The organism is Streptomyces sp. NPDC002573 (assembly GCF_042889625.1).
Lineage (GTDB): Bacteria > Actinomycetota > Actinomycetes > Streptomycetales > Streptomycetaceae > Streptomyces > Streptomyces gibsoniae.
In genome coordinates this window covers 1-112,957 of the sequence record NZ_JBIARC010000011.1, presented here as the reverse complement: position 1 = coordinate 112,957, position 112,957 = coordinate 1, and the positions used below count along the sequence as shown (strand labels likewise).

97 protein-coding genes and 1 pseudogene (1 of these 98 cut by a window edge) are annotated in these 112,957 nt (G+C 72.4%); 51 read left to right on the top strand and 47 right to left on the bottom strand.

Annotated features, from left to right (window positions below; genetic code table 11):
- The 4 genes from ACFYX0_RS13585 to ACFYX0_RS13570 all read right to left on the bottom strand — a co-directional run.
- A protein-coding gene (locus ACFYX0_RS13585; protein ID WP_388969969.1) for a 1,4-dihydroxy-6-naphthoate synthase crosses the window boundary here: on the bottom strand, positions 1-274 show its 5' end (the start). It extends 587 nt beyond the left edge of the window; 274 of the gene's 861 nt are visible here — the first part of the coding sequence; its start codon is at positions 272-274; its stop codon lies beyond the left edge, outside the window.
- Complete coding sequence (locus tag ACFYX0_RS13580; RefSeq protein WP_388970060.1) at positions 258-956, bottom strand: futalosine hydrolase; 699 nt, start codon at positions 954-956, stop codon at positions 258-260. Before ACFYX0_RS13580 ends, ACFYX0_RS13585 begins: the two co-directional genes overlap by 17 nt.
- A 47-nt stretch (positions 957-1,003) precedes the next feature.
- Positions 1,004-1,465, bottom strand: a complete 462-nt coding sequence (locus ACFYX0_RS13575) for a DUF2771 domain-containing protein (RefSeq protein ID WP_355907174.1) — start codon at positions 1,463-1,465, stop codon at positions 1,004-1,006.
- 71 nt (positions 1,466-1,536) lie between these two features.
- The gene (locus ACFYX0_RS13570; RefSeq protein ID WP_388969967.1) at positions 1,537-2,955 is read right to left on the bottom strand and encodes an MFS transporter; all 1,419 of its coding nucleotides are present in this window, start codon (positions 2,953-2,955) and stop codon (positions 1,537-1,539) included.
- A 401-nt stretch (positions 2,956-3,356) separates the two neighbouring features.
- Here ACFYX0_RS13570 and ACFYX0_RS13565 point away from each other — a divergent pair, with 401 nt between their 5' ends.
- The 5 genes from ACFYX0_RS13565 to ACFYX0_RS13545 all read left to right on the top strand — a co-directional run bounded on the left by ACFYX0_RS13565 (position 3,357) and on the right by ACFYX0_RS13545 (position 11,567).
- Complete coding sequence (locus ACFYX0_RS13565) at positions 3,357-4,283, top strand: DUF3027 domain-containing protein (protein ID WP_388969965.1); 927 nt, start codon at positions 3,357-3,359, stop codon at positions 4,281-4,283.
- A gap of 290 nt (positions 4,284-4,573) precedes the next feature.
- The gene (locus tag ACFYX0_RS13560) at positions 4,574-7,690 is read left to right on the top strand and encodes a sacsin N-terminal ATP-binding-like domain-containing protein (RefSeq protein ID WP_388969963.1); all 3,117 of its coding nucleotides are present in this window, start codon (positions 4,574-4,576) and stop codon (positions 7,688-7,690) included.
- Between the two features lie 228 nt (positions 7,691-7,918).
- Entirely contained in the window at positions 7,919-8,842 is a 924-nt protein-coding gene (locus ACFYX0_RS13555) for a hypothetical protein (RefSeq protein ID WP_388969961.1), read from the top strand.
- Between the two features lie 585 nt (positions 8,843-9,427).
- Positions 9,428-9,910: a hypothetical protein gene (locus ACFYX0_RS13550; protein WP_388969959.1), complete on the top strand. Its 483-nt coding sequence runs from the start codon at positions 9,428-9,430 to the stop codon at positions 9,908-9,910.
- 115 nt (positions 9,911-10,025) lie between these two features.
- Positions 10,026-11,567 (top strand): FG-GAP-like repeat-containing protein, encoded by a 1,542-nt coding sequence (locus ACFYX0_RS13545; protein ID WP_388969958.1) that lies wholly within the window; start codon positions 10,026-10,028, stop codon positions 11,565-11,567.
- A 6-nt stretch (positions 11,568-11,573) separates the two neighbouring features.
- On the opposite strand, the gene ACFYX0_RS13540 is transcribed toward ACFYX0_RS13545, so the two are convergent.
- Entirely contained in the window at positions 11,574-13,967 is a 2,394-nt protein-coding gene (locus ACFYX0_RS13540) for a cation-translocating P-type ATPase (protein WP_388969956.1), read from the bottom strand.
- A gap of 105 nt (positions 13,968-14,072) precedes the next feature.
- Positions 14,073-14,342: a DUF2530 domain-containing protein gene (locus tag ACFYX0_RS13535; protein ID WP_311694558.1), complete on the bottom strand. Its 270-nt coding sequence runs from the start codon at positions 14,340-14,342 to the stop codon at positions 14,073-14,075.
- Between the two features lie 257 nt (positions 14,343-14,599).
- On the opposite strand from ACFYX0_RS13535, the gene ACFYX0_RS13530 reads away from it, so the two are divergent.
- A complete protein-coding gene (locus ACFYX0_RS13530; protein ID WP_388969954.1) occupies positions 14,600-16,048 on the top strand; it encodes an NCS2 family permease in 1,449 nt (482 codons plus the stop codon).
- 15 nt (positions 16,049-16,063) lie between these two features.
- On the opposite strand, the gene ACFYX0_RS13525 is transcribed toward ACFYX0_RS13530, so the two are convergent.
- The gene (locus tag ACFYX0_RS13525) at positions 16,064-16,246 is read right to left on the bottom strand and encodes a ribbon-helix-helix protein, CopG family (RefSeq protein WP_311694560.1); all 183 of its coding nucleotides are present in this window, start codon (positions 16,244-16,246) and stop codon (positions 16,064-16,066) included.
- 192 nt (positions 16,247-16,438) lie between these two features.
- On the opposite strand from ACFYX0_RS13525, the gene ACFYX0_RS13520 reads away from it, so the two are divergent.
- The 3 genes from ACFYX0_RS13520 to thpR all read left to right on the top strand — a co-directional run bounded on the left by ACFYX0_RS13520 (position 16,439) and on the right by thpR (position 19,214).
- The gene (locus tag ACFYX0_RS13520; RefSeq protein WP_311694561.1) at positions 16,439-16,876 is read left to right on the top strand and encodes a MarR family transcriptional regulator; all 438 of its coding nucleotides are present in this window, start codon (positions 16,439-16,441) and stop codon (positions 16,874-16,876) included.
- Positions 16,877-16,965: 89 nt separating this feature from the next.
- Positions 16,966-18,441, top strand: a complete 1,476-nt coding sequence (locus tag ACFYX0_RS13515; protein ID WP_388969952.1) for an MFS transporter — start codon at positions 16,966-16,968, stop codon at positions 18,439-18,441.
- A gap of 200 nt (positions 18,442-18,641) precedes the next feature.
- Complete coding sequence (thpR, locus tag ACFYX0_RS13510) at positions 18,642-19,214, top strand: RNA 2',3'-cyclic phosphodiesterase (protein ID WP_388969950.1); 573 nt, start codon at positions 18,642-18,644, stop codon at positions 19,212-19,214.
- 165 nt (positions 19,215-19,379) lie between these two features.
- On the opposite strand, the gene ACFYX0_RS13505 is transcribed toward thpR, so the two are convergent.
- From ACFYX0_RS13505 to ACFYX0_RS13495, 3 genes are all read right to left on the bottom strand, one after another.
- Complete coding sequence (locus tag ACFYX0_RS13505) at positions 19,380-20,372, bottom strand: aldo/keto reductase (protein WP_388969948.1); 993 nt, start codon at positions 20,370-20,372, stop codon at positions 19,380-19,382.
- Positions 20,373-20,432: 60 nt separating this feature from the next.
- Positions 20,433-21,020, bottom strand: a complete 588-nt coding sequence (locus ACFYX0_RS13500) for a Uma2 family endonuclease (protein ID WP_388969947.1) — start codon at positions 21,018-21,020, stop codon at positions 20,433-20,435.
- An 85-nt stretch (positions 21,021-21,105) separates the two neighbouring features.
- A complete protein-coding gene (locus ACFYX0_RS13495; RefSeq protein ID WP_355907139.1) occupies positions 21,106-21,789 on the bottom strand; it encodes an SGNH/GDSL hydrolase family protein in 684 nt (227 codons plus the stop codon).
- Between the two features lie 140 nt (positions 21,790-21,929).
- On the opposite strand from ACFYX0_RS13495, the gene ACFYX0_RS13490 reads away from it, so the two are divergent.
- On the top strand, positions 21,930-22,910 hold the full coding sequence (locus tag ACFYX0_RS13490) for a WD40 repeat domain-containing protein (protein ID WP_388969945.1): 981 nt from the start codon (positions 21,930-21,932) through the stop codon (positions 22,908-22,910).
- Between the two features lie 66 nt (positions 22,911-22,976).
- Here the strand turns inward: ACFYX0_RS13490 and serC are convergent, their stop codons facing one another.
- The 7 genes from serC to ACFYX0_RS13455 all read right to left on the bottom strand — a co-directional run bounded on the left by serC (position 22,977) and on the right by ACFYX0_RS13455 (position 29,783).
- Positions 22,977-24,095 carry a phosphoserine transaminase gene (gene serC / locus ACFYX0_RS13485; protein ID WP_355907133.1) on the bottom strand — a complete coding sequence of 373 codons (1,119 nt, stop codon included), beginning with the start codon at positions 24,093-24,095 and terminating at the stop codon, positions 22,977-22,979.
- A gap of 105 nt (positions 24,096-24,200) precedes the next feature.
- A complete protein-coding gene (locus tag ACFYX0_RS13480; protein WP_388969943.1) occupies positions 24,201-25,424 on the bottom strand; it encodes a cytochrome P450 in 1,224 nt (407 codons plus the stop codon).
- The gene (locus tag ACFYX0_RS13475; protein WP_388969941.1) at positions 25,421-26,644 is read right to left on the bottom strand and encodes a cytochrome P450; all 1,224 of its coding nucleotides are present in this window, start codon (positions 26,642-26,644) and stop codon (positions 25,421-25,423) included. Before ACFYX0_RS13475 ends, ACFYX0_RS13480 begins: the two co-directional genes overlap by 4 nt.
- Positions 26,641-27,258 carry an ATP/GTP-binding protein gene (locus ACFYX0_RS13470; protein WP_388969939.1) on the bottom strand — a complete coding sequence of 206 codons (618 nt, stop codon included), beginning with the start codon at positions 27,256-27,258 and terminating at the stop codon, positions 26,641-26,643. Before ACFYX0_RS13470 ends, ACFYX0_RS13475 begins: the two co-directional genes overlap by 4 nt.
- Positions 27,239-27,586 carry a DUF742 domain-containing protein gene (locus ACFYX0_RS13465; protein WP_311694570.1) on the bottom strand — a complete coding sequence of 116 codons (348 nt, stop codon included), beginning with the start codon at positions 27,584-27,586 and terminating at the stop codon, positions 27,239-27,241. The genes ACFYX0_RS13470 and ACFYX0_RS13465 overlap by 20 nt, the downstream gene beginning before the upstream one ends.
- The gene (locus tag ACFYX0_RS13460; RefSeq protein WP_311694571.1) at positions 27,583-27,990 is read right to left on the bottom strand and encodes a roadblock/LC7 domain-containing protein; all 408 of its coding nucleotides are present in this window, start codon (positions 27,988-27,990) and stop codon (positions 27,583-27,585) included. Before ACFYX0_RS13460 ends, ACFYX0_RS13465 begins: the two co-directional genes overlap by 4 nt.
- Positions 27,987-29,783, bottom strand: coding sequence for an ATP-binding protein (locus tag ACFYX0_RS13455; RefSeq protein ID WP_388969938.1), 1,797 nt, complete (start codon positions 29,781-29,783; stop codon positions 27,987-27,989). Before ACFYX0_RS13455 ends, ACFYX0_RS13460 begins: the two co-directional genes overlap by 4 nt.
- Before the next feature lie 271 nt (positions 29,784-30,054).
- On the opposite strand from ACFYX0_RS13455, the gene ACFYX0_RS13450 reads away from it, so the two are divergent.
- From ACFYX0_RS13450 to ACFYX0_RS13440, 3 genes are all read left to right on the top strand, one after another.
- Positions 30,055-32,943 carry an FAD-binding and (Fe-S)-binding domain-containing protein gene (locus ACFYX0_RS13450; protein WP_388969936.1) on the top strand — a complete coding sequence of 963 codons (2,889 nt, stop codon included), beginning with the start codon at positions 30,055-30,057 and terminating at the stop codon, positions 32,941-32,943.
- 128 nt (positions 32,944-33,071) lie between these two features.
- Positions 33,072-34,196, top strand: coding sequence for a lipid II:glycine glycyltransferase FemX (locus ACFYX0_RS13445; protein WP_388969934.1), 1,125 nt, complete (start codon positions 33,072-33,074; stop codon positions 34,194-34,196).
- A 119-nt stretch (positions 34,197-34,315) separates the two neighbouring features.
- Positions 34,316-36,793 carry an MFS transporter gene (locus tag ACFYX0_RS13440; RefSeq protein ID WP_388969932.1) on the top strand — a complete coding sequence of 826 codons (2,478 nt, stop codon included), beginning with the start codon at positions 34,316-34,318 and terminating at the stop codon, positions 36,791-36,793.
- Positions 36,794-36,804: 11 nt separating this feature from the next.
- On the opposite strand, the gene ACFYX0_RS13435 is transcribed toward ACFYX0_RS13440, so the two are convergent.
- Together ACFYX0_RS13435 and ACFYX0_RS13430 are read right to left on the bottom strand one after the other, a co-directional pair.
- The gene (locus ACFYX0_RS13435; protein WP_388969930.1) at positions 36,805-37,758 is read right to left on the bottom strand and encodes a DMT family transporter; all 954 of its coding nucleotides are present in this window, start codon (positions 37,756-37,758) and stop codon (positions 36,805-36,807) included.
- Positions 37,759-37,904: 146 nt separating this feature from the next.
- Positions 37,905-39,500, bottom strand: a pseudogene (locus ACFYX0_RS13430) (ABC transporter ATP-binding protein); the annotation flags it as partial.
- Positions 39,501-39,945: 445 nt separating this feature from the next.
- Here ACFYX0_RS13430 and ACFYX0_RS13425 point away from each other — a divergent pair.
- Complete coding sequence (locus ACFYX0_RS13425; protein WP_388969928.1) at positions 39,946-40,839, top strand: oxidoreductase; 894 nt, start codon at positions 39,946-39,948, stop codon at positions 40,837-40,839.
- 15 nt (positions 40,840-40,854) lie between these two features.
- Here ACFYX0_RS13425 and ACFYX0_RS13420 read toward each other — a convergent pair whose 3' ends face one another.
- Genes ACFYX0_RS13420 through ACFYX0_RS13410 form a run of 3 tightly spaced genes read right to left on the bottom strand, consistent with a single transcriptional unit; the run spans position 40,855 to position 42,119 of the window.
- On the bottom strand, positions 40,855-41,061 hold the full coding sequence (locus tag ACFYX0_RS13420) for a DUF397 domain-containing protein (protein WP_388969926.1): 207 nt from the start codon (positions 41,059-41,061) through the stop codon (positions 40,855-40,857).
- Positions 41,062-41,107: 46 nt separating this feature from the next.
- Positions 41,108-41,314, bottom strand: a complete 207-nt coding sequence (locus ACFYX0_RS13415) for a DUF397 domain-containing protein (protein ID WP_355907101.1) — start codon at positions 41,312-41,314, stop codon at positions 41,108-41,110.
- On the bottom strand, positions 41,274-42,119 hold the full coding sequence (locus ACFYX0_RS13410; RefSeq protein WP_388969924.1) for a helix-turn-helix domain-containing protein: 846 nt from the start codon (positions 42,117-42,119) through the stop codon (positions 41,274-41,276). Before ACFYX0_RS13410 ends, ACFYX0_RS13415 begins: the two co-directional genes overlap by 41 nt.
- A gap of 160 nt (positions 42,120-42,279) precedes the next feature.
- Here ACFYX0_RS13410 and ACFYX0_RS13405 point away from each other — a divergent pair, with 160 nt between their 5' ends.
- From ACFYX0_RS13405 to ACFYX0_RS13370, 8 genes are all read left to right on the top strand, one after another.
- Positions 42,280-43,077: a TIGR03084 family metal-binding protein gene (locus ACFYX0_RS13405; protein WP_388969922.1), complete on the top strand. Its 798-nt coding sequence runs from the start codon at positions 42,280-42,282 to the stop codon at positions 43,075-43,077.
- A complete protein-coding gene (locus tag ACFYX0_RS13400; RefSeq protein ID WP_388969920.1) occupies positions 43,074-44,765 on the top strand; it encodes an acyclic terpene utilization AtuA family protein in 1,692 nt (563 codons plus the stop codon). The genes ACFYX0_RS13405 and ACFYX0_RS13400 overlap by 4 nt, the downstream gene beginning before the upstream one ends.
- Positions 44,762-46,360 carry an acyl-CoA carboxylase subunit beta gene (locus ACFYX0_RS13395; protein WP_388969918.1) on the top strand — a complete coding sequence of 533 codons (1,599 nt, stop codon included), beginning with the start codon at positions 44,762-44,764 and terminating at the stop codon, positions 46,358-46,360. The genes ACFYX0_RS13400 and ACFYX0_RS13395 overlap by 4 nt, the downstream gene beginning before the upstream one ends.
- 6 nt (positions 46,361-46,366) lie before the next feature.
- Positions 46,367-48,205 carry an acetyl/propionyl/methylcrotonyl-CoA carboxylase subunit alpha gene (locus ACFYX0_RS13390; RefSeq protein ID WP_388969916.1) on the top strand — a complete coding sequence of 613 codons (1,839 nt, stop codon included), beginning with the start codon at positions 46,367-46,369 and terminating at the stop codon, positions 48,203-48,205.
- 20 nt (positions 48,206-48,225) lie between these two features.
- The gene (locus tag ACFYX0_RS13385; protein WP_311699688.1) at positions 48,226-49,386 is read left to right on the top strand and encodes an acyl-CoA dehydrogenase family protein; all 1,161 of its coding nucleotides are present in this window, start codon (positions 48,226-48,228) and stop codon (positions 49,384-49,386) included.
- A 208-nt stretch (positions 49,387-49,594) separates the two neighbouring features.
- Complete coding sequence (locus ACFYX0_RS13380) at positions 49,595-50,326, top strand: enoyl-CoA hydratase family protein (protein ID WP_355907083.1); 732 nt, start codon at positions 49,595-49,597, stop codon at positions 50,324-50,326.
- Positions 50,314-50,928 carry a TetR/AcrR family transcriptional regulator gene (locus ACFYX0_RS13375; protein ID WP_388969914.1) on the top strand — a complete coding sequence of 205 codons (615 nt, stop codon included), beginning with the start codon at positions 50,314-50,316 and terminating at the stop codon, positions 50,926-50,928. Before ACFYX0_RS13380 ends, ACFYX0_RS13375 begins: the two co-directional genes overlap by 13 nt.
- Positions 50,929-51,223: 295 nt before the next feature.
- A complete protein-coding gene (locus ACFYX0_RS13370; protein ID WP_355907077.1) occupies positions 51,224-52,264 on the top strand; it encodes a 2-oxoglutarate and iron-dependent oxygenase domain-containing protein in 1,041 nt (346 codons plus the stop codon).
- 70 nt (positions 52,265-52,334) lie between these two features.
- Here ACFYX0_RS13370 and ACFYX0_RS13365 read toward each other — a convergent pair whose 3' ends face one another.
- Positions 52,335-53,435 (bottom strand): citrate synthase 2, encoded by a 1,101-nt coding sequence (locus ACFYX0_RS13365; protein ID WP_355907074.1) that lies wholly within the window; start codon positions 53,433-53,435, stop codon positions 52,335-52,337.
- A gap of 548 nt (positions 53,436-53,983) precedes the next feature.
- On the opposite strand from ACFYX0_RS13365, the gene pdxH reads away from it, so the two are divergent.
- Both pdxH and ACFYX0_RS13355 read left to right on the top strand, forming a co-directional pair.
- A complete protein-coding gene (gene pdxH, locus ACFYX0_RS13360; RefSeq protein WP_355907289.1) occupies positions 53,984-54,622 on the top strand; it encodes a pyridoxamine 5'-phosphate oxidase in 639 nt (212 codons plus the stop codon).
- Between the two features lie 450 nt (positions 54,623-55,072).
- The gene (locus tag ACFYX0_RS13355; protein WP_388969912.1) at positions 55,073-56,479 is read left to right on the top strand and encodes a PAS domain-containing protein; all 1,407 of its coding nucleotides are present in this window, start codon (positions 55,073-55,075) and stop codon (positions 56,477-56,479) included.
- On the opposite strand, the gene ACFYX0_RS13350 is transcribed toward ACFYX0_RS13355, so the two are convergent.
- Positions 56,476-57,279, bottom strand: coding sequence for an SIS domain-containing protein (locus tag ACFYX0_RS13350; RefSeq protein ID WP_388969910.1), 804 nt, complete (start codon positions 57,277-57,279; stop codon positions 56,476-56,478). The two genes, ACFYX0_RS13355 and ACFYX0_RS13350, sit on opposite strands and share 4 nt — an antisense overlap.
- A 321-nt stretch (positions 57,280-57,600) precedes the next feature.
- On the opposite strand from ACFYX0_RS13350, the gene ACFYX0_RS13345 reads away from it, so the two are divergent.
- Together ACFYX0_RS13345 and ACFYX0_RS13340 are read left to right on the top strand one after the other, a co-directional pair.
- The gene (locus ACFYX0_RS13345; protein ID WP_311699679.1) at positions 57,601-58,293 is read left to right on the top strand and encodes a metal-dependent transcriptional regulator; all 693 of its coding nucleotides are present in this window, start codon (positions 57,601-57,603) and stop codon (positions 58,291-58,293) included.
- A 719-nt stretch (positions 58,294-59,012) separates the two neighbouring features.
- Positions 59,013-59,873 carry an alpha/beta hydrolase gene (locus tag ACFYX0_RS13340; RefSeq protein WP_355907065.1) on the top strand — a complete coding sequence of 287 codons (861 nt, stop codon included), beginning with the start codon at positions 59,013-59,015 and terminating at the stop codon, positions 59,871-59,873.
- Positions 59,874-59,889: 16 nt separating this feature from the next.
- Here ACFYX0_RS13340 and ACFYX0_RS13335 read toward each other — a convergent pair whose 3' ends face one another.
- The 3 genes from ACFYX0_RS13335 to ACFYX0_RS13325 form a co-directional block, all read right to left on the bottom strand.
- Complete coding sequence (locus ACFYX0_RS13335; protein ID WP_388969908.1) at positions 59,890-61,482, bottom strand: transporter; 1,593 nt, start codon at positions 61,480-61,482, stop codon at positions 59,890-59,892.
- Positions 61,479-62,270: an ABC transporter ATP-binding protein gene (locus tag ACFYX0_RS13330; RefSeq protein ID WP_388969906.1), complete on the bottom strand. Its 792-nt coding sequence runs from the start codon at positions 62,268-62,270 to the stop codon at positions 61,479-61,481. The genes ACFYX0_RS13335 and ACFYX0_RS13330 overlap by 4 nt, the downstream gene beginning before the upstream one ends.
- 111 nt (positions 62,271-62,381) lie before the next feature.
- Positions 62,382-63,035 (bottom strand): bifunctional DNA primase/polymerase, encoded by a 654-nt coding sequence (locus ACFYX0_RS13325; protein WP_355907056.1) that lies wholly within the window; start codon positions 63,033-63,035, stop codon positions 62,382-62,384.
- A 393-nt stretch (positions 63,036-63,428) separates the two neighbouring features.
- On the opposite strand from ACFYX0_RS13325, the gene ACFYX0_RS13320 reads away from it, so the two are divergent.
- Complete coding sequence (locus ACFYX0_RS13320) at positions 63,429-64,814, top strand: transcriptional regulator (protein WP_355907053.1); 1,386 nt, start codon at positions 63,429-63,431, stop codon at positions 64,812-64,814.
- Positions 64,815-65,181: 367 nt separating this feature from the next.
- On the top strand, positions 65,182-66,711 hold the full coding sequence (locus ACFYX0_RS13315) for a hypothetical protein (RefSeq protein WP_388969904.1): 1,530 nt from the start codon (positions 65,182-65,184) through the stop codon (positions 66,709-66,711).
- A gap of 145 nt (positions 66,712-66,856) precedes the next feature.
- On the opposite strand, the gene ACFYX0_RS13310 is transcribed toward ACFYX0_RS13315, so the two are convergent.
- Positions 66,857-68,191: an ABC transporter substrate-binding protein gene (locus ACFYX0_RS13310; protein WP_388969902.1), complete on the bottom strand. Its 1,335-nt coding sequence runs from the start codon at positions 68,189-68,191 to the stop codon at positions 66,857-66,859.
- Positions 68,192-68,308: 117 nt separating this feature from the next.
- On the opposite strand from ACFYX0_RS13310, the gene ACFYX0_RS13305 reads away from it, so the two are divergent.
- Entirely contained in the window at positions 68,309-68,809 is a 501-nt protein-coding gene (locus ACFYX0_RS13305) for a hypothetical protein (RefSeq protein WP_355907045.1), read from the top strand.
- Between the two features lie 69 nt (positions 68,810-68,878).
- The gene (gene purU, locus ACFYX0_RS13300) at positions 68,879-69,760 is read left to right on the top strand and encodes a formyltetrahydrofolate deformylase (protein ID WP_388969900.1); all 882 of its coding nucleotides are present in this window, start codon (positions 68,879-68,881) and stop codon (positions 69,758-69,760) included.
- Between the two features lie 134 nt (positions 69,761-69,894).
- Here the strand turns inward: purU and ACFYX0_RS13295 are convergent, their stop codons facing one another.
- A complete protein-coding gene (locus tag ACFYX0_RS13295; RefSeq protein WP_388969898.1) occupies positions 69,895-71,073 on the bottom strand; it encodes a zf-HC2 domain-containing protein in 1,179 nt (392 codons plus the stop codon).
- Entirely contained in the window at positions 71,073-71,651 is a 579-nt protein-coding gene (locus tag ACFYX0_RS13290; RefSeq protein WP_388969896.1) for a sigma-70 family RNA polymerase sigma factor, read from the bottom strand. The genes ACFYX0_RS13295 and ACFYX0_RS13290 overlap by 1 nt, the downstream gene beginning before the upstream one ends.
- A 365-nt stretch (positions 71,652-72,016) precedes the next feature.
- Between ACFYX0_RS13290 and ACFYX0_RS13285 the strand changes: the two genes are divergently transcribed.
- Both ACFYX0_RS13285 and ACFYX0_RS13280 read left to right on the top strand, forming a co-directional pair.
- Positions 72,017-72,391, top strand: a complete 375-nt coding sequence (locus ACFYX0_RS13285) for an STAS domain-containing protein (protein ID WP_311699667.1) — start codon at positions 72,017-72,019, stop codon at positions 72,389-72,391.
- A 338-nt stretch (positions 72,392-72,729) separates the two neighbouring features.
- Positions 72,730-73,242, top strand: coding sequence for an EF-hand domain-containing protein (locus ACFYX0_RS13280; RefSeq protein ID WP_355907034.1), 513 nt, complete (start codon positions 72,730-72,732; stop codon positions 73,240-73,242).
- Here the strand turns inward: ACFYX0_RS13280 and ACFYX0_RS13275 are convergent.
- Positions 73,221-74,735, bottom strand: a complete 1,515-nt coding sequence (locus tag ACFYX0_RS13275; protein WP_388969894.1) for a class I adenylate-forming enzyme family protein — start codon at positions 74,733-74,735, stop codon at positions 73,221-73,223. The genes ACFYX0_RS13280 and ACFYX0_RS13275 overlap by 22 nt on opposite strands.
- Before the next feature lie 179 nt (positions 74,736-74,914).
- Between ACFYX0_RS13275 and ACFYX0_RS13270 the strand changes: the two genes are divergently transcribed.
- The 3 genes from ACFYX0_RS13270 to ACFYX0_RS13260 all read left to right on the top strand — a co-directional run bounded on the left by ACFYX0_RS13270 (position 74,915) and on the right by ACFYX0_RS13260 (position 77,942).
- Entirely contained in the window at positions 74,915-76,069 is a 1,155-nt protein-coding gene (locus ACFYX0_RS13270; RefSeq protein ID WP_388969892.1) for an acyl-CoA dehydrogenase family protein, read from the top strand.
- Positions 76,070-76,076: 7 nt separating this feature from the next.
- A complete protein-coding gene (locus ACFYX0_RS13265) occupies positions 76,077-76,973 on the top strand; it encodes an acyl-CoA dehydrogenase family protein (protein ID WP_388969890.1) in 897 nt (298 codons plus the stop codon).
- Positions 76,974-77,450: 477 nt separating this feature from the next.
- Positions 77,451-77,942, top strand: coding sequence for an ATP-binding protein (locus ACFYX0_RS13260; protein WP_355907022.1), 492 nt, complete (start codon positions 77,451-77,453; stop codon positions 77,940-77,942).
- Between the two features lie 470 nt (positions 77,943-78,412).
- Here ACFYX0_RS13260 and ACFYX0_RS13255 read toward each other — a convergent pair whose 3' ends face one another.
- A complete protein-coding gene (locus tag ACFYX0_RS13255) occupies positions 78,413-79,339 on the bottom strand; it encodes a cyclase family protein (RefSeq protein WP_388969888.1) in 927 nt (308 codons plus the stop codon).
- Between the two features lie 90 nt (positions 79,340-79,429).
- Between ACFYX0_RS13255 and ACFYX0_RS13250 the strand changes: the two genes are divergently transcribed.
- From ACFYX0_RS13250 to ACFYX0_RS13240, 3 genes are read left to right on the top strand one after another with little or no spacing between them, the layout of a single operon-like run.
- The gene (locus ACFYX0_RS13250; protein WP_388969886.1) at positions 79,430-80,341 is read left to right on the top strand and encodes an SDR family NAD(P)-dependent oxidoreductase; all 912 of its coding nucleotides are present in this window, start codon (positions 79,430-79,432) and stop codon (positions 80,339-80,341) included.
- 55 nt (positions 80,342-80,396) lie between these two features.
- The gene (locus tag ACFYX0_RS13245) at positions 80,397-81,551 is read left to right on the top strand and encodes an acyl-CoA dehydrogenase family protein (protein WP_388969884.1); all 1,155 of its coding nucleotides are present in this window, start codon (positions 80,397-80,399) and stop codon (positions 81,549-81,551) included.
- A 22-nt stretch (positions 81,552-81,573) separates the two neighbouring features.
- Complete coding sequence (locus ACFYX0_RS13240) at positions 81,574-82,623, top strand: Zn-dependent alcohol dehydrogenase (protein ID WP_388970058.1); 1,050 nt, start codon at positions 81,574-81,576, stop codon at positions 82,621-82,623.
- Here the strand turns inward: ACFYX0_RS13240 and ACFYX0_RS13235 are convergent.
- Positions 82,613-83,641, bottom strand: a complete 1,029-nt coding sequence (locus ACFYX0_RS13235; RefSeq protein WP_388969882.1) for a GlxA family transcriptional regulator — start codon at positions 83,639-83,641, stop codon at positions 82,613-82,615. The two genes, ACFYX0_RS13240 and ACFYX0_RS13235, sit on opposite strands and share 11 nt — an antisense overlap.
- Positions 83,642-83,711: 70 nt before the next feature.
- On the opposite strand from ACFYX0_RS13235, the gene ACFYX0_RS13230 reads away from it, so the two are divergent.
- Positions 83,712-85,016, top strand: a complete 1,305-nt coding sequence (locus ACFYX0_RS13230; RefSeq protein WP_388969880.1) for an MFS transporter — start codon at positions 83,712-83,714, stop codon at positions 85,014-85,016.
- A 32-nt stretch (positions 85,017-85,048) separates the two neighbouring features.
- Here the strand turns inward: ACFYX0_RS13230 and ACFYX0_RS13225 are convergent, their stop codons facing one another.
- The 4 genes from ACFYX0_RS13225 to ACFYX0_RS13210 form a co-directional block, all read right to left on the bottom strand.
- Positions 85,049-85,654, bottom strand: a complete 606-nt coding sequence (locus ACFYX0_RS13225) for a flavin reductase family protein (protein WP_388970057.1) — start codon at positions 85,652-85,654, stop codon at positions 85,049-85,051.
- Between the two features lie 53 nt (positions 85,655-85,707).
- Positions 85,708-86,523 (bottom strand): enoyl-CoA hydratase/isomerase family protein, encoded by an 816-nt coding sequence (locus ACFYX0_RS13220; protein ID WP_388969878.1) that lies wholly within the window; start codon positions 86,521-86,523, stop codon positions 85,708-85,710.
- A gap of 31 nt (positions 86,524-86,554) precedes the next feature.
- Complete coding sequence (locus ACFYX0_RS13215; RefSeq protein WP_388969876.1) at positions 86,555-88,780, bottom strand: acetate--CoA ligase family protein; 2,226 nt, start codon at positions 88,778-88,780, stop codon at positions 86,555-86,557.
- Positions 88,781-88,946: 166 nt separating this feature from the next.
- Positions 88,947-90,146 (bottom strand): flavin-containing monooxygenase, encoded by a 1,200-nt coding sequence (locus ACFYX0_RS13210; RefSeq protein ID WP_388969874.1) that lies wholly within the window; start codon positions 90,144-90,146, stop codon positions 88,947-88,949.
- 239 nt (positions 90,147-90,385) lie between these two features.
- Between ACFYX0_RS13210 and ACFYX0_RS13205 the strand changes: the two genes are divergently transcribed.
- From ACFYX0_RS13205 to ACFYX0_RS13195, 3 genes are read left to right on the top strand one after another with little or no spacing between them, the layout of a single operon-like run.
- On the top strand, positions 90,386-90,838 hold the full coding sequence (locus tag ACFYX0_RS13205; protein ID WP_388969872.1) for a DoxX family protein: 453 nt from the start codon (positions 90,386-90,388) through the stop codon (positions 90,836-90,838).
- On the top strand, positions 90,835-91,230 hold the full coding sequence (locus ACFYX0_RS13200) for a Zn-ribbon domain-containing OB-fold protein (protein ID WP_388969870.1): 396 nt from the start codon (positions 90,835-90,837) through the stop codon (positions 91,228-91,230). Before ACFYX0_RS13205 ends, ACFYX0_RS13200 begins: the two co-directional genes overlap by 4 nt.
- A 29-nt stretch (positions 91,231-91,259) precedes the next feature.
- Positions 91,260-91,865 carry a GNAT family N-acetyltransferase gene (locus ACFYX0_RS13195; RefSeq protein ID WP_388969868.1) on the top strand — a complete coding sequence of 202 codons (606 nt, stop codon included), beginning with the start codon at positions 91,260-91,262 and terminating at the stop codon, positions 91,863-91,865.
- Between the two features lie 198 nt (positions 91,866-92,063).
- Here the strand turns inward: ACFYX0_RS13195 and ACFYX0_RS13190 are convergent, their stop codons facing one another.
- The 3 genes from ACFYX0_RS13190 to ACFYX0_RS13180 all read right to left on the bottom strand — a co-directional run bounded on the left by ACFYX0_RS13190 (position 92,064) and on the right by ACFYX0_RS13180 (position 95,006).
- Positions 92,064-92,720: a pyridoxal 5'-phosphate synthase gene (locus tag ACFYX0_RS13190; RefSeq protein ID WP_388969866.1), complete on the bottom strand. Its 657-nt coding sequence runs from the start codon at positions 92,718-92,720 to the stop codon at positions 92,064-92,066.
- 67 nt (positions 92,721-92,787) lie between these two features.
- Positions 92,788-94,284, bottom strand: coding sequence for a carboxylesterase/lipase family protein (locus ACFYX0_RS13185; RefSeq protein WP_388969864.1), 1,497 nt, complete (start codon positions 94,282-94,284; stop codon positions 92,788-92,790).
- Between the two features lie 74 nt (positions 94,285-94,358).
- Positions 94,359-95,006 carry a TetR family transcriptional regulator gene (locus ACFYX0_RS13180; protein WP_388969862.1) on the bottom strand — a complete coding sequence of 216 codons (648 nt, stop codon included), beginning with the start codon at positions 95,004-95,006 and terminating at the stop codon, positions 94,359-94,361.
- Between the two features lie 167 nt (positions 95,007-95,173).
- Between ACFYX0_RS13180 and ACFYX0_RS13175 the strand changes: the two genes are divergently transcribed.
- A complete protein-coding gene (locus ACFYX0_RS13175; protein ID WP_388969860.1) occupies positions 95,174-96,715 on the top strand; it encodes a long-chain fatty acid--CoA ligase in 1,542 nt (513 codons plus the stop codon).
- Between the two features lie 122 nt (positions 96,716-96,837).
- A complete protein-coding gene (locus ACFYX0_RS13170; RefSeq protein WP_355906977.1) occupies positions 96,838-97,854 on the top strand; it encodes a PHB depolymerase family esterase in 1,017 nt (338 codons plus the stop codon).
- Positions 97,855-97,899: 45 nt separating this feature from the next.
- On the opposite strand, the gene ACFYX0_RS13165 is transcribed toward ACFYX0_RS13170, so the two are convergent.
- A complete protein-coding gene (locus ACFYX0_RS13165) occupies positions 97,900-98,514 on the bottom strand; it encodes a TetR/AcrR family transcriptional regulator (RefSeq protein ID WP_388969858.1) in 615 nt (204 codons plus the stop codon).
- Positions 98,515-99,018: 504 nt separating this feature from the next.
- Positions 99,019-100,194, bottom strand: coding sequence for an acetyl-CoA acetyltransferase (locus ACFYX0_RS13160; RefSeq protein ID WP_388969856.1), 1,176 nt, complete (start codon positions 100,192-100,194; stop codon positions 99,019-99,021).
- A gap of 99 nt (positions 100,195-100,293) precedes the next feature.
- Between ACFYX0_RS13160 and ACFYX0_RS13155 the strand changes: the two genes are divergently transcribed.
- Complete coding sequence (locus tag ACFYX0_RS13155) at positions 100,294-101,469, top strand: acyl-CoA dehydrogenase family protein (protein ID WP_388969854.1); 1,176 nt, start codon at positions 100,294-100,296, stop codon at positions 101,467-101,469.
- Complete coding sequence (locus ACFYX0_RS13150; RefSeq protein ID WP_388969853.1) at positions 101,466-101,939, top strand: nitroreductase/quinone reductase family protein; 474 nt, start codon at positions 101,466-101,468, stop codon at positions 101,937-101,939. The genes ACFYX0_RS13155 and ACFYX0_RS13150 overlap by 4 nt, the downstream gene beginning before the upstream one ends.
- Before the next feature lie 26 nt (positions 101,940-101,965).
- Here ACFYX0_RS13150 and ACFYX0_RS13145 read toward each other — a convergent pair whose 3' ends face one another.
- Positions 101,966-102,592 (bottom strand): LysE family translocator, encoded by a 627-nt coding sequence (locus ACFYX0_RS13145; RefSeq protein WP_388969852.1) that lies wholly within the window; start codon positions 102,590-102,592, stop codon positions 101,966-101,968.
- 82 nt (positions 102,593-102,674) lie between these two features.
- Here ACFYX0_RS13145 and ACFYX0_RS13140 point away from each other — a divergent pair, with 82 nt between their 5' ends.
- Complete coding sequence (locus tag ACFYX0_RS13140) at positions 102,675-103,136, top strand: Lrp/AsnC family transcriptional regulator (RefSeq protein ID WP_388969850.1); 462 nt, start codon at positions 102,675-102,677, stop codon at positions 103,134-103,136.
- Between the two features lie 107 nt (positions 103,137-103,243).
- Here the strand turns inward: ACFYX0_RS13140 and ACFYX0_RS13135 are convergent, their stop codons facing one another.
- Positions 103,244-103,879 carry a TetR family transcriptional regulator gene (locus tag ACFYX0_RS13135; protein WP_311695577.1) on the bottom strand — a complete coding sequence of 212 codons (636 nt, stop codon included), beginning with the start codon at positions 103,877-103,879 and terminating at the stop codon, positions 103,244-103,246.
- Between the two features lie 155 nt (positions 103,880-104,034).
- Between ACFYX0_RS13135 and ACFYX0_RS13130 the strand changes: the two genes are divergently transcribed.
- Together ACFYX0_RS13130 and ACFYX0_RS13125 are read left to right on the top strand one after the other, a co-directional pair.
- A complete protein-coding gene (locus tag ACFYX0_RS13130; protein WP_388969848.1) occupies positions 104,035-104,853 on the top strand; it encodes a VOC family protein in 819 nt (272 codons plus the stop codon).
- A gap of 257 nt (positions 104,854-105,110) precedes the next feature.
- Positions 105,111-107,444, top strand: a complete 2,334-nt coding sequence (locus ACFYX0_RS13125) for a PQQ-binding-like beta-propeller repeat protein (protein ID WP_388969846.1) — start codon at positions 105,111-105,113, stop codon at positions 107,442-107,444.
- Between the two features lie 179 nt (positions 107,445-107,623).
- Here the strand turns inward: ACFYX0_RS13125 and ACFYX0_RS13120 are convergent, their stop codons facing one another.
- From ACFYX0_RS13120 to ACFYX0_RS13110, 3 genes are read right to left on the bottom strand one after another with little or no spacing between them, the layout of a single operon-like run.
- Entirely contained in the window at positions 107,624-108,421 is a 798-nt protein-coding gene (locus ACFYX0_RS13120) for an enoyl-CoA hydratase/isomerase family protein (protein WP_388969844.1), read from the bottom strand.
- Positions 108,400-108,816, bottom strand: a complete 417-nt coding sequence (locus ACFYX0_RS13115) for a Zn-ribbon domain-containing OB-fold protein (protein WP_388970055.1) — start codon at positions 108,814-108,816, stop codon at positions 108,400-108,402. Before ACFYX0_RS13115 ends, ACFYX0_RS13120 begins: the two co-directional genes overlap by 22 nt.
- Positions 108,817-108,832: 16 nt before the next feature.
- Positions 108,833-109,981 (bottom strand): lipid-transfer protein, encoded by a 1,149-nt coding sequence (locus tag ACFYX0_RS13110; protein ID WP_355906944.1) that lies wholly within the window; start codon positions 109,979-109,981, stop codon positions 108,833-108,835.
- Positions 109,982-110,076: 95 nt separating this feature from the next.
- Here ACFYX0_RS13110 and ACFYX0_RS13105 point away from each other — a divergent pair, with 95 nt between their 5' ends.
- Both ACFYX0_RS13105 and ACFYX0_RS13100 read left to right on the top strand, forming a co-directional pair.
- The gene (locus ACFYX0_RS13105; RefSeq protein ID WP_388969842.1) at positions 110,077-111,672 is read left to right on the top strand and encodes a FadD3 family acyl-CoA ligase; all 1,596 of its coding nucleotides are present in this window, start codon (positions 110,077-110,079) and stop codon (positions 111,670-111,672) included.
- Positions 111,673-111,772: 100 nt separating this feature from the next.
- Positions 111,773-112,810 (top strand): questin oxidase family protein, encoded by a 1,038-nt coding sequence (locus ACFYX0_RS13100; protein ID WP_388969840.1) that lies wholly within the window; start codon positions 111,773-111,775, stop codon positions 112,808-112,810.
- Positions 112,811-112,957: the final 147 nt, after the last annotated feature.

Here is a 112,957-nt window from a genome sequence, read left to right as displayed (position 1 = left end):
GCACCAGCGGCCCGCAGCCCCGCCCCAGCGCGCCCCCGCACGGCAGCAGCGCGTACTCGTCCAGGACGTACGGCAGCACCGCGTACGACACCTTCAGCACATCGAACTCACCGCGCTCGGCCATGCCGTTGGTGATGTCGATGTCGGCGAAGGTGACGTCGAGCGCCGGTGCGCCGGGAACGCGGCCGTGGGCCCAGGCCTCGAAGACGAACGTGTCGTTCGGGCAGGGGGAGTAGGCGATCTGCAGGGGCCGGGACTCAGTGGGTGCGGTCATGCTGTGTCCAACTCTCGAGTACGTGCGCGAACTTCCCGAAGCCCTCGGTGAGGGCCGCGAAGGCGTCGCCGATGCGCCAGGCGGCGCGGTCGCGGGGGCCGACGGGGTTGGAGACGGCCCGGATCTCCACGACGGGCGTGCCGTGCGCGGCGGCCGCCTCCGCGACGCCGAAGCCCTCCATCGCCTCGGCGAGCGCGGACGGATGCAGGGCGCGCAGCTCCGCGGCGCGCCGGGCGCTGCCGGTGACGGTCGAGATGGTGAGGACGGTGCCGGTGAGCGCACCGGAGGCGGCCGCGAGTTCTCGTACGAGTGATGCGGGCGGCCGGTGGCTGACGGTCCCGAACCCGAGGTCGGTGACCGGGAGGAAGCCGTCCGGGGTCTCGGCACCGAGGTCGGCGGCCACGATGTCGTCGGCGACGACGAGCGCGCCGAGGGGGGCGTCCGGGGCGAAGCCGCCCGCGATGCCGGCGCTGACCACGAGGTCGTAGGGGGCACCCGCGAGCGCGGCGGCGGTGAGCGCGGAGGCGGTGGAGGCGGCGGCGAGGGCGGGCCCGACCCCGACGGCGAGGAGGTCCACGGCACCGGTCCGGTGCAGGACGGCCGCGGGCAGCGGCACCTCGGTCACCGGCCCTGGAAACGCCCTGGCCACCGCGTCCCGTTCGGCCGGGACGGCGGTGGCCACCAGGATGCCGCCCCCGCGAGCGGGGGGCGCCTCGACGGACGGCGTGGTCAGGATTCCTTCTTGAGCTTGAAGGTCCACAGACCCGTCACCTTGTTCTCGCCCTCCTTGATGGAGACGAGGGTGGTGTTGCCGCTCGCGCCGTACTGCGCGTTGAAGAACACGCTGCCCGGGATCGTGCGGTACGTCTTCTTGCTGGAGTCGGTCAGCGGCTGACCGTTCATGAGGATCGTCCAGCCGTTGTCCGCGATGGCCGGGTCCACGCCGAACCGGACCGTCGCATCGGGGTCGGCGCTGATCGTCTTGATGTCCTTGGACTTCAGGCACTTCGCCAGATCCGCGGCCGCGACTTCGTTGCCGTCGTTGTAGCAGTCGGTCTGGGAGCTCACCGAGTCCGTGCCGACCGTGACGGTCGCGAGCGGCGTCGGCTTGTTACAGGCGGACAGCAGGAGAAGTCCGGCGGAAACGGCGCCGAGGGCGGCTACGGCGCGGCGGGAACGCAGTGCGGTCATGGCCGAAGGCTATCGGGCGCGTCCGGTCCCCTCGCCACGTGGGGTGCGCGACGTGCCGCGTACTCGTGCGATCAGGTGCCCGCGCGGGTGCCGCGGCGGGCCGAGGCGAGCAGACCCCGTACGGTCGCCAGCCAGCCCGCGGCGACGAGCGCGGCGCCCACCACGAGCCCCAGCACCCCGTTCAGCGGCAGCACGATGCCGATCGCGCCGCCCAGCACCCAGGCCACCTGGAGCAGCGTCTCCGAGCGTGCGAACGCCGAGGTCCGCACCAGCTCCGGCACGTCCCGCTGGATCAGCGCGTCCAGCGACAGCTTGGCGAGCGCCTGGGCGAACCCGGCGACCGCCGCCAGACACGCCACCAGGAACGCGCCGAAGAAGAGCGCCGCGGTGATCGCCGTGCCCAGCACGATGGCCACGACCGTCACGATGATCACTTCCGGGGCGCGGGACCTCAGCCAGGAGCCGACCGCCGTGCCGAGCGCGTTGCCCGCGCCCGCCGCGACGCCGACTATGCCGAGCGACACCGCGGCGCTCTCCCCGGTGAGCGGGTGCTCGCGCAGCAGGAAGGCGAGGAAGAAGATCAGGAAGCCGGACAGACAGCGCAGGGCGGCGTTGGCGGCCAGGGCGTGGGTGACGGCGGGGCCGACCGTGCGCAGCCCCGGGCGGCGCCCGTTCGTCCGGCGGCGCGGCCCGTGCAGGTGTTCGGCGTCCGCGGCGAGCAGCGCGACGTCCTCGCCCTTGGCGGAGTCGACCTTCGGGGGCAGCGAGAACGACAGAAACGTCCCCGCGACGAAGATCAGGAAGGCCCCGTAGAGAGGCCACGCCGGTCCCATGGTGTGCAGGCCCGCGCCGATCGGGGCGGCCACGCCGGTGGCGAGGAGACCGCCGAGAGTCACCCGGGAGTTGGCCTTCACCAGGGAGAAGCCGGGCGGCAGCAGCCGGGGCACCACGGCGCTGCGGACCACCCCGTACGCCTTGGAGGCCACGAGGACGCCGAGCGCCGCCGGGTACAGCTCCAGGCTTCCGCTCGCGACCGATCCCGAGATGATCAGCGCGAGCAGGGCCCGGGCGAGCATCGCGCCGGCCATCGCGGCCCGGCGGCCGTGCGGCAGCCGGTCCAGGAGCGGGCCGATCACGGGGGCGAGGACCGTGAACGGTGCCATCGTGATGGCCAGATAAAGGGCCACGCGGCCGCGGGCCTCGTCGGTCGGCACGGAGAAGAAGACGGTGGAGGCGAGGGCGACGGTGACCATGACGTCGCCGGCACCGTTCACGGCGTGCAGCTCGATCAGCTTGCCGAGTCCGGACTCGCCGGCGCCGTGCGCGTGCGTCACCTTGCGGATGCCCCGGGCGGCGCCGGTGACCGGGAGATGCAGGGCACGGCCGACCGCGCGGACGGAACCGCCGAACCGGCCCGAACCGCCACCCCGGCTGCGTCCTTCGGCCCCGCCCACCCCGGCGGCTTCGTGGGACGACCTCGCGGCTGCCACCCCGTCATAGTGCCCCGAGAAGGCCGGGGGTAGTGCGGTTACCGCGCGGATCGGGGCGCGTGGTGTCTCGCACAGGACGGGCGCGGGCGCGCGACGGGCCGGGCGCGCCGGACGGTCCGGAGACCGCGCCGACGCCGTACCGGCCCGGCTCGGAGGGCCCGTCTCCGGGAAAGCGCGGCCACTCGGTGTGGGCCCCGGGGCGCGGAGAGGGTAGCGTGCGTAGCGCGTCGTGGCGATTGTTCTCGGCCGCGCGCCTCTCATCCATCCCGCAGAATGGATGGGGTAGGTGCGCCCGAGTGCGATCGGGCGCGGACGTCGACGCGGTCCTCCGGTCCGCTCCGTTCGCACCCGCAGCCGGGAATGGCGCACCCGTGAGACGGCGTAGGAGAGAAGCGATACCTGTGAGCGCAGCGACAACGCGAAGCCGCACCCCCGACCGCCTGTGCGCCGAGGCCGTCGACCTCGCCCGCGCTGCCGCCGAGGAGGTCGCCGCGCCCGGCGTCGTCGGCGAGCACACCGGGATGGTGGCCGAGGGCGACCGCGTTGTCACCCACTTCTTCGAGTGCAAGGAGATGGGGTACCGCGGCTGGCGCTGGGCGGTGACGGTCACACGGGCGTCCCGTGCGAAGATCGTCACGCTCGACGAGACGGTGCTGCTGCCCGGCCCCGACGCGCTGCTCGCGCCCGAGTGGGTGCCGTGGAGCGAGCGGCTGCGCCCGGGCGACATGGGCCCCGGCGACCTGCTGCCGACGGACGCCGAGGATCTGCGCCTGGAGCCCGGCTTCTCGGGCGAGGAGGAGCCCCCGCCGAACTCCCCGGTCTCCGGCGAGATGGCGGAGCTGGTCGAGGCGGAGGACGTGGAGGTGACCGCGGGCGTGCCCGCGAACCTGCCGATGGCCCCCTCGCGCGGCTCGATCGCCGCGGTCGCGGAGGAACTGGGCATGCGCCGCGCCCGGGTCCTGTCCCGCTACGGACTGCATGTCGCCGCCGACCGCTGGGAGGAGGCGTTCGGCTCGAAGACGCCGATGGCGCAGGCGGCGCCCGCCTCCTGTGTCAGCTGCGGCTTCCTGGTGGCGCTCGGGGGCTCGCTCGGCCAGGCCTTCGGCGTGTGCGCGAACGAGTTCTCCCCGGCCGACGGCCATGTGGTCTCCCTCGCCTACGGCTGCGGCGGCCACTCCGAGGCGGCCGTCATGCCCAAGGCTCCGCAGCCGCCCCCGCCGGTGGTCGACGAGACGAAGGTGGAGCCGTTCCCGCTGCGTCCCTCTCCGGACTCGGGTTCGGTACCGGTCGTGGCGGACGAGGCGGCGGCCGAGCTGGGGCACTCCTAGGAGCGTCCCCCTCGGGGCCCGCCCGTAGGAGCGACCCCGCCGAGGCCCCGCCCCGCGCGCCCTCGTCAGCGGCTCTTTCGCCGCTCTCGCCCGGCCCTCCGACGTGCCGTGACGGCCCTGTCCGCGACCCCCGGTCCGGCCCCGGCCGACCCGTCCGGCCACCGCGCGACACGGCCGTGCGGGCCGCGGCGAGGGGCCCGGGGGAGCCACCCCCGGGAACGGCCGGTCCGGCAGACGGTACTTTCGTCCCGCGGCAGGCACGGGCACGCCGCGAGAGGGAGAGTGAAAGCGTGAGCGTATTCGTGCGGCCGGCAGCCGAAGGCGCGGACCCGTTCGGAACGGCCCGGCTGCGGCGCGGGGTGCTGGACGCCTGGGCCACCAGCCCGGCCCGGTTCCGCGAGGACGCCAACGCCGAGGAGGAGCTGGTACTCGGCGGGTACCGCGACCGTCTGGTCGTCGAGCTCGCGCAGAACGCCGCCGACGCCGCGGCCAGGGCAGGGGCCCCCGGCCGGCTGCGGCTCACCCTGCGCGACGGCGTGCTCGTCGCCGCCAACACCGGTGCCCCTCTCGACGCGGTCGGCGTCGAGTCGCTGTCCACCCTCCGCGCCTCCGCCAAGCGCGACACTCATGAGGAGGCCGTCGGGCGCTTCGGCGTCGGCTTCGCGGCCGTCCTCGCGGTCAGCGACGAGCCCGCCGTCGTCGGCCGGCACGGCGGGGTCCGCTGGTCCCTGGCCGAGGCCAGGGAACTGGCCGGCGAGACCGCCCTGCACAGTCCCGGCCTCGGGGACGAGATCCGCCGTCGTGACGGCCATGTGCCGCTGCTGCGGCTGCCGTTCGCCGCCGAGGGCAGCGCCCCCGACCCGTACGACACCGTCGTCATCCTCCCGCTGCGCGACACGGCCGCCGCCGACCTGGCCGAGCGGCTGCTGCACACCGTCGACGACGCGCTCCTGCTCGCCCTGCCCGGCCTGGCGGAGGTCGTCGTCGAGATCGGCGACGAGGTGCGGACCCTGCGCCGCCGCGCCGACGGCACCGACACCGTGGTCGAGGACTCCCGCGAGGGCATCTCCCGCTGGCGCACCGAGTCCCGGCACGGCCCCCTCACCCCGGACCTGCTCGCCGGCCGCCCGGTCGAGGAGCGGTTGCGTCCGCACTGGTCCGTCACCTGGGCCGTCCCCGTCGCCGACGACGGCACCCCGGCCCGGCCCCGTACCGCACCCGTCGTGCACGCCCCCACGCCCAGCGACGAGGCGCTCGGTGTGCCCGCGCTGCTCATCGCCTCGTTCCCGCTGGACCCCACCCGCCGCCACGCCGCGCCCGGCCCGCTGACCGACTTCCTGGTGGAGCGCGCGGCCGACGCGTACGCCGAACTCCTCGCCGACTGGCGCCCGGTGACCGCCGGCGCCATCGATCTGGTGCCCGGCCCGCTGGGCAAGGGCGAGCTGGACGGCGCCCTGCGCCGGGCCGTCCTGGACCGGCTGCCGCGCACCGCGTTCCTGCCGCCCGCCCACGACCTGGTCGAGGACTCCGGGCTGCCCGAGGCGCTGCGGCCGCGGGACGCCGAGATCGTCGAGGGGGCCGGCGCCGAGACCGTGCGGGTCCTCGCCGAGGTGCTGCCGAGCCTGCTGCCCGCGGGCCTGGAGCGCCGTGCCGAGCTGCGCACCCTGGGCGTTGCCCGGGTCCCGCTGACCGAGGCGGTGGACCGGCTGGCGGGCCTGGAGAAGGAGCCCGAGTGGTGGTGGCGGCTGTACGACAGCCTGGCCGGGGTCGACCCGGACCGGCTGACCGGGCTGCCCGTGCCGCTCGCCGACGGCCGTACGACCATCGGGCCCCGTCAGGTGCTGCTGCCGACCCTGGACGGGCCGCCGGTGACGCCCGAGGCCCTGGCCCGGCTGGGCCTGAAGGTCGCCCATCCGGAGGCCGCCCATCCGCTCCTGGAGAAGCTGGGCGCCCTGCCCGCCACTCCGCGCGCCGTGCTCACCACCCCGCAGGTGCGGGCCGCCGTCGCCGCCTCCCTCGACGACGAGGGGCCCGGCTGGGACCAGGAAGGTCTGGACGCCGAGGAGCTCGCCGACACCGTCCTCGCCCTGGTCCGGGAGGCCGCGCTCGGCCCCGGCGACGAGCCCTGGCTCGGCGCCCTCGCCCTGCCCGACGAGGACGGCGAACTCGCGCCCGCCGGGGAACTCGTGCTCCCCGGCAGCCCCTTCGCGAGCGTCATGCGCGAGGAGGAACTCGCGCTGGTCGACGTCGAGTTGGCCGAACGCTGGGGCGAGCAGCCGCTGACCGCCTGCGGGGTGCTGGCGAACTTCGCCCTGGTCCGCGCCGCCGACGTGGTCCTGGACCCCGACGAACTGGATCCCCGCGACGGGGACTTCGCCGAGCCGGACGACGTCGGGCTGCTCGACGCCGTCGACGTGTGGTGCGAGGACGTCCTGGACCGGCTGCCCGACACCCCCGTGCCGCCGGTGGCGACCGAGATCGTCGCCGTGCGCGACCTGGACCTCGTCGACGACGACCGCTGGCCGCAGGCCCTCGCCCTGCTGTCCGAGCCCCCGCTGCGGGACGCGCTCACCCAGCCGGTGCGGATCCTGCTGCCCGACGGCACCCATGAGGTCGTACGGCCGTACACCGCCTGGTGGCTGCGCGGGAACCCGGTCCTCGGCGGCCGCCGCCCCGCGGGTCTGCGCGCCGCGGGCGGCGACCCGCTGCTGCACGGGCTGTACGACGAGGCCGACGCCACCGGCTTCGAGGACGAGCAGGTACTGCGGGCGCTCGGCGTACGGACCTCCGTGGCCGCCCTGCTCGACGAGCCGGGCGGCGCCGCCGAACTGCTCGACCGGCTCGCCGACCCCGGGCGGCCCGTCTCCGCGGCCCAGCTGCACGCCCTCTACACGGCCCTGGCCGACCTCGACCCGGAACAGGTGACCCTGCCGGACGAGCTGCGCGCGGTGGTCGACGGCCGGGTGAGCGTCGTGGACGCCGCCGACGCGGTGGTCGTCGACTCGCCCGACCTGCTGCCCTCCACCGAGGGCGTCCCGCTGCTGCCGGTGCGCCCGACGCGGGCCGCCGACCTCGCCGAGCTGTTCCAGGTGCGGCGGCTGAGCGAGTCGGTGACGGGCGAGGTGACCTCCGAGGGCGCCGAGCACGACGTCCCGGAGTCCGTGCGGGTCCTGCTCGGGCCGTCCACCCCGGCGTCGTACGTGGAGCACGAGGAGCTCGTCGTCGACGGCGTGGAGATCGACTGGCGGCTGACCACGGACGGCGTGCTGCACGCCGCCACCCTGGAGGGCGTCGCCGCGGGTCTCGCCTGGGCGACGGGCCAGTGGCCGCGCCGCTTCGAGGTCGCCGCGCTTCTGGAGGACCCCTCACGCACGGACGAGCTGGCACGGGACCGCTGGTTCGACTGAGTCCGGCCCGCGTTCGCAGGGGGCCTGAACATGGGGTGACGTCTGCCGGGACGTCGCCCCATGTGAAGGGGCGCGGAGCAGCCGCGTCAGGCGTGTGAAAAAAAGATCCGGCCACGTACAACCATGTGTTCAGGCCATGGATCTGATCATGCGAGTCAACCGACTCCCCAGACACTTCGGGGCTCCGTGGGTCAGTCCGCGGTCCCCATTCTCCACTTGGAGAACGTCATGCGTATCCGTGCCACTGCGGCCGCCGTCACCGGCGCCCTGGCCCTCTCCGCCTTCGCCGTGTCGGCCGCGCAGGCCGCCCCCGCCGCCCCGGCTCACCGCGCGGCCGTCGCGAAGGTCCTGCAGTCCGCCCATGCCACCTCCGGCATGCGGGCGTTCACCGCCGACACCGGCACCTCGGGCGAGCCGTACGCCCTGAACGTCACCTTCTCCGGCTTCAAGATCGGCAAGGCCTACAAGGTGGGCACCGGCGGCCACGTCTCCATCCCGGTCTCGTACACCATGACCCACGGCACCGACGTCGACATCACCGCGCCGGACTTCGAGACGGACCCGTACCTCTACAAGGGTTCCTACGCCGACGCGGACAACATCCTCATCGGCGACGCCCCGGCCAAGTGCACCGCCAGCTCGTCGACCGTCGCCGCCTGCAAGGGCACGATCGACATCTACCCGGCCGAGGGTGACCTGGAGAACGCGAACGCGGGCTCCTGGGGCGCCGCCGCCGGCGCCATCGACTGGAACGGCCAGCTGGACTCGACCACCCCGGACCTGTCCAAGGTCGGCGTCGCCGAGAAGGGCGGCCTCGGGACGACCCTGATCCAGCGCAACTCCGCGCTGACGGCCGACGCCTCGCCGGAGCCGGTGAGGAAGGGCGCGACCCTCACGGTCAAGGGCAAGCTGTCCCGTGCCGACTGGGAGACCAACAAGTACGTCGGGTTCTCGGGCCAGTGGGTGAAGCTGCAGTTCCGCAAGAAGGGCAGCAACACCTACACCACGCTCAAGACCATCAAGACGGACAGCGCGGGCAACCTGAAGACCACGGTCAAGGCGTCCGTCGACGGCTACTACCGCTACTCCTTCGCGGGCACCTCGACCACCCCGGCGGTCAACGCCGCGGGTGACTTCGTCGACGTGCGGTAACCCTTTCGCCACACCGAGGCCGCCCCCGCCGGAATTCCGGCGGGGGCGGCCGTTTTTTCGCGGGCTGACATCGAAATCGGAATAGGGCGGAGCGGCACCGGGATCAGTGCAATCGAATCCGATTCACGGCCGATGCGGCCGAGGGGCGACCCCTCCGGAGCAATGTCCCGTTGCTCCCTCTATAGCGGTGTATCGGCCGCGTTCCCGTGGCGTGATCGCGTGGGGTGGATGGCGAGTTGCCGAGCAAGGCGTAGAGGTCTTGTATTGACGAACAGTGAGGCTTTGACTAACGTATGCCCCGCCTTTGTCTCCGCCTGACCAGCGGAGGCTTTCGGCCAGGGGAATTCAACCATTCGCGCCCTTCCGTCTGTCGAGTCGCCGGCGCCTTGGTTTTTCGACGCAATCACGGGGGTTGCTTTGAGGCGTCTTCAGCGGTGCGGACCGGCCTGTCACAGCCCGGCACTCAACTGACCTCTTCTGCTTCTTCGCAGGATTTTTCGTTCCTTACTTCTCGGCGGGTCCCTCTCTTCGGCGACCCGTTTCCGAAAGGACTCTCGCGTGCCTTTCCACGCCCGGAAAACAGTCGTGTCCGCAGTCGTGGCCGGGATCGCCACGGTGGGCGGTGTGTCCATCGCCGCCGCCGCCGACGACCCGCCCGTGCCCCCGTCCTCCGACACGCCGCCCGTCGCGGTCGAGGGCTACAACTACCCCTCGGCGGACCGGATCCTCACCGAGCAGGGCATCAAGCTCAAGAAGGGTGACGGTCACATCCTGCTGGCCGACTGCGACCAGGCCGCCCAGCAGATCCGGGTGCTCACCGTCAAGGACGACTCCGTCGGCCGCCGGGGTTCCTACTGCTTCAAGGCGCTCGGACCGACGGGCCGGCTGACCCTGGAACTTCCCCGGGTCTTCGCGGTCGAGACCACGGACCACCCGGTGAGCGCGGACCTCACCGCCAACGGCTCCACCACGACCGTCAACGTGCCCAAGGACGGCTACCAGTCCGTCGGCGAGGGCACCAGCGACGGCGCCAGGTCGGTGCTCGTCGAGCTCCGGGTGACCGGCTGACCCGCCGGCCGGCCGCACCGGCGCCCGTCGAGGCGCCCCCTCCCTTCTTCCGTCCGCGCAGAACTTCTTGGTGATTCGAGGAACAGTGAAAAACGTTCGTCCGCGCACACAGCGCATGGTATGGGTGACCGGTCTGGTGACGGCCGGCCTCACGACCGGTCTGCTGGCCGCTCCGCCCGCCCAGTCGGTGGTGGGTGATCAGGTGGCCGACGGCGCCGACCAGTTCACGGTGAAGCTCCACATCGACCTCGGCAACGACAACGAGCGCAGTTGCTCCGGCACCCTGGTCGACGGCCAGTGGGTGCTCACCACCGCCAGCTGCTTCGCCGCCGACCCCCAGCACCCGTCGAAGATCCCCGCCGGCAAGCCCGCGTACACCACCGTGGTCACCGCCGACGGCAACCGCCCCAGCGCGGAAGCGATCGTGAAGCAGAAGGTCCTGGAGCTCGTCCCGCACCCCGACCGCGATCTGGTCATGGCGCGCATCACCAACCCGGCCACCATCGACAACCCGCTGGACGGCCCGTTCCCCAACATCGACGAGGCCGAGCTCGGCACCACCGCACCGGCCCAGGGCGACCAGCTCAAGGCCGACGGGTTCGGCCGCACCAAGGACGAGTGGGTCCCCGCCAAGGCGCACACCGGCTCCTTCACCGTGGACACCGTGGGCGCCTCGACCCTGGCGATCTCCCCGAGCAACGGCGGCGGTGCCCTGTGCCAGGGTGACGCCGGCGGCCCCGTCCTCAACGCGAACGGCAATCTGGTCGGCGTGGTCGACGCCTCCTGGGGCGGCGGGTGCCTCGGCTCCCAGGAGACCCGCACCGGTGCCGTCGCCACCCGGGTCGACGACATCGCGGACTGGGTGCAGCGGGTCCGGCTGACGACCCTGAAGGACTTCGTCACCGACGCCGTCACGGCGGCGGACTTCAACGGTGACGGGCGTACGGACATCGCGGCCGTCCTGACCCGCGGCCCCGCCCATGTCTTCTACGGCCGTCCCGACGGCACGCTCCAGTACGGGGCGTACCTGGGCCCGACCTTCAGCCGCACCACGCCGACGCAGCTCGTCGCGGGCGACTTCGGGGACGGGGCGGGCCCGGAGGTCGCCATGGTCGAGGACGATGGTGACATGTTCCTGGCACAGCACACCTGGGTGCCGACGATGTGGAAGCGGACCAAGCTCTGGACCGACGCCACCTGGAAGAACGGCCTGCCCGCCGCCGCGCTCAAGACCGGCACCGCGGGACGCGACACCCTGCTGTTCCAGTGGCCCGACGGATCCCTCTACACGTACAAGAGGGACGCGAGCGGCAACCTGGTCAACCAGAAGAAGGCCATGTGGCCCGACAAGACCTGGAAGATGAAGCACATCGCCACCGGTGACTTCAACGGCGACGGTCGGGACGACATCGCCGCCGTCACCTCCGACGGCGCCCTGAACCTCTACCCGGGCAAGGCCGACGGGACCTTCGACAAGGCCCGTTCGATGTACCCCGACAAGAGCTGGGGCAGCATGCGTGCCGTGCTCGGCGGTGACTTCAACGGCGACGGCAAGGCGGACCTGGCCGCGCTGTGGTCCAACGGCGATCTGCGCTGGTACGCGGGCGACGGCAAGGGCAAGCTGGCGGCCGGCAAGACCATGTGGCCCACCGTGTAGCACCCTTCACACGGGCACGCGGCGGTCGACCCACTTCCAGACGAACTCCAGGGCGGCCGCCGCCACCGCCGCGATCCCCACCGCGATCCAGGGGATCGAGACGCCCACCAGCTTCAGCGCGAAGAAGTGCTGGAGCGCGGGCACGGCCAGGACGAACAGGAACGCCACGCCCATCGCGGCCACCAGGGCGACGCGCCACCAGGTGTAGGGCCGGGCGACGATCGCCAGCACCCACATCGAGATCAGGAAGAGCGTGAGGGTCGCCGCGCTGGTCTGCGCCTCCAGCGATCCGGGGCCCGTGTAGTGGTGCCGGGCGATCAGATACGTCACGAAGGTCGCCACCGCCGCCATGACCCCGCCCGGGACCGAGTACCACATGACCCGCCGTACGAAGTGGGGTCGGGCCCGCTCCCTGTTGGGGGCGAGCGCCAGGAAGAAGGCCGGAACCCCGATGGTCAGGGTCGACAGCATGGTCAGATGCCGGGGCAGAAACGGGTACTCCACCTGCCAGCACACCACCAGCACCGCCAGCAGCACCGAGTAGACCGTCTTCACCAGGAACAGCGTGGCGACCCGGGTGATGTTCCCGATCACCCGCCGGCCCTCGCCGACCACCGACGGCAGCGTCGCGAAGCTGTTGTCGAGCAGCACGATCTGCGCCACGGCCCGGGTCGCCTCCGAGCCGGAGCCCATCGAGACGCCGATGTCCGCGTCCTTGAGCGCGAGCACGTCGTTCACGCCGTCGCCCGTCATCGCCACCGTGTGCCCGCGCGACTGCAGCGCGCCCACCATGTCCCGCTTCTGCTGCGGGGTGACCCGCCCGAACACGGTGCCCTTGTCCAGCGACTTGGCCATCTCCGCCTGGTTCTCCGGAAGGCGGCGGGCGTCCATGACCTCGCCGGCGATGCCGAGCTTCCCGGCGACCGCGCCCACGGACACCGCGTTGTCACCGGAGATCACCTTGGCGCGGACGTTCTGGTCGGCGAAGTAGCGCAGGGTGTCGGCGGCGTCCGGGCGCAGCCGCTGCTCCAGCACGACCAGCGCGGTGGGCCGGGTGCCGTCCTTGACCCGGGGGTCGTCCAGCTCCCGGCTGGTGCGGGCCAGCAGCAGCACCCGCAGCCCCTGCTCGTTGAGGCGCTCGGTCTCGGTCAGGGCCGGGTCGTCGGGGCCGAGCAGGACGTCCGGGGCGCCGAGCAGCCAGGTGCTGGCCTCGCCGTCGCCCTCGCTGAAGGACGCGCCGCTGTACTTCCGGGCGGAGGAGAAAGGCAGGGCCTCGGTGCAGCGCCATTCCTCGCTGTCCGGGTAGGCGTCGATGATTGCCTGGAGGGAGGCGTTCGGACGCGGGTCGGACTCGCCGAGCGCGCCGAGGACCTTGCGTATGTAGGTCTCGTCGGCGCCCTGGAGCGGCCGGAGTTCGGTGACGTCCATGCCGCCCTCGGTGAGGGTGCCGGTCTTGTCCAGGCAGACGGTGTCGACGCGGGCGAGGCCCTCGATGGCGGGCAGTTCCTGGACCAGGACCTGTTTGCGCCCCAGCCGGATGACGCCGATGGCGAAGGCCACGGAGGTGAGCAGGACGAGCCCCTCGGGGACCATGGGCACGATCCCGCCGACCGTGCGGGCCAGGGAGTTCTTGAATCCGGACTGCTTGACCACCAGTTGGCTGATGACGAGGCCGATCGCGGTCGGGACCATCATCCACGTCACGTACTTGAGGATCGTGGAGATACCGCTGCGCAGCTCGGAGTGGACGAGGGTGAAGCGGCTCGCCTCCTCGGCGAGCTGGGCTGCGTAGGCCTCCCGGCCCACCTTGGTCGCGCGGAAGGCGCCGCTGCCGGCGACGACGAAGCTGCCGGACATGACGGGGGCCCCGGCCCGTTTGACGACGGGGTCGGCCTCGCCGGTCAGCAGTGACTCGTCGATCTCCAGCCCGTCGGCCTCGACGCAGACGCCGTCGACGACGATCTTGTCACCGGGGCCGGTCTCGATGATGTCGTCGAGCACGATCTCCGAGGTGGCGATCGCGGCGGTCACCCCGTCCCGGCGGACCGTGGGCCGCGCCTCGCCGATCACCGCGAGCGAGTCCAGGGTCTTCTTGGCGCGCCACTCCTGGATGATGCCGATGCCGGTGTTGGCGATGATCACATAGCCGAAGAGGCTGTCCTGGAACGGCGCCACGAACAGCATGATCAGCCAGAGCACACCGATGATCGCGTTGAAGCGGGTGAAGACGTTGGCGCGGACGATCTCGCCGAGGGTGCGGCTGCTGCGGACGGGGATGTCGTTGACGTCACCGCGGGCGACCCGCTCGGCCACTTCGGCGGCGGACAGTCCCCGCGCCCGCCCGGGTAGGGGGGCGGGGTGCACGGGATCGAGTTCGGCGCCCGCGTCGATGTGACTCATGCATTCGACGGTACGTGCGGAACTGCGCCTTCACCCCTTGAGCGAGCCGAAGATCCGACCCGGGGAGGACGTCTCTCGTGCGGTGGCCGTACGTGGAGTCCGGGACTAACCCTCGGCCGCGGCTTCCTTCCGTGCCGCGTCCCGCTTGATGGCGGCGTCCCGCCTGCGCACGTACCAGATGCCGATGCAGCCGAGCCCCGCGCCGGCCAGGCAGGTCCACAGCCACCAGGTGTGCCCGTGGTCGGCGAACCAGCCGTAGAACGGCAGCTGGACCAGGAAGAGGACGAACCACAGGATCGTGCCGCCGGTGATGGTGGCGACCACGGGGCCCTCAAGGGGCTCCGGCGCCTCGTGCTTGGGGGTCCATTTCGCCATGCGCACAGCTTACGAGGGACGGGCGGCGGCGTCGGGGTGGACCCCGGGCCCTTGTGTGCCAAGGGTCTACGCGCGGAGATAGCGATCTACGCCTCATATGTTCATACTGAAACAGTTCGAGTCTGGCCGCTTATATTCGTATGAATCACCAACAACGCCATGGGGGAGACCCGTTGGTGATCAGGTGACGGCGAGACTCGATCACGTTTGTCCATGTCTGTGACTTTCCGAAGTCCCCCGCACTCCTGAGGTCTCGCATGTCCACCTCGGCCCCTGCCAAGGCCGCCCCGCAGCAGCCGGGCACCCGACCCCCGTCCGGTGCCCTCGACCGTTACTTCAAGATCTCGGAACGGGGCAGCACGCTGTCCCGTGAGATCCGGGGCGGTTTCGCCACCTTCTTCGCGATGGCGTACATCATCGTGCTGAACCCGATCATTCTCGGCAGCGCGAAGGACATGTACGGGCACCACCTGGACCACGGCCAGCTGGTCACCGCGACCGCCGTCACCGCCGCCTTCACCACACTGCTCATGGGCGTGATCGGCAATGTCCCGATCGCCCTCGCCGCCGGTCTCGGCGTGAACACGGTCGTCGCCCTCCAGCTCGCGCCGCGCATGTCGTGGCCGGACGCGATGGGCATGGTCGTCCTCGCCGGCCTCGTGGTGATGCTGCTGGTCGCCACCGGTCTGCGCGAGCGGGTGATGAACGCCGTGCCGCTCGGTCTGCGCAAGGGCATCGCCATCGGTATCGGCCTGTTCATCATGCTGATCGGGCTCGTCGACTCCGGCTTCGTCACCCGTATCCCGGACATCGCGCAGACCACGGTCCCGTTGCAGCTCGGCACCGGCGGCCATCTGACCGGCTGGCCGGTCCTGGTCTTCATCCTGGGCACCCTGCTCACCTTCGCGCTGATCGTCCGCAAGGTGCCGGGCGCCATCCTGATCTCGATCGTCGCGATGACGGTGCTCGCGGTGATCCTCAACGCGACCGCCAAGATCGCCTCCTGGGGTCTGACCGTCCCGAAGTGGCCGGGCAACCCGGTCGCCACCCCGGACTTCGGCCTGATCGGCAAGGTCAGCCTGTTCGGCGGCTTCGGCAAGGTCGGCGTCCTGACCGGCATCCTCTTCGTCTTCACGGTCCTGCTGTCGTGCTTCTTCGACGCGATGGGCACGATCATGGGCATCAGCGACGAGGCCAAGCTGACCGACGCCGAGGGCTATATGCCGGGCATGAACAAGGTGCTCTTCGTCGACGGCATCGCGGTCGCCGCGGGCGGTGTCAGCTCCTCCTCGGCCACCACCTGCTTCGTGGAGTCCACGGCGGGCGTCGGAGAGGGCGCGCGCACGGGCTTCGCGAACGTCGTCACGGGCCTTCTCTTCGCCGTGGCCCTCTTCCTCACCCCGGTCGCCACGATGGTCCCGTCCCAGGCGGCCACCCCGGCGCTGGTCGCGGTCGGCTTCCTGATCCTGTCCAACTCGATCAAGGAGATCGACTGGGCGGACTACACGATCGCCGTCCCGGCCTTCGTGACGATGCTGATGATGCCCTTCACGTACTCGATCACGAACGGCATCGGCATGGGCTTCATCACCTTCGTGGTGCTGCGCCTGGCCGCGGGCCGTGGCCGGGAGGTCCCCGCCGCGATGTACGTGGTGGCGGCGGTGTTCGGCTTCTACTACCTGATGCCGGCCCTGGGCCTGACCTGACCGGCTCCCACGGGGTCAGGTGACCCCGTAGAACCTCTCCGTCTCGTCGACGGCGGCCTGGAACCGCTCGTCGAAGTCATCCCGAATGAGCGTCCGGACGACATAGTCCTGGACGCTCATTCCTCTTCTGGCGGCGTGCAGGCGGAGCCGTTCGAGCAGCTCCAGCTCCAGCCGCACACTGAGCACACTGGTCCCCATGTGTACGAGGGTCGCCGGATTCGGACGGCCGGTGTGTCACGTTCCCCCGCTCTATCACCCATTTGGGTGATAGATGTGACTCGAAAGTTTGCCCGTGCGGCCGCGGAAGCGCGGGCCTGCGTGGCGGGAGTCACCCGTGAGGCGGCGTTGCGCAGTGGTCTTTAGGGAAAGTAATGACTTATCCTAAAGAGCATGGCTGACCTGACCCATGGCGACGACGCTGCCGCCGTGAACGCTCTCCGCTCCGCTGTGATGCGCCTCTCGCGCCGACTCAAGCACCAGCGGGTCGACGAGTCGCTGAGCCCGACCGAGATGTCGGTGCTCGGCACCCTGTCCCGCTGCGGCTCCGCCACCCCCGGCGAGCTCGCCCGCAAGGAGCATGTCCAGCCGCCGTCGATGACCCGCATCGTGGCGCTGCTGGAGAGCAAGGGGCTGGTCAGGCTGGAGCCGCATCCCGAGGACCGGCGCCAGAAGGTGGTCACCCAGACCGAGCGGGCCGAGGCGATGCTCGAGGAGAGCCGCCGCAAGCGGAACGCCTTCCTGGCCGGCCTGGTCGAGGGCCTGGACGAGGACGAGTGGGCGAAGCTCCGCGCGGCCGCCCCGGTCCTGGAGAAACTCGCGCATCTGTGACGGCAGGCGTCCACGCCGGACGCCCACCGTGACGGACGTGGCCCCACCCGCGTACGTATGAATCCGTCATCGCTAGGAGGCGAACCCCTTTGAGTACGGGATCCGGAGCAGCTTCCGCCCCCGCACCAGCCACCCACGACTCCCCGCCCGCCCCACCCGGGACCCCCGAGCCCCCCACGGCTCCCGGGACCCCGAAGTCCCCCACGGCCTCCGCGACCCCCGAGCCCCCCGCGGCTCCCCCGACTCCGGACGCGGACGCCGCCGACCGGACCGGGTCCCGCGCGTCCTCGATGTTCAGCTCCCTGCGTGTGCGGAACTACCGGCTCTTCTTCCTGGGACAGGTCGTCTCCAACACCGGCACCTGGATGCAGCGCATCGCACAGGACTGGCTGGTGCTGAGCCTGACCGGCTCCTCCACCGCCGTCGGTGTCACCACGGCCCTGCAGTTCCTGCCGATGCTCCTCTTCGGGCTCTACGGCGGTGTCCTGGTCGACCGGCTCCCCAAGCGCCCGACGCTGCTGGTCACGCAGTCCGCGATGGGTGCCACGGGCCTTGTCCTCGCCTTCCTGACGCTCTCCGGCCATGTCCAGGTCTGGCACGTCTATCTCGCCGCCTTCGCCGCCGGACTCGCCACGGTCGTGGACAACCCCGCCCGGCAGTCCTTCGTCTCGGAGATGGTCGGCCCCGAGCAACTGCAGAACGCGGTGAGCCTGAACTCGGCGAACTTCCAGTCCGCCCGTCTGGTCGGCCCCGCCGTCGCGGGCGTGCTGATCACGGGCGTCGGCACGGGCTGGGCGTTCCTCTTCAACGGCCTGTCCTTCCTCGCCCCCATCGCCGGACTGCTGCTGATGCGCGCCCGGGAGCTGCATGCCGTGCAGCGCGCCCCGCGCGGCAAGGGGCAGCTCCGCGAGGGGCTCCACTATGTCGCCGGGCATCCGGAGCTGATCTGGCCGATCGTCCTGGTCGGCTTCATCGGCACCTTCGGCTTCAACTTCCCGGTGTGGCTCTCGGCGTACGCGGGACACGTCTTCCACGCGGGAGCGGGCGCCTACAGCCTCTTCAACACGCTGATGGCGCTCGGCTCGCTGACCGGGGCGCTGCTCGCCGCCCGTCGCGGCACGGCCCGGCTGCGGGTGCTGATCGCCGCCGCGGCGGTGTTCGGCGGACTGGAGGCCGTGACGGCCGCGGCACCGTCCCTGTGGCTGTTCGCGCTGCTGATGGTCCCGATAGGGATCGCCGGACTGACGGTGAACGTCACCGCCAACACGGCGGTCCAGATGGGCACCGATCCGGCGATGCGGGGCCGCGTCATGGCCCTGTTCATGATGGTCTTCATGGGCGGTACGCCCCTGGGAGCGCCGGTGGTCGGCTGGATCACGGACACCTACGGCGCGCGGATCGGCTTCGCCCTGGGCGGTCTGGTCTCTTTCGCGGCGGCCGTGACCATCGGCCTGCTGCTGGCCCGGGCGGGCGGTCTGCGCCTGTCGGTCGACTGGAACCGCGGCCACCCGCAGGTCCGCTTCGTCCCCCGCGAGCGGCAGGAGGAGCTGGCGACGGCGGCGTAGTCCCGGCCCCGGACCCCGGATCCACCGACCCCGGCCTCTGAGGGGCCGGGGTCAGCCCCTTGGAAACTCGTCCGTCTTGAGAACCAGGCCCACCACGGTCCCGGTCAGGTCGATCTCCTCGAGTCGCATGCAGCCGCGCGGTACAACGATACGCACGGTAATGGACGCACGCCGGAGCGTTCCCCGGGGACACTGGTGCCATGAGACTCTTCGCCGCGGTGCTGCCGCCGGAGCGCGTCATTCAGGAACTGGCCTCGGTCGTGCGTGAGTTGGAGGGGATGCCGGGCGCGGACGGGCTGCGCTGGACGGAACGGCCGGGCTGGCACTTCACGCTCGCCTTCTACGGCGAGGTCGACGAGGACGTCGTACCGGATCTCTCGGAGCGGCTGGCGCGGGCGGCCCGGCGCGCCGAGCCGTTTCCCCTGGCCCTCGCCGGGGGCGGCCGGTTCGGGGACCGGGCGCTGTGGGTGGGCGCCTCCGGGGAGACGACGGCCCTGCGGCTGCTCGCCGACCGCACGGAGGCCGCGGGCCACAAGGCGGGGGTGGACATGGGGGAGCACCGCCGCTACAAAGCGCATCTGACGCTGGCCCGCAGCCGGGGCAGGGGCGCGGACCTGCGGCCGTACGCCGTCGCGCTGGACGCCTTCGAGGGGACCACCTGGACGGTCGGGGAGCTGTGCCTCGTGCGCAGCCGGCTGCCGCGGTCGGGTGTGCCGGGGGAGCAGCCCCGGTACGAGGCCGTGGGGCGGTGGGGGCTCGGCGCGGGCTCCTGACGCGGTCCGGTTACGCTCGATGCGTGGACCCGAAGACTCGTAACCGGATCATGGCCGGTGTGCTTGTGCTGATGTTCGCGGTGGTGGCGCTGACGGCGGCGGTCGGCAGGTAGGCCACCGCCGCCGTGCGTGGCCCGGCCCCCGAGGGGTGCCGGGCCCCGTCGGCTACCAGGCGAACGCCTCCGGCGACGGTCCGGGGCCGGGGAAGATCTCCTCGAGGCCGGCCAGGACCTCCTCCGGGAGCTCCAGCTCGACCGCCCGCAGCGCCGACTCCAGCTGCTCGCCGGTGCGCGGGCCGACGATCGGGCCGGTGACGCCGGGCCGGGTCAGCAGCCACGCCAGGGCGGCCTCGCCGGGCTCGATCCCGTGCTTGTCGAGCAGGTCCTCGTAGGCCTGGATCTGCGCGCGTGCGGCGGGGTTGGCGAGGGTGTCGGCGGCCCGTCCGGACGCCCGGCGCCCGCCCTCGACCTCCTTCTTGATCACGCCGCCCAGCAGGCCGCCGTGCAGCGGCGACCAGGGGATGACCCCGAGGCCGTACTCCTGTGCGGCCGGGATGACCTCCATCTCGGCGTGGCGCTCGGCCAGGTTGTAGAGGCACTGCTCGCTGACCAGCCCGATCGTGCCGCCGCGCCGCGCCGCGATCTCGTTGGCCTGGGCGATCTTGTACCCGGGGAAGTTGCTGGACCCGACGTAGAGGATCTTGCCCTGCTGCACCAGGACGTCGATGGCCTGCCAGATCTCCTCGAACGGAGTGTTCCGGTCGACGTGGTGGAACTGGTAGAGGTCGATGTAGTCGGTGCCCAGCCGCTTGAGGCTGGCGTCGACCGCCCGGCGGATGTTGAGGGCGGAGAGCTTGTCGTGGTTGGGCCAGGCGTCGCCGTCCGCGGCCATGTTGCCGTACACCTTGGTGGCGAGGACGACCTTGTCGCGCCGGTCGCCGCCCTTCGCGAACCAGCTGCCGATGATCTTCTCGGTACGGCCCTTGTTCTCGCCCCAGCCGTACACGTTGGCGGTGTCGAAGATGTTGATGCCCGCGTCCAGCGCCGCGTCCATGATCGCGTGGCTGTCGGCCTCGTCGGTCTGCGGGCCGAAGTTCATGGTCCCGAGGACGAGTCGGCTGACCTTGAGTCCTGTGCGTCCGAGCTGCGTGTACTTCATGACTGCCTAGCCAACGGCGTGGAGTGCGCTCTAGGCAAGGACGTTGCGGGGCGGTCGGGTTCAGTCGCGGGGGAAGTCGTCGGTCGTGAGGGTGAGGCCGACAGCGGTGTCGGTGAGGTCCAGATCGTCTCCGAAGGGGACCGTGGTCTCGGTGCTGTAGTCGCCCCCCTTGGGGTGCCTGAAGATGTGGCACCTGCCTCGGTAGGGGTCGGCGATGACGTAGAGAGGTACCTCAGCGACGGCGTACGCCCTCTTCTTTGGGCCGTAGTCGTTGGCGGCGGTGCCCTCGGAGATGACCTCGGCGACGAACTCGACGTCCTCGTGACGCCAGCGGCCCTCGTCGTCCTTCTTCGCGGAGTCGCTGAGCTTGGCCACGTCGGGGCAGAAGCCGTTTTCGTGGCCGGGGAAGTCGATCCGGACGTCCGAGAACACCCTGACGTCCCTTCCGAACCTGTCTTCGAGAGCCCGCACGATCCGGCGGATGATCAACCAGTGGGTGTCACGCTGCGGCGTCATGTGGACGTTGCCCCCGACGATTTCGACCCTGAATCCTTCGGGGACGGGCATGCGCTCAAGCCGCTCGAACCATTCGTCCAAACGCTTGGTGTTGGCGTCGGCCATCTCGATCCTGTCGTCAAGGACGGTCATGGCGCTCCTCCCCGGCCACCCTCCCATTGAGTGCGACCGCGCAGTACAACGATACGCACAGTGACCGAGAGGCGCCGGAATTCGGTCAGTCCGTCCCGGCCGCGTAGGGCCCCGCGACCCCCCACCCCTGGTACATCGCCTCCGCGAACGCCCCCGCGATCTTGTGTTCGCCGTTCGCGTTCGGGTGCGTGCCGTCGTAGGTGTCCCGGTGGATGTCGTACGACGGCGGGGGAGACGCCAGCAGGATCGGCGAGCCGGGCTCGTCCAGGTCCGCCGCCGTCTTCGCCAGGAGGTCGTTGAAGAGGGTCACCTGGGCCCCGAACGCGGCCTCCGTCTCGGCCCGGATGTTCGGGATCACCGGCAGCAGCACCATACGGATGCGCGGCCTGGCCCGGCGGGCCTCGGCCACGAACTTCCGTACGTTCTCGTCCGTCTGCTCCGCGTTGGTGTAGAAGCCCAGGTCGATCAGGCCCAGCGAGACCAGCAGCACATCCGCCCGGGTCTCCCGCACGGCCCCGCCGATCAGCGGCGTCATATGGATCCAGCCCTCGCCCCAGCCCGCCAGATGGGCGCGGGGGAAGTCGGGTTCGGCGTACGCGTACGACGTGGGGGTGTCCGTCGCCTTGTCGTGGAGCGTCTCGCGCGGGCCGACCAGCGAGAACGGGCCGTCGTACGTCGCGCACAGGTGCCGCCACAGCCGGTGGCGCCACGTGTGCTCGCCCGCGCTGCCGATCGTCATGGAGTCACCTACGGGCATGAACCGGAGCATCCGCTCATCATGGACGATCGCCCCGGGGCGCAGGGGGTACGTATGGGGCGGGCCGGTGTGAGGATCGACACGCCCGCCCGGCACCGGCGCGCGACGGCGCCGGGCCGGTGAACCGGGGTGCCGGATGGCAGGCTTGGGCCATGCGTCGATCGCTCGCGTTCCTTGCCGGGGCCCTTCTCATCGGTGCGCTCGCCGCGCCGGCGCCCGCCGTCGCCGACGACGGCGGCGGATTCACCATCAAGGACCCCCGGATCACCGAGTCCAGCGGGCTCGCCGCCTCCCGTCTGCACCCCGGGACCTACTGGACGCACAACGACAGCGACGACGGTCCGTACATCTACGCCGTGGACGGCCGCACCGGGAAGACCGTCGCCACCGTCACTCTGAGCGGCATCGGCAGGCCCCGTGACGCGGAGGCCATATCCATCGGTCCGGGGAACGAGATCTACGTCGGTGACATCGGCGACAACTTCGGCGGCCGATGGCCCTATGTGTGGATCTACCGGCTGCCCGAGCCCAAGGTGCTCAAGGACCAGACGATCCGGGCCACCCAGTACGTGGTGAAGTACGCGAACGGGCCCCGGGACGCCGAGTCCCTGGTGGTCCACCCCAGGACCGGGCGCGTCTACATCATCGACAAGAAGGAGGACGGCGGGCACCTCTACGAAGGCCCGGCGCAGCTGTCGTCCACCGGGGCGAACATCTTCCGGCCCGTCGCCACCGTCGACCTGTGGGCCACCGACGCCGCCTTCTCGCCGGACGGCGGACACCTCGTCGTACGCGGCTACTTCGGCGGTATCGCCTACGCGTGGAACGGCGGGCGGATCAAACGGCAGGGGCGGCTGAACGTGCCCCTGCAACGGCAGGGCGAGTCGGTCACGTACAGCACCGACGGCTCGAAGCTCCTCTACGGCAGCGAGGGCAGCGACAGCCCCGTCCAGGCCGAGGACGCGCCCGGGGGTGACGGAACCGGCGATTCGACGTCCCCCTCGGGCAAGGCGACCCCGGGGGCCGGCTCGGGCGGCGGTACGGCACTGAACGTCGACTACAAGGTCGGTGCCCTGGCCCTGGGCCTGGTGCTGGTGTTCGGCCTCAAGCGGCTGCTGGGCAGGAGGCGTTAGGAACGGCCGGGGGGCGCCCGGTGCACACAACACCGGGCGCCCCCTGGGATCTGACGCGCGAGAAGGTCAGAGGTTCTCGATCACGTAGTCGATGCACCGGGTCAGCGCCTCGACGTCCGCCGGGTCGATCGCCGGGAACATCGCGACGCGCAGCTGGTTGCGGCCCAGCTTGCGGTACGGCTCGGTGTCCACGATGCCGTTGGCGCGCAGCACCTTGGCGACGGCGGCCGCGTCGACCTCGTCGAAGAAGTCGATCGTGCCGATGACCTGCGAGCGCTTGGCCGGGTCGGCGACGAACGGGGTCGCGAACTTCACGTCCTCGGCCCAGCCGTACAGCGTCCGCGCGGAGGCGGCCGTGCGGCGCACCGCGAAGTCCAGACCGCCCTGGCCGTTCAGCCACTCCAACTGCTCGTTGAGCAGGAACAGGGTGGCGAGGGCCGGGGTGTTGTACGTCTGGTTCTTACGGGAGTTGTCGATCGCCGTGGGCAGGCTGAAGAACTCCGGGACGTGGCGGCCGGAGGCGTGGACGCGCTCGGCGCGCTCGATCGCGGCCGGGGAGAACACACCGATCCACAGGCCGCCGTCGGAGGCGAAGGACTTCTGCGGGGCGAAGTAGTAGACGTCGGTCTCGGCGATGTCGACCGGGAGGCCGCCGGCGCCGGAGGTGGCGTCCACCAGGACCAGTGAGCCCGGGTCCGCGCCCGCGACCCGCTTGATCGGCATCGCGACGCCCGTGGACGTCTCGTTGTGCGTGAAGGCGTAGACGTCGACGCCCTTCTCCGCGCCGGCCTCGGGGTGCGTGCCGGGCTCGGAGGAGATGACGGTGGGTTCGGCGAGCCACGGGGCGAGCTTCGCGGCCTTGGCGAACTTCGAGGAGAACTCGCCGAAGCTGAGGTGCTGCGACTTGTTCTCGATCAGACCGTGGGTCGCGATGTCCCAGAACGCGGTGGAGCCGCCGTTGCCGAGGACGACCTCGTAGCCGTCGGGGAGCTGGAAGAGCTCGCGGATGCCCTCGCGCACGTTGCCGACCAGGTTCTTGACCGGGGCCTGGCGGTGGGACGTGCCGAGCAGGGAGCTACCCGTGGCGGCGAGGGCGTCCAGCGCCTCCACCCGCACCTTGGAGGGACCCGCGCCGAAACGACCGTCAGCGGGCTTGAGGTCAGCAGGAATCTGGATGTCAGCCACGAGCCGGAGGGTATCCCCTCGGAGAAACCGGGCGGAAACGTGTCCGTTCGATGAGACGACGCCCTCCGGCACGCGGACTTGTGAGGATCTACGACTTTCGGAGCTCTAAGTGGTCAGCCGCACCGGCAGCGCGAAGAGGTCGTTCTGCGTCACCACCGGCTTGTTGCGCAGCTCGTCCGCCGGGACCGCCAGGTCCAGGCCGGGGAAGCGGGCGTAGAGCGCGGGCAGCGCGACCCCGGCCTCCAGGCGGGACAGGGCCGCCCCGGGGCACACATGCGGGCCGTGGCCGAAGGAGATGTGCCGGTTCTTTGTCTCCCGGGTGATGTCGAAGGCGCCCGCGGTCGGGCCGTGCGCCTGCTCGTCCCGGCCGATGGCGCCGTACGACACGATCAGGGCGTCCCCGGCGGGGATGACCTGATCGCCGACCGGGACGTCCTCCGTCGCGAAGCGGATCAGCACATGGGAGGTGGGGGTGGACCAGCGCAGGGTCTCCTCGACCACCGCGGACCAGTCCGCCTCACCCTTAAGGACGAGGGCGCGCTGCTCCGGATGGGTCGACAGATTGACCACCGCGTTGACGATCAGGGAGATCGTCGTCTCATGGCCCGCGGCCACCATCAGCTGAAGCGTGGAGACGATCTCCTCGTCGGTGAGGTGGTCGCCGTCCTCGGAGGCCTGGACGAGAGCGGAGGTGAGGTCCTCGCCGGGCTCGGCGCGCTTCGCCGCGACCGTGTCCGCCATGATCCCGGCCAGCTCGGTGAGCGTCGCGACGACCTCCGCGGGCGGGGTCTGCGTCGAGAAGAACTTCTCGAACAGCACCTGGAGCCGGGGCAGCAGGGACCTCTCGATGCCCATCAGCTCCGCGATGACGTACATGGGCAGCGGATAGGCGAACTCCGCCTTGAGGTCGACCTCACGGCCGTCGGTGGGCAGCCGGTCCAGCAGGTCCTCGGTCAGCTCGGTGATCCGCTGCCGCATCTCCTCCACCCGCCGGGGCGTCAGCGCCTGGGCGACCAGGGTGCGCATCCGCCGGTGCTCGGCCCCGTCCACGGTGAGCATGGAGCGGCCCGGGTTGGCGAGCCCGATCAACGGCCAGTCGGGGGCGATCTCGCCCCGCCGCCAGGCACCCCAGACGTCGATGTCCTTCACCAGCCGGGGGTCCGTGAGCAGTTGCCGGGCCTCGGCGTGGTGGGTGACCGCCCACACCGGGACGCCGCCGGGCAGGATCACGGAGGCGAGCGGTCCCGCGTCCCGGAGCCGGGCGCTCTCGGCGTCCAGATCGGAGACGAGGGGGTCAAGGGCTATGGGGCATCTGTCCATCGTGGTCATGCGGAAGGGCCTCCTAGGGAGGGGGTGGGGGTGAAGCTCACCGGCAGTGCGGTGAGACCGCGCAGCCACGGCGACGGACGACGCGTCAACGCCTCGGCGGGTACGGCCAGATCGATGTCCGGCAGCCGGTCGAGGACCACCTCGATGCCCGTCCGCGCGATGACCTCCGCCACCTCCTGGGCCGGGAACGGGCAGCGGTGCTCACCGTGCCCGAAGGAGAAGTGCGCGTTGTTGCCGCCGGTCAGCGCGGAGCCGTCGGTGCGCACCTGCGGGTCGCTGTTGGCGCCCTGCAGGCCGAGCAGCAGCAGGTCGCCGGCCCGGATGTGCCGGCCGCCCAGCCGGGTGTCACGGGAGGCCCAGCGGCCCGCCACGTTCTGGGTGGGGGTGTCCTCCCACAGCACCTCGTTCATGGCCTCGGCGACGCTGTTGCGGCCGCCGAAGAGGGAGGCGGCGAAACGGGCGTCGGTGAGCATCAGCCGCAGCGAGTTGCCGATCCAGTCCGCGGTCGGCTGGTGGCCCGCGGCCATCATCACCATCAGGTCCTGGGTGATCTCCTCGTCGGTGAAGCCGCTCTTGTCGGCGAGCATCCGGGAGACCACGTCGTTCGCGGGGCTCGCCTTCCGGGCGGCCAGCAGCTCGGTCATGGAGCCGGCCAGATGCGTCTGGCCCGCGATCGCCCGCTCCCGCCCGTCGATCATGTCGTTGAGGGCGGTGACCAGTCCCGGGCCCTGCTCCTCCGCGAAGCCGTAGAGGATCGCGAGGACGCGCACGGGCAGCAGCATCGCGTACTCGGCGACGAGGTCCGCCTCGCCCCGGCCGCACACCGCGTCGATCAGCTCGTCCGCGAACCGCTCGGCGTGGCCGCGCAGTTCGAACGGGTCGAGGGCCTCCAGCGCGTCGCTGATCATCCCGGCGCGTTCGCGGTGGCGCTCGCCGACGGTGTAGAGGATCGACGGCTGCCGGCGGCCGATCATCGGCAGCAGCGGCCAGTCGTCGGGGATGCCGTCCCACTGGTTCCACAGCTCGGAGTCCCGGCTGAACAGCACCGGGTCGCCGGTGACCTGGTGCAGCTCGCGATAGCCGAGCACCAGCCACGCCGGTATCCCGCCGTCGAGCACGACCGGGGTCACGGCGCCGTGCTCGCGCCGCATCTCCCGGTACAGCGCGGCGGGTTCGGTCTGGAACCGGGGCCCGCTGAGGGGCACGGGGGCGGTGGTCACACCAGCTCCTGTTCGGCGGTGGGGGCAGGGGCGGCGCTGAGCCGCCGCACATGTTCGACGAGCGTGATCAGGACCCGCTTGCCGGACTCCCGGGAGCGCGCGTCGCAGTCCATGAGCGGGATGTGCGGGTCGAGGTCGAGGGCGGCGCGGACCTCGGCGGGCGTGTGCCGGGGGCCGCCGAAGTCGTTGCGGGCCACGATGAACGGCATCCCGTGGCGTTCCAGGCGGTCGATGGCGTACCAGGAGTCGTCGATGCGCCGGGTGTCGAGGAGGACCACCGCGCCCAGGGTGCCGGTGAAGAGCCGGTCCCACAGGAACCAGAACCGCTCCTGACCCGGCGCCCCGAACAGGTACAGCACATTGCGGGCGTCCAGGGTGATCCGGCCGAAGTCGAAGGCGACGGTGGTCGCGGACTTCTCCCGGACCCCGCTGACGTCGTCGACCGTCGCGCCGGCCTGGGTCATGGTCTCCTCGGTGCTGAGCGGGCGGATCTCGCTCACCGAGCGGACCAGGGTCGTCTTGCCGACGCCGAAGCCGCCGACGACCACGATCTTCAGGCCGTTGTCGGCCTGGGCACCCAGCGGAGTGCGGGTGTCAGAGGTTGCGGAGTCCAACGAGCACCTGTTCCAGGACGTCGGGATCGGGAAGTGCGGCGGTGCGGGGGTGACGGGCGCTGACGCGGCCCGCGGCCAGGAGGTCGGAGAGCAGGATCCTCGTGATGCTCACGGGCAGCCGCAGCTCGGCGGCGATCTCCACGACCGCCGTCGGCCGGTCGCACATCCGCAGGATCGCGGCGTGCTCCGACTGCATACCCGGCACCGGATCGCACTCGGCCACCACGAGCGTCACCAGGTCGAACCGGGCGGCCGCGTCGGACCGGCTGCGCCCTTGCGTGAGGGTGTACAGCCGGTCCGGTGCGTCGTCCCTGCCGGGGCGGCTCATGACGTACGCGGCTGCGCGGTCAGGTGCTCGCCGAGCTGCTCCACGAGTTCGCTCATGTTGTGCCCGACGAGACCCGCGTCCGCGTCCTCGTCGGTGACCAGGGCGAGATGCGCGCCCTGGCCCGCCTCCACGATGAACAGGACCCCGCCGTAGAACTCGGCCATCGCCGAGCGCACCCCGCCGCTCCCGTCGCCGAACTCCACGGACGCGCCGTGGGACAGCGACTGGATGCCGGCGGAGATCGCGGCCAGCTGGTCGGCCTGGTCGACGGACAGCTCCGGAGTGCGGCACAGCTTCAGCCCGTCCCGGGACAGCACGAGGGCGTGCCGGGCACCGGGGGTGCGCTCCAGCAGTCCCTCGATGAGCCAGGTGAGCTTCTCGTCGGCGGTCGTGATGCCGGTCATGAAGTGGTGTCGCCTTCCGGGTGCGAGGGGGTGACGGCCGCGTCCAGTGCGGCGAGGTCCGGTACGGGACCGGGGGTCGGTGTCCGGTGTGCGGCCGGTTCGTGCGGGGTGGCCCGGACGTGGGGGCCGGGCGCGGTGTCGTGCTCCCGTACGCGATCCGCGGGCGCCGGCTCCCGTACGGCCTCGGGCTCGGCCGTCGTGCCCTGCACCGCGGCCTGGTCCGGCGCGGTGCCGCGGACCGCCTGGCGGAAGCTGCTGAAGCGGGCGGCCCGGGCCTTGGCGTCGTCGGGGGTGCGCGGTTCGCGTTCGGCGCGGGCGGCGGGGTGGGCGCGCTCGGCCGCCGCGAGGGCGTGGCCGCGACGGCGCCGGGGCAGTCCTCCGGTTCCGGGGGTGTCCGGGCGGGGCGAGTCGTGGGTGGGGACCGGGTCGGGGTCGAGATCCTCGACGGCGCGGGCGGCGGCGTAGGAGGGCCGGTGCTCGGCGGCGGCCGGCTCGGACGCGGTCCCGGACGGCGGGGCGAGCGCCGGGGCGGCGGCCGGGGTCGCGCCGGGCACGGCGGCCGGCGAGGGCGCCGACTGGGCCAGGATCTCCTGCGGGATCAGCATCAGGACGCCGGTGCCGCCTCGCGCCGACGGCCGGAAGGAGACCTTCAGGCCGTGCTTGCGGGCGAGCCGGCCGACGACCGCGAGACCGAGCCGGGTGCCGGTGAGCCCGCCCAGTTCGTCGGCGTCCCCGGAGACCGCGCGCTCGGCGCGGCGCAGCTGCACGTCGCTCGTGACCAGGCCCGCGTCCTCCACGGAGACGATGACCCCGGAGGGCACCTCCTCGACGTAGACATGGACCTCGGCGGTCGGCGGGGAGAAGTTCGCGGCGTTGTCGAGGAGTTCGGCGAGGGCGTGCATCACGCCCTCGGCGGCGTGCCCGGTGACCGCGGCGGCGCTGGCGGAGTGGACGCGGACGCGCTGGTAGCCGCTGATACGGCCCATCGCGCCGCGCAGGATCGACTCCATGGCGATGGGGCGCGCCCAGCGGCGGCCCGAGCGGGCGCCGGTGAGCACGGCGACGGAGTCGGCGAGGCGGCCCGTCTGCGCGGTGCGGTGGTCGAGGTGGAGCAGGTCGGCGAGGACGTCCTCGTCGCTGTGCTTCTCCTCCATCGTGCGCAGGTCGGCGAGCATGCCGGTGGCCAGGGCCTGCATCCGGCCGGCGACGTTGGCGGTGACGGAGACGGCCGAGTCCCGGGCGTTCGCCGCCCGGCGCAGGCCGCGGGTGAGCCGGGCGTTCTCCTCGGTGAGCCGGGCGAGGTCGGCGGTGAGCCGGTCGCGCTCGCGGTCGAACTCGCTGTTGAGCAGGGCGCGTTCCTGCGCGGACTCCTCGGCCCGGCGGATGCGCTCCCGCGCCGACTCCTCGGCGAGCCGGGCCCGTTCCCGCTCGAACCCCTCGGTGAGCCGGACGCGTTCCTCGATGAAGCCGTCCGTCAGCCGGGCCCGCTCCTGGCTGAAGTCCTCGGCGAGACGGGCGCGTTCCTGGAGCAGCTGGGCCGCGTCCTGGGTCGCGGCGTCCAGGCGGCGCCGGGCCAGCCGGGCCGAGCGCAGGCCGTGGGCGGCGACGGCGACCGCCGCGCACAGCACCAGCGTCAGGGCGCCGCCGCCCCAGACGAGGGGGACGCGGGCCGTCTTCGGCGCCATGACGACCACGACGGCGACGAAGAGGCCCCCGAGCACGGCGGTGGCCAGCGGAGCGGGGGCGACGGCACGGAGGGCAGGGCGTTCGTCGGGCGGTGTGGGGGCGGTCATGAATGGTGTCCTCGGAAGCCTCGGTCAGGTCCAGGGCGGTGCGGTAGGTCGGGGGCCGGGAGATCGAAAGGGCCCCTTGTTGGTCAACCGCCCGTCACTATAGGTGAGTTGCTGATCGGAACGGATGTATTCCGTTTGACTCTGCACCAACGGACTGTCAATACGGGGCGACGGAGGAGCGGTCCCCCGTGCCCTCGTCGCGCGGTCCGGCGGACCGCGCCCGAGGCGCCGGAGCGGTCACCGCACGTCTTACGGAGGCATCCTGGGGAGCATGACGGATCCCGAGGGACGCCGGCCGGAGGCCACCGGCGCGGACATCGGCGCACTGCACGCGGAACTGAGCGCCGCGGTGCGCGGTGCCGTCGACTTCCGTACGACGGCGCGGGCGCTGCACACCATGGACGCCTCCAACTACCGGCGGGTGCCGCTCGGCGTGGCCGCCCCCCGGGACGCGGACGACGTGGCGGCCGTGCTCGCCGTGTGCCGGGCACACGCGGTGCCGGTGGTCGCCCGCGGCGGCGGCACCTCGATCGCCGGGCAGGCCACGGGCACGGGCGTGGTGCTGGACCTCACCCGGTTCATGAACGGGATCGTGGCCCTGGACCCCGAGGCACGCAAGGCGGTGGTCCGGCCCGGCCTCGTCCTCGACCGGCTCCAGGAGGCCGCCGCCCCGCACGGGCTGCGCTTCGGCCCGGACCCCTCCACCCACTCCCGCTGCACCCTCGGCGGCATGATCGGCAACAACGCGTGCGGCTCCCACTCGGTGGCCTGGGGCACCACGGCGGACAACGTGCGCGAGCTGTCGGTGCTCACCGCGCGGGGCGAGGCACTCACCCTGGGCCGTGAGGGCAAGGGCGCCCCCGAGGGCCTGCTCGCCCTGGCCGGCGGCGAGTTGGCACTGCTGCGCACCGGCTACCCCGCCCTCCCGCGCCGTATCTCCGGGTACGCGCTGGACGCGCTGCTCCCCGAGCACGGCAGGGACGTGGCCCGCTCGTTCTGCGGCTCCGAGGGCACCCTCGGCGTGCTGACGGAGGCGGTCGTGGACCTCGTCGAGGCGCCGCGCGCACAGGCCCTCGCCGTCCTGGGATACGCGGACGAGAGCGCGGCGGCCCAGGCGGCGGCCGGACTGCTCCCCTGGGGCCCGCTGACCGTGGAGGGCATGGCCGCCGACCTGCTGCCGGCCTCGGCGGGGCTGCCGCGCGGCGGCGCCTGGCTGTTCGTGGAGACGGGCGGCGCGAGCGAGGCGGAGGCACGCGCGCGTGCGGAGGCGATCGTGCGGGCGGCGGACGTCACGGACGCCCTGGTGATCACGGACCCGGCCGGACAGCGCGCGCTGTGGCGGCTGCGCGAGGACGCGAGCGGCACCGCGACCCGCACACCGGACGGCCGGGAGGCCTGGCCGGGCTGGGAGGACTGCGCGGTGCCCCCGGCCCGCCTCGGGGAGTACCTTCGGGACTTCCGGCGCCTGCTGGCCGAACACGGCCTGCACGGGGTGCCGTACGGGCACTTCGGGGACGGCTGCATCCACGTCCGCATCGACTTCGACCTGCTGTCCCCGGCGGGCGTCGCCCGCTTCCGCCGCTTCTCCGAGGAGGCCGCCGCACTGGTCGTCGCCCACGGCGGCTCGCTCTCCGGGGAGCACGGCGACGGGCAGGCCCGCGCGGAGCTGCTGCCCACGATGTACGGGCCGGACCTGGTCGCCCTGTTCGAGCGGGCGAAGGGCGTCTGGGACCCGGACGACCTGCTCAACCCCGGCATGCTGGTCCGCCCGGCCCCGCTGGACGCCGACCTGCGGTTCGCGGTGCTGCCCCGCGAACCAGTGGACGTCTCCTTCGGCTACCCCGCGGACGGCGGCGACTTCTCGGCCGCGGTCCGGCGCTGTGTGGGCGTCGCCAAGTGCCGTACGACGACGGTGTCCGGCGCGGGCGTGATGTGCCCCTCGTTCCGGGCGACCGGCGAGGAGGAGCACTCCACCCGCGGACGGGCCCGGCTGCTGCACGAGATGCTGGCGGGCGAGGTGATCACCGACGGCTGGCGGTCGACGGAGGTACGGGACGCCCTGGATCTGTGTCTGTCCTGCAAGGGCTGCCGCACGGACTGCCCCGTCGGCGTTGACATGGCCACCTACAAGGCGGAGTTCCTGCACCACCACTACGCGGGACGGCGCAGACCGGCCGCGCACTACGCGATGGGGTGGCTGCCGGTGTGGCTGCGGGCCGTCGCCCGCACCCGCACGGCCCCGGTGGCCAACGCGCTCGCCGCCTGGGCCCCGGCCGCCGCGCTCGCCAAGCGGCTGGCCGGAATCGCGCCCGAGCGGGAGCTGCCGCGGCCGGCGACGGAGACGTTCAGCCGGTGGTGGCGGCGGGAGGCGGCGCGACGGCGCCGGGCGGGCACCGGGACGCCCTCCGGCGACCGGGTCGTCCTGTGGCCGGACACCTTCACCGAGCATCTGTCCCCGTCCGTCGGCAGGGCGGCCGTACGGGTGCTGGAGGCGGCGGGCCTGCGCGTGCTCCCCCCGCCGACGGTACGGGCCCGGCGCGCCCCGCTGCCCGCGTCCCACGGCCGGGTCTGCTGCGGCCTGACCTACGTCTCCACGGGCCAGCTCGACCGCGCCCGCGCCGTCCTGCGCCGCACCCTCGACCTGATGGAACCGGTCCTGGCGGCCGGCCTCCCGGTGGTCGTACTCGAACCGAGCTGCGCGGCGGCCCTCCGCACGGACCTGCCGCAACTCCTGCACGACGACCCGCGCGCGGCCCGGCTGGCGGCGGCCGTCGTGACGTTCGCGGAGGCCCTGGAACGGCACGCCCCTGACTGGACACCCCCGTCGCTGGACGGCCCGGTGGTCGGCCAGACCCACTGCCACCAGCACGCCGTCCTGGGCGACGCGGCCGACCGCCGGCTGCGCGCGGCGGCCGGCCTGACCGGAGAGCTGAGCGGCGGCTGCTGCGGACTGGCCGGCGACTTCGGCTTCACGAAGGGCCACTACGAGGTCTCGACGGCCTGCGCGGAGGAGCAACTGCTCCCGGCGGTGCGGTCGGGGCCCGGGGACGCGGTCGTCCTCGCGGACGGCTTCTCCTGCCGCACCCAGCTGGCCCAGTTGGCGGGCCGCAGGGCACGGCACCTGGCGGAGGTCCTGGCGGACGGCCTGGACCGGACATAGCGGGTGAGCCCAGCGCAGTGAAATCCCCCCGGCCGGGATGAAGGCCCGGCGGGTCTCCGGGAGGATCGAGGAGCGGGTCCGTGCCTGTGCTCGGGCCGGTGTCACCGCGTCCCACCGAGGAGCCCCGCATGACCCTCCGTGTCCGCCCGATCTCCCGCGAAGAGCACCTGGCCTTCGTCGCCGCGCGCCCGTCGGCCAGCCATATGCAGGTGCCGTCCTGGGGCGAGGTGAAGCCGGACTGGCGGGCGGAGAGCCTCGGCTGGTTCGAAGAGGGCGGCGGACGGCCGGCCGGGGCGGGCCTGGTCCTGCTGCGCCCGCTGCCCGGGCTCGGGCGGAGTCTGGCGTATCTGCCCGAGGGCCCGCTCATCGACTGGCACGCGCCGGACCTGGAGCGGTGGCTGGAGCCGCTGCTCGGGTATCTCAAGGGCCGCGGCGCCTTCTCGGTGAAGACGGGCCCGCCCGTGGTCGTACGCCGCTGGAGCGCGGACGCGGTGAAGGCGGCGATCGCGGACCCGGCGGCGCGGCGGCTGCGGGACGTGCCCGCGACCGAGGAGGACCCGGGCGCCGCGGAGCTGGCGGACCGGCTGCGCCGCATGGGCTGGCGGCAGACGGATCCGGGCGGCGAGGACGGCTTCGCGGCCGGACAGCCCCGGTACGTCTTCCAGGTGCCGCTCGCCGGACGGACCCTGGACGACCTCCACCGCGGCCTCAACCAGCAGTGGCGGCGCAATGTGAAGAAGGCCGAGAAGGCGGGCGTGAAGGTGGTCCAGGGCGGCTACGACGATCTGCCGGCCTTCTACGCCCTCTACACGGAGACCGCCGAACGCGACCGCTTCGTCCCGCGCCCGCTGCCGTACTTCCAGCGGATGTGGACCGCGCTGACGGCGGAACACCCCGACCGTATGCGGCTCTATCTCGCCCATCACGACGGCGAGGTGCTGGCCGCCGCGACGATGCTGACGGTCGGCACCCACGTCTGGTACTCCTACGGCGCCTCCACCGTCCGCAGGCGCGAGGTGCAGCCGAGCAACGCGATCCAGTGGCGGATGCTGAGCGACGCCCACGCGCTCGGCGCCTCGGTCTACGACCTGCGCGGTATCACCGACACCCTGGAGGACACCGACCACCTCCTCGGCCTCCTCCGCTTCAAGGTCGGCACGGGCGGCCACGCGGCGGAGTACCTGGGTGAGTGGGACTTCCCCCTCAACCGCCTGCTGCACAAGGCGCTGAACCTGTACATGTCCCGCCGGTGAGGCCGGTGCGCCCCAGCCGTGACATACCCCTCTTCAGCTGAGTTTGCTTTCGGTACTCAGCTTGCTAGGTTGGTCGGCGTGGAAGTTTGAAATCCGGACCAACCTGGAGAGGATTGTGCATGGCCAGCCACGCCGCTGAGGTGCCTGCCGCCCGGGCGACCGCTGACACCCAGCAGGCGCGACGGCGGTGGATCGGACTCCTCGTCGCCTGTCTCGGGCAAATGGTGATGTTCGTCAACATCACGCAGACGACAGCGATCCTGACGCCGATCCAGCAGGACCTGCACGTCCCCGGCTCGACCCTGGTCTGGATGGCCAGCCTCTACTCCGTGATGGTCGCCAGCTTCGTCCTGTCCGCCGGGACGGTCGGCGACATCGTGGGACGCCGCCGGATCTTCGCCCTCGGCGCGTTCCTGCTGGGCGGGGGAAGCCTGACCGTCTTCCTGTCCTCCGGTTCGGCCGGTGTCCTCGCCGGAGAGGCGATCATGGGTCTGGGCGGGGCGGCGGTCCTTCCCAACAGCCTGTCGATCGTCACCCACCTGTTCACCGATGCGCACGAGCGGACCAGGGCGGTCGGCATCTGGGCCGCGGTCTCCGGCATCGGCCTGGGAGCCGGCCCGATCGCCGCCGGATTGATCCTCGAGCGTTACTCCTGGCACGCGGTGTTCCTCGTCAACGTGGTCCTGGCGGCCGTCGTGCTGCTCCTCACCCCCCGCTTCGTCGCCGAGAGCCGGCACCCCGGCCGCCATCTCGATCCCCCGGGCCTGGTGCTCGGGGTGGCAGCCATCGGCGCTCTCAACTACGGCGTCATCGACGGCGGCCACTCGGGCTTCGGGTCGGCCCGGGCCGTGGGCGCGTTCGTCGTGGCCGCGCTGGCGCTGGTGGCGCTCGTCGTGGTCGAGGCGCGTACGCGCACACCGATGCTGAAGCTGCGGCTGTTCCGCATCCGGTCGTTCGCCACGGCCAACGTGGTCGCGCTGATCGCGCAGTACGGATTCGTGGCCACTGCGTTCACTCAGGTGCTCTACCTCGAGCGGGTCCGGCACGAGACGATCCTCAGGTCGGGTCTCCTGCTGCTGCCGCTGATGCTGGCCTACGTGGTCTTCAGCTTCGTGGCCGCTCCGCTGGCACGTGCGATCGGCTTCAAGGCGACGCTGGGGATCGGTGCGCTGCTCGCCGCGGCCGGCAACCTGCTGATGATGTACCAGGACCCGTCGACGTCCTTGGCGACCACCGGGGTCCTGATGGCGATGTTCGGGGCCGGGGCAGGGCTGATCCTTCCCCCGGTCACCGCGGTGTCGGTGATCAGCGTGCCGCACGCCGACGGTGGCATGGCCAGCGGCACCGTCAACCTGTTCCGCCAGGTCGGCGGCACGCTCGGGGCGACCGTCACCGGGACGATCCTCACCAGCGGGCTGACGTCCCGACTTCCCGACCGGTTGACGGACCGGGGTCTGCGGCCGTCCGTCGCCGAGAAGCTGACCGCCGCCGTCAGCAGCGGGGCGCCCCCGTCCAGAGTCTCCCGCGCTCTACGGGAGACGATCACCGCAGCCGTCGGCGAGGCGTTCTCCGGGGCACTGCACCTGGCCGTGCTGATCCCGGGTGCGGCGATCCTGGCAGGCGGCGCGGCAGCCGTCGTCCTCATCCGCAACCGGCCGGGACAGCCGGCCGCCTCGCCCGTCGCGGCGGGGAGCACCCAGGCCACGGTCCGGGAACCGGAACCGGAGCCGCAGCTCGTGGGTGCGGGCACCGCCGCTGTCGGGCAGCCGGCCACCGGGTACACCGCGGCGCACTCAGGCTCGTCCGGTCGGGAGGCTCCCCTGAACGGCATGACCGGCACGGTCGTTCACGGATTCGTGCGCGACGGCACGGGCACCGCGGTCGGAGCGGCCACGTTGACCCTGATCTCGTTGCAGGGCACACAGCTGGGCCGCGCCCATGTGGGCCCGGACGGCGGATACGCACTGACCGCTCCGGCCGGCGGCAGCTACGTGCTGATCACGGCGGCCGACGGGCGTCAGCCGCAGGCGTCCACCCTGGTCGTGGGGGAGGAACCGCTCAGCCACGACGTGGTCCTGTCGGGTGCTGGCGGCCTGACCGGAGTGGTGCGCGACGCGGACGGCGGGAAGCCGGTGGCCGAAGCCATGGTCGTCGTCACTGACGTCCGAGGCGAGGTGCTGGTCACGCACACGACCGGGGAGTCGGGCGCCTTCACCTTCGACGAGCTGGTCGCGGGCACCTTCACCGTGGCGGTCAGCGCCGCCGCCTACCGGCCGGTGGCGCTGCCGGTGGAGGTGGGTGACCACGTGACCCGCCTCGATGTCGACCTGAGCCGCGGTGCCGTACTGCAGGGCACGGTGCGTGCGGGGGCCGGCCGTCGGCCGCTGCCCGACGCGCGGGTCACGCTGGTGGACGCCGCCGGCAATGTCGCGGGCACGGCGATCACCGACGACGACGGCTCGTACGCCTTCACCGATCTGGACAGCGGTGAGTACACGGTGACCGCCAGCGGATACGCGCCCGTGGCCACCTCGCTGTCCCTGGACGGCCCCGGGCGGAGCGATTACGACATGGAGCTGACCCACCCGGACCGGTGACCGGAGGTGCCTCAGGCGGCGGGTTCGACCGGAGGCGCGGCGCGGCGGGTCTGGGTGCGGACCGCTCCCATGCTCGCCGCGATGACCAGGGCGATCGCCGCCGCCTGGGTGGCGGTCAGGGACTGGCCGAGGACCAGGAAGCCGGCGGTCGCCGCGATCGCCGGCTCCAGGCTCATCAGGATCGCGAAGGTGGAGGCGGGCAGCCGGCGCAGGGCGAGCAGTTCCAGGGTGTAGGGCAGCACCGAGGAGAGCATCGCCACGCCCGCGCCCAGCCCGAGGGTCGTCGGTACGAGCAGTCTCGTGCCGGACTCGGCGATCCCCAGCGGCATGAACATCACCGCGGCGACCGCCATCGCCATCGCCAGCCCGTCGGCCTGGGGGAAACGCCGTCCGGTACGGGCGCTGAAGACGATGTACGCCGCCCACATCGCGCCCGCCCCGAGGGCGAAGCCGACCCCCGCCGCGTTCAGTTCGCCGAAACCGCCGCCGCCCAGCAGGAAGACACCGGCCAGGGCGAGGCCCGCCCAGAGAAGGTTCACCAGACGGCGGGAGGCGAACACGGACAGGGCCAGCGGGCCGAGGACCTCCATCGTCACCGCGAGGCCCAGCGGGATGCGGTCCACCGACTGGTAGAAGAGGCCGTTCATCGCGGACATGGTGATCCCGAAGACCACCACCGTGCCCCAGTCGGCGCGCGAGTGCCCGCGCAGCCGGGGCCGGCAGACCAGCAGCAGGACGAGGGCCGCCACGACGAGCCGCAGGGTGACCACACCGAGCGCGCCGGCCCGCGGCATCAGGCTCACCGCGAGCGCCCCGCCGAACTGCACGGAGATGCCTCCGGCGAGCACGAGCCCCACCGGCCCGAGGGAACCGCGACGGCCAGGCCCGCCGGACGCCGACGGCGCGCGTTCCGGTGCGGTCGCGGCCGGGACCGGGGAGGAGGAGGCGGCGCTGGCGGGGTTCACGGGGCCTTCCAGGGGACTCGATACGTCGTGTGCAGTGTGCTGCACTCGGGAGTCGAGGGTAGTGGACTCGGTCAGGTGTGTGAACCCTAAACGAGCCTGTCGCGGGAGAACCAGGGAACCGGGCGCACCGGGTGGACCGGGAGGGATCAGCCTCCGTGGCCGTACGGGTGTGTCCCGTTGTGGAACCCCTCGTGGAACCCGTCTTGGTAGGTGCCTTGGAACCCATCTTGGACTCCTTCGTGAAGCTCGTCACGGAAGAGAGCACGGCCGTCGGGAAACTGGCCGGGAAGGTGATGGGCCCCGGCGTCGGCCGGGTCGCCGGTGTACTCGAAGGCGTGGGGGTGGGCGTGGGACTGGGACTGGGACTGGGACTGGGACTGGGACTGGGACTGGGCAGCCCAGCTCGGATATGCCTCCGCCCCCGCGTACCCCACCGGACCCCCGGCGGGAGCCGCCGCCGGCTCCGTGAACAGCGGCAGCCGTAGCTCTCCCGTGTCCATCAGCGCGTTGTTCTGCGACCGGTGCAGCCGGGCGTAGGCCCCGCCCCGGGCGAGCAGTTCGTCGTGCCGGCCCGTCTCGACGATCCGGCCCTGGTCGACCACGAGGATGCGGTCGGCGTCCGGCGCCAGATTCAGATCGTGCGTGATCACGATCGTGGTCCGGCCGGTCATCAGGCGCCGCAGCGGCCGGACCACCCGGCGGGCGGCCATCGCGTCCAGGCCGGTCGTCGGCTCGTCCAGGACGAGGACCGGCGCGTCGCGCAGGATGGCGCGCGCGATGGCCAGACGCTGGAGCTGGCCGCCGGACAGCCGCGCCGAGTTGGGGTCGACCTTGGTGTCGTAGCCGTCCGGCAGCTTCATGACGAAGTCGTGCGCGTCGGCCGCCCGCGCCGCCTCGACGATCGCCCGGTCGCTCGCGCCGGGCCGCCCGCAGGCGATGTTCGCGCGGACGGTGTCGTGCAGGACGAGGGTCTCCTGCGGCAGCAGCGTGACGTACTCGCGCAGCCGGGCCAGCGGGAAGTCGCGGATCGGGGTTCCGTCGAGCAGGACCGTGCCGGAGTCGGGATCGTAGAAGCGCAGCAGCATCCTGGAGACGGTGGACTTGCCGGCGCCGCTCGGCCCCGTGATGATCACCAGCTCGCCGGGCCGGACGGAGAAGGACAGTCCGGCCAGGGCCGCCTTGTCCGTGCCGGGGTAGCGGAAGGACAGGTCCCGCACCTCCACGGCGCCGTCGGGCCGGCCGAGCGGGGTGTCCGGGGAGCGCGCCGGGTCGCCCACCGAGGGCCGTACATCCAGGATCTCGACCAGCCGCTCGGCGCCCGCCGTGGCCGCGTTGACCGTCAGCCCGAGCTGGGCGAGGCCGCGGACGGGCGGGTAGAGATAGCCGAGGAAGGCGGCGAAGGCGAGGAGCTGGCCGAGGGTCATACGGCCGGTGGAGATCTCCCATGCGCCGATGCCGATCACCGTGAGCACGCACACCGTCTCGATGACCTGCACGAGCTGCTCGTACGCCTCGTTGAGCCGCGTCGAGCGGACCGAGGCGCGGAACCAGGCGTTCGCCTCCTCGTGCAGCCGCCTGCGTTCGGCGTCCCTGCGGTCGTAGGCCTGGGTCAGGACGATGTTGTCGAGCGACTCCTCCACCACGGAGGTGATCGCGCCGTCGGCGACCCGGCCCTCCCGGGAGACGTCCTTGATGGAGCCGGAGAACCGGCGGGCCGCCAGCCAGAACAGGGGCGCGAGGAGTACACGCCCCTCCCGGCCCGCTTCGGCAAGAAGGAGCAAACGGGCCCTGTGAAAACCTAGGAAATGGCTGGCAGTTGCCGGAAGAACCTGAGCGTTGCGTGTAGCCCGGGGTCCTTGCTGTGAGTTCCCTGGCCGAGACGCCAGCGACGGCGCCTGTGCCACTGCGTGAGCGCGGTGGCTGAGCCCGGCCGCCGGATACGACTGCAGCCTGGTCCAGCAGGACCTGGGAACACCCGGCCCCGCTGCTCTGCGCTGCTAGAATATTGGCCAGCAGGGCAGCCTTCTCGGCGCGGATTCCCATCCACCGGGGAGGCTTTTTTCATGCCCCGGGCCCTGTCCCGGCACTGCCGGACCCGCTTCGAGGCGCCCGCCCCGCCGAGCGGCCTGAACCCGCCGCACCCACCCGCGGTTCCCCGTTCCCAGCCCGCAAGAGGAGAGCCATGTCATGAGCCCACAGACGAACACCGCAGCAGACGCCGGAACCTGGCAACTCGGTGACCTGACCGTCAACCGTGTCGGGTTCGGCGCGATGCGCCTGACGGGCACCGCGCCCTTCGACCGCGGCGTGCCGCGTGACCGCGAGCAGTCGATCCGCGTGCTCCGGCGGGCGGTCGAACTCGGCGTGAACCACATCGACACCGCCGCGTTCTACTTCTCCGCGACGCGCTCGACCAACGAGCTGATCAACCGGGCGCTGGCGCCGTACCCGGAGGACCTGGTCATCACCACCAAGGTCTGGCCGGGCCGTGATCCCTCGGGCGCGTGGTGGTGGGCCACACCGGCGCAGTTGCGCAGCCAGGTCGAGGAGAACCTCCGTCAACTCGGCCGGGATCACCTGGACGTGGTGAACCTGCGCGTGCCGCCGAGCCGGCGGACCGGATCGATCAGCGAGCACTTCGGTGCGTTGGCCGAGCTGCGCGACGCCGGGCTGATCCGCCACCTCGGCGTCTCCAACGTCACGTCGGAGCAACTGATCGAGGCCCAGACCATCGCCCCGGTCGTCTGCGCGCAGAATGCATACGGGATCGGTGCGGCGAGCGAGGACCGGGCGCTGCTGCGGCTCTGCGGTGAACTCGGGCTCGCCTTCGTTCCGTTCTTCGCGATCGCTGGTCCCGGCCGCGAAGAGGGTCCGGCTCCCGGTGACAGCAAGGCGGTGTGCGCCGTCGCCCGCGCGCACGGTGCGTCCCCCGCGCAGGTCCGGCTGGCCTGGATCCTGCAGCAAGGGCCGCACGTTCTGGCGATCCCGGGGACCGGTGATCCGGACCACCTCGCACAGAACGTGGCGGCCGGCGCGCTGCGGCTCTCGAAGGAGGAGATGGCACGCCTCACCTCGCTGTGACCGGGTGACGCGTCCTCAGCTGAGCAGATCGTCGACGGCGGTCTTGACGAAGGTCGCGAAGGCGTGCGGAGTGATGGTGAGGACTCCGGCCGCAGGGTTCTTGGAGTCGCGGATGGCGATGTGGGGGTTGTGGTCGGCGACCTCGACGCACTCGCCGCCGGTGTCGCCGCTGTACGAGGACTTACGCCAGGTCGCGCCCGTGAGATCCGGGTTCGTTCTCATGTCGCCCCCTCGTCGTGCGTTGCTTCGGCCGGTGGGAGAGGCTGGCTCAGCGGAGAAGATCGTCAGCAGCGGCCTTGACGAAGGCCGCGAAGGCGTGCGAGGTGACGGCGAGGGCTCCGGCGCCGGGGTTCTTGGAGTCGCGGATGGCGATGTGGAGGGTGAGGTCGGCGACCTCGACGCAATCACCGCCGGTGTCACCGCTGTACGAGGACTTACGCCATGTCGCGCCCGTCAGGTCCAGGTTCGTTCCCATAACGCTCCTCCATCACGCGGGCGATCAGTGCCGCCGAGTCCGTCAAGGAGAGGGCAGCAGCCTGCAGTTGATCGTAACGGACCGAACCCTCCTTGATGGCTTCCGGATTGGCCGTCATGTGCCCCTGGACGAAGTCCTCGGTGTAGACGATTTCCGGGTGGCTGACGAAGCGCAATAGGTTGAATGAGCCCATCAATCCGGTGTGCGCCCCAGCCTCGAACGGCAGCACCTGCACATCCAGCCACCGGCGCTTCTGCAAGGTCAACAGGTGGGACAGCTGCTCCCTCATGACCTCCCGGCCGCCGACCTCCTGGTGCAGGACCGCCTCGCTCAGCACCACCCACGTGACGGGCGGTTGCTCCCGTTCCAGGATGCGCTGGCGTTCCAGGCGAGCAGCCACCTTGGCGTCGAGGTCGCCCTCCTCCCGCGCTCCGAGCACCGCCCGCGCGTAAGCCCCTGTCTGAAGAAGGCCGTACACCAACTGGCACTGATACGTGGAGATGTACGCGGCCTTCTGCTCCATCTCCGCATACGGCTGAAACCAGCTGGGCAACTGGCTCCGCAACACCAGCCCCACCAACCGCGAGAACAACCCGTCCGTCCCCAGCGCCGCATCCAGCCGCTCGGAGAAGTCCCGCTGTGGAACCTTCGCCGCCGTCTCGATCTGGCCGATCAGTGACCCGGTGCAGAAGACTGCGGACCCGAGCTGGGCCAGCGTGAGCTCCGCTGCTTCGCGTGCCCTGCGCAGCTCATAGCCGTAGTAGTCCAACGGCGACGCACTCGGGTCGAGTTCACGGCTTCGCACACCGACCACCTCCAGTCACTGAGAGTAGCCGCATCCGCACGCACAGGTGGCGGGATGTGGAGATCAAATTAATGCAAGCATGCTTGATTGTTTCCGGGCCCGCTGCCATGCTCCTCAGCGCACCGCCACGCACGCCGTCGTCCCCGGAGGGGAGCGCATCGTGTCCGACGCATCGCCAGTGATCGACGATCTGGGCCGGGAGAGCGAGGAACTCGACCGGTTGGTCGCCGAGTTGGGGGAGGAGCCCTGGGGGCTCGCCACGCCCGCCCCGGGCTGGACCGTCGCCCACCAGATCGCGCATCTCGCCTGGACGGACCGCGCCGCGCTGCTTTCCGTCACCGACGCGGAGGGGTTCGCGAAGGAGGTGGAGAAGGCGCTCGCCTCGCCCGGCACCTGGGTCGACGACGCCGCGCGCGAGGGCGCCGCACTGCCGCCCGCACGGCTGCTCGCCGAGTGGCGCAGCGGACGGGCCGCCCTGGACCGCGCCCTGCGCGCCGCCCCCGCCGGCAGCCGCTTCCCCTGGTACGGCCCGCCCATGTCCGCCGCCTCCATGGCGACGGCCCGGCTGATGGAGACCTGGGCGCACGGGCAGGACATCGCCGACACGCTGGGTGTGGTGCGCACCCCCACCGACCGGCTGCGGCATGTGGCCCGCATCGGCGTGCGGGCGCGTGACTATGCCTATGCGGTAAGGGAGTTGAGCGCCCCGCGCGAGGAGTTCCGGGTGGAGCTGGTCGCACCCTCCGGGGACGCCCTGTGGACCTACGGCCCCGAGGACGCCCCCCAGCGGGTGACCGGCCCCGCGCTGGACTTCTGTCTGCTGGTCACCCGGCGCGCGCACCGCGCCGACCTCGCGGTGCGGGCCGAGGGCCCGGACGCCGACCGCTGGCTGGACATCGCCCAGGCCTTCGCGGGCCCGCCCGGGGCCGGGCGGGCGCCGAAGGGGGACGCCGCGTGAGGCCCCTGCGGATAGGCAACGCCTCCGGCTTCTACGGCGACCGCTTCGACGCCCTGCGCGAGATGCTCACCGGCGGCCCGCTCGACGTCGTCACCGGCGACTACCTAGCCGAGCTGACGATGCTGATCCTCGGCCGCGACCGCCTGAAGAACCCCGCCGGGGGCTACGCGCGCACCTTCCTGGGCCAGCTGGAGGAGTGCCTCGGCCTCGCCCACGCGCGCGGGGTGCGCATCGTGACGAACGCGGGCGGCCTCAACCCCGCCGGACTCGCCGACGCCGTACGGGAGCTGGCCGGCCGCCTCGGCATCCCCGTACGCGTGGCCCATGTCGAGGGCGACGACCTCACGGCCGCGCACCCCGGTACGCTCGCCGCCCACGCCTACCTCGGCGGCCAGGGCATCGCCGCCTGTCTGCGCGAGGGCGCCGACGTCGTGGTCACCGGGCGGGTCACGGACGCCGCGCTGGTCACCGGGCCCGCCGTCGCCCACTTCGGCTGGGGACCCGAGGAGTACGACCGGCTGGCGGGCGCCGTGGTCGCCGGGCACATCCTGGAGTGCGGGACCCAGGCCACCGGCGGCAACTACGCCTTCTTCGCCGAGCACCCGCCCGCGCTGCTGCGCCGCCCCGGCTTCCCGCTCGCCGAACTCCACGAGGACGGCAGCGGCGTCATCACCAAGCACGACGGCACCGGCGGTGTCGTCGACCTCGGCACGGTCACCGCGCAGTTGCTGTACGAGACGGCCGGCGCCCGGTACGCGGGCCCGGACGTCACCGCCCGCCTCGACACGGTCCGGCTCACCCAGGAGGGACCCGACCGGGTACGGGTGGAAGGCGTACGCGGGGAGGCGCCGCCCCCGGCCCTCAAGGTGGGCCTGAACCGGCTGGGCGGCTTCCGCAACGAGGTCACCTTCGTGCTGACGGGGCTCGACATCGAGGCCAAGGCCGCGTACGTGCGGGACCAGATGGACGCGGCCCTGGCGGGGGCCAAGTCCCGGCCCGCGCAGATCCGCTGGGACCTCGCTCGTACCGACCACCCCGACGCCCCGACCGAGGAGACCGCGAGCGCCCTGCTCCGGCTGGTCGTGCGCGACCCCGCCCAGGAGGCGGTGGGCCGGGCGCTCAGCGGTGCCGCGATCGAGCTGGCGCTCGCGAGTTACCCCGGCTTCCATGTGGTCGCCCCACCGGGAAAGGGCTCCCCCTATGGGGTCTTCGAGGCCGCCTACGTAGACCGCGATGCCGTCGAGCACACCGCGGTGCTCCACGACGGCCGGCGGATCCCGGTGCCGGGCGTCCACGACACCCGCGTACTCGACGACGTACCGGAGCCGCCCCTGCCCGAGCCGCTGCCCCCGGGCCCGACCCGGCGCGCGCCCCTCGGTGTGGTCGCCGGGGCCCGCAGCGGTGACAAGGGCGGCAACGCCAACGTCGGGGTGTGGGTGCGCACGGACGCCGCCTGGCGGTGGCTCGTCCGGGCGCTCACCGTCGACCGCTTCCGGGCACTCCTGCCGGAGACGGCCGGACTGCCCGTCGTACGGCACGTCCTGCCGAATCTGCGCGCCCTGAACTTCGTCGTCGAGGGGCTCCTCGGCGAGGGCGTCGCCGCGCAGCACCGCTTCGATCCGCAGGCCAAGGGCTTGGGCGAATGGCTGCGCGCCCGCCACCTGGACATACCGGAGGACCTGTTGTGACCGTCCTTGCCTCGGCCCTGGACACGGGCGGCCCGGAGTACCGGGCCAACCGCGAGGCCATGCTCGCCAAACTCGCCGAGCTGGACGCCGAACACGCCAAGGCACTGGCGGGCGGCGGCGAGAAGTACGTGGAGCGCCACCGCGCACGCGGCAAGCTCCTCGCCCGTGAGCGGATCGAGCTGCTCCTCGATCCCGACACCCCGTTCCTGGAGCTGTCGCCGCTCGCAGCCTGGGGCAGCGAGCACACGGTGGGCGCCTCGCTCGTCACCGGGATCGGTGTCGTCGAGGGCGTCGAGTGCCTGATCACCGCCAACGACCCCACCGTCCGTGGCGGCGCCAGCAACCCGTGGAGCCTGAAGAAGGCCCTGCGGGCCAACGGCATCGCGCTGGAGAACCGGCTGCCCTGCATCAGCCTGGTGGAGTCCGGGGGCGCGGACCTGCCGTCCCAGAAGGAGATCTTCATCCCGGGCGGTGCGATCTTCAGGGATCTGACCCGGCTGTCCGCCGCCGGGATCCCCACCGTCGCCGTCGTCTTCGGCAACTCCACCGCCGGAGGCGCCTACATCCCCGGCATGTCCGACCACGTGATCATGGTGAAGGAGCGGGCCAAGGTCTTCCTCGGCGGACCCCCGCTCGTGAAGATGGCCACCGGCGAGGAGAGCGACGACGAGTCCCTGGGCGGCGCCGAGATGCACGCGCGCGTGTCGGGCCTCGCCGACTACCACGCCGTGGACGAGCAGGACGCCCTGCGCCAGGCCCGCCGGGTGGTCGCGCGCCTCAACCACCGCAAGGCGCAACCCGATCCGGGCCTCGCCGTCCCTCCCAAGTACGACGAGGACGAACTCCTCGGGATCGTGCCCGGCGATCTGAAGGTGCCCTTCGACCCGCGCGAGGTCATCGCCCGGATCGTCGACGGCTCCGACTTCGACGAGTTCAAACCGCTGTACGGCAGAAGCCTGTGCACCGGATGGGCGGCCCTGCACGGCTATCCGGTCGGGGTGCTGGCCAACGCGCAGGGGGTGCTGTTCAGCGAGGAGTCGCAGAAGGCGGCCCAGTTCATCCAGCTGGCCAACCAGCGCGACATCCCGCTGCTCTTCCTGCACAACACCACCGGCTACATGGTCGGCAAGGAGTACGAGCAGGGCGGCATCATCAAACACGGCGCGATGATGATCAACGCGGTGTCCAACAGCCGGGTCCCGCATCTGTCCGTGCTCATGGGCGCCTCGTACGGGGCCGGGCACTACGGCATGTGCGGACGCGCCTACGACCCGCGCTTCCTGTTCGCCTGGCCCAGCGCCAAGTCCGCCGTGATGGGCCCCCAGCAGCTCGCCGGCGTCCTGTCGATCGTCGCCCGCCAGTCCGCGGCCGCCAAGGGCCGGCCCTACGACGAGGACGCGGACGCCGCCCTGCGCGCGATGGTGGAGCAGCAGATCGAGTCCGAGTCCCTGCCGATGTTCCTGTCCGGGCGGCTGTACGACGACGGGGTCATCGACCCCCGCGACACCCGCACCGTGCTCGGCCTGTGCCTGTCCGCGATCCACACGGCGCCCTACGAGGGCGTGCGTGGCGGGTTCGGCGTCTTCCGGATGTGAGGCCCCGTGATTGATTCCGTTCTGGTGGCGAACCGCGGCGAGATCGCCTGCCGCATCGTCCGTACCTGCCGTGAGCTGGGCATCCGCACGGTCGCCGTGCACTCGGACGCCGACGCGGACGCGCTCCACGCGCGCGTGGCCGACGCGGCGGTCCGGCTGCCGGGGTCGGCGTCCGCGGACACGTATCTGCGCGGCGACCTGATCGTTCAGGCGGCGCTCGCGGCCGGCGCCGACGCCGTGCACCCCGGGTACGGCTTTCTGTCCGAGAACGCCGGCTTCGCCCGCGCGGTGCTCGACGCGGGTCTGACCTGGATCGGGCCGCCGCCCGAGGCGATCGAGGCGATGGCCTCCAAGACCCGCGCCAAGAAGCTGATGGGCCTGGAGCCCCTGGCCACGGTCACGGCCGAGGATCTGCCCGTCCTGGTCAAGGCGGCGGCCGGCGGCGGTGGACGCGGCATGCGGGTCGTACGGGACCTGGCCGACCTGGACGCCGAGCTGACCGCCGCGCGCGCCGAGGCCCTCGCCGCCTTCGGTGACGACGAGGTCTTCGTCGAGCCGTATGTGGAGGGCGGACGCCATGTCGAGGTGCAGGTCCTCGCCGACACCCACGGCACGGTGTGGACGCTCGGCACCCGCGACTGCACGCTCCAGCGGCGCCACCAGAAGGTGATCGAGGAGGCCCCGGCGCCGGGCCTCACCCCCGAACTCGCGGACTCCCTGGAGGAGACGGCCCGACGCGCCGCCCTGGCCGTCGACTACGTGGGCGCGGGCACCGTGGAGTTCCTGGTCGCGGACGGCCGGGCGCACTTCCTGGAGATGAACACCCGGCTCCAGGTGGAACACCCCGTCACGGAGGCGGTGTTCGGGATCGACCTGGTGGCGCTCCAGATCCGGGTCGCGGAGGGCGCCGCGCTCGACGGCGAGCGGCCCCGCGCGCACGGCCACGCGATCGAGGCCCGCCTCTACGCCGAGGACCCCGCGCACGGCTGGGCCCCGCAGACCGGCACCCTGCACCGGCTCGCCGTACCGGACGTGCGCCTGGACACCGGGTACACCGACGGCGACACGATCGGCGTCCACTACGACCCGATGCTCGCCAAGGCCGTAGTCCACGCCCCCACGCGCGCGGAGGCCGTCCGCAGGCTCGCGGGCGCCCTGGAGCGAGCCGAGATCCACGGCCCGGCGACCAATCGGGATCTGCTCGTACGGTCCCTGCGCCACGAGGAGTTCACGACGGCCCGTATGGACACGGGCTTCTACGACCGTCATCTGAGCGCGCTGACCGAGCCCGCCTCCGACCCGTACGCGCCGCTGGCCGCCGCCCTCGCCGACGCGCACGGCCGCTCGCGGTTCGGCGGCTGGCGCAATCTGCCGTCCCAGGAGCAGGTCAAGCGGTACCTCGTGGCGGGCGAGGAGCACGAGGTGCGCTACCGGCACACCCGCGAGGGCCTGACGGCCGACGGGGTGAGCGTCGTGCACGCGGACGCCCGGCTCGTGATCCTCGAAGTGGCCGGGGTGCGGCGGAAGTTCGCGGTGAGCCGGTACGGCGACCAGGTGTACGCCGGCGGCACCGCCCTCACCGCCCTGCCCCGCTTCCGGGAACCGGCCCCCGACCACGCCCCCGGCTCCCTGCTCGCGCCGATGCCGGGCACCGTCGTACGCGTCGCCGAGGGCTTGGCCGTCGGATCGTCCGTGCAGGCCGGAGAGCCCCTGCTCTGGCTGGAGGCGATGAAGATGGAGCACAAGATCACGGCGCCCGTCAGCGGCACGCTCACGGCCCTGCACGCGACCCCCGGCCGGCAGGTGGAGGTCGGCACCCTGCTCGCCGTCGTACAAGCCCTTTGACCGTCCTCCGAGGAGGTTCCATGACCCCTGTCGCAGAAACCGAAGAGCACAAGGCACTCCGATCCGCCGTCTCCGCCCTAGGCAAGCGCTACGGCCGCGGCTACCTCGCCACGGTCGTCGCCGAGGGCCGCCACCCCACCGAGCTGTGGGCGGAGGCCGCCAAGCTGGGCTACCTCGGCGTGAACCTCCCGGAGGAGTACGGGGGCGGAGGCGGCGGCATCGCCGAACTGTCCATCGTGCTGGAGGAACTGGGCGCCGCGGGCTGCCCCCTCCTCATGCTCGTCGTCTCGCCCGCCATCTGCGGCACCGTGATCGCCCGCTTCGGCACCGCCGAGCAGAAGCGCCAGTGGCTGCCGGGCCTCGCGGACGGCACCCGCACCATGGCCTTCGGGATCACCGAACCCGACGCCGGCTCCAACTCCCACCGCATCACCACCACCGCCCGCCGCGACGGCACCGACTGGGTGCTGAGCGGCCGCAAGGTGTTCATCTCCGGCGTCGACATCGCCGACGCGACCCTGATCGTCGGCCGCGCAGAGGACGCCCGCACCGGGAAGCTCAAGCCCTGTCTGTTCGTCGTCCCGCGCGAGACGCCCGGGTTCGAGCGCCGCCCGATCGACATGGAACTCAGCAGCGCGGAGAAGCAGTTCGAACTGACCCTGGACGAGGTACGGCTGCCCGCCGACGCCCTCGTCGGCGACGAGGACGCCGGGCTGCTCCAGCTGTTCGCCGGTCTCAACCCCGAGCGCGTCATGACCGCCGCCTTCGCGATCGGCATGGGCCGCTACGCGATCTCCCGGGCCGTCGAGTACGCGCGCGACCGCACCGTCTGGAAGCAGCCCATCGGCGCCCACCAGGCGATCGCGCATCCCCTCGCCCAGGCGCACATCGACCTCGAACTGGCCCGGCTGATGATGCAGAAGGCCGCCTTCCTGTACGACTCCGGGGACGACATCGCCGCCGGCGAGGCCGCCAACATGGCCAAGTACGCCGCCGGGGAGGCCTGTGTACGGGCCGTCGACCAGGCCGTGCACACCCTCGGCGGCAACGGCCTGACCCGCGAGTTCGGACTCGCCTCGCTGATCACGGCCGCACGCGTGTCCCGGATCGCGCCCGTCAGCCGGGAGATGGTCCTCAACTACGTCTCCCACCAGAGCCTCGGCCTGCCGAAGTCCTACTAGGCCCTGTCGTCAAACTCCCGCCTGCCCCGCGACGCCATGCACGCTCCCCCACTCTCGGCTTCGCTCGAGCGGGAGGGGCCCCACGCCGCCGCAGAGCCCGCCCTCCGGGCGGACGACGGCAGTTTGACGACAGGACCTGGGCCGTACGGCCGTACGTCCCTACGAGGTCGTACGAGGCCGCATCGAGTCGCACGTACCAGGAGGAGCCATGTCCGTCCGTGCCGCCGACCACCGGGGCATCACCACCCTCACCCTCGATTCGCCCGGCAACCGCAACGCGCTCTCGGCCGAGCTGGTCCAGGGCCTGACGGACGCGCTCACCCGCTGTGGCAAGGACCACGACGTACGCGCCGTGGTCCTCACCCACACCGGCAACACCTTCTGCGCGGGCGCCGACCTGCGCGACCCGCCGCACCCCGACGCACTGGTCGGGCTGCTGCGGCAGATCGTCGAGCTGCGCACGCCCGTCGTCGCCCGGGTGACCGGGCACGTACGGGCGGGCGGCCTCGGCCTGCTGGGCGCCTGCGACATCGCGGTCGCCTCCACCGACGCCACCTTCGCCTTCACCGAGGTCCGCATCGGCGTGGCCCCCGCCGTGATCTCCCTGCCCCTGCTGCCCCGCACGGACCCCCGCGCGCTCGCCCGCTACTACCTCACCGGCGAACGCTTCGACGCCGCCGAGGCCGTACGCACCGGACTGCTCACGGCCTCGGGCACGGACGTCGACGAGGTCCTCGCGCCCGTGCTCGACGGACTGCGCCGGGCCTCGCCCCAGGGCCTGGCCGAGACCAAACGGCTGCTCACGGCTACTGTGCTGGAGACCTTCGACCGGGACGCCGCCGACCTGACCGCGCTCTCGGCCCGGCTGTTCGCCTCCCCGCAGGCCCGCGAGGGGATGACGGCCTTCCTCGAGAGACGGGATCCCGTATGGGTGGTGTGAGCACGGCCGACCGCGTTCCCAAGCAGGACCGCAGCAGGGCCACCCGGCAGCGGCTCCTGGAGGCGGCGGTGGCGTGCCTCGCCGAACGCGGCTGGTCGGGCTCCACCGTCTCCGTGGTCGCCGAGCGCGCGGGCGTCTCCCGCGGCGCCGCCCAGCACCACTTCCCGACCCGCGAGGACCTGTTCACGGGGGCCGTCGAGTACATGGCCGAGGAGCGCACGACGGCGATACGGGCGCTGTTCCCGGAGGGTGCCGCCGACCGGCGCGCGGTGGTCGCCGCCCTCGTCGACCTCTACACCGGGCCGCTGTTCCGTGCCGCCCTGCATCTGTGGGTCGCCGCCTCCAGCGAGGAGCAGCTGGGCCCGCGGGTGACGGAACTGGAGGCCCGTGTCGGCCGGGAGACCCACCGTATGGCGGTCGATCTGCTGGGCGCCGACGAGTCCCGGCCCGGGGTGCGGGAGACCGTGCAGGGCCTGCTGGACATGGCCCGTGGCCTGGGCCTCGCCAACCTCCTCACGGACGACGCCGGCCGCCGGGAACGGGTGGTGGCCCAGTGGGGCGCACTGCTGGACGAGGCACTGGGCGACGCCCCGGGAGCATGACCGGCGGGGTACCGGGCCGAGCCCCGGGAGTGTGACGGAAGAGGCACCGGAAGCCAGGCCGGAGAGCGTTACTCTGGGCCCATGCTTCCGATGCTCGTTCGACGCCGACACGTGGACTACGTGCGCGTCACGAGCATGGGCTGTCGGCGCTCTGCCTGACCCAGCCCCGATCTCTGCGTTTCTCCCGCGCATCCGAGCGCGCTGCCACGCCTCCACGCCCTTTCCACCCGGCACCCGGGCACCGCCGACACCCCAGGCGGGCCGTCCGGGCCCCGTACACCCCGCGGACGCACCCATGACCCACACGGCCACCACCCCGTCGTACGAGACCTCCCGGCGACAGCTCCCGATCATCGACCTCTCCGCGGCCGACCGCGGCCCCGAGGACCGGGCGCTGTTCCATGCGCAGCTCCACAGCGCCGCCCACGACGTGGGCTTCTTCCAGCTCGTCGGGCACGGCATCACCCAGGCCGAGACCGATGCCCTGCTCGGCGCCATGCGGGCCTTCTTCGCACTGCCCGAAGCGGACCGCCTCGCCCTCGACAACGTCAACTCGCCCCACTTCCGCGGCTACACCCGCATCGGCGACGAGCGCACCGCCGGTGCCCGCGACTGGCGCGACCAGCTCGACATAGGCGCGGAACGCCCCGCCCACGTGCCCGGACCGGGCGAGGCCTCCTACTGGTGGCTCCAGGGGCCCAACCAGTGGCCCGCGGCCCTCCCCGAGCTGCGCACCGCGGCTCTCGCCTGGATCGACCGGCTCAGCGCGGTCGCCGAGCGGCTGCTGCACGAGTTGCTCGCCGCGATCGGCGCGGACCCCGCCTTCTACGACTCCGTCTTCGGGGACCGAGCCCACCCCCACCTGAAGTTCGTCCGCTACCCGGGCAGCGCGGGCGACGGCGCCGACCAGGGCGTCGGGGCGCACAAGGACTACGGCTTCCTGACCCTGCTGCTGCAGGACCGGGTCGGCGGGCTCCAGGTGCAGCGCGAGGACGGGCTCTTCCACGACGTGCCGCCGCTGGACGGGGCGTTCGTGGTCAACCTGGGCGAACTGCTGGAGGTGGCCACCAACGGCTATCTGCTGGCCACCAACCACCGGGTCGTTAGCCCGCCCGGTGCCACCGAGCGGTTCTCCGTGCCGTTCTTCTACAACCCGCGCCTGGACGCCCGGGTCGAGCCGCTGCTGTTCCCGGGCGCCTCGACCGCGCCCGGTATCACCGCCGACCCGGCCAACCCGCTGTTCGCCGAGTACGGCTACAACGAGCTCAAGGGCAAGCTCCGGGCCCACCCCCGCACCGCCGAGCGCCACCACGCGGCGCTGCTCACACCGGCGTGACTCCGGCCGCCGGGACACCGGCGTGACCTCGGCCGCCGGGACACCGGCGAGGGGGTGACTCCCGCAGGCCTCAGCGGGTCATGTCCGCGTAGCCCTCGATCTCCTGGGGGCTGCGCGAGCCGGGGCCGACATAGCGGGCCGAGGGGCGCACCAGACGGCCCGTGCGCTTCTGCTCCAGGATGTGCGCCGACCAGCCGGCCGTCCGGGCGCAGGTGAACATCGAGGTGAACATGTGCGCCGGGACCTCGGCGAAGTCCAGGATGATCGCCGCCCAGAACTCCACGTTCGTGGCGAGGACACGGTCGGGACGGCGGCTGTGCAGCTCCTCCAGGGCCGCCTTCTCCAGCGCCTCCGCGATCTCGAAGCGCGGGGCGCCCAGCTCCCGGGCCGTACGGCGCAGCACCCGTGCCCGCGGGTCCTCGGCGCGGTAGACCCGGTGCCCGAAGCCCATCAGCCGCTCACCGCGGTCCAGGGCCTGCTTCACATAGGCCTCCGCGTCCCCGGTCCGCTCGATCTCCTCGATCATGCCGAGCACACGGGAGGGCGCACCGCCGTGCAGCGGCCCGGACATGGCGCCCACGGCGCCCGAGAGCGCGGCCGCCACGTCCGCGCCCGTGGACGCGATCACCCGGGCCGTGAAGGTGGAGGCGTTCATGCCGTGCTCGGCGGCGGACGTCCAGTAGGCGTCGACGGCCGCGACATGCTTGGGGTCCGGCTCGCCGCGCCAGCGGATCATGAACCGCTCGACGATGGAGTTCGCCTTGTCGATCTCGCGCTGCGGCACCATCGGCAGCCCCTGGCCACGGGCCGACTGGGCGACGTAGGACAGCGCCATGACGGCCGCGCGGGCCAGGTCGTCGCGGGCCTGCTCCACGTCGATGTCCAGCAGCGGCTTCAGGCCCCAGACCGGGGCGAGCATGGCGAGCGCCGACTGCACGTCGACCCGGATGTCACCGGAGTGAACGGGGATCGGGAACGGCTCGGCGGGCGGCAGGCCGGGGTTGAAGGCCCCGTCGACCAGCAGCCCCCAGACGTTGCCGAACGAGACGTGGCCGACCAGATCCTCGATGTCGACGCCCCGGTACCGCAGGGCACCGCCCTCCTTGTCGGGTTCGGCGATCTCCGTCTCGAACGCGACGACTCCTTCGAGCCCGGGTACGAAATCGGACATCAGGCGGCTCCTCGTGATGTGTGCGGCGGATGTGGTCGGTGGGATTCCCGCCGACCCCGTCCACGGCCCGCTGGGACGACTCGGGCCGTGCACTTCGGTTGCGGGAAAGGGGTGGCCGCCCCGGTTCCACGGTCCTTCACGGTCGTATCCGAAGACTCGCGGTCCAAAACGGTCACTCCGGTGATGCCCCGCTCGGCAGGCGGTCACCCCATCCGAGCGGCACCAGCACGATATCCCCGAGTGCCACCTTTGGGGAGAGCATGCGGCACTCAGTGCCACGCAGTGATGAACCACACCCCCTATGGGAGCCGTGCCCCGTGCGGCAAGATGACGGCGTGACCGACCGCCGCCCGAACGAACCGGCACCCGAACCCGCAGATGAAGGCGGAGCCGAACCCTCCGAACCGTCTGCCCGGCCCTCCGTCGAGGCCCTCCGTGCCGCCGAGGCCGCCGCCGCGGCCGCGGACGCCGCGGAACCCGTCCTCGAACCCATCGTCGAACGCGCGGCCGAAGGTCCCGTCGAGGACCTGGCCCACAACCCCGCCGAGATGCGGGCGCACTACCGCCACGAGGGGCTCGACGAGTCCTCGCTCGCGGCCCACCCCATGGAGCAGTTCGCCCACTGGTTCAAGCAGGCCGCCCAGGCCGCCGTGGCCGGGATGATCTTCGAGCCGAACGCGATGATCGTGTCCACGGCGGACGCGGACGGCCGCCTCAGCTCGCGCACGGTCCTCATGAAGCAGTACGACGCCCAGGGCTTCGTCTTCTACACCAACTACGACTCCCGCAAGGCCCGGGACCTCGCGGCGAACCCGCACATCTCGCTGCTCTTCCCCTGGCACCCCATGGCCCGCCAGGTCATCGTCACCGGCACCGCGCACCGCACCGGCCGCGACGAGACCGCCGCCTACTTCCGCACCCGCCCCCATGGCTCCCAGCTGGGCGCCTGGGCCAGCGCCCAGTCCTCCGTGATCCCCACCCGGGCCGGGCTGGACACCGCCTACGAGGAGCTCAGCGCCCGCTACCCCGAGGGCTCTGAGGTCCCGGTCCCGCCGCACTGGGGCGGCTTCCGGATCGTCCCCGAGACCGTCGAGTTCTGGCAGGGCCGCGCGAACCGCCTCCACGACCGCCTCCGCTATGTCGCCCTGCCGGACGGCACCTGGCGGGTGGAGCGGCTGAGCCCCTGAATCCGCCCCGAGACGCAGACGACCCGCGAGCTCTGGTCCCTCCGCCTGACGGCGGAGAAGCCGGCCGGACGTACCGGCGAGCTCGCGGGTCGGGTGACTGCGTTGGATTAGGCCGGCTGCACGTATCTCGCACGCGCTGGTCCGGCACCGCACCGAGTGTGGTGACGGGCCACTAGCCCGCAGCCACCTCCGACGTCCGGTGTGCATACATGCTCCGAACCACCTCCTTTCTTCGGTGCTCCCCACCCTAAGAACCCTTTCGCCACCGATCAACAGCTTTTTTCCGGACCCTTTTCCGGACGCACGTCCGCGGGCCCGTCCGGGCCGGTGCAAGGATTTCCTCGAATCTTTCGCGAAGGGCATGTGGGCTGGGTCACGGTCCAGTTGAATGTGAGGAAGTGAGGGGACGAGCGCCGTACGTACGGACGCAGCAGCCTGCAGGGGGTTCAGGTGAGTGCTTCCCGGCGTAGGGGGACCACGGACGAGCTGGGGCCGGGCGAGCCCGAGCGGGACGGTTCCGATCTTCTGGCTGCCCTGCTGGACGGAATGGACGCGGCGTTGTGCGCCTTCGACGCCCAGGGGGTCGTCACCCACTGGAACCGCGAGGCCGAGCGGATTCTCGGCTGGTCCGCCGCCGAGGCCGTGGGGCGGCACGGGTTCGCCGGCTGGGCCGTGCGCAGCGCGGACGCCGCCGAGGTCGAGGCGTGGCTGATGTCCGCGATGCGGGCCACCGGGCGCCAGGTGCACGAGTTCGCGCTGCTCACCAAGGACGGCGGACGGGTCCTGGTGCGGACCCAGTCCGCGACGGTGCGGGGGCCCGACGGGAAGCCCGCCGGGGTCTACTGCGCCTTCAGCGAGGTCCATGCGCAGATCGACCTGGAGCGGTCCATCGCGCTGAGCGAGGCCCTGTTCGAGGACGCGAGCTGGGGCGTGGTGCTGGTCGACGCGGATCTGCGCCCGGCCGTCGTCAACGCCCACGCCGCCCGGGCGCTCGGCATCGGCCGCACGGCCGTGCTGGGACGGCCGCTCGGGGACCTGCTGGCGCAGGGCGTCGAGGAGCTGGAGAGCGCGCTGACCCATGTGCTCGCCGAGGGAGCCCCGCCCGCGCCCGCCGAGATGTGGGTCAGCGTGCGCACCACCGACGGCGAGCGGCGGCGGTGCTGGCGCAGCGGCTTCGTACGGCTGGCCTCCCCGCTCGCGGAAGAACCGGTTCCGCTGGGTGTGGGATGGCTGTTCCTGGACATCACCGAGGCCAAGCAGGCCGAGCAGGAGGCGGCCCTGCTGCGCTTCCGGGCCAACCAGCTGCACCGCGCCGCGCGGGCGGCCGCCGAGTGCGAGGACCCGATGGAGGCGGCCGTCGTCCATCTGGATTTCGCGCTCGCCGGATTCGCCGATCACGCGCTGGTCGACCGGGTCGCGGGCGGCCCGGTGACGGACGCGGAGGGTCCGATACGCCTGGTGCGGGCCGCCGAGACGCCGTCCGGGGCGCCCGGACCCAGCCTGCTCGCCGGAAAGGCCGGGCTGCCCGTGCGCTACAAGGAGGGCCATCCCGCCCTGCAGTGCGTGGAGCGCGCCGGATGCGTACGGGCCGGCGCGGGCTCCGCGGACCCGGAGCGGGCGCGGGAGTGGGCGCTCGCCCGGCAGTGGCCCGCGGACGCGGTGCACGCGCTGTGCGCGGTGCTCCGCAGCCGGGGTCGGACACTCGGCGTGGTGACGTTTCTGCGAAGCGCCGGGCGCACCCGGTTCGAGCGTGCCGACGCGGTGTACGGGGAGGACGTGGCGGTACGGATCGCCGCCGCGCTGGACCTGGCCGACCTCTTGGAGAAGACGCCGGAGCCGGGAGGCGGGGCCGGCTAGCCCTGCTGGTAGAAGATCCGGTCGCGGTACTCCCGAAGGATCCGCCCGTTCCACTCGTGGCCGCCATCGACGTTCCCGGACCTGAGCAGGGGCGGTTCGATGCCGCGCTCGGCCAGCGCGGCCGCGGCCGTGGCCATGACCGCCTGGAGCAGCGCCGTGGTGACGACGGTGGAGGCGGGAGCGAAGGGCGCGGGGATGGTGTCGAGGGTCAGCTCGGCGTCGCCCACCGCGATCTTCGAGTCGAGGACGAGATCGCAGTGGTCCCTGAGATACGTGCCGGAGGAGTGGCGCGACTTCGTCTCCGAGGCGTACGCCACCGAGGTCACCCCGATGACCTTGACCCCGCGGGCGCGGGCGGTCATGGCCATCTCCACCGGGAGCGCGTTGCGGCCGGACAGGGAGATGATCACCAGCAGGTCCCCGGAGCGCAGCGGGCTGGACTCGATCACCGCGCTCGCCAGGCCGTCGACCCGCTCCAGCGCGGAGCCCAGCGTGGCCGGCGTGACGTCGACGCCCACGACGCCGGGGACGGTGAGCAGGTTCATCAAGGCGAGGCCGCCCGCGCGGTAGACGAGGTCCTGCGCGGCCAGCGAGGAGTGCCCGGCGCCGAAGGCGAACAGCCGGCCGCCGCCGGCGACGGTGTCCGCGATCAGGCCGCCCGCCGCCGCGATCGGCTGCGCCTCCTCGTCCCGCGCCCGCCGCAGCAGCCCGATCGCCGCGTCGAAGAACTGTTCGGCCGGCGTGCCCCCGTCGCCGGGCTCCCCGGCCCGCGTTTCCTCGCCCCTCGGCCGCTCGCTCATCCCAGGCGCCCCCTTCGCAGTCTTGGTCGCTCGCTGGATCGACGGATCGACCTCGGCGGACGGCGCCCGGACGGCACACCGACCACGCACCGGCGCCCGTGACGGTCCGTGTCGCGGATCACGTTGCGGTCTGGACCAGTGGGATGTCAATACGGCGCTCGTGCGGACGAACGCGCCCCAGTACCCGTCGCCGGGGCCCGGTAACCCCCCGGTTGCCTCACCGCGCCACGGTTGTCAGTGGGATGCGTCAGAATTGACTCAGGGCCAGCGCACGCGCCGGTGAGCCGTGGAGCCTCCGGCAGATCACATCGAGGGGCACGTATGTCCGGACTGATCGACACCACGGAGATGTATCTCCGCACCATCCTCGAGTTGGAGGAGGAAGGCGTGGTCCCCATGCGCGCCCGGATCGCCGAGCGGCTGGACCAGAGTGGCCCGACGGTCAGCCAGACGGTGGCGCGGATGGAGCGCGACGGTCTGGTCGGCATCGCGCCGGACCGCCATCTGGAGCTGACGGACGAGGGCCGCCGGCTCGCCACCCGCGTGATGCGCAAGCACCGCCTGGCCGAGTGCCTGCTGGTCGACGTGATCGGGCTGGAGTGGGAGCAGGTGCACGCCGAGGCGTGCCGCTGGGAGCACGTGATGAGCGAGGCGGTGGAGCGCCGCGTCCTGGAGCTGCTGCGCCACCCCACCGAGTCGCCGTACGGAAACCCGATCCCGGGCCTGGAGGAGCTGGGCGAGAAGGACGGCGCGGACCCGTTCCTGGACGAGGGCATGGTGTCCCTGGCCGATCTCGACGCGGGCACGGACGGCAAGACGGTGGTCGTGCGGCGCATCGGCGAGCCCATCCAGACGGACGCCCAGCTCATGTACACGCTGCGTCGGGCGGGCGTGCAGCCCGGCTCGGTGGTCAGCGTGACGGAGTCCGCGGGCGGCGTGCTGGTCGGCAGCGGCGGGGAGGCGGCCGAGCTCGCGGCCGACATCGCCTCCCATGTGTTCGTGGCCAAGCGCTGAACCGTTCCGTTCGTCCCCGGCCGTACGGCGCCCACGCCCCCGTACGGCCGGGCGGGTACCCGCTCGCCGCGTCCCGTCAACACCTGTGACACGGGTGACCGCGGTGGCGTTCACTCGATCCCGCGGTCCTCAAGATTCAATGTGCGGAATCGCAGCGCTTCGGCCGTTCGCGTGCGAGGCTGTCGCATGAGGCATATGACCTGAGGGCTCTTGGCCGGTGGGCGACAGCGAAGTCGCCTGGTCAGGGAGGGGGCGGGCGGATGTGCCACGGACATGGGGTGGGCCCCGGCGCCCTTGAGCGCCGGGGCCTGTCCTCCCCTGTTCTGACCCGGAGCCCCGAGCTCCCAGGGTCATCCCCCTCGGACCGGTTTTCCCCGAGCGGTCCGCCTCCCGCAGAAGATCTCCCCGCGCAGACGGCGACCAATCATGGCGGGGGGTCACTCGAAGGAGGGGTGTTGCCGCCGGAATCCGCATTTTCGAATAGTCATTCGATAGCGTGGAAGTGACGATCTCACCGGACCGCGCGCTGTGACCATCGGCACGTGGTGCGGCAGCACGGGACACAGGCCACTCCGGCACCGGACCGACACCCGACGTACGGGGATGGCCCGCGACACCAGCAGCAGGAGCAGCAGGACCACAGCGGCAGCAGGACGAGCGTGGACCGACCGCGCGAAGCGGGGCGAGCGGTCCGAGCGGAGCAGGGGGGTGCCTGGAGGATGGTGCGGCGCATCGACGTGACCGGAGCGGGCGGCGTACGCCTCGCCGCATGGGAGTTCGCGGAGCCTCCCAAGACCGGGGAGACCGAGCACCCGCCCGGTGTGCTCTTACTGCACGGGCTCATGGGCCGGGCCTCGCACTGGGCGTCCACCGCCCGCTGGCTCACCGAGCGGCGCCGTGCCGTCGCGCTCGACCAGCGCGGCCACGGCCAGAGCGACAAGCCGCCCGAGGGCGAGTACACCCGCGAGGACTACATCGACGACGCCGAGGCCGCCGTCGAACAGCTCGGCCTCGCCCCGGTCGTCCTCGTCGGCCACGCCATGGGCGCCCTGACCGCCTGGCAGCTCGCCGCCAAGCGCCCCGACCTGGTCCGCGGCCTGGTCATCTGCGACATGCGGGCCTCCGCGCTCGGCGCCGCCTCACAGCGCGAGTGGGAGGACTGGTTCAAGTCCTGGCCCCTGCCCTTCGCCACGCTCGCCGACGTCCGCAAGTGGTTCGGCGAGGACGACCCCTGGGTGGAACGCCCCAATCCGGCCCGCGGCGCGTTCTACGCCGAGGTGATGGCCGAGTCGGCGGACGGCTGGCGGCCCGTCTTCGAACCCGAGCAGATGCTGAGGTCCCGCCGGACCTGGGTCTACGACGCGCACTGGGAGGAGCTGGCACAAGTCCAGTGCCCGGCCCTGGTCGTCCGGGGCCTGGACGGCGAACTGGGCCGGGCGGAGGCACAGGAGATGGTGCGCGTCCTGCCGCACGGCCGGTACGCGGAGGTGCCCGACGCGGGCCACCTGGTCCACTACGACCAGCCGGAGGCCTGGCGCGCGGCGATCGAACCGTTCCTCGACGGCCTGCCCACCCCCTGACCGCCCCGGCCCCGCCCTACCCCTTGCTGACCGCCGCCAGGATCTCCGGCAGCCGCCGTGCCGTCCGGGGTGCCGCGAGACGCAGTCCGAGAAGGATGAGCAGCGCCCCGTAGACGGCGCCGGCGGGCAGCAGCAGCCAGGTCCAGTCCGCCCCGCCCGACGTGACGTTCAGCCAGATCGTCGCCGCGATCACGGGCGAGGACAGCAGGGCCGCCGAGACCATGCCGCCGAAGATGGAGATCCAGGCCAGCCCCGTCTGCCCGGGGACCACGTTCTTGTAGCCCTCCTGCGGGATCGAGTACGGGAAGCCGGCCGAGGTCCAGGCGCCGGTCCCCAGCATCGCGCCGAGCAGGGCGAAGGACAGTCCGAGCACCTCGGGCAGCCGGTGCCAGGCGCCGAGCAGCGCGGTGGTGACGACGGTGACGAGGGCTGCGTACGGCACCGTGATCAGCAGCAGGGCCAGCGCCCGGCCGCGCAGTTCGGCGTAGGCGTCGCGGGGCGAGGAGATCGTCATCGCGACCATCCAGAACGCGGAGGTGTCCTGGCCGAACTGGTTGTACATCTGGATGCCGAGCATCCCCGCCGCGAAGCAGGCGAAGTAGACGGTGCCGGTGCCCTGGAGGGCGTTGAAGACCGGCACGATCAGGCCGATCGCGAGCGAGGTCACCCACGCCGCCTTGGTCTTGGGGTCGCGCCACACATAGCGCAGGCTGCGCTCGATCACCGTGCCGGTGCGGCCCGCGGGCAGCAGCCGGGACAGCCGTGTCGAGGAGCCTTCCCGGGGGCCCGGTTCGGCGGCCTGCAGCGTGGACCCGTCCGGCGAGGTCATCAGCTTCGTCAGACTGCGCGACCACAGGGACCCCAGCCCCGCCACCGCGGCGGCGCTCAGCGCGAGCTGGGCGAGCCCGATGCCGTAGCAGCCCTTGCTCATCGAGTCCACCGCGCCGATCGCGGAGCCCGGCGGAATCCAGCGCAGCACGTCCGCGACTGGGTTCAGCTGGTCGAGTCCGCCCGGACCGAGCCGCTGCGCGCCGAAGTTCACGAGCTGGGCGCCGACGGCGACGACGAGCCCGCTCAGGACGGCCAGATCACGGCCCTTGCGGCTGGTCAGCAGCCGGATGTTGGCGGCGGCCACGGCCCGGGCGAGCGCCACGCACACCAGCAGCGCGAGCACGACGGCGACGACGGCGGTGGCGTAGGCGGCCGCCCCGTGCGCCACGGACACCACCGAACCGGCGAACAGGCACAGGGTGAACAGGGGCCCGATGCCGACCAGGGACGCCACCAGCAGGGCCCGTATGAGCGGCTGCGGGCGCAGCGGCAGCATCACCAGACGGGTCGGGTCCAGCGTCTCGTCCCCGCTGGGGAAGAACAGCGGCATCACGGCCCAGCCCAGCGCCAGGATCGTGGCCAGCAGCACGGCGATGGTGGCGGCGTGCGTCGAGCCCCGCAGGGCGATCAGGCCGATCAGCTGCAGAGCGGCGAACAGCAGCACCACGACGACGGTCGTGACGTACGCGGCCCGCCGCCCGGCGGACTGCCGCAGCCCGTTGCGCAGCAGGGACAGCTTCAGCCGTACGAGGGTGGGAGTGAGACCGGGGGCGCTCACCGGGCGCCGCCGCCGAGCCAGTCGAGATCGGCACCGGTGTTCTGGGTGCGCGCACCGACCAGTTCGAGGAACGCCTGCTGAAGCGTGGGCGCGCTGCCCCGGACGTCGGCGAGCGGGCCGTGCGCGCGGATGCGCCCGGCGGCCATGACCGCGACCCAGTCGCACAGCGACTCGACCAGCTCCATCACATGGGAGGAGAAGACGACGGTGGCGCCGGAGCCGGTGTACCGCTCCAGGACGCCGCGGATGGTCTGTGCGGAGACCGGGTCCACGCCCTCGAACGGCTCGTCCAGAAAGAGTACTTCGGGGTTGTGGAGAAGGGCGCAGGCGAGCCCGATCTTCTTGCGCATACCGGTCGAGTAGTCGACGACCAGCTTGTGCTGGGCCCCGGCCAGGTCGAGCACGTCGAGGAGCTGGGTGGCCCGCTTGTCGACCTCGGCGCCGGGCAGCCCCCGCAACCTGCCCGTGTACGCGAGGAGTTCACGGCCGGAGAGCCGTTCGAACAGGCGCAGGCCCTCGGGCAGGACGCCGATGCGGGCCTTGACCGCGACCGGGTCGCGCCACACGTCGTGCCCGACGATCTCGACGGTCCCCTGGTCGGGCCGCAGCAGCCCGGTGATCATGGACAGGGTGGTGGTCTTGCCGGCCCCGTTCGGCCCGACGAGCCCGATGAACCGCCCCGCGGGCAGCTCCAGATCGATCCCCGCGACGGCGATCTGTTCCCCGTACCTCTTCCAGAGCCCCTGCACCCGTACGGCGGCCACGGCCGCCCCTGCTCCCTCGGTCATAGGAGCACCATACGGGGGGCTGTCGCACCCCCCGTAGGTACGGGACGGTCACCCTCGACGGCTAGTGCTGCGACCGGAAAGGTTCACCGGCAAACCTTCCCGGCCACAGCACTAGCGGTCCCGTCCGCAGGCGTACGCCAGCGGGGAGATCAGCTCCTCGGCGTCCGGCAGCCACCGGTTCGCGGGCGTCGGCCGGCAGGCCCACTGCACGGCGCCCCGCGACCCGTACCGGGTGGGCGGCGCGGCCACGTAACCGCCCTCGCCGAGGGTGGCCAGATCGAGGGAGGCCGGCGACCAGCCCAGGTTCCGCACCAGGTCGGGGACCTTCGCCGCGGCCCCGGGGAGGACGAGGAACCGCATGCGCCGGTCCGGCGCCAGCGTCACCGGCCCGAGGGTCAGCTCCATCCGCTCCATGCGCGCGAGGGCGAGGAAGCCGGCCGTCTCCGGGACCTCGATGGCGTCGAACGTGCGCCCGGTGGGCAGCAGGATGGACGCGGTGGGCCGCGTGGACCACATCCGTCGTACGGCTGTCGCGCTGCCGGTCGCCTGCGTCGCCCAGTCGTCGCCCGCCGGGTGCGCGCCCGGCGTGGGGCAGGAGGGCTGATCGCAGGAGCAGCGGTGCATCCCCTCCACGGCCTCCAGCCAGGTGCCCGGGAACACGTCCCAGTGGCGCTCCTCGGCGTAACGAACCGCGGCTTCCAGGAGTGAGTCGCCGCGCTGCTTGGGGATGTGGGCAGCTTCAGGGCCCGCGATGGTCTCTTCCACGATGAACTCAACTCTAGCCGTCACCGGGGGTTACGCCCGCCTACGGCGAGCCATCTCCCGCCCGGGGAACGGATTTTGGGCATGCCCTTTTTGCCTGGTGTTGTCCCACATGCGCCGGGGAGGAGCACCGTTTCCCCGAGCGGGGCGCACGGATGCACGGGTGGGGGCGCGCAAGAGGATCGGCAGCGGGGGCTGGGTAACCACGTGGGGGGCACGGCATCAGTCTTTACCCCGGCAATCCTCGCATGTCTCGCATCAGAGGCATGTCCGCTGGGCATCGATCTTCAAGGCCGGATCTTTTCGGTGCACGAAAAGGGTGTGCCCGGTGGTCCGGCCGCAGAAGACACGTCAACTCGGTGCGTGAGCAGGCACCGCACCCACAGGGGGTACGCCATGGCCGCAAGGCCACTCGTCGCGCGACAGCCGAACGAACGGCTGCAGGCACTCATTCAGGAAGCGGGCTGCTCGAACGCGGGGCTCGCCCGCCGGGTCAACATGTGCGGCGCCGAACACGGCCTCGATCTGCGCTACGACAAGACGTCGGTGGCCCGTTGGCTGCGCGGACAGCAGCCGAGGGGCCGGGCCCCGGCGATCATCGCCGAGGCGCTCGGCCGCAAGCTGGGCCGCACGGTCACGATCGACGAGATCGGCATGGCCAACGGCAAGAACCTCGCGTCCGGCGTGGGCCTTCAGTTCTCACCGACCGTGCTCGGCGCCATCGAGCAGGTCTGCGAGCTGTGGCGCAGCGACGTCGGCCGCCGGGACTTCCTGTCCGGCTCGTCGGTCGCCGCGTCGGCGCTGGTCGAGCCGAGCCGGGACTGGCTGATCTCCGCGCCGGACGCGCAGGTCGCACGGTCGGCCGGGCCACGGGTGGGCCCGTCGGACGTGGCCGCGGTGCGCGCGACGACCCAGGCACTGGTCCAGCTGGACCACCAGTACGGCAGCGGCCATGTGCGTCCGGTCGTCGTGCACTATCTCAACAGCGTCGTCTCGGGACTGCTGGCGGGCTCCTACCGCGAGGCCGTGGGACGCGATCTGTTCGCCGCCGTCGCCCGGCTGACCGAGCTCGCCGGATACATGGCCGTCGACACCGGGCAGCCCGGACTCGCCCAGCGCTACTACATCCAGGCGCTGCGGCTCGCCCAGGCGGCGGGCGACCGCGGCTACGGCGGCTACGTGCTGGCCGCCTCCATGAGCCATCTCGCCGCGCAACTCGGAAACCCGCGCGAGATCGCGCAGTTGGCGCGCGCCGCCCAGGAGGGGGCACGCGGGCGGGTCACTCCGCGCGCGGAGGCGATGTTCCATGCCGCCGAGGCGCGGGGACACGCGCTGATGGGCGATGTCCGCGCCACCCAGCTCGCGGCGGGCCGCGCGATCACGGCGCTGGAGGCGGCCGACGCGGCGTCCGGGGACGACCCGGCGTGGATCGCCCACTTCGACCACGCGTATCTGGCGGACGAACTGGCGCACTGCCACCGGGATCTGGGGCAGGCCGAGGCGGCGGCCCGGCGCGCGGAGGAGTCCCTCGCCGGGCACCCCGAGTCCCGGGCCCGGCGCCGGGCGATCGGCTATGTGCTGCTCGCCACGGCCCAGGTGCAGCAGCGCGAGGTGGAGCAGGCCTGCCACACGGGCCTGAAGGCCGTGGAACTGCTCGGCTCCCTCAGGTCCAACCGCGGCGCCGAGTATCTGGAGGACCTCCAGCAGCGGCTGGAGCCGTACCAGGACGAGGCGGTGGTGCGGGAGTTCGGGGCGCGAATGGATCTGGCGGCCGCGGCGTAGGGCTTCGGCCGGGGGAGCCGGTGGCGGTCCCGGCGCGGGGGCCTGCGGAGACACCGGCGCGGGGGCCCGTGAGGATCGCGGTGCGCGGGTCCCGGTCGGTGACGGATCACACCTTTCGCCGGGGGCGGGGGAGCGCCGGCCGTGGATCGTGCCTCCCGCCGTGCGGGGCCCCGGCCATGAGCCGAGGTGAACGCACCGTGAACGGACGGGTTCGGCGCCCCTCCCCTCGCCGGTGGTTTGTGACTGCTCGCGTGGTTCCCCCCGCTCTCGGGGGGGTCGCTCCGCCCGTGCTGCGTGGCACCCGGCTCAGGGGACCCGGTAGCGTGAGTCGACGATTCCGTAGGTTCCCCCGATCGTAGGAGTCCCGGTGACGCAGAGTGGACAGGGCGAGGAGCCCTCGGCGCGGCCCGCGCGCGAAGGCATCGTGCTGCCCTCCGACGGCGGCGAGCCCCTGCTGCCGGGCATGACGGGCGCGGCGAACAGTGCCACGGTCCCGGCGGGCGGCCACCACGCCGCCCCCGCCCCCGACGGCCACACCACCCCGGCGGGCGGCCAGAGCTGGGGCCAGCCGTGGGGCCCGGGACAGCAGCCGGCCCAGACGCCCCCCGCCCAGGGCTGGGGCGCCGACGCCGGGCAGTCCTGGGGCGCACAGCAGCCCGCCCAGCAGTCGTGGGAGCAGCCCGCCGACCCCCGCTCCGCCTGGGGCGACGTCCCCGGACCGCGGCAGGGCGGCGCCGGACCGCTGCCGCCCGAGGGCGCGCAGCCGTCCCCGTACGGCACGAACGGGCAGCCGGCGCACGGCGCACCGCAGTTGCCGCACTCCGCGCCCCTGCCGGCCCCCATGGACGAGGGCGCCACGCAGTACATCGCCCCGGTGACCGTCTCGCCCGACGAGGGCGCGACGCAGTACATCCCGCCCGTCGCCGCCGAGGGAGCCACCCAGTTCATCCCGCCGGTCGCGGGAGCCCTGCCGCCGGAGCAGCCGAGGGGCGACGCCACACAGTTCCTCGGGCGGGGCGGGGCCATGGGGGCCGACGCGCAGGCCACGCAGTACCTCCCGCCCGTGCCCGGACAGCCGGGCCCGGCGCCCTACGGCGCCCCGGCGGCTGGCGCCGGGCAGCCGCCGGCGGTGTTCGACAACCTCTTCCGGGCCGGCCCGGGCGGCGCCGAGTCCACCCAGAACCTGCCGCGGTTCGACACACCGGGCGCCCCGGGTGCGCCCCAGGACTGGACGGCCGGACAGCGCGGCGACGACGGGGGAGGCGCCCGTACCCGGTCGCGCGTCCCGCTCATCGCGGCCATCGGCGTGGGCATCGTTGTCCTCGGCATCGGGGCGGGCGCCATGCTCGGCGGTGGCGGCGACAAGGGCGACCGCAGCACGTCCGTCGCGGCGACCGGGCCGGCCACGGACTCCTCGTCCTCCTCGTCGGGCGGCGGAGACCCCAAGGCGCAGGCCGTCGCGCTCGACAAGCTCCTCGCGGACAGCGGCAACAGCCGTGGCGCGGTGATCAAGGCGGTGGCCGACGTCAAGGGCTGCCAGAACCTCGACCAGGCCGGTTCCGATCTGCGTGACGCGGCGAAGCAGCGCAACGACCTGGTCGGCCAGCTGTCCGGGCTCGCGGTCGACAAGCTCCCGGCGCACGGCGAGCTGACCGCGGCGCTCACCAGCGCCTGGAAGGCGTCCGCCGCCGCCGACACCCACTACGCCGCCTGGGCCGACCAGGTCTCGGGCGACAAGAAGGGGTGCCACAAGGGGCAGGCCCGCACCACCGGCCAGACTGCGGCGGGCAACCGGGCCAGCGGCACGGCCAGCGCCCAGAAGGCCAAGGCCGCCAACCTGTGGAACGCCATCGCCCAGAAGTACGGCCTGACCCAGCGCCAGCCGACCCAGCTGTAGAACGCCGTGAGGTGCCCCCCCGGCCGCGCACGCGGACCGGGGTGGTGCACCTCACGTCTGTCTGCTGTACGGCCTCACGGACCGCAGGGCCGTACACGCCGCCCGCTCACCTGCGCGGACCGGGCGGCGCCGGCTGTGGCACGGCTCACTCGCTGGTCGCGTTCTCCAGCGTCTTGCCCACGTTCACGAAGCCCTTGCGCGCCCCCACCAGCCGTCCGTCGTGGACGACCTGCAAGGTCACGTCCGAGTTGATCAGGCGCGGGAAGTCGACCACCGCCGTCAGGTCCTGGAAGCGCCACCTCAGGGTCGGCGTGAGACCGCCCGTGTCCACCTTCAGGCCGTTGTCGAGGGCCGACCGGATCGCCTGCGCGGTGACGTCGCCGTTGCCGAGCGACTCGATGACCTTCGTCAGGACGGCGTACGCGATCCACGTGGTCTGCACCCCGGCGTCCGCCGGGTCGATGCGGTTGTCGCCGAAGGCCTCCTCGCTGATCACCTTCTTCATCGGGTCCCAGCGCGCGTCCGTCGCCTCCGGGTACCAGCTGGTGACGTAGGCGCCCTCGTACGGGCCCGACTTTCCGCCCGACGCGTCGATCACCGACTGGTCGACACTGCCGAGCACGGAGGCCGTGCGCACCGCCGGGTAGCTGTCGCTCAGGCGGCGGAAGGAGTCCATGAACGTGCCGGTGCGCTCGTCGAGCGAGGGCACCACGCACCCCTTGAGCTGCGGGTTCGAGGCCGCCTTCTGCAGTGCCTCCTGCGCCTGCTGGTCGAGGGCGGTGGCGTCCTCGGGGGCGAGCAGGTCCGTTGCGTCGGCGTGGCCGCCCGCCTTCAGCCCGGCGTCGAGCAGCAGCGGAAGCTGGTCGCCGGCGATGGTGTCGGGCCGTACCAGTGCGACGGGACCGCAGCTCTTGCCCAGTTCCTCGCCGAGGCCGGCCAGCAGCGCGGGCTGACCGCCGTTGACGGGGTAGGAGAGGACGCTCTTGAACTCGTCGTCGGTGAGTCCGTAGCCGCCGATGTAGGGGATGCCGGCCGACTCCAGCGGGGAGAGGGAGGAGGACGCGTACTGGCTGTAGGAGCCGACGACCGCGACGGCCTTGTCCTTGACCGCGGTGCGGGCGCATCGCGCGGCGCCCACGAAGTCGTTGTGTTCGTTGCAGGTCAGGACGTTGAGCTTGTGGCCGGCGATGCCGCCGTGCGCGTTGACGTAGCGCGCGTACGCCCTCGCCATCGCAGGCATGCCCGGCTTGTTGGTCGCGGAGGTCTTGTCCGGTGCCCAGGTCATGACGGTCACCGTGCCGTTCCCGGAGCTCCCCGTGGTACCGGGGACGACACCGCACGCGGTGGCCAGCGACCCGACCGCCACCAGGGCACCCGCGTTGAGCAGGGCCGTCCTGACGCGGTTGGTCGCCTTTTTTCGGACGGAATCCTGACTGCGGGGGCTGGTGGAGGAGAAGCTGGAGTGTCGCCTGCCGGTCATAGACCCGCACGATTCCGCCACACAACTAACCTTCGAGTGACCACCGGTTAGCTCATGGTGTCGCGGAGGTGAATTACGGGGGCTGATGATCCGCTTTTCGCAAGGAACGTACGATCGATGACTGTGCAAGGTTCAGAGAGCTCTTCCCGTCGCGGCCGTCGCTCATCCACCATGGGCGGTATGCCTCTCAACGACATGCCGTGGTGGCGCTGGCGCAGCAATGTGCGCTCCGCGCTGCACATGCTCTCCGACCCGGTGTTCCAGCGGGACGTCTGGCTGACCGGTGTCGAGGGATACGGCGACGTCACCGACGCCGTGTACCGCCTGGTCGAGGACACCTGGCTGGACAACTGGTCGGCCGAGAAGTACGTCGGCACGATCTTCCGCGACTCGCAGGAGGCGGCGCTCGTGGACACCGCCGTCCTGCGGGTGCTGCGGATCATGCACCACGTCGGTCCGGACGCGCCGGTGGACGCCTACCTCAACCACCAGGCGTGGCCGGAGGCGGTGCGGGCGGCGCGCGACGCGCATGTGCGGCTCGCGACCAGCGACGGCGAGGACCCGGACACGCCCCCGCGCACGCTGGAGGTGCTGCGGATCATGACCCGGACGGCGTAGGCGTCCGGGGGCCGTCCGGGTGGCGGGACGGTCCTCCTCGGGGCCCCCGGTCATGAGACCCTGGCCTGCATGAGTGAGCAGACCTCCCGAGCCGCGGCCACCGCCGACCAGTACGTCCTCACCCTCTCCTGCCCGGACAAGCAGGGCATCGTGCACGCCGTGTCGAGCTTCCTCTTCATGACCGGCTGCAACATCGTGGACAGCCAGCAGTTCGGCGACCACGACACGGAACTGTTCTTCATGCGGGTCCACTTCTCGGCCGAGGCTCCGGTCGAGGTGGACAAGCTGCGCGCGAGCTTCGCGGCGATCGGTGACTCCTTCCAGATGGACTGGCAGATCAACCGGGCCGACGAGAAGATGCGTGTCGTCCTCATGGTCAGCAAGTTCGGCCACTGCCTGAACGACCTGCTCTTCCGCGCCCGGACCGGGGCGCTGCCGGTGGAGATAGCGGCCGTGGTCTCGAACCACACCGACTTCGCCGAGCTCGTGGGCTCGTACAACATCCCCTTCCACCACATCCCTGTGACGAAGGACACCAAGTCGGAGGCCGAGGCCCGGGTGCTGGAGCTGGTCCGCGAGCTCGACGTCGAGCTGGTGGTCCTGGCCCGCTACATGCAGGTGCTCTCCGACGACCTGTGCAAGCAGCTCAGCGGCCGGATCATCAACATCCACCACTCGTTCCTGCCGAGCTTCAAGGGTGCGAAGCCGTATCACCAGGCCCACGCGCGCGGTGTGAAGCTGATCGGCGCGACCGCGCACTACGTGACGGCCGACCTCGACGAGGGCCCGATCATCGAGCAGGAGGTCGAGCGGGTCGGCCACGGCGTGACCCCGGACCAACTGGTCGCGGTCGGCCGCGACGTGGAGTGCCAGGCGCTGGCGCGCGCGGTCAAGTGGCACGCCGAACGCCGGATCCTGCCGAACGGCCGGCGCACCGTGGTCTTCGCGTAGGACACCGCCCGGATCCGGTCCGCATCCCGCTCACCGGCACCGCCCGCACCCGGGCTCACGGACGCGACCGCATCCGATCCTCGTCCGGTCCTCGTCCGACGTGCTTCCGACTCAAGGACGCGACCGCGTCCGGCCTACATCCGGCTCAGTGACGCGGTCGCGAAGAGCACGTCCCTGATCGCCTCCCGGTCGCCCAGCTGCCCCGCGGCCGCCTCCTCGGGCGGCACATGGCCCGCGGCCAGCCGGCAGAACTCCACCCCGTCGAGTGCGACGTGCGCCACCGCGTGCTCGGCGGAGGCGACCGCGCCGGGGGAGTCGAGGGCGATCAGCCATTCGCCGCCGCCCGAGCCCTCGATCTCCAGCCGCAGACTGCGCCCGGGCCGGCCCGCCGGGACCAGATGCCGGGTGCGGACGGGCGAGGCCAGCCCGGCCCGCCGCCGTGCCGCGAGCACGTCGGGGAGCATCCGCGCCGCCAGGTCGATCATCCGGTTCAGATGGCGCGGCGCCGGCGGCCCGTACGGGTAGTCGACGGCGTCCGCGATGTCCTCCGCGTGCACCCAGCACTCGAAGGCCCGGTCCAGCATCGCGTCGTGCAGCGGCAGTTCGAACCCGCCGTAGTCCACCGCGAGCTGCCCGGTCCCGCCGGTGAACGACACCGTCCGCACCAGATCGCGGCTCAGCTCCCGCCAGGGGGAGCGCACGGACCGGGTGGGCGGGAAGTGGGCATCGCGCCAGTACGCCTCCGTGCGCCCGCGCGGTGTGGGGGACTCGGCGGCCGTGCCCGTGAGCGGGTCGTCGAGCCCCAGCGCCATCGCCACCAGTCCGTCGACGGAGAGCAGATGGGCGATCACGCCGGCGACGGTCGTACGACGACTCGCCGGTCCCGTGCCGTCGAACCACCGCAGCCGCACGGGCGCGTGCCACTCGGCGTCTCCTATGTCCTGGAGCAGGGCGTCCAGGCGGGCGGCCTCCGCGTCGTACGGATCTGCCCAGTCCGGTACCGGGATACGGGGCGGGCGCCGGTCCAGGCAGGTCTCCAGCACCCGGGTGCGCAGCCCCGGATCGAGGTCGAGGCTCTCCTGGCGGTGCAGCAGCCCCACCGCCTCGCGCAGCCGCCGGGCCTCGTCCGCGCAGGGGCCGCAGTCACCGAGGTGCGCCTCCACGGCCGCCGTCTCCTCCGCCGTACAGGCGGCGAGCGCCCAGGCCCCGAGCAGCGCCTTCAGCACCCGGTGTTCGAGCACGGGCGGCTCCTCGGCCGCCGCGAGGGCCGCCTGCGGCGTGCCCGCCTCCTCGGCACCCTCCACCCCGGTCATCACGCGGCACCCGGTTCGTCGGGGGCGCCCGCGGGGTCCGTCTCGTAGGCCGTGGACAGCAGCTGGAGGCCGAGGCGGAGGCGGCGCCGGGCCTCGTCCGCGGTGATGCCGAGGTCGGCGGCGGTCTGGCGGTAGTCCCGGCGCTGGAAGTAGGCGCGCTCCAGGGCGGCGCGCAGCGGTACCGGCATGGCGGTGACGATGTAGTCCGCGCGGGCCGCGACCGCGGCGCGGTGCACCTTGTGCTCCAACTCCTCGGGGGTGGTCCGGCCGTCCCGGGCGAGCGCGGCGGTCTCGGTGGCGCGCAGCCGCCGTACGGCGAGCCGGTGGGTGAGCAGGGCGATCCAGGAGCGCAGGGGGCTCCGCTTCGGGTCGTACTCCTCGGGGTGCTCCCAGAGGTGGGCGAACACCTCCCGTGTGATGCCGTCGGCCGCCGCCTCGTCCCCGAGCACACGGTGGGCGAGCCCGTGCACCAGTGACGCGAACCGGTCGTAGCACTCGCCGAGCGCGGCCGCCTCGCCGCGGGCGAGCCGCTGCTGCATCCTGCGGTCCCAGCGGGGTGGTGCATCCTTCTTCGTCACGCCGCCCTCCCCTCCGGTCGTGCCCGGCGCCCGTTCCCGTCCAGCCTGTGACCCCTGTCTCCTCGAATGTAGTCGGCACGTCGGACAACGCACGCCCCTTTACGGCAATGTGCGCCCCTTGACGAGCCGCAGGTGATAGGGGCAGGCCGCATGGGATCGGCGCTTCGGGGGGCCGTCCGCGCCGAGGGCCTCTCCGATCGGACCTGAACGAACGAGACCGTTACCGATCGAATTGGCTCATCTAGTACGCGCTTTCGATCAGTAGTCCGGTGTTTCATGGAGGGGCGTTGGGGCAGCCGCGCTGAAGGAAGCGTAGGAATGACTTCCGTTTTTTGTCGGGACGCAAGGGTGCGGGAGGCGCGGCGGTGACGCTCAAGGTGACCTACGGGGAGCGCGGCGAGTGGGCCGTGCTCCATGTCGAGGGTGAACTGGACCTGGTGACGTCGCCGGTGTTGCGCCAGCGGGTGCACGACGCGGTGGCGGAGGGGCGGCACCGTGTCGTCCTCGATCTGTCGGACGTCGTCTTCTGCGACTCCAGCGGCGTCGGTGTGCTCATCGCCACCCGCCGGCTGATCCGTTCCTGCCGGGGCGGGCTCAGACTGATCCTGCCCCCGCCCAGCGCGGTGGAGGGCGCGCACGTCAACCGGGTCCTCGCCGCGCTCGGTGTGCGCCGCCTCTTCGACGTCTACGCGGACGTGGTCTCGGCCACCGACGAGGAGTCGCGCCCCCTGTCCGCGTGAGCCCCTCGCACCCCCCTTTCCCGTGAGCCACGCGCGCCCTTCCACGGGCTCCCAACGCCCACCCGCGTGAGTCACCTGTGTGCCCCCCCACGCGCGCCCGTGTCACCCCCGTGCGCCCCGTCCATGACCCGTGCGCTCCGCCCGTATGCCTCCAGCTCCTCCCCAGCAACGCGCCCGGCGCACCCCCGTCAACGGAACACTCCAGGACAGCCACACTGTTGTCCCGGAATTCCTGCGGTCTTGGTACAAGCGTCGTTTTCCGTCTCTCCCCGCGCCTCCGGCGTCGTACGCTCCGTCCGAGACGCACCCCGACTCATGTAAGGCGGCCCGAGAACACCATGGTCAGCACCGAGTACGAGCGCAGGATCGCCGCCCGGTTCGCCACCTTCGACCAGGACGGCAACGGCTACATCGACCGGGAGGACTTCAGCGCCGCGGCCAAGGCGGTCCTCGCCGAGTTCGGCACCGCGGCCAGATCCGAGCAGGGGCAGGCCCTGTACGCCGGGGGCGAGGCGTTCTGGCAGGGCATGGCCGGCATAGCGGACCGGGACGGGGACCAGCGCATCACCCGCGAGGAGTTCGTGGGCGGCGCGGTCAAGCGGCTGCGCGACAACCCGGAGCGGTTCGCGGAGATCGCCCGCCCTTTCCTGCACGCGGCGCTCGCCGTCGCGGACGGCGACCACGACGGCCGGGCCACGGTGCAGGAGACCGTGCGCGTCCTCAAGGCGCTCGGCGTGGGCGAGGAGATCGCCCGGGCGGCCGCTGCGGTGCTCGACGCCGACGGGGACGGCATGGTCGGCGAGACGGAGGTCGTGACCGCGATCGCGCGCTACTTCACCGTGCCGGAGTAGCGCTCCCGCAGCCGGTACTTGAGCACCTTCCGCAGGGTGTCGTTCCGCGGCAGGGCGTCCACCACCTCCAACCGCTCCGGCAGCTTGTGCACCGACAGCCCCTCGGCGCGCAGATACGAAACGATCGCGTCCAAGGTCAACTCCTGTGCGCCGGGCGGCTGTTCCACCACCGCGCAGACCCGTTCGCCGCAGTCCCGGTCGGGCAGTCCGATCACCGCGACGTCCCGCACCGCGGGGTGCCCGTGGAGCAGGTCCTCGATCTCCTTGGCCGAGATGTTCTCGCCCTTGCGGATGATGACGTCCTTCAGCCGCCCGGTCAGCACCAGATGCCCGCTGTCGGTGAGGTGCCCGAGGTCACCGGTGACGAAGAACCCCTCCTCGTCGAAGGCCTCCGCCGTGCCGGCCGGGTCCAGATACCCCCGGCAGACGGCCTCTCCCCGCAGCCGCACCTCCCCGTCGACGATCCGTATCTCCATCCCCTCGGGGGGCCGTCCCTCGGTCGTCGCCAGGCTTCGGGCATCGTCGTCCGGCCGCCCCATGGTGATCATGGGCACCTCGGTCATGCCGTAGCCGTGGGCGAGCTGCACCCCCATCTCCCGGACCACCTGGTGGTACAGCTCGGGAGGCTTGGGCGCCCCGCCGCCCGCCAGCAGCCGCAGCGTCGGGATCAGCCGGACCCCCGGCCGCCTGCGCTGCTCGGCGAGGAACATCGAGTAGAAGGCGGTGGACCCGCCGGCCACCGTCACCCCGTGCCTGCGGTACTCCTCCAGTGCGTCCGGCAGCGCGAACTGCTCGAACAGCACGGCCGGGAAGCCGTACAGCAGCAGCATCACCGTGTAGTCGGGCCCGCCGATGTGCGCGTACGGGAAGGCGATCGAGCCCACGTCCTGCTCGGACAGCCGCAGCGCGTGCGCGAGGCAGGCCCCGCCCGCGATGAGCGAACGGTCCGTGTGCAGGACGCCCTTGGGGTCGGAGGTCGTCCCGGAGGTCCAGTAGATCCAGCGGACCGAGGTGCCCTCGGCGGGCGGGGGAGGCAGCACGGCCGGGTCCCCGTCGGGCAGGTCCCCGTCGTCGTACGCCCGGAAGACGCCCCGCGCGCCGAGTCGCCGTGCCATCGCCGTGTGGTCGTAGCCCCGCCAGACGCCCGGCACCGCGAAGAACTCCGCCCGCGCCCGGCCGAGCGCGAAGCCGACCTCGCGCTCCCGGTAGAAGGGGATGACGGGTGTCTGGACGGCCCCGAGACGGGCCAGTGCGAAGGACAGCAGGGCCGTCTCGATGCGGGTGGGCAGTTGCCAGGCGACCACGGTTCCGGGGCGTACGCCCATGTCGTGGAGCCCGGCGGCCACTCGCTCGGCCCGCTCGCACAGCTCGCCGAAACTCAGCGAACGGTCCCCCTGGAGCAGCACGGGCCGGTCGGGGGTGAGGGCGGCGCGCCGGGCGGCCAGTTCCCAGAGCGTCCGGGACTTGCCCAGCGCGTGCGCGGTGTCGTTCACATCGACCCCCTGGAGCTGACGGTCAGTCAGATAGTGCGCAGAGCGTAGGACCGGCCGCCTTGCCGGTCCAGGGGTGCGGGGCTAATCTGCTTCCCGGCCTATCTGACTATCCATCAGATCGCCTGGCGCCAGGGGAGGGGACCCGCACCCATGACGAACCCGACCGACCCGGACCGCTAGTGGAACTCGCCCACTCGCCCGAGGAGGAGGAGTTCCGGGCCCGGCTGCGCGCCTGGCTGGCCGGGGTGCTGCCGACCCTGCCCCCGAAGCCGCCCCCCGACGACTGGCCGGCCCGGCGCGCCTACGACCTCGGCTGGCAGCGGATGCTCCACGACGCGGGATACGCGGGCCTGCACTGGCCCGTGGACGCGGGCGGACGGGGAGCCACCCCCACCCAGCATCTGATCTTCCTCGAGGAGACGGAGAAGGCAGGCGCCCCCTATGTCGGCGCCAACTTCGTCGGACTGCTGCACGCCGGACCGACGATCGCCGCCGAGGGCACCCCCGAGCAGCGCGCCCGCTGGCTGCCGCCCGTGCTCCGCGGCGAGGAGGTGTGGTGCCAGGGGTTCAGCGAACCCGAGGCCGGTTCCGACCTGGCGTCGCTGCGCACGCGCGCGTGGCGGGACGGCGACACCTATGTGGTGAGCGGGTCCAAGATCTGGACCTCCCACGCCGAAGTGGCCGACTGGTGCGAGCTGCTGGTCCGTACGGATCCCGCGGCCCCGAGACACCGGGGCATCACCTGGCTCGCACTGCCCATGGACGCACCGGGTGTCACCGTACGGCCGCTGCGGACGCTCGCGGGGTCGAACGAGTTCGCCGAGGTGTTCCTCGACGAGGTGCGGGTGCCGGTGGCCAACCGGGTCGGCGCCGAGGACGACGGCTGGCGCGTGACCATGGTGACGCTCTCCTTCGAACGCGGCACGGCGTTCGTCGGGGAGGTGGTGGCCTGCCGCCGGGTGCTGCGCGAACTCGCCCGTGCGGCACACGACGGCGGCCGCTGGGGCGACGTCACGCTCCGTCGCCGGCTGGGCCGGCTGAACGCGGAGTTCCGTGCCCTGTGGCGGCTCACGCAGTGGAACGTGAGCGAGGCGGAGCGGACCGGGGGAGTGCCGGGCGTCGGGGGTTCGGTCTTCAAACTGCGGTACTCGCACGCGCGCCAGGAACTCTTCGACACCGCCGCCGACGTACTGGGCGCCGGCTCCCTGGACGTCGGCCACCCCTGGGTCCTGGACCGGCTGTCCTCGCTGTCGTACACGATCGCGGCCGGCACCTCGCAGATCCAGCAGAACATCGTGGCCGAACGCATCCTGGGGCTGCCGAAGGGACGGTGACCGACCCGTGCGCTTCCAACTGACCGACGACCAGCGGGCGTTGCGCGCGGGCGTGCGCGCGCTGCTGGCGGGCCGCTTCGGCCGGGACGCGCTGCGGGCCGCCGTCGCGCGACCCGGTGTGCTCGACCGCGCGCTCTGGCGCGCGCTGGGCGAGGCGGGCCTGTTCGCGCTGCGGCTGCCGGAGGCGGCGGGCGGGGTCGGGCTGGGGCTGCCCGAGGCGGTCCTCGCCTTCGAGGAGGCGGGCCGGGCGCTGCTGCCGGGCCCGCTGGTGGCCACGCATCTCGCGGCCGGCGAGGTGCCGGGCGCGGCGAGCGGCGAGACGGTGGTCACGGACGTGTCCGGCGGCCTGGTGGAGTGGCTGGCCGAGGCGGACGTCGTACGGGGGGACGCGGCGGGTGCCGTACCGGTCCGCTCGGTGGACCCGCTGACCCCCCTGCACCGGGTGGAACGGGCCCCGGACGCCGCCCCCGTGCCCGGCCGGCCGGACCCCGTGGCCGTCCTCCTCACCGCCGCCGAGCAACTGGGCGGCGCCGCCCGGACCTGCGAGCTGGCGGTGGAGCACGCGCGGACCCGGGAGCAGTTCGGGCGGCCCATCGGCGCCTTCCAGGCGGTACAGGGGCTGTGCGCGCAGAGCCTGGTACGGGTGGAGACGGCCCGGGCGGCGGTGTACGCCGCCGCCGTCACCGCCGACCCTCTCGACATCGCCGCGGCCCGGCTGCTCGCCGACGAGGCGGCGGTCCGCGGTGCGCGCGACTGCCTCCAGGTGCACGGCGGTATGGGTTTCACATGGGAGGCCGAGGTGCATCTGTTCCTGAAGCGGTCCTGGGTACGGACCCACCGTACGGGTAACGATACGCAGAGTTATGACATCCTTGCCGATGATCTGCTCTCCGAGGCGGTATGACCCCTCTGTCCAGGCATTCCTCGGGATGAGCCCGCGTAGATGTCGCGGATTGTGGCAATCCAGAATTACGGAGCGTTGATACCGGGTTGTGTCCTACGCGTGACTTGTCACGGCCTGGAGTCGGTACGGGGCTCCGGTACCTTGTGTGGGATGCGAGTGGTTCCGAGCACGAGCCCTACCGGTGCGGCCCCTGTGGCGGCGCCGGATGCGGCGATGCGCGCCGCTCGCGGGGCGGTGCGGGCCCCCGTATTCGCCTGTTCGACTCCCCGTGGCAAGCGTCGCACAGTATGGCGTACGCGTACTCCTTCGCGCTGGAATATGCCCGAAGCGCTTGTTGGGGTGACTGTACGTCAACCATGCTGTCGTGCAAGGGAATCACGGTGTGTGATCCTGGTTCCTGCCATGCAGACGATGACCACGATCGTGGCGCTCGCGAGGCGCGAGGCGATGTGTCCGCCGGTTCGGATGGTGTGAGCGGTGCAGGTGCTTCAAGTGCAGCTGGAGATCCGGCCCGACCCCGCGGAAGTGGGGCGAGCCCGGAGATGGGCACGGTCCCGGCTCGCCGGGTCGGGGATAGGCGCGGAGGAGCCGCTCGCCGAGACCCTGATCCTGCTCGTCTCCGAACTGGTCACCAACGCCGTGGTGCACACCGGCTGTCCCGCCGTGCTGCGCCTGCTGCTGACGGGTGTCCGGGACGACCCCACCGGCGCTCCGTCGGGCACCGTCCGTCTTGAGGTGGCCGACACCAGTGCCCGCCCGCCGGTGCCGCGGCACGCGCGCGGCGACGAGTGCGGCGGCCGCGGCCTGGAACTGGTCGACGGCCTCGCCGACCGCTGGGGCTGGGACCCGGAGGGTGCGGGCAAGCGCATCTGGTGCGAGGTGGACCGCTGTACCGCGGCGGTGGCCGGCCGGATCGCGGCCTGCGCGAGCGAGACGGCCCTCGCCGACCTCGCGTTCGGCGTCGTCTAGCGGAATCCGCGCCCCCGGGCTCGGTCGCCGGGGTGCGCCCCGGCCGTCCGTGGCGCGGGCGTACGCGCCCGGGTGCACGGCCGCACCGACTCGGCCGTCCGGGGCGGAACGGTGTTCGGATGCGCCGGGGTGTGCTTCCGTGCGCGCTGTCAGGAAAAGGGCGTAAGTGAGGAATCCCCGAGCGGTTGTTGACGCCGCGTGTCCGGGTGATCACGCTGGATTCCAGTGGTGCGCCGCGAGGGGACGCCGAGGGTCACGGTGACGGGATCCTCGGCGAGTGCGGATCGCTATTCGGCGTCGGCTCCTCACGGGGCCGGACGGTCCGTCGGAGACCGTCCGAGGAGCGGGGCAGGTGCGCCGGAACCGGATGGCGGCGCGCGGTGCCGCGCTCGGGGCGAGCAGGGGTGCGCCGCCATCCGAACCGCCTCCCCGTACCGACCCTCCTCCCCCCATCGACCCGGCGGCGCCTCCTAGAGGATCGCCACCGGCGCCACGGGCGTCCCCGTGCCACCGGTGAAGGGCTCGGGCATCGCCGACAGCAGGAAGCTGTGGTGCCCTACTTCTCCACAGGCTGTGGACAACTCTTCGAGATTCCAGTTCTGGCCCTGCGGCATCCCCATCTCCACGAGATCCAGCGCGTGGACCGCCAGCCACAGATCGTCGATCTCGGGAGGGAAGATCTCGAAGGTGAGCGTGTCGTTGGCGACGGCCGCCACATCGCGCGCGTGGAACCACTCCGGAGTGCGCACGGACAGCCCCGGCGACGGATACCCGTAGGCGTGCCGGTCGCCCGCCAGATAGCTCCGGATCTGCCCGGTCCGTACGAGCACGATGTCCCCAGCCCGTACGCGCGTCCCGGCGAACTCCTCGGCCGCGTCGAGGTCTTCGGGGGTGACGGCGTGCCCGCCGTCGAGCCGCTCCCTGCCGAGTGCACGGGCGACGTCGAGCAGCACACCGCGGGAGACGATGTGCCGCGGCTTGTCGATCCCGCCGAACGCCGCACCGCCGTGGGGGGTGACGGTGTCGGCCGGGCGCCCGTTGTACAGCCTCCCGGAGTGCGAGACATGGCTGAGCGCGTCCCAGTGGGTGCCCGCCTGTAGTCCCATGGTCACCGCGTCGTCGCTGCACGCCACGGTGCCGGGCCCGAAGACCTCCTGGTTGATCTGCACCATGACGTGCAGCGGATTGACCCGCCCCGGGATCACACCGGTCTGCACCCCGTCCTGGCGCAGGGGCAGGGCGAGCGGGACGCGCAGACCGCTGCGCACGCAGGCGGCGGCCTCCCGCACCACCTCGTCGGTGATCAGGTTCAGGGTCCCGATCTCGTCGTCCGCGCCCCAACGCCCCCAGTTGTTCACGCGCTTGGCGATCTCGTGGAACTCGGCCGGCAGTGACATGAGTCCTCCCTGGGGCTTGTCTCCGAGCGGCCGGCGGGCCGTAGAATCAGAAAACTAACGGACCGTCAGAAACTGCGGGAGGGGCCGGGCGTGGGGAACTTCTTGGCAGGCAAGGTCGTCGCCGTGACCGGTGCGGGCCGCGGGATCGGACGGGCGGTGGCGCTGGCCGCGGCGGCCGAGGGAGCCCGGGTCGTCGTCAACGACCTCGGGGTGTCCGTGGAGGGCGCGGCGCCCACCAGCGCGGTCGCCGAGGCCGTGGTCAAGGAGATCGAGGCGGCGGGCGGCCGGGCCGTCGCGGTGGCCGACGACATCGCGACGATGGCGGGCGGACAGCGGGTGGTGGACGAGGCGCTCGCGTCGTACGGCCGCCTGGACGGGGTGGTGTGCGTGGCGGGCATCCTGCGCGAGCGGATGCTGTTCAACATGACCGAGGAGGAGTGGGACCCCGTGGTCGCCACCCACCTCAAGGGCACCTTCACGGTGTTCCGGGCCGCCTCGGCGGTGATGCGCGCACAGCGGTCGGGCACCCTGATCGGCTTCACGAGCGGCAACCACCAGGGATCGGTCGCGCAGGCCAACTACAGCGCGGCCAAGGGCGGCATCATCTCCCTGGTCCGCAGCGCCGCGCTCGGCCTGCACAAGTACGGGGTGACGGCGAACGCCGTGGCGCCGGTGGCCCGCACCCGGATGTCGGCGAACGTCCCCATGGAGCTGAAGGACATCGGCGAACCGGAGGACGTGGCCGCGCTGGTGGTCTATCTGCTGTCGGACCGCGCCCGGGAACAGGGCATCACGGGCCAGGTGTACACGATCGCGGGCCCCAAGCTGGCGGTCTGGGCCCAGCCGAGGGAGCTGAGGGCGGCCTACGCGGAGGGTTCCTGGAGCCCGGAGCGGATCGCCGACGTCCTGAGCGGGGCGGTGGGGGCGGACCCGATGCCGCTGCTCGCACAACTGGAGGCGATGGAGCGGGCGGCGCGGGAAGGGAAACGGCCCAACACATGACGCGGCGGCCGGCCGCAGCTGCTGACACCAGTCGACCCGACCCGAGGCGGTGACCGTGGAGTTCGGCCCCAACCCCGAAGACCAGGCCTTTCGTACCGAGGCGAAGGCCTGGCTGCGGACCCACCTCGCCCCGGACACCGGTCGGCGCGACTGGGAACGCACGCTCGGCGCCGCCGGCTGGATCGGCCTCGGCTGGCCGGAGGACGGATACGGCAACCGCCGCGCCACCCTCACCCAGCAGGTCGTCTGGGCGGAGGAGTACGCGCGGTCGGGCGCGCCGCCCCGCTCCGGCCACATCGGCGAGAACCTCCTCGCCCGCACCCTCATCGCCCACGGCACCCCCGAGCAGAAGTCCCGCTTCCTGCCCCCCGTGGCGCGCGGCGACGAACTCTGGTGCCAGGGCTACAGCGAACCCGGCGCGGGCTCCGACCTCGCGGGTGTCCGCACCGCCGCCGTCCGCGACGCCCCGGGGACGTACCGCGTCACCGGCCAGAAGATCTGGACCTCGCTTGCCCACCAGGCCGACTGGTGCTTCGTCCTGGCCCGCACCGACCCGGCCGCCCGCCGCCACCACGGCCTGACCTTCCTCCTCGTCCCGATGGACCAGCCCGGCCGCATCGAGGTCCGCCCGATCCGCCAGCTCACCGGGACCAGCGAGTTCAACGAGGTGTTCTTCGACGGGGCGACGGCCCGTGCCGAGCACGTGGTCGGCGGCGAGGGAGCGGGCTGGCGGGTCGCGATGAGCCTGCTCGGCTTCGAGCGGGGCGTCTCCACCCTGGCCCAGCAGATCGGTTTCGCCCGGGAGCTGGGCGAGATCCTGCGGACGGCGGTGGCGACCGGCGCGGCCGACGACCCCGTCGTACGCGACCGTCTCGTCGCCCAGTGGGCCGAACTGCGGGCGATGCGCTGGAACGCCCTGCGTACCCTGGGCGGCACGGCCGACGCGGGCGCCCCCAGCGTGGCCAAGCTGCTGTGGGGGCGCTGGCACCAGCGGCTGGGCGAACTGGCGATGCTGGTGCGAGGACCCGCGGGGGCGGCGGGCCCGGCCGACTGGACGCCGCAGTCCCCGTACGCACTGGACGCGGACCAGCATCTGTTTCTCTTCGGCCGCGCCGACACCATCTACGGCGGCTCCGACGAGATCCAGCGCACGATCATCGCCGAGCGCGTGCTCGGCCTGCCCAAGGAACCCAGGGGACCGGCGACCTGAGGGAGTGGCGATGCCAGACGCGATACGAGGCGTGATCTACGACGGTACGCAGCCGCGGGTCGTGGACGACCTGGAGGTACGGGATCCGGGCCCCGGCGAGGTGCGGGTGGCGGTCGTGGCGGCGGGACTGTGCCACAGCGATCTGTCCGTGGTGGACGGGACCATACCCTTCCCCGTTCCTGTGGTGCTGGGCCATGAGGGCGCGGGTGTAGTGGAGACGGTGGGCGACGGCGTCACCCATGTCCGGCCCGGGGACCATGTGGCGCTGTCCACCCTGGCGAACTGCGGGGCGTGCGCGGAGTGCGACCGGGGCCGGCCGACGATGTGCCGGGAGGCCATCAGCCGGCCCGGCCGTCCGTTCACCCGGGGCGGTCGGCCGGTCTACCAGTTCGCGTCGAACTCCGCCTTCGCGGAACGCACCGTGGTGAAGGCGGTCCAGGCCGTCCGCATCCCCGAGGACATCCCGATGCCGTCGGCGGCGCTGATCGGATGCGGTGTCCTGACCGGCGTGGGCGCCGTGCTCAACCGCGCGCGGGTGGACCAGGGCGACACCGTCCTCGTGATCGGCACGGGCGGGATCGGCCTCAACGTCTGCCAGGGCGCCCGGATCGCGGGCGCGTCGCGGATCGTGGCCGTGGACGCCAACCCGGCGAAGGAGGCGGTGGCACGGCAGTTCGGCGCGACGGACTTCCTGGCCTCGGCGGACGGGCTGAGGGAGCTCCTGCCGGCCGGCGTCGACCACGCTTTCGAGTGCGTGGGCCGGGTGGAGCTGATCCGCGCGGCGATCGACTCCCTGGACCGCCATGGCCAGGCGGTCCTGCTGGGGGTGCCCCCGGTGGGGGCGGAGGCCGCCTTCCTGGTGTCCTCGATGTATCTGGACAAGTCCGTGCTGGGCTGCCGCTACGGCTCCTCCCGCCCCCAGCGGGACATCGCGCTCTACGCCCGGCTGTACCGCGAGGGCCGCCTGCTGCTGGACGAGCTGGTGACGGCGACGTACCCGGTCGAGGACTACGAGAAGGCCGCGGCGGACGCGCACGAGGGAAGGGTGGCGAGGGCGGTCCTCACCTTCTGAGACCGGCCGTCGCCGGGCCCACCCCGTCCACGGCACCCGTGCGGAACGTCCGCCGGTAGACGGTGGGCGTCACCCCGAGCGCCGCCTGGAGGTGCTGCCGCATCGACTGCGCCGTGCCGAAGCCGGAGTCCCGCGCCACCTGGTCGATCGACAGGTCCGTGGACTCCAGCAGATGGCGGGCCCGTTCCACGCGCTGCCGGGCGAGCCACTGGCCGGGGCTCACCCCGGCCTCCTCGCGGAAGCGGCGCGTGAAGGTGCGTACGGACATGGCCTCCTGCTCCGCCATGTCCCGTAGCTGGATGGGCTCGTGGAGGCGGCCGAGGGCCCAGGCGCGGGCGGCGGTCGTGGTGGCCAGCTGCGGATCGGGCACGGGCCGGTGGATGTACTGGGCCTGGCCGCCGTCGCGGTGCGGCGGTACGACCATACGGCGGGCCACGTCGTTGGCGACCGCGGTGCCGTGGTCGCGGCGCACCATGTGCAGGCACAGGTCGATCCCGGCCGCCACCCCGGCCGAGGTCAGAACGTCGCCGTCGTCGATGAACAGGACGTTCGCATCGACCTTGATCCGCGGGAAGAGCCGCTGGAAGTGCTCGGCCTCGGCCCAGTGCGTGGTGGCCGGCCGCCCGTCGAGACGACCGGTGGCCGCGAGGACGTAGACGCCCGTGCAGATGGAGGCGAGCCGGGTGCCGGGCCGGATGTGCGCGAACGCGGCGACCAGGTCGTCCGAGAGCACGCCCTGCTCGAAGACCGGGCCCAGCTCGTAGGACGCGGGCACCACGACGGTGTCGGCGGTGGCCAGGACCTCCGGGCCGTGCGGGACGTGGACGGCGAAGTCGGCCTCGGTCTCGACCGGGCCGGGCGGCCGGACCGAGCAGGTGAGGACCTCGTACAGATGACGTCCCGAGGCGTCCTTGGGCTGCCCGAAGATCCGGTGCGGAATGCCCAGTTCGAAGGGCAGCAGCCCGTCCAGGGCGAGGACGACGACACGGTGCGGCCGGAAAGCGGGCTCACGAGTCATGGCCCGATCGTAGTCAATGCTGTCCTTCGGGCCACTCGTTCGAGCGAAGCGCGGCCGGGATCCTCTAGTGGTGACCCAGACAACCGAAGCCGCAGCCGTAGAGGAATCCCGAGTCGGCACGACGCCGTCCCGTATTCACCGGGCCTGGTTCGTCGCCGCCGTCACTTTCGTGACCATCACCGGCGCCGCCGCCTTCCGCTCCCTGCCCGGTCTGCTGATCGACCCTCTGCACCAGGAGTTCGGCTGGTCGCGCGGCACCATCGGCGCGGCGGTGTCCGTCAACCTGGCGCTGTACGGAGTGACCGCGCCCTTCGCGGCCGCCCTGATGGACCGCTTCGGCATCCGCAAGGTCGTCGCCGCGGCCCTCGCGGTCATCGCGCTCGGCTCCGGCGCGACCATCTGGATGACCGCGGCCTGGCAGCTCATGCTCTGCTGGGGCCTGCTCGTCGGTCTGGGCACGGGCGCGATGGCGCTCGCGTTCGCCGCGACGGTCACCAACCGCTGGTTCACCGCGCGCCGCGGACTGGTGAGCGGCATCCTCACCGCCGCGTCCGCCTCCGGGCAACTGGTCTTCCTGCCGCTGCTGTCCTGGATGGTCCAGGACCACGGCTGGCGCCCGGCCGCGGGCACGGTGGCCCTCGCCGCCTTCGCGGTCATCCCCTTCGTCTGGCTGCTGCTGCGGGACCATCCGGCGGACGTGGGCCAGAAGCCGTACGGCGCAGCCGAGTTCGTGCCCCGGCCGGAACCCGTGCGCGGTGCCGCCCGCCGGGCCCTCGCCGTGCTGGCCTCGGCGGTGCGCACGGGGCCGTTCTGGCTGTTGGCCGGCACCTTCGCGATCTGCGGCGCCTCCACCAACGGCCTGGTCCAGACCCACTTCGTGCCGGCGGAGCACGACCACGGCATGCCGATCACGACGGCCGCCTCGCTGCTCGCGGTCATCGGCGTCTTCGACGTCGTGGGCACGATCGCCTCGGGCTGGTTCACGGACCGCTTCGAACCGCGCCGGCTGCTCGCGGTGTACTACGCCCTGCGCGGGCTCTCGCTGCTCTTCCTGCCCATCCTGCTGGCCCCCGCCGTCCACCCCCCGATGATCTTCTTCATCGTCTTCTACGGTCTGGACTGGGTGGCCACCGTTCCGCCCACCCTGGCGCTGTGCCGGGAGCAGTACGGCGAGGACAGCGCCATCGTCTTCGGCTGGGTCCTCGCCTCCCACCAGATCGGCGCCGCCCTGGTCGCGTTCCTCGGCGGTGTCGCGCGGGACGCGTTCGGCTCCTACGACGTCGTCTGGTACGCGTCGGGCGCCCTGTGCGCGGCGGCGGCCCTGATGGCGCTGGTGATCCGCCGTCGGCCGGCGGGCGTGCCGGCTCTCGCCTGACCGCTCGCCCCGACTCCTTGCGGGAAGCCTCCTTACAGGAAGCGGCCCTTGTGGAACAGCAGCGGAGCGTCCGTGCCGTCGCCGGTCCCCAGGGCTTCCACCCGGCCCACCACGATCAGATGGTCTCCGCCCGTGTGCACGACGTGGATCGCGCAGTCGATCCACGCCGTGGCTCCGGCGAGACGCGGGGAGCCGGAGAACGGCGCGGGTTCGTGGTCCACGCCGGCGAACTTGTCCCCGCCGCTCACCGCGAACCCCCGGCACAGCTCGCCCTGGTGGGCGCCCAGCACATTGACACAGAAGACGCCCGCGCGGGCGATCCGCGGCCAGGTCCGCGAGGTCCGGCCGACCAGGAAGACGACCAGCGGAGGGTCGAGGGACAGGGACGAGAAGGACTGGCAGGCGAACCCGGCGGGTGCGCTCTCGCCGTCCCCGGCGGGGCCGCTGATCACGGTGACACCGGTCGCGAAGTGCCCGAGGACGCGCCGGAACTCACCCGGGGCGACCGGCGCCCGCTCGTCCTCGCCGACGGCCCGCAACTCGGGCCGTGGCAGCGCCTCGACGGGCTCCGCGACCGTGGGCGCCCCGACCGACCTGAGGTAGCGGACGGCGGAGGCCGCCATCCCTGCGTGTCCCATCACGGCGTCCATTGAAGCTGACGCCATGTCAGAAGTGAACCCCTCGGGGAGCCTCAGCGGCCCCGATAGCGGGGCTCCCGGCGCTCCACGAAGCTCGCCACGCCCTCGTTCGCGTCCACGGTCGTCATATTGATCTCCTGGGCCGCAGCCTCCGCGGCGAACGCGGTGGCACGATCGGCGTCCAGGGACGCGTTGACCAGCTGCTTGGTGAGGGCGAGGGCACGGGTCGGCCCGGCGGCAAGGCGCTCGGCCCAGTCTTGGGCGGCCTGGTCCAGACCGTCCGCCGGTACCACCCGGTTGACCAGACCCAGAAGTTCCGCGTCCGCGGCGGTCAGCGCGTCACCGAAGAACATCAGCTCCTTGGCGCGCTGCGGGCCGATCAGCCGGGGCAGCAGATAGGCGCCGCCGCCGTCCGGTACCAGCCCCCGGCGCACGAAGACCTCGCTGAACCGGGACGGCTCGGCGGCGAGGACCAGGTCGCAGGCGAGAGCGAGATGGGCGCCCAGCCCTGCGGCGGTGCCGTTCACGGCGGCGATCACCGGCTTCTCGCAGTCGAGGACCGCGGCGATCAGACGCTGGGCGCCCTCGCGGAGGGTCCGGGCGACATCGCCGGGGACCCGCTCACCGGCCGCCGCGCCGCCGCGCAGGTCCGCCCCCGCGCAGAAGCCGCGGCCCGCGCCGGTGAGGACCACGGCCCGCACGTCCGGGTCGGCGGAGGCGTCGAGAAGACTTCGGATGAGGTGTTCCCGCAGGTCAGGGGTGATGGCATTGAGGGATGCGGGGCGGTTGAGGGTGAGCCGGAGGACGTGACTGTCAGTGGTGTGCCGTACCAATGACTCATGGGTTCCTTCGGGGGAGGGCATCATCATGTTCCGTTTCTTCGTCCGGCTTTCGCAGGCCTCAGCGGCACACCGCCAGCGCGTCCAGGGCCACGGCTCCCTGCCCGCTGGGCAGCACCATCAGCGGGTTGATCTCCAGTTCCGCGATCGCGTCCCCGAGCTCCAGAGCCATGCGCTGGACCCGGAGCACGACCTCCACGAGTGCGTCCAGGTCGGCCGGGGGACGCCCGCGCACCCCTTCCAGCAGGGGCCGCCCGCGCAGTTCGCCGAGCATGGCCCGCGCCTGCTCCTCGCCGAACGGGGGCACGCGCACGGCCGCGTCCCGCAGCACCTCGACGAGCACACCGCCGAGCCCGACGGTGACCGTGGGCCCGAAGAGATCGTCGTGGCCGACGCCGACGACCATCTCGACGCCGCGCTCCACCATCTGGCACACGAGCACGCCGTCGAGCGTGATCCCCTCGTAGCGCGCGATGTCCGTCAGCTCCCGATAGGCATCCCTGACCTGGCTCGCGGAGGTGAGTCCGACCTTCACCAGGCCGAGGTCGGTCTTGTGGGCGATCCGCGCGCCGGACGCCTTCATCACCACCGGGTAGCCGACGAGCCCCGCCGCCCGCACGGCCGCCGCCGCGCTGGTCACCAGCTGCTCACGCGGTACGCGGATGCCGTACGCCCGCAGCAGCTGCTTCGCCGCGTGCTCGCTCAGCTGCTCCCCGGGCCGCATCAGGGCCCGCGCCTTGCGGAAGGACGGCGAGGGGGTGCGGGGGGCCTCGTCGAAGGGGGAGCGGTAGCCGTCGACGAAGCGGTGGTGGTCGAGATGGGCGCGGACGGCCAGGAGGCAGTTCGCGACGGTGCGGAAGGTGGCCACGCGCGAGGACCCGAGCAGCGTCTCGCGGTAGGCGGCCTCGGTGCCGACCGGCGACCCCCACACCACGCACACTAGCTTGTCCGTGTGCTCCGCCGCGTCCACGAGGTCCTGTACGAGGCGATCGCTCAGCGGCGGGAAGGGGCCGGTGACGGGGCAGATGAGGACCCCGACCTCCGGGTCGTCCAGGATGGCGTCGATGATCTTCCGCCCGCGCCAGTCGCCCACCGGGTGACCGCCGTTGTCGACGGGGTTGGCCACGCTCAGGTACTCGGGTATCCACTGGTGCAGCTCGGCCTGCCGGGCCTCGGACAGCACCGGCAGCCGCAGTCCCGCCTCGGTCGCGAGGTCCGCGACGTGCGCGCCCGTGCCGCCCGAGATCGAATAGACGACGACACCGTCCGCGCGCGGGGCACGGGCCCGGGCCAGCAGGGTGGCGGTGTCCTGGAGTTCGTCGAGGCCGTCGACGCGGATGACCCCGTACTGCCGCATCGCCGCGTCGACCACGTCGTCCGCGCCGGTCAGCTTGCCGGTGTGTGAGGCAGCGGTGCGGGCACCGGTCTCGGTGCGGCCGACCTTGACCGCGACGACCGGCACCCCGCGCCGGGCGGCCCGGTCGGCGGCCAGGAGGAAGGAGCGGCCGTCCTTCAGCCCCTCGATGTAGCAGGCGATGGCGCCGACCTCGGGTCGTTCGGCGAAGTAGGAGAGGAAGTCGGCGGTCTCCAGATCGGCCTCGTTGCCGGTCGGGGCCCAGTGGGAGAGCCGGACGCCCAGCTCTTGGAGCGCGAAGACGGGCCGGCCTTGGTGACCGGACTGGGTGATGAGCGCGATGGCCGGCCCGTCGAGGTCGTCCCGGAACCGCTCGAAGGCGTTGAGATTGGTGTTGGGGCCGAGCAGCCGGATCCCGGACCGTTCCACGGCCGCGGCGAGCCGGGCCTGGGCGGCGGCGCCCTGCGCACCGGTCTCGGCGAATCCGGAGGCGAAGGCGACGGCGAACCGCACCTTGGCCGCGCCGAGTTCCTCGATGACGGGAAGGGGATCGGAGACGAGCAGTACGGCGAGATCGATCTGTTCGGGCAGGTCCGTGACACGGGAGGCGCAGGGAAGACCGAAGACGGAACGGCGGGTGGGGTGTACGGGGTGCAGCCGGGCGCCGACGCGTTCGGCCCAGGAGAGCAGCTGCCGGGTGATGCCGGTGTTGGGCCGTCCCTCGGTGTCACTGGCCCCGACGACGGCGACGGACTCGGGCCGGAAGAACCGGTCCAGGTCGGGGACGGCGGCGTACAGCGGCCGGCCGCTGACGTCGAGTTCCCCGGCGGCGGCTGGCCTGCCGTGCACGACGGGCGAGGTCCGCTCCTCGCAGGCGACGACCCGGGCCCGGCGGGAGTCGGTGGTCAGGCTGCCATGGGTTGATCCAAGCATCGTTCCGCCCCGCTCCTGTGTGACGGCTCCGATAACTGACGTACCGTCAGATTAGTGGAACTGACGTAATGTCAGGAACGGCCGTGCAGACAAAGACTGCCCGTGGCCGGCCGGGGGCAATCGCACTGCCGGGGCTGCGGGGCAGGCGGGACTTTCGCGACACGCCTTACGGGGCCGCCCGGTCCGCCTCCACGCGGCGGGCCACCGCCTTCGCTATCTTCTGGGCGTCCAGGGCCAGTTCGCGGAGCATGCCGCTGATCGGGTTGGTGAAGCCGGTGAAGTAGAGGCCGGGCGCGGAGTGCGGGGTGCGGGCGCCGTGGACGACCGGCCTGCCGTGCGCGTCGAGGACGTCGAGGTGGCCGACGAGAGCCTCCAGTCCGCGGACGTACCCGGTGGCGGCGATCACCGCCTCCGGCTCGATGCGGCTGCCGTCGGTGAGGGCGACCTTGTCGTCCTCGAAACCGTCGACGGCCGCCACGATCTCGACCCGCCCTTTGCGTACGGCGTCGATGAGCCCGACGTCCTGCACCGGGATGGCACCCTCGTTGACCCGGCTGTAGAGCCCGGTCTCGGGCCGCGGCAGCCCCTGCGCAGACAGATCGGGCACGCTCAGCCTCGCCGTCGGCCCGGCCAGCCGGTCGACGAGCCGTACCGGAAGCCGGCGGACGAGCACCCCCGTGTACTGGGCGGCCCACCCGGCGGTGGAGCGGCGCACGATGTGCGGCGGCGTCCGTACCGACAGCCGCACCCGTGCGGCGCCGCCCTCCAGCAGGTCGACGGCGATCTCGGCGCCGGTGTTGCCGACGCCGACGACGAGGACGTCGCGCCCGGCGTAGGGGCCCGCGTTGCGGTACTCGCCGGCGTGCAGGAACTCGCCGGTGTAGGAGTCGAGGCCGGGCCAGTCGGGCACGCGCGGGGTGTGGTTGTAGCCGGTGGCGACGACGACCGCGCTGCCGGTCAGCCGACGGCCGCCGGTGGCGTGCAGCAGCCAGCCGGTGCCGTCCGGGGCAGGCTCGACGCGCGAGACCTCGACGCCGGTGACGATCTCCAACTGGTGGTGCTCGGCGTACTTCTCCAGGTACCGCACCACGTTGTCACGTGACACCCACCGGCCGAACGACCGCGGTATCGGCAGCCCGGGCAGGGCCGACAGGCGCCGGGTGGTGTGCAGCCGCAGCCGGTCGTAGTGGTGCCGCCAGGACGCTCCGACGCGGTCGGACCGCTCCAGCACGACGGCCCGCACGCCCCGGGCGCGCAGCGCGCAGGCCGCGGCCAGCCCGCCCGGCCCGCCGCCGATGACGTAGACCGGTCGGTCCTCGTGGACGGGCACCACGGGGTGCGGCGAAGCAGCAGTCGAGTCGGCCATGAGCGGAGCGTAACCCCGCTGATGATTGATGGGTCTCGGTCAAGACCGGAATCGGTTGCGAATTGATCACGCCTGTAGAAGTCGTGTGGGGAACTGGCGGCATACGGTCGGAGGTGTGTCGGTTCGCATCGGCGGATTGATCGAAAGGGTTTCTCGGTAACCGCCTCTTGCGGGGCCGTCGCCCGTGCGCTGAACTGACGTACCGTCAGATATTCGGCCGGTTGGGGGTGGCTGTGCTCATGGACACGATCTGGCTCACCGGCGCGGAATGGTTCGCGGTGCTCCGCATCGGGCTCGGGCTGTGGTGGCTGGAGAGCTGGCGGCACAAGGACAGGAAGGCGTGGTTCGAGCGGGGCAGCGGCATCGCCTGGGCCGCGGACATCGCGTCCGGGCACCGGTGGGCCGCGGTGCGCAGAGGCTTCGACACGGTGGTCGCACCCCGGCCGCGGACGATGGCGTACGTGGTCGTCTACGCGGAACTGGCCCTCGGGCTCGGCCTGATCGCGGGCTTTCTGACCCCGGTCGCCCTGGTCGGGGGCCTGCTTCTCAACGTCCTCTACTTCGTCCTCATGATCCATGACTGGGCCGAGCAGGGGCAGAACTCGATGATGGCGCTCATCTCGCTGGTCGGGCTGTTCGGGATGGCGTGGCAGACCTGGTCGGTGGACAGCGCGCTCGGGCTGTTCCGGTGACCGGGCGCTTCGACCTCCCCGACATCGACGCCTTCACCCGCGCCTACTGGGACGCGGCAGCCGAGGGGCGGCTGCTGATCCGTCGCTGCTCGGCGTGCGCCCGCGCGCACCACTACCCGCGGGAGTTCTGCCCGTACTGCTGGAGCGAGGACGTGACCTGGGAGCGGGCGAGCGGGCGGGCCGCCCTCCACACCTGGTCCGTCGTCCACCGCAACGACCTGCCACCCTTCGCGGAGCGCACCCCGTATGTCGCCGCCGTGGTCGACCTGGCGGAGGGGCCCCGGATGATGACCGAGGTGGTGGAGTGCGCGCAGGACCGGCTGCGGGTGGGGATGGCGCTGGAGGCGGCGTTCCGGGAGGGGGTGCCGGTGTTCCGGCCGCCGGGGCGCTGAGCGCGGCGGGGGGTTGATTCAATGGCCCGATGGCCGACATACACCGGAAGTCTCCCGACCCGTCCCCCCTCCCCGAACTGCAGGGCCACGGCCTGCGGCTCACCGCCTGGGACCCGGAGTCCGAGGAGCAGCAGGACGCATGGTTCCGCGGACTGACCGACCCGGACTTCGTGCGGTGGAACACCCCGCTGAGGATCGTGCGCGACCGGGCGGACGCGCTCCACTCGCTGCGGTCGAAGGTGATGGACACGGACAAGGGGACGAACGCGGCGTTCCGGATCACGGACGCGGCGAGCGACACGACGCTGGGGCAGATGAGCGTCAACATGATCGACCATGTGCTGAGCGTCGCCCGCGTCGGCTACTGGGTGCTACCCGAGACCCGCGGCCGGGGCGTCGCCACCCGGGCCCTGGCCGTCGCTACCCACTGGGCCCTGACCGACCTGGGCCTCCACCGTCTGGAACTGGGCCACGCCCTGGGCCACGAGGTGTCCTGCAAGATCGCGGAACGATGCGGCTTCCGCTACGAGGGGACGATGCGCGGTGCGATGTTCGAGAGCGGCCGCCAGGACGCGTTCCGCGACGCGCATCTCCACGCCCGCATCGCGAGCGACCCGGAACCAGATCTCTCCTAGGCCCTGTCGTCAAACTCCCGCCTGCCCCGCGACGCCATGCACGCTCCCCCACTCTCGGCTTCGCTCGAGCGGGAGGGGCCCCCACGTCGCCGCAGAGCCCGCCCTCCGGGCGGAAGGCGGGAGTTTGACGACAGGACCTGGTGCTGTGGCCTTTCCGGTCGCAGCACCAGCGGCACCAGCCCCTCACGACGGGCGCCGTCAGGGCCACAGCAACTGCCGGGTCCATTCCTCGTCCTCCCGGCGGTAGACCAGCCGTACATGCCGGCGTCCCGAGTCCCCCTGGAAGAACTCCACCTCCTGTGGCCGGAGGTGGTAGAGCGTCCAGGACGGGACCGGGGCGTCCGGCTCGCGTCGGGCTTGCTCCCATGCCTCCTGCGAGGCCCGCGCCAACTCCTGCGCCGATTCGAGCACCTGGCTCTGGCGGCCCGTGAGCGCCGCGGCCAGCGCGCCGGTCGACCGGGCGTGCAGATCCGCCTGGCCCTCCGCCGAGGGCGCGGCCGTCACCGGTCCGCGCACCCGGACCTGGCGGCCCTGGACGGGCCAGTAGAAGTTCAGCGCGGCATACGGCCGCACCGCCAGCTCGCGGCCCTTGCGGCTGTCCGCGTGCGTGGCGAACGCCCACCCCCGTTCGTCCGCTCCGTGCAGCATCACGACACGGACATCGGGCGTGCCGTCGGCGTCCGCCGTCGCCAGCGACATCGTGTGCGGCTCGGTCTGCCCCGCCGCCACCGCCTCCGCGAACCACCGCGTGAACAGCGCCAGCGGGTCCTCGGGTGCCGTCGCCGGGTCGAAGGAGGGCAGCTCGACGTCCCAGACCCGGAGGGACCTGAGCAGCTCGTGAAGATCCGTTCCCATGCCCCGAGTATCGCCGCAGAGACCGACCGCGCCGGGCAAGTTGGGGTCCGGGCCGAGGGCATGGGCCTCAGCGCACGCCCTCCCACAGGGTCCGCAGGCTGCGGCGGGGGTCGTCCACGAGCTCCGGTGACGTGCCGAAGTGGCGGACCGTGCGGTCCGTTTCACGGTAGGAGGGCCAGCCCGGATCGCCCGTGGCGGCGAAGGAGACCCATGCGGCGTGCACGCTGTCCGCGAGGTGCTGCGGCCGGGCGTCGCCGAGCAGGGGCGCGAAGCCCGGATCGGCCAGGTTGTCGAAGACGAAGGGGACGTCGGCGGTGTGGCAGGCGCCGAGCGCGCCGTCGAACGCGGGGGAGGGCCAGGCGAATTCGTAGACGAACGCGCGGGCCCCGTGGTGTGCCCGGGCTTCGGCCAGGCGCACGGCGGGCAGCCGGTAGAACCAGTCGGTGGCGATCTCCGCGAGGAGTTCGCCCGGTGTCGCCTCCGGGAAGGCCTCGCGGTAGGCGGCCACGCCACGGCCGGGCGGCAGACCGTACGCGGTGGCGGCGCGCTCCACGTGGTCGTCGGTCACCAGGCGGTCCAGCCCGGTGGGCACGGTGAACAGGCGGAACTCGTCGCGGGTGCAGCCCACCAGGACATCGACGCCCGCCGCCGCCCCCTGGGCGATCGCCTCGGTGGGCGCGAGGGGCAGGGTGCCCCGGTCCACCACCGGTTCGAAGGGCATCAGATTGAGGGCGGCCTCGCCCCACAGGTCCGGGTCGGGGAGCGCGGAGATCTCGGCACGCAGTTGCTGCTGTGCGGCCAGCAGCCGTGCGACGGGAGCGCCGGCGAGGCCCGGCCGCGTGGGCGGGACCCCCAGGATCGACGCCAGACGGTTCGCGACGAGGGCGGCGGAGCCGGGGGAGAGGGTGTGGTGGGCCGCGCCGCTCTGGAGCACGGCGCGCCGGAACAGCCCCTTGGCCGCGGGCATGGCGAGCAGCGCGCCGATGCTCATGGCACCCGCCGACTGACCGAAGACCGTGACCTGCTGGGGGTCGCCGCCGAAGGAGGCGATGTGGTCGCGGACCCATTCCAGGGCGGCGATCTGGTCCAGCAGGCCGAGGTTGGCCGGTGCGGTGTCGTGGGGGCCGAGGTGGAGGAAGCCCTGGGCGCCCAGCCGGTAGTTGAGGGTGACCAGGACGACGCCGTCACGGGCGAAGGCGGTGCCGTCGTAGCCGGGGACGGAACCGGAGCCGTTGCTGAAGGCGCCGCCGTGGATCCACACCATCACGGGCAGGCGCCCGGCCGGATCGGGGGTCCAGATGTTGAGGTTGAGGAAGTCCTCGCCGGGGATGTCGACCTCGGGGATGAGGCGGTCCATCGGCTCGGCGTAAGGGGCCTTGGGCGCCGTGGGGCCGTAGGCACCGGCGTCACGGTTCCCGTCCCACGGGGCCGGCGGCCGGGGCGGTGCGAAGCGCAGCGGCCCGGTGGGCGGGGCGGCGTAGGGGATGTTCCGGAAGCACGCGACACCCGTGGGTTCCAGGGTGCCGCGCACGGAGCCGTAGGAGCCGATGAGGACCGGTCGCATGGGCACTCCTTCACGGGGCGGGAGGGGACGCGGAGGCTCCGCCCGCCGGTTGGCGGGGGGCGAGGCCGGTGCGCTCACTGATCGGCGTTGACGATCCGCAGGGCGAACCGCGCGTACTGGTCGGCCACCTGCTCGCGGGTGCGGCCGAGGGCGGGCCCGAACCAGTGGGCGACCTGGACGCCCAGGCCACCGATGGCGGTTACCGCCAGCAGGGGGTCGTCCACGCTGAACTCGCCGTTCTTCGCGCCGCGTTCGAGGACCCCGGCGAGCAGATGCCGGCACTCGTCCCGCAGGCGGAGCGAGGGCGCGGCCAGTTCGGGGTCCAGGGCGTGCAGTTCGCCGTTGGTGACGACCGCCAGCAGCGGATAGTCGGTGTGGACCAGCACATGGGCACGGACCAGGGCGGCCAGCTGCCGGGCGGCGCTGTCGTCCCGGGTGCGGGCGGCGGCCTCGGTCAGCCGGGCCCACATCTCCTCGTGGCCGATGCGCACCAGCTCCGCCAGCACATGCCCCTTGGAGGGGTAGTGCGCGTACAGGGTCGCGGAGTTGATGCCGACCATGCCCGCGATCTGCCGGATCGAGGCGCCGGCGAACCCGGACTCGGCGAACAGTTCGAGCCCGGCCTCCAGGATCCGGCCGCGGGTGCCGGGCGGGGTGACGCCGTCGGGCAGGTCGGCTGCCATGGCGACGACCCGGCGGGGCTCCCATGCGGGAAGGTCCATGGCTGCTCCTGGGATTCGTTGAGATCCAACCGATCGATTGGTTGACACCGTAGCGCAGAAGCCGGATGGTAGCTCGCAACGATCCGGAAACAACCAATCGATTGGTTGGCCGCCTGGATGTCCGTCCGCGGCGGCAGCCGGCCGCGATCCTCCGAGGGAGCCCTCCCGTGACCCGTCCTGTCCCGAACCCCGCGGTGCCCGAGAACCTCGCGACCTTGCTGACGGCGCAGGCGCAGCGGGCTCCCGAGCGGATCGCCCTGCGGCTGGGGGCCGAATCCCTGGGATACGGCGCGCTGGCGGACGCCTCGGCACGGATGGTCGCCGTCCTGCGCGCCCGCGGGGTCCGCCCCGGTGACCGGGTCGGGCTGATGGCGCCGAACGTTCCGGCCTTCGCCGTCCTCTACTTCGGGATCCTGCGCGCCGGTGCCGTCGTGGTGCCGGTCAACCCCCTGCTGAAGGCCCGCGAGATCCACCACTACCTCACCGACTCCGGCGCGGCACTGCTGCTGGCCTGGGAGGAGTACGCCGCCGAGGGGCAGGCGGCGGCCGAGGCCTGCGGAACCCCGTGCCTGGCGGTGGGCCGCGAGAGCCTGTCCGGCCTGCTGGCGGAGTACGCACCCGTGCCCGAGCCGGCCGACCGCGCCGCCCGGGACACCGCCGTCATCCTCTACACCTCGGGCACCACAGGCATCCCCAAGGGCGCCGAACTCACCCACCGCAACCTCGTGCGCAACACGGAGGTCAGCGCCCGGACCCTCCTGCAACTCACGGAGGACGACGTGGTCTTCGGCGGTCTGCCCCTGTTCCACTCCTTCGGCCAGGTCGTCGGCCTCATGTGCGCGGTGGCGGCGGGCGCCTGCCTGACCCTGCTGCCCCGGTTCGACCCCGCCGATGTGCTGGCGATGCTCGAACGGGACCGGGTGTCCGTCTTCCTCGGCGTGCCGACCATGTACGCCGCCCTGCTCGCCCACCCCGCGGCCCGGACCACCGACACCTCCTCGCTGCGACTGTGCGTCTCCGGCGGCGCCGCCCTGCCCGTCGAGGTCCTGCACGGCTTCGAGGTGGTGTTCGGGTGCACGGTGCTGGAGGGCTACGGCCTCTCGGAGACCTCGCCGGTCGCCTCGTTCAACCATCCCCAGGGCCCCCGCCGCCCCGGCACCATCGGCACCCCGATCGAGGGGATCCGGATGCGAATCCAGGACGACCGGGGCCGGCCGCTCCCGGACGGGGAGCCCGGCGAGATCGCGATCCACGGGCACAACATCATGAAGGGGTACTGGCGGCGCCCGGAGGCCACCGCCGAGACCATCGTGAACGGCTGGCTGCGCACCGGCGACATCGGCGTCCGCGACCCGGACGGACTCTTCCGGGTGGTGGACCGCAAGAAGGAACTGATCATCCGCGGGGGCTTCAACGTCTACCCCCGCGAGATCGAGGAGGTCCTCTACCAGCACCCCGCGGTGACCGAGGCCGCCGTCATCGGCGTTCCGCACCCCACCCACGGCGAGGAGATCGCCGCGGTGGTGGCCCTCAAGCCGGGCGCCGCCGTCACGCCGGACGAACTGCGCGACTTCGTCCGCGCCCAGGTCGCCCCGTACAAGTACCCCCGGGTCGTGCGGATCGCCGCCGCCCTGCCGAAGGGCCCGACCGGCAAGATCCTCCGGCGCGCGATCACCCTGTCCGAACCCACCGCCGAGCGGTCCGGCTGAGCCGCGCCGCAGGCACGGCCTCCGGTGCCCTCCGCGGGCACCGGGTCCGGCCGCCGCCGCCCCCTGCCCGGGTCCGCCCGTCCGGGCGGCACCCGTCCTCCCCACCCAACGGAGTGTGCACAATGAGGTTCCGCTCCCTGCGCAGAGCCGCCCAGGCCGTCGCCGTCCTCGGCGCCACGGCCGCGCTGGCCACCGTCGGCCTGGCCGCACCGGCCCAGGCCGCCACCCCGCCCCTGCCGGAACTGAACATCACCGGCACCTACGTCACCGGAGTCTCCTCCGGCGGCTTCATGGCCACTCAGCTCCAGGTCGCCTACTCGGACACCTTCGACGGCGCCGGGATCGTCGCCGCCGGGCCCTACGACTGCGGCCAGGGCAACGTGATCAAGTTCGTCACCTGCGACCTGGGACTCGGCGTCGGCGCTCTGGAGCGCCAGGCCGACGACTGGGCGGCCCAGGGCCGCATCGACCCCGTCTCCCACCTGGCGGGCAAGCCGGTCTACACGTACCACGGCTATCTGGACCCGGTCGTCAACCCGCTGGTCTCCCAGGCCGGCGTCGACTTCTACCGCCACTACGGCGCCGACGTCACCTACCACGACTGGGATCCGGCCGGACACTCCTGGCCCACGCCCGACGGCGTCGTCCCCTGCGCGCTCACCCTGCCGCCGTTCCTGAACAACTGCCACGACGACCCGCAGCGCGAGATGCTCACCGCCTGGCTGGGCGGGGTCAACCCGCGCAACACCGGCACCCCGCAGGGCACCCTCACCCACTTCGACCAGAACGCCTACGTCCCCGGCGGCTCCGCCCGGGCCCTGTCCATGGACTCCACCGGGCAGCTCTACGTCCCGCCCACCTGCGCCCAGGGCGCCGCCTGCAAGCTGGTCGTGGCCCTGCACGGCTGTCTGTCCGGCCAGCAACTGCTCGGCACCGACTTCGCCGAGAAGGGCAACCTCGACACCTACGCGGACACCAACAACCTCGTGGTCCTCTACCCGCAGGCCGTCTCCAGCATCTGGCCCATCAACCCCCAGGGCTGCTGGGACTGGTTCGGCTATACCGGCTCCGACTACGCGGTGAAGAGCGCCCCGCAGATGACCGCCATCGTCAACATGGTCCACGCCCTGGGCGCCTGATCCTCCCCGCTCCACCCCGCCCGGCCCGGCCGCGGCGGCACCGGCTCACGACCGCGGCGCGACCAGCGCCGCCGCCAGGGCGCGGGCCGCCGCGGTCGTGCGTGCGCGGTCGCCCGTCGCGACCAGGTCCAGCACCAGGCCGCGGAAGGCGGCGAGGGCCAGGGTGGCCAGGGCGGGAGCATGCTCCGGGGCGATTCCGGCCGCGACGAGATGGCCGGTGATCAGGGTGAGCCAGTCGTGGACGATCCCGTCGAGAAACGCCTGGTAGCGCTCCGGATCCCGGACCGCGTAGCCGTACGCCTCGAAGAAGAAGCGCCAGTAGCCCGTCTGCTCCGGGACCGACATCGCGTCCCAGACCGCCTCGACGGCGCGCTGCGGTTCGGCGGAGGCGAGCACCGCGGAGTTCACGTCCAGCACATGGCGGTCGTAGGCGCGGAACGCCACGAAGATCTCCGCGACCAGTTCCTCCTTGCTGCCGAAGTAGTACAGCAGCGTGCGGTGGCCGATCCCCAGGGCGGCGGCCAGCGGGCGGATCGACAGACCGTCCAGCCCGTGCTCCATCACATAGGCCATCGCGGCGTCGAGCAGCGCGCGTCTGCGCGGTTCCTGGCGGGCGCGCACCGCCTCCGCCCTGTCCTGGCTCTCCTGGCTGTCGTCCATGAGATCCATCATATCGAGCGCTTGAACCGATCGGTTCAATGTGGAGTAGCGTCTGAACCGATCGCTTCAACGAAGCGGAGCCAAGGGCAGCCATGAACCCGAAACAGCACGTCGCCGAGCGGATCGACCGTGCGCACGGCTCACTCGTGCGCCTCAGCCACGCCCTGTACGAGAATCCGGAACCCGGCTTCGAGGAGCACAAGGCCTCCGCCTGGCTCGGCGAACCGGCACTCGGCACGCTCGCCCCGGGCGCGCCCGCCGATCTCCTCGTCTACCGCGGCGATCCCACCTTGCGCACCGACCCGTCGGAGGGGCTCGAGGCAGTCGTCAGCCGGGGGGCGGCTCTACGCCCGTGCGGACCTGGAGGCCGACCGGCAGCGGCTGCGCAGACCGCTGCCCGCGCTGCTGGGACGGATCGGGTCGGCGCGGGTGCTGAGGACGACCGACTTCTCCTTCTGAGAGCGAGGTCCCCGCCGGTCCCGCAAGGACGCCCGGGCTTTCGGCTCACCGCCCCAGCACCAGCGTCCCCGACGAGCAGAACCAGCCCCCCGTACCGGACGCCACGGCCAGTCGTGGCAACTCTCCGTCAGCTACGCGGACTTGGCGCTCCCCGGCCTCTCCCCGCAACTGCCGTACCGCCTCCACCAGCAGGAAAAGCCCCCGCATACCGGGGTGCTGGGCCGAGAGACCGCCCCCGTCCGTGTTCACCGGCAGCCGTCCGCCGCGCACCAGGAGCCGCCCCTGTTCCACGAACGCCCCGCCCTCGCCCTTCCCGCAGAACCCGAGGTCCTCCAGTGTCACCAGGGTCATGTAGGTGAAGGCGTCGTAGATCTCCGCGAAGTCGATCTCCTGGGGGCGTACGCCCGCCCGCGCGAAGGCGAGACGGCCGCTGACCGCCGCCGGGGACACGGTGAAGTCGGGCCATTCGGACATCGTCGTGTGGGAGACGTGCTCCCCGGTCCCGAGCACCCACACCGGTGCCGTACGGCAGTCCCGCACCAGTTCCTCGGCCACCAGCAGCACCGCCGCCCCGCCGTCGGAGCGCAGACAGCAGTGCAGCTTGGTGAAGGGGTCCGCGATCATCGGGCCGGACAGGACCTCGTCGACGGTGACCGGCGTGCGGAACATCGCCTCCGGGTTCGCGGCCGCGTTCGCCCGCGCCTGCACCGCCACCTCGGCGAGCTGTTCGAGCGTGGTGCCGTACCGGTGCATATGGCGGCGGGCGGCCATCGCGTACTTGGCGACGAGCGTGTGGCCGTAGGGGGCCTCGAACTGCAGGGGCCCGCGGGTGCCGAAGGACAGGGTGCCGGTGCGGCGGCCCGCTCTCACGTCCGCGCGGGCCGTCGAGCCGTAGGCCAGCAGGACAGCCCGGGCGTGGCCCGCCGCGATCGCGTCCGCCGCGTGGGCCGCCATGACCTCCCAGGTGGAGCCGCCGACGGAGGTGGAGTCGACCCAGGTGGGCCGCAGCCCCAGATACTCGGCGACCTCCGCCGGGGCCAGGGTGCCGAGGCCCGCGGAGGCGAAGCCGTCGATCACCGAGCGGTCCAGCCCGGAGTCGGCCAGCGCGCGGCGGGCGGCCTGGGCGTGCAGGGCGTACGGCGTCGCCTCGTCGAGCCGGCCGCAGTCGGACAGGGACACCCCGGCGATCGCGGTCCTCGGTCGAGCGGTCGCAGCACTCATAGACCTGACTGTACATCAGATTCTTTCCCGCCGGACCTGTGCAGTCGAAGGCCTCCGCCCTAACATGACGGGGCGTCAGACGGAGAGGGGACCCCTCCCATGGACACCCGCTTCACCGCCGAACAGGACGAGATCCGCCGTACGGTGCGCAAGGTGCTCGCGGGGCGCTGCGGGCCGCAGGACGTCCGGGCCGCCGCCGGCACCGACGCCGGGTACGACCCGGCCCTGTGGGCCACCCTCGCCGGACAGCTCGGGCTGACCGGGCTCGCGCTCCCCGAGACCTACGGCGGGGCGGGCTGCACCACCACCGAACTCGCCCTCGCCTGCGAGGAGATCGGACGCTGCCTCGCCCCCTCCCCGCTGCTGTCCACGGCCGTCCTCGCCGCGCCCCTGCTGCACACCCTCGGCACCGACGCCCAGCGCGCCGAACTGCTGCCCCGCATCGCCTCCGGAGAGCTGACCGCCGCCCTCGCCGTGCCCGGGACGGCCCTCGCCACCGCCCTCGGTCTCGTCGGCGACAACCGGGGCGACTGGGCGGGCGGCGGACGCGCCGGCGGCATCCAGGCCCGGCGGGCGGACGGGGTCTGGCGGCTGTACGGGGAGGCCGGGCAGGTGCTCGACGGGCACAGCGCCGGGCTCCTGGTCGTCGCCGCGCACACCGGCGGGTTCGCCCGGTCCCGCACCCTGCTGTTCCTGGTGCGGGAGGGCGGGGCGCGGACCCGGCAGACCGCCCTCGACGCGACACGACCCTGCGCACGTGTGCAACTACGGGACGCCGAGGCCGAGTTGCTGGGGGTGGGCGGCGCCGATGTGACCGGGGCGCTCGCCGCCGTCGGGGACCGCGCCGCCGCCGTCCTGGCCTGCGAGGCCGTCGGGGCCGCCGACCGGACGCTGGAGAGGACCGTCGAGTACGTCAAGCGGCGGGAGCAGTTCGGCCGGGCGATCGGGTCCTTCCAGGCCGTGCAGCACCGGCTGGCCGATGTGTACGTCCGGGTGCAGGCGGCGCGTTCGGCGGCGTACTACGCGGCCTGGGCCACCCGGCACGGGGAACGGGTCGGCGGGCTCGCGCTCGCCCAGGCCCTCCGGGCGCTGCGCACCGCCGCGGGCCAGGGGATCCAGTTGCACGGCGGCCTGGGGTTCACCTGGGAGCACGAGGCGCATCTGTACTTCAAGCGGGCGGCCGGGGACGAGCTGCTGTTCGGCCCCGCCCATCGGCTGCGGGCGCACGCGGCCGGCACGGCACGGCTCTTCACCGAGACGGAGGTGGCGGTGTGACGGCCCTGGGTGTGCGGATCGTGCAGAAGGTGTCCTCCGCGCGGGCCTTCGCGAAGGTCGCGCCGCATGTCGTGCCCGCGCTGGACCGCACGGTGCACCGGCTGACCCGGGGCAGGGTTCTGCCCAGCGCGCGGATGCTGCCGGGCGTGATCCTCGTCTGCACCGGCGCGCGGAGCGGCCTCGAACGCCGTACGCCGCTCGCGTGCATGCCGGAGGAGGGCGGCGGCTGGCTCCTCGTCGGCTCCAACTTCGGGCGGCCCGGCCACCCCGCCTGGACCGCCAACCTCCTCGTCCACCCCGACGCCGAGATCAGCTGGAAGGGGGAGGAGATCCCGGTCACGGCCCATCTGCTCACGGGCGAGGAGCGGGCGGCGGCCTGGCGGGCGGTGCTCGCCTTCTGGCCGCCGTACGCGACCTACCAGGCGCGGGTGGAGCGCGAGATCCGGCTCTTCCGGCTCGTACGGCGCTGATCGCGCGGTCGGCGCACCCGTCGGGCTCAGAGCGTCGCGAGCCGCTCCACCAGCAGGAACGCGCCGATCCCCAGCATGGCCGCCCCGCTCGTCCGGGTGACCGCGCGGGCCGCGGCGGGCCGGGCGGCCAGGACCTCCCGGGCCAGGACCCCGACGGTCAGGTAGACGGCCGTGCAGCACGCCATGTGCGCGAGACCGAGCACCGCCGTCTGCGCCGCCACCGGCAGTCGCTCCCCCCGTGTGTCCAGGAACTGCGGCAGCACGGAGAGGTAGAGCAGCAGGCCCTTGGGGTTGAGGCCGCTGATGCCGGCGCCCCGCAGGAACATGCGGGCCGCACCCGCGTCGGTGTCCTCACCGGCGGTGGCGCCCGGAGTGCCCGGCCGGCGCAGCACGCCCCACCCGAGCCACACCAGATACCCGGCACCCGCCACCGTCAACGCCGTCAGCAGCCCCGGCGACCCCGCCACCAGGACGGCCAGCCCCGCCGCCGCCAGTGCCGTGTGCACCGCGTACCCGGCCACCAGGCCTCCCACAGCCGGCACCACCGACCGCCCGCGCAGTCCCGCCGCGATCGCGTACGCCCAGTCGGCACCCGGCACGCACACCAGCAGCAGGTCCACGGCGAGGAAGGACATCATCGCTCCCGTGTTCATGGTGGTGACATTAGGCGCGAAGAGGCCGAAAGTGTTCCCGTAATTTCCCCGATGCGGGAGCTGGCGGGGGAAGATTTCCCCCATGGACTCCGTAGACCAGAAAATCCTTGCCGAGCTCCAGCAGGACGGGCGGCTGACCGTGACCGAGCTGGCCGCGCGGGTGCGGCTCAGTGTGTCGCCGTGCCACCGGCGGCTGCGCGAACTGGAGCGCAGCAAGGCGATCCGCGGCTACCGGGCGGTGGTGGACCCCGCCGCCGTCGGGCTGAACTTCGAGGCGCTGGTCTTCGTCTCGATGCACCAGGAGGACCGGGACACCGTCGCGGAGTTCGAGCGGGCGCTGAGCGAGGTGGAGCACGTCGTGGAGGCCCAGCGGCTCTTCGGCGAGCCCGACTATCTGCTGCGGATCGCGACCGCGGACCTCGCGGCCTTCCAGCGGCTGTACGACGAGCGGCTGGCCACCCTGCCGGGCGTGCAGCGGCTGACGTCCACCCTGGTGATGAAGCATGTGGTCGAGGACCGTCCGCTGCCCATGACCCGCACATGAGCAGCGGGCGGTGGCCCACCGCAGTGGACCACCGCCCGTATGACAGAACGTGTGCCGAACCGGGAACAGCCGGCCTGCTCAGGAGGAAGGGAAAGTGTGTTGCCGGGCTACCTCGCCGGCTTCTTCTCGGTCACGCCCAGATACACCAACAACGCGAGGTTCGGCCGTAGTTCCGCCTGTTTGACACCCCAGGACGTGAAGCCCTTCTGGTGGGAGGCAACGGAGGCGAGCATCGCCACGAGCGCGCCGGCCACGGCCGCCGGGCTCACCTCCTTGTCGACCCTGCCCTTGGACTGGAGTTCGGTGATCGAGTCCGCGAGGGTGTTGGTCACCGAGTTCAGGATCTTCATGCGGATCTTGTAGAAGCGTTTGTCGCCCTCGGCCGCGCCGAGGTCGACGACCCGCAGGATCGCATCGTGCTTGCGCCAGAACTCCAGGAAACCGTCCACGAGTTCCTGCGCCGTCTGCCAGCCCGCCTTGCCGACCCACGAGCGGCCTTCGAGCAGCTGGGTCAACCCGGCGCCCTCCGTGGCCATTTGCTCGGCGATCTCCAGGACGGCGCCCTCGACGTCCGGGAAGTACTGGTAGAAGGTTGCGGGGGAGGTCCCGGCCTTGCGGGCGACATCGATGACTTTGACGTCCCGGTAAGGCGAGGAGCTGAGCATCTCGCTGAGGCAGTCGAGCAGCTTCTGCCGGGTCGCCTGCCCACGCCGACCGGCCACACGGCCGTCGACGGTACGCACTTGTCCTGTCATGCCGTCAGCTTACCGAGGGGTGATGGGAGCGCGATTCGGCCGACTGCAAATGGGGAGTGGAGGGACTCCTGAGCGCTTCCGTGGCTGGTGAGAAGGGAGTACGTGCGCGAGCGCCCCGCGGCAAACCCTTTTAACTTGGCGGCATGGCCGAAAATCCGCCGTCGCCTCCGGCGTCCTCGCCGGCGGGCGACGACGCCTCCTCGGTGAACGGCGCCGCCTCCCGGGACACCCCGTCCCCGGGCGGCACGGCCCCGGACGAGAGTGCCTTCCCCGAGGGCGTCCCCTGCTGGGCCGACGTCCAGTTGCCGGACCTGGAGGCGGGCAAGCGGTTCTACGGCGGGCTCTTCGGATGGACCTTCGAGGAGCTGCACGCCTCCTCCGTGTGGGCGCGCCTGGACGGGGCACCGGTGGCCGCGCTGGTCCGCAAGTGGGACGGCCGGATGCCCACCGTCTGGACGGTGTACCTCGCGACGCCCGACGCCGCCGCGCTCGCCGGGCGGATCCAGGAGGGCGGCGGCCAGGTGATCGTCCCGCCCACCCCCGTGGGCCGCCTCGGCATGACGGCCCTGACCGCGGACCCCGAGGGCGCCGTGTTCGGGCTGTGGCAGGCCGGGGCGCACCCGGGCTTCGGCAAGCGGCACGCGCCCGGCTGCTTCACCTGGTCCGAGGTGTACGCGCGGGACACCGACGCCGCGGACGCCTTCTACTCGGGGCTCTTCCCCGCCCTGTCCGGGCCGAGTGCCGTTCCCGACTTCGGGTGCGCGTCGATCCAGGACGTCTTCCCGGCCGAGATGCCGCCCCACTTCCTCCTCCATTTCGCGGTGAAGGACAGGGCGGCCGCGGTCGAGGCGGTGGGCCGACTGGGGGGTCGGGTACAGGTACCGCCGTTCGAGGCCTGGTACGGACGAGTGGCGGTCGTCACGGACAATCAGGGGGCGTCCTTCGCGCTGCTCCAGAGGTGACAAGGCGTTCGCGGTGCGTCCGGGAGCGGCACTTCCGGGGTGCGTCGGGCGTTTCACCATGCGGGCGCCTGCTTTCCCGGAGGTCCCAGGCATGGTTTTGTCCTGAGACACCCCGATCCGCCCCCGGGTTCGCCACAGGTGGCCCGGACAGGAAGAATCAGGGTGCGTGCCGCCACGGCGGTGCGGTGGTGAGACGCTGCACGGGGTCGCGTGCACGACGCGGATGACGCGACCCGTACGGGGAGGTGGCAGGCAAAGTGGTGGATCAGCTGACGCAGCACGATCCGCGGCGGATCGGGCCGTTCGAGGTGCTGGGACGGCTGGGTGCCGGCGGCATGGGGCTGGTCTATCTCGCGCGCTCGGCGTCGGGCCGGCGCGTGGCGATCAAGACGGTGCGCACCGAGCTGGCCGAGGACCAGTTGTTCCGGGTGCGTTTCACGCGTGAGGTGGAGGCCGCCCGGGCGGTCTCCGGCTTCTACACGGCCGCCGTGGTCGACGCCGACCCCCGCGCGGCCGTGCCGTGGCTCGCCACCGCGTATGTGCCCGCGCCCTCCCTCGAGGAGATAGTGACCGAGTGCGGGCCGCTGCCGGCCCAGGCGGTGCGCTGGCTGGCCGCGGGCGTGGCGGAGGCGCTGCAGTCCATCCACGGGGCGGGCCTGGTCCACCGCGACCTCAAGCCGTCGAACGTCCTCGTCGTCGAGGACGGCCCCCGGGTGATCGACTTCGGCATCGCCTCCGGCGTGTCGAACACACGTCTGACGATGACGAACGTCGCGGTCGGTACGCCCGCCTACATGTCCCCCGAACAGGCGAAGGACTCGCGCAGCGTGACCGGCGCGAGCGATGTCTTCTCGCTCGGCTCGATGCTCGTCTTCGCGGCCACCGGACATCCTCCCTTCCACGGCGCCAACCCGGTCGAGACCGTCTTCATGCTGCTGCGCGAGGGCCCGGACCTGTCCGGCCTGCCGGACGAGCTGCGCCCGCTCATCGAGTCCTGCATGCAGATGGAGGCCACGGGCCGCCCCAACCCGGCCGACCTCCAGGCCCAGCTCGCGCCCCACCTCTTCGGCTCGGGCTCCGACGACAGCGGCACGGCCTCGGCGTGGCTGCCCGAGAAGGCGGTCACCCTGATCGAGGGCCGCCGCGGCGGACGACCGCCGGCCAAGCCCGCTCTCCCCGCCGGCCGCAGCGCCGGGGGCGGACGCCCCGCGGTGCCGCCCCCGCCGTCGTACGACCCGCTGCCGGTGCCGGTCGGCGCACCCGACGCCGGGCCGGTGCGGCTCGCGGGCGCGTCGGTGCCGATCGGACCCGGGCCCAGGGTCGCCGACGCACGGGCGGCCGCCGTGAAGGCACCTCCCCCCGAGGCGGGCCTCGCCGCGTCCTGGTCCCGCCCGGCCGGCAGTGTCAACGGGGCACCCGGAGCCGTCCCCGCGATCGCTCCCCCGCCCCCGGAGACGGCCTCCGGCTGGCGCCCATGGCGTTTCCGTATGTCGAACGACCTCTGGGGCACCCCGACGGTCGCCGACGACCTCGTGTACGTGACCTCCTTCGAGGTGCACGCCCTGGACGTGGCGACGGGCCGCCGCCGTTTCAAGACCCGTGACGTCGCCTGGTCGATGGCGGTCGCCGACGGCCGGGTCCACGCTTCGGACGGCCCCACGCTCTTCGCCCTGGACGCCCGCGAGGGCACGGACCTGTGGCGGCTCTCCCTGGACGGCTGGGTGTACTCGCTCAAGGCCGAGCGGGGCACGGTCGTCACCGGCACCCGCGGCGGCGGCGTACAGGCCTGGGAGGCGTCGAACGGGCAGAAGCTGTGGGAGCTCAGCGGCGCCCAGACCGACTTCGAGGCGCCGGAGGCCGGTCCGCTGATCCATGACGGCACGGTGTACGTCTGGCAGGACGCCAGGCTGCGGGCCCTCCAGGCGCGTACGGGCGAGGAGCGCTGGTCGTACCCGATCGGGGACGCGGCGTCCTGCGGCGGGGTGCCGGTGCGTCTGACGCACGCGTCGGACGGCTGTGTCTACGTCTCCGCCGGCACCCGGGTGCTGGCCATCGAGGTGGCCACCGGCATGGTGCGCTGGCACTTCGAGGCGCCCGCGGTGTTCCTGTGCCCGCCCGCCTTCGTGTCCGGCCCCGCCGTCGCCGGCGGCGGCATCTACCTCGCGGACTACCTGGGCACGGTGTACGCCCTCGACGCGGCGGACGGCCGCGACCGCTGGCGCATCGCGACGGAGGCGCGGGCCGCGATCGACCCGGTGCTGGTCGCCGCGGGCCATGTCCACGTGGGCAGCGGCAAGGGCCTGTACACCCTGGACGCGGTCACGGGCACCCCGAAGTGGCGCTTCCAGGCGGGCGGCGACATCGTGGGCACCCCGGCAGTGGCGGAGGGCCGTATCCACTTCGGCTCCACGGACCACCTGCTGTACACGCTGAAGTCCGACGACGGGCGCCTGCGCTGGAAGCTGGCCACCGGCGGGGAGATCACCGGCGCGCCGGTGGTGAAGGACGGCGTGGTGTACGCGTGCAGCAAGGACCGCTGTGTGTACGCGCTGGACGCCGAGAAGGGGACGGGCACGGCGCGTACGGCCTGAGGCGACCACCGCCGTACGGGCCTGCCGGGAGACGCGGTGCACCGGACGACGGCGGTCGCTGGCGGAGGACGCTCGCGGGTGGCGAACGGCGCAGGACGCTCGCGGGTGGCGAACGGCGCAGGACGCTCGCGGGTGGCGACCGGTGCAGGCGCTCACGGGTGGCGACCGGTGCAGGGCGCTCACCGCACCCGGTGGCCCCCCGCCCGTCGCGCGGCGAACAGCTCCGCCTGCCGTTCGGGCGGCAGGTTCCCGAGCGCGATCAGCTGCGGCGCCTGCGCGAAGGCCGTGGCCCGCGCCCCCTCCTGCGCCGCCCACAGCGCCCGCACGGTGCCCTGGACCCCCTCCGGCGGATAGGAGGCGATGACCTCGGCACAGCGCACCGCCGCCGCCACCGCGCCACCGGGCTCGGTGAGTTCGGACACCAGGCCGATCTCGTAGGCCCGTCGCGCCGAGATCCGCTCGGCGGTGCCCATCAGGGCCATGCGCGCCGCCTCCCCGTAGGGCATCCGGTGGGCCATGAGGACGGACTCGTACGCGCTGACCATCCCGTAGCTGGTGTGCGGGTCGAAGAAGGCCGCGGTCGTGTCCGCCACGACGAAGTCGCTCTCGCCCAGCAGATAGAACGCCCCTCCGCAGGCCATGCCGCGCACGGCGGCGATCACCGGCTTCCACAGGTCGTTCGCCTTCGGGCCGATCCCGAGCAGGGGATCGTCCACCATGTACGGCGAGGCGGGCTGCGGCACCCGGGTGTCCCGGTCGATCCCCGTGCAGAAGGCCCGCTCGCCCGCCCCGGTGAGCACGACGGCCCGTACGGAGTCGTCGAACCGCAACCCCCGCCAGCAGTCGCCCAGTTCGCGGGCCGTCGCCAGATCGATCGCGTTGAGCCGGTCGGGCCGGTCCAGCGTGACGACGGCGACGCCCGTGGCCGGGTCGGCGGTGACCCGCAACCCGCCGCTCACGGCCGCTCCGGAACCCATCGCGGCAGTCCGTCCGCGCCGAAGGCGACCTGCACCCTCGCCCCGATCCGGATCCGGTCGGGCGGTATCGAGTCAAGCGGCGCGTCGGGCCCGGCGACGAGGTTCCCGACGAGCCGGATGCGCGGCGCCTCCACCAGCTCCACCACGATCACGTTGTACGGCGCCTGCGCCGCGTAGGCCGGGAGCAGCGGGGGATGCGGGACGACGTACGACCAGATCCGCCCCGCCCCGCTCACCCGCCGCCACTCGCTCGCGAACGACCGGCAGTGCGGGCAGCAGGGGCGTGGGGGGAAGCGGAGTTCACCGCAGTCGGCGCAGGCCTGGACGCGCAGCTCACCTCGGTCGGCGTACTTCCAGAAGGGCGCGCCGTCCTCGTCGGGCACGGGGGACAGCAGGGTGTCGGTCATGGCGTCAGCTCCTCAGCAGCAGGGCGGAGGTCGGCACACCCTCGCCGGCGGTGACCAGACAGGTGGCGGCGCCCGGGACCTGCGCGGTGCTGGTCCCGCGCAGCTGCTTCACGCCTTCGTTGACGAGGTTGAACCCGTGGACGTACGCCTCGGACAGTCCGCCGCCCCCGGTGTTGACGGGCAGCCGCCCGCCGAGCTCCAGCGCGCCCCCCTCGGTGAAGGCCGCGCCCTCCCCCCGGCCGCAGAAGCCGTAGCCCTCCAGGGAGAGCGGTATGAGGGGCGTGAAGGCGTCGTAGATCTGCGCGACGTCCACGTCGTCCGGGGTGAGGTCGGCGTGCTTCCACAGATGCCGGGCGGCCGTCCACGCCGGACCGGTGAGCGGGTCGTCGTTCCAGTAGTTGACCATGCCGTGGTGCTGGGCGGGGAGTCCCTGGGCGGCGGCATGGACGTACACCGGCCGGTGCCGGCAGTCACGGGCGCGGGCGGCGGAGACGACGACGCAGGCCAGCGCCCCGTCCGTCTCCAGGCAGTTGTCGAAGAGGCACAGCGGCTCACTGATCCACCGGGAGGTCATGTACATCTCCCGGGTCAGCGGGCGCTCGTACATGATCGCGGCGGGGTTCTGGTTGGCCCTGTTGCGGCAGGCGAGGGCCACGTTGAAGAAGTGGTCCCGGGTGGCGCCGTACTCGTGCATGTACCGGCGGGCCAGCATCCCGATCTCGTCGGCGGGCCTCAGCAGCCCGAAGGGGCGGGTCCACTGGGCGGGAACGGGCAGTTGGACGGCCGTGTTCCGCCAGGGCCGGGGCCCGCTGCCGCGCTTGCGGGACCGCCAGGCGACGCCGACGGTCGCCTGCCCGGTGGCCACGGCGGCGGCGAGGTGCGCGACGGTGGCGCAGGAACCGCCGCCGCCGTACCCGACCTTGCTGAAGAAGGTGAGGTCCCCGAGCCCGAGTGCTTTCGCCACCTCCACCTCGTCGGTCTCCTCCATGGTGTACGAGGCGAGCGCGTCGACCTCGCCGGGCGCGATCCCGGCGTCGTCGAGGGCCGCGAGGACGGCACGGCAGGCCAGGGCCTTCTCGGACTCGGGGAGCCGCTTGGCGAAGGTCGTCTGGCCGATGCCGACGATGGCGGTGGCGTCCTTGAGCCCTGCCATGGATGCACCCTTCCCCCCGAACGGTTTACTGACAGGTCGTCAGGTTACAGCTAACCTGACGGTCAGTCAGCCCTGCGTACCATGGGGAGGTCGCTGTGCGCGGTGACGTGGAGTGGGGCAGCATCCCGGGACTGGTGCGGAGCGCCGCCCGTCGCTACGGCGACGGGGAGGCCGTGGTCGAGGGCCGCACCCGGATCTCGTACGCCGAACTGGGCGCCCGCGTGGAACGCGCGGCGGCGGCGTGCATCGCGAACGGCGTCGCCCTGGGCGACTGCGTGGCGATCTGGGCCCCCAACACCCTGGACTGGATCGTCTCGGGCCTCGGCGCGGTCTCGGCGGGCGCGGTCCTGGTCCCCCTCAACACGCGCTTCAAAGGCACCGAGGCCGCGTACGTCCTGGCGCGGAGCCGGGCGAAACTGCTGTTCGTGACGGGCACGTTCCTCGGCACGTCGTACGTCGCCTCGCTACGGCGGGCTGCGGGCGACGGCCCCGGAGACGGCCCCCTGCCTCTCCTGCCCCACCTGGAGCAGGTGGTGGTCCTGGCGGACGACGCCCCGGCCGACTTCCGCACCTGGAAGGACTTCCTGGCCGACGGGGAGGGCGTCGGGAAACCGGCGGTACGCCGCCGGGCATCGGCCGTGACCGGCGAGGCGCCGTCGGACATCGTCTTCACCTCCGGCACGACGGGCCGCCCCAAGGGCGCGGTGATCACCCACGCCCAGACGCTACGGGCGTACGGGATCTGGACGGACCTGGCGGGCCTGAGCCGGGGCGACCGCTATCTGATCGTCAACCCCTTCTTCCACACCTTCGGCTACAAGGCCGGAGTACTGGCCTGCCTGATGCGGGGCGCGACGATGGTCCCGCAGCCGGTGTTCAACGTGACCACGGCGCTGGCGAACATCGCCGCGGAGCGCATCTCGGTGCTCCCCGGCCCGCCCACCCTCCACCAGTCCCTCCTCGACCACCCCTCCCGCACCGCGCACGACCTCTCGGCCCTTCGCCTGGTGGTGACGGGAGCGGCGGTGATCCCGCTCCGCCTGGTGGAACGCCTGCGCGGGGAACTCGGCGTCGAGACGGTCCTGACGGCGTACGGCCTGTCGGAGGCCAGCGGCTTCGTGACGATGTGCCGCCGCGGTGACGACCCCTCGCTGATCGCGGCGACATCGGGACGGGCGATCCCCGGCACGGAGGTGCGGGTGGTCAACCCGAAGGGCGAAACCCTGCGCCCGGGCATCCCCGGGGAGATCCTGGTCCGGGGCTTCAACGTCATGCAGGGCTACTACGAGGACGCCGCCGCCACGTCGGAGGTCCTCGCCCCCGACGGCTGGCTCCGCACGGGCGACGTGGGCGTCCTGGACGCGGCGGGCAACCTCCGGATCACGGACCGCATCAAGGACATGTTCATCGTCGGCGGCTTCAACGCCTACCCGGCGGAGATAGAGCAACTGCTCGCCCTCCACCCGGACGTGGCGGACGCGGCGGTGATCGGCATACCGGACGCCCGGCTGGGCGAGGTCGGCAAGGCCTATGTGGTCCGCCGCCCGGGCTCCCTGCTGACGGGCGACGACCTGATCGCCTGGTCCCGCCGCGAGATGGCGAACTACAAGGTCCCGAGGGAGGTTGAGTTCGTCCCGGAGCTGCCGAGAAACGCGAGCGGGAAGGTGGTCAAGGGGGAGCTCCGGACTTAGGTCGTGCTGCTTTCGCAGCACGACCTAAGTCCGACGCAGGGGCATGTCTCGACCTTGCGACCGATGAACGCGCGTCGGCCGGCACCTACCCTCGGAACTCATGGACAACGACGGCACACTCGACGAGGCATACGAACGGTTGCATCGGACAGGACCGGAGTTCGAGGGCTGGTTGAGCAATCACGGCCCCATGGCGGTGGAGTCCATGGTGCGGCGTGGACACGGGCGGCGGGTCCACCGCTGGCTGGACGTGTACACCCGTCGACTGGACGATCTGCCACGCGGCACCTCGCCCGTCACGGCCGACGACTGGCGTACGGCGCTCGGTGACCCTCGCCGTCTCGGCGACTGGCTCGCCTTCTTCGCGCGCGAGGTGACGGAACGACCCTGGCGTACGGTCCTGGAGACATGGTGGCCGCGGCTGCTGCCGGGCATCGCGGCCGGCGCCACCCACGGCGTGATCCGCACCGGCCACGCGGTCCACGCCCTGCTGGACCACGAGGACGGGCCGCGCCTGGCCGAACTGGGCCAGGCCCTCGGCTACTGGGCGGCGCGCTGGCAGCCGGTCCCCCTCGCCACGCCCTCCGGAACCGCCGACGCCACGTCCGCCCTCGCCGGGGTCCCGCGGGTGCCCGACCAGAGCGCGGGCATCAACCACCGGCTCGACCAGCTCACCGCCCTGACCGACTGGCCCACCGCGCTGGCCGCACTGCGACCGGCCACCGATGCCGAGCAGGCCCGGGACCGGCTGGCCGACCTGACGACCGCCGCCGTCCTGCGCTACCTCACGACCGCACACGGCTCGGCCGTCATGCTGGTCCACTCGGCCACCGCCCCCATGGCCGTCCTGCGCACCCTGCCCGCACTGCCCCGCACCCAGTGGGCCGAGAGCTTCGACGCCGCCTGGTCCGCGAGCGCCGCCGTGACCGCGGCCTACACCCCCGCCACCCCCGCACCCCGCCACAGCCTCCCCGCGGCCCCCGAGTCGGCGGAGGAGGCGTTCACCCTGGCCGTCCACCACGGCGACGAACACGTCATCAAACTCGCGGACACCGGCTTGGAGATCCACCAACGCACGGGCGAGGGGGACGCGTTGGCGGCGGTGGTTCGGGCGGCTGAGCTGATCGACGAGTTGTGAGGGGCCCGGGGTTGAGGGCTGGAGGTTCGGGGCTCGGGGGTGGGCTGTTGCTGGCCGGTGGCGGTGATCTGACTGTGGGGGCCGCCCGCTTCTTGGCCGGTGTCGTGCTTCCGCGGTCCGAGTAAAGGGTGCTCCACTCCGCTGCGC

What these genes read in the sequence shown, in the direction of transcription:
- ACFYX0_RS13575 (WP_355907174.1), bottom strand. Translation starts at nt 1,465, where the DNA reads ATGACCGCACTGCGTTCCCGCCGCGCCGTAGCCGCCCTCGGCGCCGTT.
- ACFYX0_RS13555 (WP_388969961.1), top strand. Translation starts at nt 7,919, where the DNA reads ATGCGTATCCGTGCCACTGCGGCCGCCGTCACCGGCGCCCTGGCCCTC.
- ACFYX0_RS13545 (WP_388969958.1), top strand. Translation starts at nt 10,026, where the DNA reads ATGGTATGGGTGACCGGTCTGGTGACGGCCGGCCTCACGACCGGTCTG.
- ACFYX0_RS13540 (WP_388969956.1), bottom strand. Translation starts at nt 13,967, where the DNA reads ATGAGTCACATCGACGCGGGCGCCGAACTCGATCCCGTGCACCCCGCC.
- ACFYX0_RS13535 (WP_311694558.1), bottom strand. Translation starts at nt 14,342, where the DNA reads ATGGCGAAATGGACCCCCAAGCACGAGGCGCCGGAGCCCCTTGAGGGC.
- ACFYX0_RS13530 (WP_388969954.1), top strand. Translation starts at nt 14,600, where the DNA reads ATGTCCACCTCGGCCCCTGCCAAGGCCGCCCCGCAGCAGCCGGGCACC.
- ACFYX0_RS13525 (WP_311694560.1), bottom strand. Translation starts at nt 16,246, where the DNA reads ATGGGGACCAGTGTGCTCAGTGTGCGGCTGGAGCTGGAGCTGCTCGAA.
- ACFYX0_RS13520 (WP_311694561.1), top strand. Translation starts at nt 16,439, where the DNA reads ATGGCTGACCTGACCCATGGCGACGACGCTGCCGCCGTGAACGCTCTC.
- thpR (WP_388969950.1), top strand. Translation starts at nt 18,642, where the DNA reads ATGAGACTCTTCGCCGCGGTGCTGCCGCCGGAGCGCGTCATTCAGGAA.
- ACFYX0_RS13505 (WP_388969948.1), bottom strand. Translation starts at nt 20,372, where the DNA reads ATGAAGTACACGCAGCTCGGACGCACAGGACTCAAGGTCAGCCGACTC.
- ACFYX0_RS13500 (WP_388969947.1), bottom strand. Translation starts at nt 21,020, where the DNA reads ATGACCGTCCTTGACGACAGGATCGAGATGGCCGACGCCAACACCAAG.
- ACFYX0_RS13495 (WP_355907139.1), bottom strand. Translation starts at nt 21,789, where the DNA reads ATGCTCCGGTTCATGCCCGTAGGTGACTCCATGACGATCGGCAGCGCG.
- ACFYX0_RS13490 (WP_388969945.1), top strand. Translation starts at nt 21,930, where the DNA reads ATGCGTCGATCGCTCGCGTTCCTTGCCGGGGCCCTTCTCATCGGTGCG.
- ACFYX0_RS13480 (WP_388969943.1), bottom strand. Translation starts at nt 25,424, where the DNA reads ATGACCACGATGGACAGATGCCCCATAGCCCTTGACCCCCTCGTCTCC.
- ACFYX0_RS13465 (WP_311694570.1), bottom strand. Translation starts at nt 27,586, where the DNA reads ATGAGCCGCCCCGGCAGGGACGACGCACCGGACCGGCTGTACACCCTC.
- ACFYX0_RS13460 (WP_311694571.1), bottom strand. Translation starts at nt 27,990, where the DNA reads ATGACCGGCATCACGACCGCCGACGAGAAGCTCACCTGGCTCATCGAG.
- ACFYX0_RS13455 (WP_388969938.1), bottom strand. Translation starts at nt 29,783, where the DNA reads ATGACCGCCCCCACACCGCCCGACGAACGCCCTGCCCTCCGTGCCGTC.
- ACFYX0_RS13450 (WP_388969936.1), top strand. Translation starts at nt 30,055, where the DNA reads ATGACGGATCCCGAGGGACGCCGGCCGGAGGCCACCGGCGCGGACATC.
- ACFYX0_RS13445 (WP_388969934.1), top strand. Translation starts at nt 33,072, where the DNA reads ATGACCCTCCGTGTCCGCCCGATCTCCCGCGAAGAGCACCTGGCCTTC.
- ACFYX0_RS13440 (WP_388969932.1), top strand. Translation starts at nt 34,316, where the DNA reads ATGGCCAGCCACGCCGCTGAGGTGCCTGCCGCCCGGGCGACCGCTGAC.
- ACFYX0_RS13425 (WP_388969928.1), top strand. Translation starts at nt 39,946, where the DNA reads ATGAGCCCACAGACGAACACCGCAGCAGACGCCGGAACCTGGCAACTC.
- ACFYX0_RS13420 (WP_388969926.1), bottom strand. Translation starts at nt 41,061, where the DNA reads ATGAGAACGAACCCGGATCTCACGGGCGCGACCTGGCGTAAGTCCTCG.
- ACFYX0_RS13415 (WP_355907101.1), bottom strand. Translation starts at nt 41,314, where the DNA reads ATGGGAACGAACCTGGACCTGACGGGCGCGACATGGCGTAAGTCCTCG.
- ACFYX0_RS13385 (WP_311699688.1), top strand. Translation starts at nt 48,226, where the DNA reads ATGACCCCTGTCGCAGAAACCGAAGAGCACAAGGCACTCCGATCCGCC.
- ACFYX0_RS13380 (WP_355907083.1), top strand. Translation starts at nt 49,595, where the DNA reads ATGTCCGTCCGTGCCGCCGACCACCGGGGCATCACCACCCTCACCCTC.
- ACFYX0_RS13375 (WP_388969914.1), top strand. Translation starts at nt 50,314, where the DNA reads ATGGGTGGTGTGAGCACGGCCGACCGCGTTCCCAAGCAGGACCGCAGC.
- ACFYX0_RS13370 (WP_355907077.1), top strand. Translation starts at nt 51,224, where the DNA reads ATGACCCACACGGCCACCACCCCGTCGTACGAGACCTCCCGGCGACAG.
- ACFYX0_RS13365 (WP_355907074.1), bottom strand. Translation starts at nt 53,435, where the DNA reads ATGTCCGATTTCGTACCCGGGCTCGAAGGAGTCGTCGCGTTCGAGACG.
- pdxH (WP_355907289.1), top strand. Translation starts at nt 53,984, where the DNA reads ATGCGGGCGCACTACCGCCACGAGGGGCTCGACGAGTCCTCGCTCGCG.
- ACFYX0_RS13350 (WP_388969910.1), bottom strand. Translation starts at nt 57,279, where the DNA reads ATGAGCGAGCGGCCGAGGGGCGAGGAAACGCGGGCCGGGGAGCCCGGC.
- ACFYX0_RS13345 (WP_311699679.1), top strand. Translation starts at nt 57,601, where the DNA reads ATGTCCGGACTGATCGACACCACGGAGATGTATCTCCGCACCATCCTC.
- ACFYX0_RS13340 (WP_355907065.1), top strand. Translation starts at nt 59,013, where the DNA reads ATGGTGCGGCGCATCGACGTGACCGGAGCGGGCGGCGTACGCCTCGCC.
- ACFYX0_RS13330 (WP_388969906.1), bottom strand. Translation starts at nt 62,270, where the DNA reads ATGACCGAGGGAGCAGGGGCGGCCGTGGCCGCCGTACGGGTGCAGGGG.
- ACFYX0_RS13320 (WP_355907053.1), top strand. Translation starts at nt 63,429, where the DNA reads ATGGCCGCAAGGCCACTCGTCGCGCGACAGCCGAACGAACGGCTGCAG.
- ACFYX0_RS13310 (WP_388969902.1), bottom strand. Translation starts at nt 68,191, where the DNA reads ATGACCGGCAGGCGACACTCCAGCTTCTCCTCCACCAGCCCCCGCAGT.
- ACFYX0_RS13305 (WP_355907045.1), top strand. Translation starts at nt 68,309, where the DNA reads ATGACTGTGCAAGGTTCAGAGAGCTCTTCCCGTCGCGGCCGTCGCTCA.
- purU (WP_388969900.1), top strand. Translation starts at nt 68,879, where the DNA reads ATGAGTGAGCAGACCTCCCGAGCCGCGGCCACCGCCGACCAGTACGTC.
- ACFYX0_RS13295 (WP_388969898.1), bottom strand. Translation starts at nt 71,073, where the DNA reads ATGACCGGGGTGGAGGGTGCCGAGGAGGCGGGCACGCCGCAGGCGGCC.
- ACFYX0_RS13280 (WP_355907034.1), top strand. Translation starts at nt 72,730, where the DNA reads ATGGTCAGCACCGAGTACGAGCGCAGGATCGCCGCCCGGTTCGCCACC.
- ACFYX0_RS13255 (WP_388969888.1), bottom strand. Translation starts at nt 79,339, where the DNA reads ATGTCACTGCCGGCCGAGTTCCACGAGATCGCCAAGCGCGTGAACAAC.
- ACFYX0_RS13235 (WP_388969882.1), bottom strand. Translation starts at nt 83,641, where the DNA reads ATGACTCGTGAGCCCGCTTTCCGGCCGCACCGTGTCGTCGTCCTCGCC.
- ACFYX0_RS13225 (WP_388970057.1), bottom strand. Translation starts at nt 85,654, where the DNA reads ATGGGACACGCAGGGATGGCGGCCTCCGCCGTCCGCTACCTCAGGTCG.
- ACFYX0_RS13220 (WP_388969878.1), bottom strand. Translation starts at nt 86,523, where the DNA reads ATGATGATGCCCTCCCCCGAAGGAACCCATGAGTCATTGGTACGGCAC.
- ACFYX0_RS13215 (WP_388969876.1), bottom strand. Translation starts at nt 88,780, where the DNA reads ATGCTTGGATCAACCCATGGCAGCCTGACCACCGACTCCCGCCGGGCC.
- ACFYX0_RS13210 (WP_388969874.1), bottom strand. Translation starts at nt 90,146, where the DNA reads ATGGCCGACTCGACTGCTGCTTCGCCGCACCCCGTGGTGCCCGTCCAC.
- ACFYX0_RS13205 (WP_388969872.1), top strand. Translation starts at nt 90,386, where the DNA reads ATGGACACGATCTGGCTCACCGGCGCGGAATGGTTCGCGGTGCTCCGC.
- ACFYX0_RS13195 (WP_388969868.1), top strand. Translation starts at nt 91,260, where the DNA reads ATGGCCGACATACACCGGAAGTCTCCCGACCCGTCCCCCCTCCCCGAA.
- ACFYX0_RS13190 (WP_388969866.1), bottom strand. Translation starts at nt 92,720, where the DNA reads ATGGGAACGGATCTTCACGAGCTGCTCAGGTCCCTCCGGGTCTGGGAC.
- ACFYX0_RS13185 (WP_388969864.1), bottom strand. Translation starts at nt 94,284, where the DNA reads ATGCGACCGGTCCTCATCGGCTCCTACGGCTCCGTGCGCGGCACCCTG.
- ACFYX0_RS13180 (WP_388969862.1), bottom strand. Translation starts at nt 95,006, where the DNA reads ATGGACCTTCCCGCATGGGAGCCCCGCCGGGTCGTCGCCATGGCAGCC.
- ACFYX0_RS13170 (WP_355906977.1), top strand. Translation starts at nt 96,838, where the DNA reads ATGAGGTTCCGCTCCCTGCGCAGAGCCGCCCAGGCCGTCGCCGTCCTC.
- ACFYX0_RS13165 (WP_388969858.1), bottom strand. Translation starts at nt 98,514, where the DNA reads ATGGACGACAGCCAGGAGAGCCAGGACAGGGCGGAGGCGGTGCGCGCC.
- ACFYX0_RS13160 (WP_388969856.1), bottom strand. Translation starts at nt 100,194, where the DNA reads ATGAGTGCTGCGACCGCTCGACCGAGGACCGCGATCGCCGGGGTGTCC.
- ACFYX0_RS13155 (WP_388969854.1), top strand. Translation starts at nt 100,294, where the DNA reads ATGGACACCCGCTTCACCGCCGAACAGGACGAGATCCGCCGTACGGTG.
- ACFYX0_RS13145 (WP_388969852.1), bottom strand. Translation starts at nt 102,592, where the DNA reads ATGAACACGGGAGCGATGATGTCCTTCCTCGCCGTGGACCTGCTGCTG.
- ACFYX0_RS13140 (WP_388969850.1), top strand. Translation starts at nt 102,675, where the DNA reads ATGGACTCCGTAGACCAGAAAATCCTTGCCGAGCTCCAGCAGGACGGG.
- ACFYX0_RS13130 (WP_388969848.1), top strand. Translation starts at nt 104,035, where the DNA reads ATGGCCGAAAATCCGCCGTCGCCTCCGGCGTCCTCGCCGGCGGGCGAC.
- ACFYX0_RS13120 (WP_388969844.1), bottom strand. Translation starts at nt 108,421, where the DNA reads ATGGGTTCCGGAGCGGCCGTGAGCGGCGGGTTGCGGGTCACCGCCGAC.
- ACFYX0_RS13110 (WP_355906944.1), bottom strand. Translation starts at nt 109,981, where the DNA reads ATGGCAGGGCTCAAGGACGCCACCGCCATCGTCGGCATCGGCCAGACG.
- ACFYX0_RS13100 (WP_388969840.1), top strand. Translation starts at nt 111,773, where the DNA reads ATGGACAACGACGGCACACTCGACGAGGCATACGAACGGTTGCATCGG.